This is a genomic window from Nonomuraea sp. MG754425, from assembly GCF_021699195.1.
GTDB lineage: Bacteria > Actinomycetota > Actinomycetes > Streptosporangiales > Streptosporangiaceae > Nonomuraea.
In genome coordinates, this window is sequence record NZ_SSXE01000013.1 from 1 (window position 1) to 83173 (window position 83173).

Consider the following 83173-nt stretch of genomic DNA (forward strand, 5'->3'; position numbering starts at 1 on the left):
TCGCCGTCGTGAGCAACCGGCTCGCCTCGGCCGCCCGTTCGCCCCCGGCCAGCGACAGGGCCCCCGCCAGCCCCTCCAGGGCCAGCGCGACGGCCCGGGGGTCGCCGGTGGACCGCGCCGCCTCGTACCCCTCCCGGTGCCTGGCCAGCGCCGTCTCCGCGGCTCCGCGCTGCTCGGCGGCGAAACCCAGCTCGGCCATGATGAACGCGATCCCGGGCGTCCCCCGCACCTGCCGCAGCCAGCCGAGCGCCGGCCGCAGGTACGCCTCCGCCTCCTCGTACCGGCCGCGCCGCCGGGCGCTCATGGCCAGGCCGAGCAGCGCGTTCTCCTCGGCCGGCAGGTACGACTGCTCGACCGCCAGCGCCCTGGCCCGCTCGTGGTAGTCGTCGGCCCGGTCGTAGTCCCCCGCCAGCAGCGCGATCCGTCCCAGCCCGGCCAGCTTGAACGACACCTCGAACCCCAGCTCCTCCGCCAGCCGCAGCCCCTCCTCCCGCAGCCGGGTGACCTCGGGGTGGTCGCCGCGCATCTCGGCCACCCGGTCCAGCACGTCCATGGCCTCGATCCGGCCCCAGGCGTCGCCCAGTTCCTCGAACAGGGCGAGCGCCCGCTCCCCGTCGCGCCGCATGGCCGCCAGGTCGCCGCGCCCGCCGGCGAGCTTGCCCCGCAGGCACAGGGCCGCCGCGACACCCCAGCGGTCCCCGAGCGCCTCGAACGCCGCCAGCGCCCGGCCGGCCGCCGCCTCGTGCGCCCGCCCGTCGCCGTACGCCCACCGGACGTGGCTCAGCAGCCAGTCGGCCAGCGCCGCGCCCGCCGGGTCGAGCCCGTCCCTGCGCACCGGGGACGCCGGGCGGCCGATCAGCAACTCCACCGCCGCCAGCCACACCGACGCCCTGGCCACCGCCGCATCACCCCCGACATCACCGGTCGGCCCGCCAGACGGCCCGGCAGGCAGAGCGGTAGGCAGAGCGGCAGGCGACGCGGCAGGAAGGGCGGTGGTCAGGGCGTGGTGGGCCTCGCGCAGCCGTCCGCGCAGGATCCAGTACCAGCCCAGCGCGTTGACCAGCCGCACCGGCTCCGGCCCCGCCAGGGCGAGGCGCAGGTTGGCGCTTTCGGCGTCGAGCCGGGCCAGCCAGTCGCGCTGCCCCGGCCCGCGCAGGTCCGCGCGCTCGGCCAGCGCGGTGTAGTGGCGGGCGTGCCGCTCCTTGATCAGCTCCCGCTCCCCCGCCTCCGCCAGCCGTTCCTGGCAGTAGGCGGCGACCGACTCCAGCAGCCGGTACCGCGCCCCCACCTCGGATTCCCGGCCGGACCGCACGCCGGGGCCCGCCGTCCGCACCACGAGCGAGCGGTCCACCAGCCGGGCGAGCAGGTCGAGCACGTCCAGGCCCGGTTCGGCGCAGACCGCCTCGGCGGCCTCCAGCGTGCAGCCGCCGGCGTGCGCGGCCAGCCGGCGCAACACCACCCGCTCGCCGGGCGACAGCAGCTCCCAGCTCCAGTCGATCATCGCCCGCAACGTGCGCTGCCGCGCGGGAGCGTCCCGCATGCCGGTGCTGAGCAGCCGGAACCGGTCGTCCAGCCGGTCCGCCAGCTCGCGCACGCCGAGTGCCCGCGCCCGGACGGCGGCCAGCTCCAGAGCCAGCGGGATGCCGTCGAGCCGGCGGCAGACGGTGGCCACCGTCTCGCTCTCCTCGACGCCCGCCCGGACCGTGAACAGCCGTACGGCCTCGGCCTCGGGCAGCGGCGGCACCACCCGTACCGACTCGCCCGTCACCCCGAGCGGCTCCTGGCTGGTGGCCAGCACGCGCAGCCCCGGGGCGGCCCGCAGCAGCCGCGACACCAGCTCGGCCGCCGCGTCCACCAGGTGCTCGCAGTTGTCGAGGACGAGCAGCACGCGCTGCCCCGCCAGCGCCCCGGCCAGCCGGTCCGGCAGCGCGGCGGTGGCGTCGTCGCGCACCCCGAGCACGTCCGCGAGCGCCCCCGCCGGATCGACCGCGCCGGCCAGCTCGACCAGCCACACACCGTCCACCGGGCTGTGGAGCGGCTCGCGCGCGGCGGCCAGGGCGAGCCGCGTCTTGCCGACGCCGCCCGGCCCCGTGAGCGTCACCAGCCGGGAGCCCTCGAACGACTCCCGGACGGCGGCCAGCTCCTCCTCCCGCCCGATCAGCTCGGTCACCGGCGCGGGCAGGTTCGTCCGGGCCGGGGACGGGGCCAGCGCCGGATCCTGGCGCAGGATCGCCTCGTGCAGCGCCGCCGTCGCCGGCGACGGGTCCACGCCCAGCTCCTCCGCCAGCCGCCCGCGCAACTCCTGGTAGACGGCCAGCGCCTCGCCCTGCCGTCCGCCCCGGTACAGCGCCTTCATGTGCGCGGCCACCAGCCGCTCGCGCAGCGGGTGCCCGGCCACCAGCCCGCCCAGCTCCACCGGCTCGCCGAGGGAGAGCCGCAGCTCGGCCTGCTCCTCCAGCGCCGCCAGCCGCAGTTCCTCCAGGCGGGCGGCGGCGTCCCGCGCGAAGGCGAGGTCGGTGAAGCCGTCGTAGGCGGGTCCGCGCCACAACCCGAGCGCCTCCTCCAGCTCGGCCGCCCGCGCGGCGGCGTCCGGGGAGCGCCGGGTGAGGAGCGCGCGGAAGCGGTCGGCGTCGCTCGCGGGGGCCGCCAGCCGGTAGCCGGCGGGTTCGAGCACGACGGAGCCGGGGTCCCCGAGCGCGCGGCGGAGCTGGGAGACGCGGGCCTGGAGGGTGCCGAGCGGGGTGGGCCGCCCGCCCCACAGGTCGTCGATCAGCCGGTCGGCGGGGACGGGCCCGCCGCCGTACGCGAGCAGGCCGGCCAGGAGCGCGCGCACCTTGGGCTCGCCCACCCGTACCGGTGAGCCGTCGTCCGTCCAGGCTCGCAGCGGCCCCAGCACCCCGAATCGCAGCACATCATCACCAACCCGTAGCGGGCCCGAAGCATTTCCGAAGCGGCCTGCCCGAGGGTGAGGGCATGAGCGAAGTGACGGTTGTGGGGCTCGGCCCCATGGGAGCGAAGATGGCCGCGACGTTCCTGGCCGCGGGCCACGAGGTCAAGGTGTGGAACCGGACGGCGAGCAAGGCGGACCCGCTGGTCGCCCAGGGCGCGGCGCGGGCCGGATCGGCCGCTGACGGTGTCCTGCTGGTGGTCAGCCAGATCGGCTACCAGGCGATGTACGACAGCCTCGGGGACGCCCGTCTCGACGGGAAGGTGGTGGTGAACCTCAGCTCGGGCACCCCGAAGGAGCTGCGCGAGGCGGCGGGCTGGGTGGCGCGGCGCGGCGGCACGCTGATCACGGGCGGCATCATGGTGCCGCCGCCCGGCATCGGCGAGCCGGGGGCGTACACGTTCTACAGCGGCCCGAAGGACGTGCTCGACCGGCACCGGGCCACTCTTGAGGCGCTGGGCGAGATCACCTACGTGGGAACCGACGAGGGCCTGGCGATGATGTACTACCAGTCGCAGTTGCTGATGTTCTGGTCCAGCCTGACCGCCCACATGCACGCGGTGGCCCTGCTGGGCACGGCGGGGGTGTCGCCGCGGGAGTTCCTGCCATTCGCCCAGGAGACGTTCACCTCGCTGGGCGGCGACGGGACCCTGGGGTTCGTCAAGAGCAGCACGGAGGACTACGAGGCCGGGGTCTACCCGGGTGAGCTGAACTCCCTGCACATGCAGGCCGTCGGCCTCGGCCACGTCGTGGAGGCGCTGGAGGACGCGGGGCTCGACAGCACGGTGCCGAAGGCGCTGCTGCGGCTGTTCGAGCGCGCCGACGCCGAGGGCCGCGGCGGCGAGGGCCTCGGCACCGTGATCGAGAGTGTCAGGAAGCCCTAGCGGTTGGCGAGGAAGGTGAGCAGGTCCTGCCGGGTGAGCAGCCCGGAGGGCTTGCCGTCCTCCAGCACGACCGCCGCGTCCGCCTTCTCCAGCGCTTCGACCGCACGCGCCACAGTTTCACCACTACCGATCGTGGGTAGCGGCGCGGACATGTGATCAGCGATCGGATCGTCGGAGGAGAGCCGGCCATGATAGAGGGCTTCGAGGAGATCGCGCTCGACGATGGAGCCGACCACCTCGGCCGCCATGACCGGCGGCTCCTCCTTCATCACCGGGAGCTGCGACACCGAGTACTCGCGCATGATCGCGATGGCGGTGCCGACCGACTCGTGCGGGTGGGCGTGCACGAACTCGGGCAGGCCCGGCCCCTTGCGCGCCAGTACGTCGCCGACCAGCCCCTCCTCGGAGGTGGTGGTCAGGAAGCCGTAGTCGGCCATCCAGTCGTCGTTGAAGATCTTCGACAGGTAGCCGCGTCCGCCGTCGGGCAGCAGCACGACCACCATGTCGTCGGGCGCGGCGGTGGCCGCGACCTGCAGCGCCGCCACGACCGCCATGCCGCACGACCCGCCGACCAGCAGCCCCTCCTCGCGGGCCAGGCGGCGCGTCATGGTGAAGGAGTCCTTGTCGGAGACGGCGATGATCTCGTCGCAGATCCGGGTGTCGTACGTGGCCGGCCAGATGTCCTCGCCCACCCCCTCCACGAGGTACGGACGGCCGGACCCACCGGAGTAGACCGACCCCTCCGGATCAGCCCCGATGATCTTGACTCGCCCGCCGGAGACCTCCTTGAGATAGCGGCCGGTGCCGCTGATCGTGCCGCCGGTGCCGATGCCCGCCACGAAGTGCGTGATCCTGCCGTCGGTCTGCTCCCACAGCTCGGGGCCGGTCGAGTAGTAGTGGGAGTCGGGGTTGTTGACGTTGGAGTACTGGTCGGGCTTCCAGGCGTTGGGCACCTCGCGGGCCAGCCGGTCGGAGACCGAGTAGTAGGAGTCGGGGTGCTCGGGCGAGACGGCCGTCGGGCAGACCACGACCTCGGCCCCGTACGCCCGCAGGACGGCGATCTTGTCCTGGGCCACCTTGTCCGGCACCACGAACAGGCACCGATAGCCCTTCTGCTGGGCCACGATGGCCAGCCCCACTCCCGTGTTGCCGGAGGTCGGCTCGACGATCACGCCGCCGGGGCGCAGTTCGCCGGACTTCTCCGCGGCCTCGATCATGCGGACCGCGATGCGGTCCTTGACCGAGCCGCCCGGGTTGAAGTACTCGACCTTGGCCACGACCTGCGGGGAAAGACCCGCGGTGACCCTGTGCAACCGGACGAGCGGAGTGTTCCCCATGAGATCGACGAGGGAATCGTAAACGCGCACCGAGGTGTTCACCTTCTTCACCGAAACTTGGTCACCTTGACAACGGCCGAGTTCCAGTGGGGGTGGCAGTCTCTCGGTCCAAGCAAACGCTACAGCCGAGTGGGACCGAGGAGGGCACGCACGTGGTCTGGGCAGCGGGTATGGCGCGCGCGGCGCGCAGGATCGCGACGGCGGCGGCGCTCGGCGGCGGCGGCCTGACGGCTCTGGGAGCCACGGCGTACGGCCTGCTGATCGCCGAGGGGCTGCTCGCGCGCAAGGCGATCGGCCAGCCGCACGGGCTGGACGGCCCGCAGGCCGACGGCATGTACGGCGCGTACCCGGGCGTGCCGCTCAGAATGGTCATGCTCGGCGACTCGACCTCGGTCGGCCTGGGCGTGACCGGCCCGGCCAGCACCCCGGGCGTGCTGCTGGCCAACGGCCTGGCCGCCGTCGCGGAACGGCCGGTGCGCCTGCTCGTGGCGGGCAAGTCGGGCACGCCCTCGGCGTTCCTGGACGAGCAGGTGGACGTGGCGCTCGCGATGGCCCCCGACCTGGCGGTGATCTTCGTGGGGGCCAACGACATCATCACGCAGACGCCGCCCGCGGTGGCCGTGCGGCATCTGGCCAAGGCCGTGCGGCGGCTGCGGGAGTCGGGGGCCGAGGTGGTCGTGGGCACGTGTCCCGACCTCGGCACCGTACGGCCCATCGCGCAGCCGCTGCGCTGGGTGACGCGGCGGTGGAGCCGCCAGCTCGCGGCGGCGCAGACGGTGGCGGTGGTGGACGCGGGCGGCCGTACGGTGGCGTTCGCCGACGTCCTGGGCCCGGAGTTCGCTACAAATCCGGCAGAAATGTTCGGACCCGATCGTTTCCATCCATCTGACCGAGGTTACGCGCAGGCCGCTTACGCGGTGCTACCGTCGGTGTGCGCTGCGTTGGGGCTGTGGCCTGAGCCGCGCCCCGCACGCGGCGAAGCGCTGCAACCGATCTACCTCGCGGCGGCTACGGCCGCGGAGGAGCCCGGCACCGAGGTCACCGCGACCCGGGTCGACGGGCGGGCGACGGGCCTGCACGGGAAGTGGGCGTCGTTGTTCCGCCGGCGACTCGGCGAGGCAGTCAACGACACCTGACGCCCGCACGCCTTCTGTCGGCTACTCTCCGCCCCGGAGCCGTCACTCCTCGTCCCCCCTTTTGGAGTGAATTGCCCGTGCTCCGGCCTCTCTGGAAAACGTCCATCGCTCTCGCCGGAACCCTCGCCGTCGCCGCCTGCTCCGGCAGCGACGCGGCCACCTCGAAGTTCCCGACCTGGCACAACACCCAGGTCAACGCCGTCAGCCGGATGGCGGTGGCAAGCGGGGTGGTCGCCGTCACCTCCATGAAGCCCGACGGCGCCCTGGAGACGGTCGCCCTCGGCCTGCGCGACGGCAAGCGGCTCTGGGCCTACCCCGCCACGATGGCCGGCCGCCTGCCCGGCATGGGCGTCTCCGCCCCCGCACTGGTGGAGACGTCCCGGGGGCAGGGCGTGGTCGTGGCGCTGGATCCGGGCAGGAAGGGCCGCTGGAACGCCACGCTCATCGCCCGCGACGCCCACTCGGGGGCGCAGAAGTGGGCCCGGCCGATCCACTCGACGTTCGGGCCGCAGCGCTGCGGGCGCTACATCTGCCTGTCGGAGCACACCGCGCTGGCCAAGGCCCGCATGGTGGTGCTCGACCCGGCGACCGGCAGGCAGGTGTGGAAGCTGCCCGGCATCTCGGAGGTCGAGTGGTCGGACGACAGCCGGGTCCTGCTGCTCAGGATGGCCGCCAACCCGATGGTGGAGTCGTACGAGCTCAAGACCGGCAAGCTGCAGTGGCAGCAGCCGATCGAGCAGGCGCTCGGGCCGGGCATCGACCTGTCGGGCGGCTGGGCCTTCGGCGCGGTGGGGGACGACCTGGTGGGCTACGTCGCCCCGTACACGAACCCGCAGACCAAGCGGGTCTCGACCTTCGGCATATTCTCCGTCGGGATCGCCGACGGGACGATCAACTGGATGCGGCCCTCGGTCGTCCGCGTCTATCCCAGCGGTTCGCCGGGCTTCGCGCCGATCGTCCGTCCGGTGGACCAGCGTGGCTCCTACGGCGGGTTCGCCCGGCTCGACCCGGCCAGCGGGCGGGTGGTCGGGCAGATCAGCTCCGCCGACGTGCCCGGCTCCGGCTGGTGGCTGGCCTTCCCCGACCGCATGGACAAGCTGGACTTCCTCAAACACGGCGCCAAGGGCACGGCCTTCGACGTCGCCTCGGGCGAGCCGGTGCCGGTGGAGGAGGAGCGCGGCTGGTCCTTCTGCGTCACCGACCCCAAGCCGCTGCCGCTGAAGGGCCAGGCCCCGGGCTTCTACCCGACGGCCGCGCTCTGCGAGTTCGACCTCGGCACCGGTAGGCGGGTCTCCTCCCCCATGTCTCCCCCGAGGTGGTTCACCGGCGGCCAGGACGGCTGGCGGCTCTGGCGCGACGAGAAGGGCACCCTGCACGCCGTGAACGACCACACGGCCGCCGCCCCGGGCATGTACGGATGACCGGCACACCTTGAGCCCCCCTCTGAGGACCCCCGCCGGAGCGGCGGGGCAAGGGCGGCGGAGGCGCGCGCGGCGCCTCCGCCGCCCGGCGAGCCTTGCGCGAAGAACTGGAATATAGTTCTACTATTAGCGCCGACAAAGGAGGGGCCATGCCCGAGGCAGTCATCGTCGCAACCGCGCGATCCCCGATCGGACGAGCTTTCAAGGGGTCGCTCAAGGACATCCGGCCCGACGACCTGACCGTGCAGATGATCCAGGCGGCCCTGGCCAAGGTGCCCCAGCTCGACCCGGCCTCGATCGAGGACATCATGCTGGGCTGCGGCCTGCCCGGCGGCGAGCAGGGCTTCAACATGGCCCGCGTCGTGGCGGTCATGCTCGGGCTCGACAACGTGCCCGGCACCACCGTGACCCGTTACTGCTCGTCCTCGCTCCAGACGACCAGGATGGCCTTCCACGCCATCAAGGCCGGCGAGGGCGATGTGTTCGTCTCCGCCGGCGTCGAGACCGTCTCACGCTTCGCCAAGGGCAACTCCGACTCGCTGCCCGACACGCACAACCCGCTCTTCCAGGACGCCCGCACCCGCAGCAAGGCGTACGCCGAGGGCGGCAAGGTCTGGCACGACCCCCGCGCCGACGACCAGGTCCCCGACGTCTACGTCGCCATGGGGCAGACGGCCGAGAACCTGGCCCAGCTCAAGGGCGTCTCCCGCAAGGAGCAGGACGAGTTCGGCGTACGCTCCCAGAACCTGGCCGAGAAGGCGCTGGCCGACGGCTTCTGGCAGAAGGACATCACCCCGGCGACCCTGCCCGACGGCACCGTGGTCGCCAAGGACGACGGCCCGCGCGCCGGCACGACGTACGAGAAGGTCTCCACGCTGGCCCCGGTCTTCCGCCCGGACGGCACGGTCACGGCGGGCAACTGCTGCCCGCTGAACGACGGCGCGGCGGCGGTCGTCGTGATGAGCGACGTCAAGGCCGCCGAACTGGGCATCACGCCGCTGGCCAGGATCGTCTCCACCGGCGTCTCCGGCCTGTCGCCCGAGATCATGGGCCTCGGGCCGGTCGAGGCGTCGAAGCAGGCGCTGGCCAGGGCCGGGATGGCGATCGACGACATCGACCTGGTGGAGATCAACGAGGCGTTCGCGGCCCAGGTGATCCCCTCCTACCAGGAGCTGGGCATCGACCTCGACCGGCTCAACGTCAACGGCGGCGCGATCGCGATCGGGCACCCGTTCGGGATGACCGGGGCCCGGATCACCTCGACGCTGATCAACAGCCTCCAGCACCACGACAGGAGCATCGGCCTCGAGACGATGTGCGTGGGCGGCGGCCAGGGCATGGCGATGGTCGTCGAGCGCCTGAGCTGAGCGTCCGGCGAGCCGCGGCCGGAGTCGTGGCCGCGGCTCGCCCTCCCCCGCTATCCGTGGCGGGTCGGCCCCACCCGCGTGGGGGTGATGAGCATGACGAGGCGGCGCTCACGGGTCATGGCGGCCCGGTAGTCGTCCCAGTCGGGATGCTCACCCGAGATGTCGCGGTAGTACGAGATCAGCGGTTCCATCGCCTCGGGCAGGGAGACCAGCTCCGCCGTGCCGTCGATCTGGATCCACTCCCCGAAGAAGCGGTCGGTGAAGACGCACAGCGACACCTCGGGGTCGCGGCGCGCGTTGAGTGCCTTGACCGCCGTCTCCCTGGTGCTGATGACCACCCGGCCGTCCTGGACTCCCGCCGTGACCGGTGACATCTGCGGGCGCCCGTCGCGATGCCGGGTCAGCAGGACGGCGTGGTGGTTGCCGCGGAGAAAGGCGAGTGCCTTGTCGAGATCCATGACCCCATGATGGCGCGCCCGTGCTTGTGGCACGGGCGCGGGGATGGCTGGGCCTAGATGAAGCCCATACGGTTACGGCGGTGCCGCTCGTGCTCGTGGACGATGGCGGCGGCGTAGCCGTGGGTCAGCCCGTGCTCGTCGGCGAGCCAGTTGGCCCGCTCGTCACACCGTAGGAAAGCCGGGCCGTTGTCGATGGCTTGAAACCACTCGGGGAGTTCGCGTCCCGTGATCGTCGGGACTCTTGCGATGAGCTTCGTCTGCGTCTCCGGTGAGTGGTTCAAGGACATGGGCACCTCCGCGGATTGGGGTCCTTTGCTTGACACTGCAACACTGACGTGCGAATGGCAAGCCCCAAGCCCGGCTTCGTCCCGTGACGGTAGGTAGATTTTCGGTCGCACAACGAGAGGGCCCCGCCCGAACGGCGGAGCCCTCCCGGATGTCGCGGAGCTGAACGGCTAGTCGCTACTGGTGAAATAGCTGACGAACCGCAGCACCTCCAGGTAGATCCACACCAGGCTCAGCGTCAGGCCGAAGGCGCACTGCCAGGCGAACTTCTCCGGGGCGCCCTGCTTGACGCCCTGCTCGATCGAGTCGAAGTCGAGCAGCAGGAAGAAGCAGCCGAGCAGGATCATCGCGACGCTGAAGATCCAGCCGAGCGGGCTGTCGGTACGCAGGCCCAGCCCGCCGTCGTTGAACATCCCGACGATCAGGTTGACCAGCATCAGCCCGACCGCCGCGATGCCGGCGGCGACCACGAACTTCACCAGCTTGGGTGTCACGCGGACGATGCGCAGGGAGTAGACGGTCAGCACCGCGCCGAACGCGAAGGCGGTGCCGAGTACCGCCTGCAGCACGACGCCGCTGACCATGCCCTCGAAAACGGAGCTGATCTTGCCCAGGAACACGCCCTCGGCGACCGCGTACGCCAGGATGAGCGCCGGGTTGGTGCTCATCGTGAACGAGGCGATCAGCCCGAGGATCAGCGCGATGACGGCCGCGCCGATCGCCACCATGGGCGGGACGTTGAAATACCAGGCCGCGGCGGCGGCCACGACGAGCGCCCCGAGGGTCAAGAACCCTCGGACCACGACGTCGTCGAGCGTCATGGTCCGGTACGCCGGTTGGGACGGTGGTGCGTACGACGGCGAGTCGTACATGTGCTGGAGCTGGTCGGGGGACGGGGTGGGACCGGCCCAGCCCGTCGCGGACTGCTGCCGCGACCTGCTGAAAACGGGGTTCTTGCTCTCCATCGCTGCCTCCTGTGTCGCCGAGCCTACGGGGCCTGGCGGCACCTTGGTCAACTGACGCTCAGATCGATGTTCATTCGGGACTTCGGCTGGGATCACAACGAACGTGCACGCGACGGAGTTCCCAGGTCGCCCGGCATCGGGGAAATCTTCCCACGGACGGCCCCGGCGGGCCGACGTCCGGCCCGCACGACCCGGCCGGCCGCTATGCACGTTTCCCCGTCCGCGAAAACCCGGTGGTAAAGCGTAGTCAACCATTCACGGAAAGAAACTCCGGCAAAGCCGGGACAGGGCAGAAAACCGGCAGGTTGTCAATATCCGTACGAGGACGAAAAGTTTTCGAGCCGGCAAACGGAGATGCCGCGCGCACGCCCAGCGATGGTGAGCTTACTCTCCCGGTCCGCACGCCTCCCGACCGGTACGGCGCCGGGCATCCACCACCAGTGATCGCCTGGTGACAGGACAACTCCATAACGACTCGATATCGAAAGACGCGCACCTGAGGGGACCCAGTACCGCAGTCCCGATAAAAGTCCAGGTCAGCGACCTAAAGCGCCAATAAGTTGGCAAGTGCCCCCGGCGGGATTCGAACCCGCACGTCAACCCTTTTAAGGGGTTTGCCTCTGCCATTGGGCTACGGGGGCGCCGTAATCATACGAAACAGACCATGCTTCCGAGGAGCACAACTTCGCATCAGGCGTCACAAGTGTGAAGTCTGCGGTGAAGTGATAGCGCTCCCGGGACTCTGTCCAAGAAGAGTAGACCGTCCAGATGGTCCAGTTGGTGCTGAATGCACCGAGCTTCGATCGCATCCGCTTCGATGGTGACCGCCTCGCCGGTGCCTGGCAAATGCCCATGTACGGTGATACGCGTCGCCCGGCGCACATCAGCCACGAGCCCCGGGACGGACGCGCACCCCTCCCGCCCCTCGTCCCAATGGGACGCCCTGGCGAGCCGTGGATTGGCCACGACGAGCTCTCCGGCCCACGATCGGCTCCGGGGATGACGCCGGGCGTCAAAGGCGATCAGCCGCCAGCTCAGGCCGATCTGGGGAGCGGCCAGCCCGGCTGTGACGGGCACGCGGCGCAGGGTGGCGAGCAGATCGGCCGCGGCGGTCACGACCTCGGGGGCGGCCGGGTCCACCGGGGCGGCCACGGCCGACAGGAGGGGGTGCGGGGCGCGGAGCAGCTCGCGGGCCGTACCCCCCGGCCCCGTCAAAGCAGGTCCGGTTCGACAGGCCGGAAGGTGATGTCGGAGTCGAGCCCGGCGCCGACGGCCGCCAGCCTGCGCATGAGCGCCGCCACGTCCACCTGCTTCGGCAGCTCGACGTCGGCGATCAGCACGTAGAGCCGGCCGGTGAGCCGGGTGCTCATGCCGGTGATGTTGCCGCCGTCCGCGGCGAGCACCGCGCTGACGGCGGAGATGATGCCCGGCCGGTCCGGGCCGTGCACGGTCAGCACGTATCCGAGCCCACCACCCTCCTCGCAGAAATGCCTGCTGGCCTTGATCGCCGAAGCGGTGACCACGAGATCGGGCATCCGGAGCCGTTGCGTCAGCTCGGCGGAGTCCAGCTCGCCGGACACGAGCAGCATCATCGCGATGTGGCCGCCGAGCAACGTCATGGTCGAGTCCTGGATGTTCGCCCCGCAGTCGGCGAGCGAACCGGTGACCGCGGCGATCACGCCGGGCCGGTCGACGCCGAGCACGGTCACCGCTGATAGACCCACCCGTGGTACCCCTTCCGCTTGCGACCAGAGGCGCCGAGAGCGCCCCGGCGAAGGTTCGCCGGGGCGCCGCCGTCCCTGGGCTAGCGGCGAGTCGTCGCCACCGCGGCCCTGAAGCCCTCGCGTGGGTGCTCCATCTCACCCAGCGAGATCGTCTCGCGCTTGAAGAACAGGGCCAGGGTCCAATCGACGACGACACGGACCTTGCGGTTCAGCGTCGGCACCCGCGACAGATGGTAGGTCCGGTGCATGAACCACGCAGGGAATCCGCGAAGCTTGACGCCATAGACATTGGCCACGCCCTGATGCAGGCCCAGTCCGGCCACCGATCCGACATACTTGTGGCGGTATTCGACCAGTTCCTCACCCCGCAGGTAGCGGACGATGTTGTCGGCCAGCACCTTGGCCTGGCGGACGGCGTGCTGGGCGTTGGGGGCGCAGTACTGACCGGGGTTGGTCACGTCCGGCACCCCGGCGGCGTCGCCGGCCGTGAAGGCGCCGGGCGCGCCCGCCACGGTGAGCAGCGCGGTGGCCTTGACCCGGCCGCGCTCGTCGAGCGGCAGGTCGCTGTCGTTCACCACGGGGCTGGGCTTGACGCCGGCGGTCCACACGAGCGTGTCGGCGTCGAACTCGTCGCCGTCCGACAGCACCACGTGGCCGTCCTCGCAGGACTCCAGGCGGGTGTCGAGCTTGACGTCGATGCCGCGCTCGCGGAGCTGCTCCAGCGTCCACTTGCCCATCTCGGGGCCGACCTCGGGCAGCACCCGGTTCGTGGCCTCGACGAGGACCCAGCGGATGTCCGACGGCTGGATGTTGCGGTAGTAGCGCGTGGAGTCCTTGGCCATGTCCTCCAGCTCGGCGAGCGCCTCGACGCCCGCGAAGCCGGCCCCGACCACGACGAACGTCAGCGCCCTGCGCCGCGCTTCGACGTCTTCCGTCGACTCGGCCACGTCGAGCAGGTGCAGCACGCGGTTGCGCAGCGCGATGGCCTCGCCGACGGTCTTGAACCCGATGCCGATGTCGGTCAGCCCGGGAATGGGCAGCGTGCGCGAGATCGAGCCCGCGGCCATGACGATCACGTCGTAGGCCACCTCGCGCGGCTCACCCGCCGCCGGCTGGAAGACGACCCTGCGGCCGGCGTGGTCGACCTTGGTCACCGTGCCGTTGAGTATGCGCACCTTGCGCAGGATCCGCCGCAGCGGGGCCACCATGTGGCGCGGCGAGAGGTTGCCCGCCGCCGCCTCCGGCAGGAACGGCTGGTAGGTCATGTAGGACTGGGGGTCGATGATCGTGATGCTGACCTGCCCGTCGCGCAGCTCGCGGCGGAGCCCGCGCTGCAGCCGCAGCGCCGTGTACAGCCCGACGTACCCACCACCGACGATCACAATGTGCTTGTTCATCTTGCGGCCCCATCCCTTTGGAACGCTTGTGAAACTATTCACAAGACTACGCCAGTGCCTCCCTGCGAATCCAATCCGTGGGTGGTGGGACGCGTCACACAGCCAGTGACCTGGCCCTGGAGAAGATGTCGTCCAGCATTTGGGCGGTGACACGGCCGGTGAAGGTGTTCTGCTGGCTGGGGTGGTAGCAGCCGACGAGCGTGACAGGACGCTCACCGTGTGTCACCTCCGCCTCGGCCCCGTGGCCGAACGGCGGGCGGCTGCGCGGCAGGGTGTAGCCGGCCTCCCTGAGCGCGGGCCACATGGCCTGCCAGGCGTAGCCGCCGAGGGCCACGATCACCCGCGCGTACGGCGCGACCAGTTCCATCTCCCGCGCCATCCAGGGGAAGCAGGCGGCCTTCTCCGACGGCAGCGGCTTGTTCGCGGGCGGCGCGCAGCGCACCGACGCCAGCACGCGCGTGCCAATCAGCCGCTGCCCGTCGCCCGCGTGCGTGCTGGTCTCCTGCGTGGCCAGGCCGCAGCGGTGCAGCGCGGCGAACAGCCAGTCGCCGCTGCGGTCGCCGGTGAAGATGCGCCCGGTCCGGTTGCCGCCGTGGGCGGCCGGGGCCAGCCCGACCAGCAGGATCCGCGGCTGCTCGGCCCCCCAGCCGGGGACCGGACGGCCCCAGTACGTCTCGTCCGCGAACGCGCGCCGCTTCACCCGCGCCACCTCCTCGCGCCACTCCACCAGACGCGGGCACGCGCGGCAGACCGACTGCCGGGCCGTGAGCTCCGCGAGGTCGCCGGAGCCGGCGGCCAGGCGGCGCACGTCGGCCGGGTCCGCGGCGACCGGGGTGCCGGCGTTCGCGGGGTCGTCGGGCCAGCCGGTGCCAGGAGGTACGAAGCTCATGACAACGATGGTGCCCGATCACCACCCGTGCCCGGGCGCGTCCTCCTCAGGACAACGGAAAACCGGGTGGCCCCGAAAGGAGCCACCCGGTTCGACCGGTGAAACGTCGTGCCGCCCAGGTTCCTTACGGAGCCGGGGTGCAGGCGTAGGACACGGTCTCGGTGTCGCTGCCGCCGGGGCCGGAGACCGAGAGGGTCACGTTGCCGCTCTTGGCCTCGCCGTTGATCGGCGTCGAGGAGAAGCCGTTGACGGGCTGGGAGCCGCCGTTGGCGCCGACCTCGACCTCACCGCTGCTCAGCACGGCGCCGTTCAGCGCCCAGCTGTAGCGGATCTTGCCCGCGACGTTCGAGGTGACCGAGCCCGTCGCGGTGACCGTGCAGTCGCTGCTGGTCGTCACCGAGGCGGACGCCGAGATCTTGCCGTCACGCGCGTCGGGGGACTTGTGGTCGCCGCGGTGGTCGCCGCCCCTGTTCTCGTCCTTGCACCAGACCTTGTAGTAGGCGCGGTTGGAGGACGTGGCGTCGGGGCTGAGGACCTGAAGCTGCGCCCAGCCGCGCTGGCTGTGACGCGGGGCGATGCCGAAGCCGACCTTGCGGGCGTCGCGGACCTTGATCTTGCCGTAGTCGACCACTTCGCCGTTGAGGACCCAGCGGTAACGCACCCACGACGGGCGGTTGGTCTTGATCAGGCCGACGAAGTCGATCTTGTCACTACGGGTGTCGCAGCTTCCGGCGTACGAGCTCGGGCTGGCCCAGGCGCTGGCCGAGACCGAGACGTCGAGGTGCGTACGGACGTTGTCCTGCGGCTTCTCACAGGAGACGGAGAAGTAGCCCTTCTTCGAGGTGACCTTCTTGGGACCGAGGACCTGGACGGCCTCCCAGCCCTTGACGTCTTCCTTGAAGGTGATGGACTGCTTGACCGTCACCGTCTTGGTGCCCTTGCCCTTGAGCTTGATCACGCTGACCTTGCTCTTGGACCCGTCACCGTGGAGCCAGCGGTAGGCCAGCTCCGTCTTGCCCTTGACGGGCACCTTGATCTGCGCCGCGAAGTTGACCTTGGACGGGCACGAACCCTGGTAGTCACCCGGCGTGGCCTTCGGCGCGGAGACCGAGACCTTGGGCGCGGCCTTGGCCGAGGTGGCCGCCTGAGCGGGACTGGACATCAGGCCCGCGGACAGAGCGGCCAGCACCGCGGCCGACGCGCCGAACGCGGCGGCTTTACGTGCTAACCCAACAGACATCATGTGAGAGTGCTCCATTCCGTGAGGGAAGAGACGCGCTCGGGAACGGTCGCCACGCCGTCGCCTTCCGCGCACAGCGATATGGCAAAGCCCCCGTAATGCCCCTTTACTCAATCACAGTACTGAATGCACGCTCAACACGCGCCACCAACCTGAAATGTCCTGATTTCTTCAGCTATCCGGCGAGGCTCCAGGCGATTCCATCGAGGATGTCGTGTTCACTCACCACGACCTGCGAAAACGCGAAACGGCGAACGATGCGGTCGAGAATAAGCGCGCCCGCGCCAATGACGTCCACCCGTCCCGGATGCATCACCGCAACCTCGGCCCGCTCACCATGGGTCATCGCCAGCAGCCGCCGCGTCACGTCGTGGACCTGCTCGGCCGAAATCCGCGCGTGATGAATCCGTTCGGGATCGTACTCCGGCAGGTCGAGCGCGATGCCCGCGACCGTCGTCACCGAGCCCGCGAGACCCACGAGCGTGTGCGCCTCGCGTACGGGGACCTCGGCCTCGACCCGGTCGAGCGCGGCCTCGATGTCGGCCACCACGGCCTCCAGGGCCGGCGCGGACGGCGGATCGCCCGCCGCGTCGCGCAGGTGCCGCTCGGTCAGGCGGACACAGCCGATGTCCACCGACAGCGCCGCCCGCGCGTGCTCGACGCCGACCACGAACTCCGTGGAGCCGCCGCCGATGTCCACCACCAGGTACGGGGGCAGCGGGCCCTGCGGCACCCCGGTCTCGGGCGACAGCCGCACCAGCCCCCTGGTCGCGCCCGTGAACGACAGCTCCGCCTCCTCCGAGCCCGACACCACCTCGGGCTCCACCCCGAAGATCTCGCGGACCCCGTCCACGAACTCGTGCCGGTTAACCGCGTCGCGCGTCGCGCTCGTCGCCACCACGCGGGTGGCCTCGGCGCCGTGCCGTCCGATCAGGTCCTGGTAGGAGCGCATCGCCTGGAACGTGCGGGCCAGCGCGTCGGGCGCCAGCCGGCCCGTGCGGTCCACGCCCTGCCCCAGGCGGACGATCTCCATCCGCCGCTCGACCTCCGTCAGCTCGCCGTCGCCGACGTCGGCGACGAGCAGGCGCACGGAGTTGGTGCCGCAGTCGATGGCCGCTACACGCATGGTCCGTCACTCCACCAGTCGGGGAGGGCGTCCAGCGCCTCCCTGCCGAACGGGTTCGTCCCGGGGGCCGCCAGCTCGTGCGCCACGAGCGCGTGCAGGCACTTGACCCGCTCCGGCATGCCGCCCGTGCTCTGCATGTCACGCGGGAGCGGCTCCAGGCCCGCGTCCGCGGCCGCCTCGTCGCGCCTGGCCACGTAGTCGTCGTGGGCGGCCCGGTAGGCCGCCGCCAGCTCGGGCTCGGTGGCCAGCCTGGCCTGCATCTCCCGCATCAGGCCCGAGCCCTCCAGCGTGCCGATCGCCGAGGCCGCCTTGGGGCAGGTCAGGTAGTACAGGGTCGGGAACGGCGAGCCGTCGGGCAGCCTGGGCGCGGTCTCGACCACGTCGGGGTTGCCGCACGGGCAGCGGTGCGCCACCCCGCGCAGCCCTCTGGGCGGCCGGCCGAGCTGCTTCTCGACGACCTCGGCGTCCTTGCTGTCCAACACGTTCCTTCCACATCGGGGGATCCGGGGCCTGTCACGGGCCGGTCACGGCCCGGCGCCCCGTGCCCTTGTCGGCGGCCTCCACCGACTCCCAGAGCGTCTCGTACCACGGCGGCACCGCCGCCTGCTGCTTCACGGCCGACTGCGGCGCGCCCCGGTCGGGCTCCATCACCACGAAGCACTTCTCACCGGGGCCGCAGTAGTGCAGCCGTTCCTTGGCCGTCTTCTTGATCCAGTTGGGGTCGTCGCTCTGCCGGTCGCGCGCCAGCAGCGCCTGCTTCTCCGCCTCGACCCTGGCCTTCTCCGCGCGCAGCTCAGAGATGCTGCGGCGGAGGCTGATGTACTCGCGCACAGGGTAGGCCAGGCTCATCGCGATCGCGCACACCACGATGGCCAGGATGGCGGCCCGCCCGGTGAGCTGCGGCCTTTTCGCCAATTGCTGCACACCCCCTCAAGTACGGCTCGCGACCGGAACAACGGGGTGCCGCGAGCCGTACTCGAAACTAGCGCCGAAAACGCGGGAAAGCCGCGCGACCCGCGTAGCGCGCCGCGTCGTCGAGGAGCTCCTCGATGCGCAGGAGCTGGTTGTACTTGGCCACGCGGTCGGAACGGGCCGGCGCGCCGGTCTTGATCTGACCGCAGTTGACCGCCACCGCCAGGTCGGCGATCGTGGTGTCCTCGGTCTCGCCGGAGCGGTGGCTCATCATGCACCGGTAGCCGCTGCGGTGGGCCAGGTCGACGGCGTCGAGCGTCTCCGACAGCGTGCCGATCTGGTTGACCTTGACCAGCAGGGCGTTGGCCGCGCCCTCGTCGATGCCGCGGCCGAGCCGCTCGGGGTTGGTCACGAACAGGTCGTCGCCGACGAGCTGCACCTTGTCGCCCAGGGCGGCGGTGATGGCCTTCCAGCCCTCCCAGTCCTCCTCGTCGAGCGGGTCCTCGATGGAGACCAGCGGGTAGTTGGCGACCAGGTCCTCGTAGAACGCGATCAGCTCCTGCGCCGGAACGCCCTTCCCGTCGATCGTGTAGACGCCGTCCTTGTGGAACTCGGAGGCCGCCACGTCGAGCGCCAGCGCCACGTCCTCGCCCGGCACGTAGCCGGCCCGCTCGATGGCGACCAGGATCAGGTCGAGCGCGTCGCGGTTGGACGGCAGGTTGGGCGCGAAGCCGCCCTCGTCGCCCAGGCCCGTGGCGTAGCCCTTCTCCTTGAGCACGCCCTTGAGCGCGTGGTAGACCTCGGTGCCCATGCGCACGGCCTCGCGGAACGTCTCCGCCCCGATCGGCGCGATCATGAACTCCTGGATGTCGACGTTGGTGTCGGCGTGGGCGCCGCCGTTGAGGATGTTCATCATCGGCACGGGCAGCAGGTGCGCGTTGGGGCCGCCCAGGTAGCGGAACAGCGGCAGGTCGGCGCTGTCGGCGGCGGCCTTGGCCACGGCGAGCGAGACGCCCAGGATCGCGTTGGCCCCGAGCTTGCCCTTGTTCGGCGTGCGGTCGAGGTCGATCATGATCTGGTCGATGATGCGCTGGTCCTCGGCCTCGACCCCGCTGATCTCCTCGAAGATCTCGTCGGTCACCGCGAGGACGGCCTTCTCCACGCCCTTGCCGCCGTAGCGCTTGCCGCCGTCACGCAGCTCGACCGCCTCGAACTGGCCGGTGGACGCCCCGCTCGGCACGGCCGCCCGGCCGGTGCTGCCGTCGTCGAGGACGACCTCGACCTCCACCGTGGGGTTGCCCCTGGAGTCGAGGATCTCGCGAGCGTAAACGACCTCGATGGTAGCCACGGGATGCGCTCCTAATTCGAATGGCAATATGCCATCAGAGCCTATCGGTACGGCCACGCGCCGAGTCGGCCGCTCCGCCCGCCCGGGGGCGGTTCGAGCGCCCCTAGCCGGCGGACGACTCCCATGTGCGCACGCGCTCCCGGTACGACCGCGCCGCGCCCCTCAGCTCCGCCTCGGCGTCGAGCCCGGCCTCGGCGGCCCGGCGCACCAGGTCGAACAGCTCTCGCGCGACCCCCTGCCCGACCGCGGCCGACAGCGACTCGGGCGCCCCGGCCCGCTCGGCCCGGCGCAGGAGCTGCGCGGCCAGCGACAGCGCGGGCTGCCCCATGGGCACGCCCTCGAGCACCGACTCCCGGCCCTTGGCCGCCCGCTCGGCGGCCTTGATCGCGTCCCAGTTGTCGGCGACCTCGTCGGCGCTCTCGGCCCGTACCGACCCGAACACGTGCGGGTGGCGGCGGACCAGCTTCTCCACGATCCCGGCCGAGACGTCGTCGATGTCGAAGCCCTCGGCCACCCGCGCGTGGAAGACCACCTGCAGCAGCAGGTCGCCCAGCTCCTCCCGGAGCGCCGGGTAGTCGCCCTGCTCGATCGTCTCGAGCACCTCGTAGGTCTCTTCCAGCAAGTACGGCGCCAACGTCTCGTGCGTCTGCCTGCGGTCCCACGGGCACTCGGCGCGCAGCCGGTCCATGACCGCCACCAGGTCGAGCACCCCCGCCCCCGGCAGGTCGTACGAGCCCGGCACGACCTCGATGAGCGGCGGCTCGTCGAGCGCGACGGCGGCGTGCCCGACGGCGCGCATGAAGTCCTCGCCGTCCTGCTCCGACAGCCACACCACGGTCTCGCCCACCGCGCGCACGGCCAGCGCGCGCGGATCGGGCTCGACCACCTCCACCTCGATGCCGGCCTCGGCCAGGTAGGGAAGCAGCGGATGGGCGCCGGAGCCGGTCAGCACCGGCCCCGAGCGCAGGGCCTGCCAGGCGTGGTGGCCGAGCAGGCCCGGCGCCACCCTGGGCGAGGTGGTGACGACGATCAGCGCCACGATCAGCCCTCGGTCGGCTGCGGCGCCTGCTGCTGGGTGAGCTTGCCGAACCTGCCGGTGTCGACGAACAGCGCCGGGTTCTCCTGGGAGCGCTGGGCGTTGAGCGCGCCGAAACGCGGGTTGTAGATCGGCTTGATGGAGCTGAACTCCTCGATCAGCCGCTGCTGACCGGCCTGCCCGCCGAACTGCGTCTGGAGCTTGGTCAGGCCCACCATGGCGTGCGCGTACTCGCGGGCGTCGGCCGGCGCGACGCCGTTGGCCAGCAGGTTGATCTCGGGCGACTCGAACTGGCCCGGGTCCTTGAGCGCGGTGTCGACCTCGGTCTCGCTCACCTGCACCTTGTGACGGGCCAGGAGCTGGTTCGTCACGCTCACGTTGACCAGACGCTGCAGCACGGCCTGGATAGCCGGCACGCCGAGCGCCGACTCGTCCAGCTTGGCCTGCTTCAGCGCGGCCAGGTAACCCTTCGTGTCCGCGTTGAGCTCACTCATGGAGATGCGCTCGTTCCCGACCACGGCCGCGGCGCCGGCCTGCATGGGCGAGGAGCAGGCGGTCAGTGCCACAACCGCCGCAGCGGCGGCCGCAGCCACTCGTATCGACTTCACGTACGTCCCTTTCCGACCAGAAACCGCCGCTAGCTTACCCGTGCCGGCTCGAGGAACATCGCCTCGACCAGGTCACCGCACCATTTGAGCAGGTCGAGATCGCGCAACGGCTGCCCGCCCAGCGGCTTGGTCTTGGGAACCGGCACCAGCAGCGTCTCGGCCGCCTGCTTGTATATCGCCTTCTTGTACAGCCGGTCGAGACGCACCTGCTGCGACTCCCTGAGCCGGGCCGGGCCGAACTTGATGTTCTGGCCCTGCAGCGTGACGTCGGTGAGCCCGGCCGCGCGGGCCCTGATCCGGAACCTGGCGACCGCGAACAGGTTCTCGACCTCCGCCGGAGGCCTGCCGTAACGGTCGGTCAGCTCGTCGCGCACCTCGTCGATGTCGATCTCGGCGGCGATGCCCGCGATCCGCTTGTACGCCTCCAGCCGCAGCCGCTCGGAGGTCACGTAGTCGTGCGGGATGTGGGCGTTGATCGGCAGCTCGACCTTGACGTCCGGCTGCTCCTCCTGCGCCTCCCCGCCCGACAGTTTGGCCTTCTGCTCCTGCACGGCCTCGGCCATGAGCCGGACGTACAGGTCGAAGCCGACGCCCGCGATGAACCCCGACTGCTCGGCGCCCAGCACATTGCCCGCGCCGCGGATCTCCAGGTCCTTCATCGCGACGTACATGCCCGCGCCCATCTCGGTGTGCTGCGAGATCGTCGCGAGCCGCTCGTGCGCGGTCTCGGTCAGCGGCTTCTCCGGCGGATACAGGAAGTACGCGTAACCGCGCTCCCTGCCTCGCCCGACGCGCCCGCGGAGCTGGTGCAACTGCGACAGGCCGTAGTTGTCGGCCCGGTCGACGATCAGCGTGTTGGCGTTGGGCACGTCGAGGCCCGACTCGACGATCGTGGTGGAGACGAGCAGGTCGTACTCCCGCTCCCAGAAGCCCACCATGATCTTCTCGAGCTGGTGCTCGTTCATCTGCCCGTGCGCCACCGCGACGCGGGCCTCGGGCACCAGCTCACGCAGCCGCGCGGCGACCTTGTTGATCGAGGCCACCCGGTTGTGCACGAAGAAGATCTGCCCGTCGCGCATCAGCTCGCGCCGGATCGCCGCCCCGATCTGCTTCTCCTCGTACGGCCCCACGAACGTGAGGATCGGGTGCCGCTCCTCCGGCGGGGTGAGGATCGTGGACATCTCGCGGATGCCGGTCAGCCCCATCTCCAGGGTGCGCGGGATCGGCGTGGCCGACATGGCCAGCACGTCCACCTGCGTGCGCAGGTGCTTCATGGCCTCCTTGTGCTCGACGCCGAAGCGCTGCTCCTCGTCGATGATGATCAGCCCCAGGTCCTTGAACCTGACCTCGGGGCTGAGCAGCCGGTGGGTGCCGATCACGACGTCCACCGCGCCCGAGCGCAGCCCCTCGATCGTGCCCTTGACCTCGCCGTCGGTCTGGAAGCGGGAGATCGGCTTGATCGAGATCGGGAAGCTGGAGAAGCGCTCGGCGAAGGTGGACATGTGCTGCTGCACCAGCAGCGTCGTCGGCACCAGCACCGCGACCTGCTTGCCGTCCTGGACGGCCTTGAACGCCGCCCGCACCGCGATCTCGGTCTTGCCGTAGCCGACGTCGCCGCAGATCAGCCGGTCCATCGGGACGCCGCGCTCCATGTCGCGCTTGACCTCGTCGATGGCCTCGAGCTGGTCGCCGGTCTCGGCGTACGGGAAGGCGTCCTCCATCTCCCGCTGCCACGGCGTGTCGGTCCCGAAGGCGTGCCCCGGCGAGGCCATGCGGGCGGAGTAGAGCCTGATCAGCTCGCCGGCGATCTCCTTGACCGCCTTCTTCGCCCTGGACTTGGCCTTGGCCCAGTCGGCGCCGCCCATGCGGTTGAGGGTGGGCGCCTCGCCGCCGACGTAGCGGGTGACCTCGTCGAGCTGGTCGGTCGGGACGTAGAGGCGGTCGCCCTTGGCGTACTCGATGACCAGGTACTCGCGGGTGGCGCCCTGCACGGTGCGCTGCACCATCTCGACGTAGCGGCCCACGCCGTGCTGCTCGTGCACCACGTGGTCGCCCACCTTGAGCTGGAGCGGGTCCACCATGTTGCGGCGGCGCGAGGGCAGGCGCCGCATGTCCTTGGTGGAGGCTTTCTGGCCGACCAGGTCGAGGTGGGTGAGCACGGCCAGGCCGGGGGTGATGAAGCCGTGCTCGATCAGGCCGGTCGAGACGTGCACGACCTTGGGCTCGGGCGCCTTGTCGAGGTACTGCTGAAGCCGGGCCGGCACGTCGACGCCCTTGAGCAGCTCCACCATGCGCTCGGCCGGGCCGTGGCCCTCGCTGAGCAGCACGACGGCCTTCTCCTCGGCCAGCCAGCCCTTGATGTCGGCCAGCGCCTTGGCGGTGTCGCCGCGGTAGGCCTCGGAGTCTTGAGCGGCCAGTTCCACGCCGCCGCCGAACGGGGCCATCGTCCACCACGGCTGGCCCAGCGCGTCGGCGTGGTCGCGGATCTCCTCCAGCGTGCGGAACGCCGCCGCGCCCAGGTCGATCGGCGCCTCGCCGCCGGCCGCGGCGTTGATCCAGGAGGCTTCGAGGAACTCCTGCGAGGTGCGGACGAGCTCCTCGGCCCGGCCCCTGATCCGCTCGGGGTCGCACACGAACACCCCCGACCTGACCGGCAGGTGGTCGAGCAGCAGGTCCATCTCCCCGGCCAGCACGGGCGCGAACGCCTCCATGCCCTCGACCGGCATGCCCTCGGCGAGCTGGTCGAGCACCTCGGCCAGCGCCGGGTGCTGCTCGGCCAGCTCGCGGGCCCGCTCCCGCACCTCGCCGGTCAGCAGCAGCTCCCGGCACGGCGGCGCGAACAGCCCGTCCTCGGCCGCCTCCAGCGAGCGCTGGTCGGCCACCTTGAACCAGCGGATCTCCTCGACGGTGTCGCCCCAGAACTCCAGCCGCAGCGGGTGCTCCTCGGTCGGCGGGAACACGTCGAGCAGCCCGCCGCGCACGGCCACCTCGCCGCGCTTCTCCACCATGTCGACCCGGTGGTAGCCGTTGGTGACCAGGTTGTCCACGACGGTGTCGAGCTCGGCGTCGTCGCCGGCCCGCAACCGGATGGGCTCCAGGTCGCCCAGGCCCTTCACGATCGGCTGCAACAGGGCCCGCACGGGGGCCACGACCACGCTCAGCGGCCCGGCAGCGGCGTCGCCCTTGACCGGGTGGGCCAGCCTGCGCAGCACCGCCAGCCGCTGGCCCACGGTGTCGCTGCGCGGTGAGAGCCGCTCGTGCGGCAGCGTCTCCCAGGCCGGGAACACCGCCACGGCGCTCGGCTCGATCAGGCTCGTCAGCGCGGCGGCGAGGTCTTCGGCCTCACGGCCGGTGGCGGTGACGGCCAGCACGGTGCGCTGGTCGTGCGTGGCCAGCGCGGCCACGCCGAACGGCCGCAACGCGGACGGCGCGATCAACGAGACGTCGCCGCCCTCTTCGAGAGCGGCGGACAGCTTCGGGTCGGCGCGAACAAGGTCAAGTAGCCCGGAAAGACTCATCAGATACGCCCACAGCCCCACAACGGCAACACGATTACCCCCGGCCGAGTCAGGTCGCGGGGGTCCTCCTCAAGGGTACTCGCCGCCGCGGCTCAGCCAACTCGGTAACCAGGCACGGAAGGCCAGCGCACGGTGAGCACGGTGGAATCGGCCTCCGCCCGCCACGAATGGTCGACGCCCTTGCCCCACACCACGTAGTCGCCCGGCTCGGACAGCAGCACGCTCCGGCCCGGCAGCTCCACCCGGAACCGGCCGCTGATCAGCACCAGCAGCGCCGTGCGCCGCTCGCCCCTGACCCACTTCTCGCGCTCGTCGCCCGCCGGGTGCACGCCCCACTTGATCTCGACGTCGTCGCTGTGCCGCGGATCGCCCGGGGGTTTGAAGTGGCCGAGCAGCCAGCCCTGGTCGCCGGCCCCGTCCGCGCCCGCGTTGCCCACGTAGACCCCGTCGCCCCCATCGCTCACGGGCCGGGACGCTAGCAGGGAAATGCCTTACGCGGAGGGATCGATTGATTACTGTAGGTCACATGTCTGAGGTGCGATCGGTCGCCCAGCGAGGCGACCTCTTCGGTCAGAGGCTCCGCGAGCACTGTGCCGGGCAACCGATGAGGCGGCTGGACGTGCTGGTCGCCGGGTGCGCCGGCGACCAGGCGCCGGTGCTCGAACACGTCGAGACCAGGGCCACCGGAGCCGACGAGGACCATCCCGCGATCAGGCGGGTCCTGGCGGAGCGGGCCGACCTCGTCGCCTGGTCGCTGGGCGACCTGCGCTCGGTGCCGCTGCCGCCCCGGGCGTTCGACGTCATCCAGCTCTCGTTCCTGCTGGAACGGGTGCGGCACGCCGAACTGGTCTTCGACCGGCTGCTGCAGTCGCTGCGGCCCGGGGGGCTGGTGCTGCTGCGCGTGCGCGATCGGCGCTCGGCGTACGGGCTGCTCGACCGGCTCACGCCGGCGCTGCTGCGGCGGGCCGTCTGGCGGGGGCTGGTGCACCCCGGCACGCCGGGGCCGCTGCCGGCCGTGTACGAGCCCCTGGCCTCCAGCGACGGGCTGCACGCGTTCTGCCTGAGCCGGGGGCTGATGATCACCGACGACGAGCGTCACACCAGCGGGCCCGCCCGCGCCCGCCGGGCCGGGGCCGCCGCCGTGACGCTGATGTCCAGGCTGACCAGCGGCCGTTTCCCCGCCTCCCACGACGAGATCACCATGGTGATCCGCAAGCCCCAGCACCACTTCGCACGGCTGCTCTGAGCGTCAGCGCCATCAAGGGGCCGTCGAGGGCCGTCGAGGGAGGGGGCGTGAACACGGGGGTGCCGTGGCCACCGGCAGGGGTCTGGCGACACACTGGTGTCAGCCGGTAGACTCCTTTCCTACCAATTCAATCGGAATAGTTGGGATGCAGACAACGTGGAGTGGACCCCCGACCCGCGCGAGCTGGCCGACCTCGAACTGCTGCTCTCCGGCGCGTTCGAGCCGCTGACGGGGTTCCTCGGCCACGACGACGCGCACACCGTCCACGAGCACGGCACGCTGGCCGACGGCACCCCGTGGCCCGCGCCCGTCACCCTCCACGTCGCCGCCGACCTGAACCTGGGCGACGAGGTCACCCTGCTCGACCCCGAGGGCCTGCCGCTGGCCGTGCTGACCGTGGCCGCGCACGAGCCCGACGGCCTTACCGCGGGCCCGCTCAAGACGCTGAGCGCGCCGGAGCACGGGCCGTTCGCGCGCCTGCGGCGGACGCCCGCCCAGGTGCGGACGGAGCTCGACGGGCGGCCCGCGCTGGCCGTCACCATGCGGGGCCCGCTCGACGACCTCACCGAGATCGTCGCCACCGCCAAGGAGCTCGACGCGGCGATCCTGCTGCTCCCCCTCTCCTACGGCGAGGCGGGCCCGGCCGTGGTCCGCGCCGCGCTGCGCGCCAAGGAGCAGCTCCCCGCGGACACGATCGTCGTCCCGGTGCCGCTGGCCCCCCGCGACGAGCCCGAGATCGACCTTGAGCTGCGCGAGCACGTCGCCGCCGCCTTCGGCGCCACCGAGCACCTGGCGGGCCCCGAGCCGGTGCGCATCCCCGGCCCGCCGCACCGTCGCGGCCTGGTGGTGTTCTTCACCGGGCTGTCGGGCTCGGGCAAGTCCACGATCGCCCGCGGCCTGCGTGACGCGCTGCTGGAGCTGGGCACCCGCACGGTGACCTACCTCGACGGCGATGTGGTGCGCCACCTGCTGTCCAAGGGCCTGACCTTCTCCAAGCAGGACCGCGACCTGAACATCCGCCGGATCGGCTTCGTCGCCGCCGAGACCGCCCGCCACGGCGGACTGGCCGTCTGCGCCCCGATCGCGCCGTACGCGGCCACCCGCGAGGAGGTGCGCGAGATGGTCGAGTCCGTCGGGGCCGACTTCCTGCTCGTGCACGTCGCCACCCCGCTGGAGGAGTGCGAGCGACGCGACCGCAAGGGCCTGTACGCCAAGGCCCGCGCCGGCCTCATCCCCGAGTTCACCGGCATCTCCGACCCCTACGAGGAGCCGGACGACGCCGACCTGGTCATCGACACCACGCACCTGTCGATCGAGGCGGCCGTGTCCCGGGTGCTGGACACGCTGCGGGGCGGAGGCTGGGTCCGTTGATCGACGGGGCGTTGATCGGCGGGTCGTTCCTGGTCGCCGTCGTGGTCGGGCTGACCGGGATGGGCGGCGGGGCGCTCATGACCCCGATGATGATGCTGTTCTTCAACGTCCCGCCGCTGGCGGCGGTCTCCAGCGACCTGGTGGCCTCGGCCGTGATGAAGCCGGTCGGCGGCGTCGTGCACCTGCGGCGGGGCACCGTCAACCTGCGCCTGGTCGGCTGGCTGTGCGTGGGGTCGGTGCCGGCGGCCTTCTGCGGGGTGTTCCTGGCCAGGGCGTTCGCCGTCTCCGACGCCGTCAAGTACGCGCTCGGCGTCGCGCTGCTGCTGGCCGTGGCGGGCATGGCGGTGAAGAGCTGGCTCGGCGGGCGGGGCGGCACGTCGAGCGCGCACGACATCGTCGTGCGCCCAATCCCTACTCTACTGGTCGGTACGGTCGGCGGCCTGGTGGTGGGCGTCTCCTCCGTCGGTTCGGGATCGCTGATCATCGTGGCCCTGCTCGTGCTCTATCCGGCGCTCAAGGCCAACCAGCTCGTCGGCACCGACCTCGTGCAGGCCGTGCCCCTGGTCGCCGCCGCCGCGCTCGGCCACCTGCTGTTCGGCGACTTCCAGCTCGATCTGACGGTGTCGCTGCTCATCGGCTCGATCCCGGGCGTCTACCTCGGCGCGCGGATCTCCTCACGCGCTCCGGGCGGCCTGATCAGGGCCATGCTGGCAATCGTCCTGCTCGCCTCGGCGCTCAAGCTGCTCGACGCGAGCAACGCGCTCACCGTCGGGGCGCTCGTGGCGGCCACCGCGGTCACCGTGATCGGCTGGCGGCTGCGGGTCAGGTCCGCGGCACGGGCGTCGAGCGAAAGTACGGATCTCGAGCCAGCTCGCTGAAGGCCCGGTCGGCCCCGGGGTCGGAGTCGAAGCTCGTGTCACCGCGCGGCGCCTGTGGCGAGTCGAAGTAGATCAGCGCCTTGATCTGCGGATACTGCTTGATCTGACGCCGCACGGACTCGAAGAAGCGGCGCTTGAACGAGCGGTCCCTGGCCCGCTCGAAGACCCCCCACTCGGCCACCATGACCGGCTTGCCGGGGAAGCGCGCCTGCATCCACCGGTAGAAGCCCTGCCAGTCGGGGTACTCCCTGCGCATCTTGTTCACGAGCTCGTCGAAGTCGTGCACCCGGTCGTCGGCGTAGGGGTCCATGGCCACCCAGTCGACCACGTCGTCACCGGGGTAGAGCTCCTCGAACCAGGGCTTGGCCGCCCAGTTGGGCGCCCCCATGTACGTCATCACCACGACCGCGTTCCGCACGCCCTTCTCGCGCAGCCGCAGCACGACGTGCCGGAACATGGCCGCGTAGTCGGCCGCCTCCATGCCGGAGCCCGAGGAGGCGTCGACGTCGTTCTCCGGCTCGTGGTGCAGGGTGAGGAAGAAGCGTTCGGGAAAGGTGCGTCTCAGGTATCCGGCCAGCCGGTCGATCCGGGCGTCGAGGCCGCCACGGGCGATCTCCGCCCACGTGTGGTCGAACGACGGCTTCCAGTTGATCATGAGCACCCGTGGCCTGGACGGGTCGCGGGCCAGCCTGATCTCCGCCTCGGTGGGGAACAACTCGCTGCCCCGGTGATAGACGTGCAGCACGTCGGCCGCCGCGTCCATGCGCTGCTCGGCCCCGTGCAGCGCCTGCTCGATCGAGGCGCCGGTGAAGACCTCGGGGGCCAGGCCCCACCACGCGCCGCACGACGGGATGAGCCTAGTGGTGACCGTGCAGGTGGGCGTGCCCGCCTGGTTGGCCACGGGGGACGGGGGCGGCGCCGGCCGGGCGCCGGGGTTGTCGGCACTGGAGCAGGCGGTGGCCAGTACCGCGGCAATGACCGGAATACACCATTTAACCTGTTTTCTTGGAGAAATTCCCCGTTGTTGCAAAGCCTTCCAACCCCCTCGTCGAACGACCCCCGCGTTTCACACCTGAACCTTGCCATGTCATTCCTGGAACTTCAGCCAGTGTGGAAGTCTCCCCAGTTCATAGCGCTGAGGTGACATCCACGATTTCGTGAAATTTCGCTTTTCGGGAGAGCTTCTTTTTGGCCTTACCGGAGAAAATCTTGGGTATTCAGCCGTGGCGCTCACCGTCACTCTTATAGTGAGCGCACATGAGGCCCGGCACCGACCTGGACGAGCACCTCTCCCTGTTGCGCAGGCGGTGGCTGCTCCTCGTGGGCTGCGTCGTGTTCGGCGGCACCGCGGGGCTGGCGCTGCTGCGCCTCACCCCGCCCGCCTACACCGCGACGACACAGGTGCTGGTCATGCCGGTCGGCCCGCAGGAGCCGGGCAACCAGGTGACCAGCCGCCAGCGCGAGTCGCTCAACCTCGACACCGAGGCCCAGATCGCGCAGTCCGCCGTGGTCGCCGCCCGCGCCGCAAGGGCTCTCGGCCGCGGCGACGTCCACCCCGTCGAGGTCGCCGTGCCGCCCAACTCCGCGGTGCTGATGATCTCGGTGACGGCCCCCGAGCCCGGCACCGCCTCCGCGCAGTCGCGCGCGTACGCCGAGGCATATCTGACCAACCGCCGCGAGAGCGCGATGACCTCCATGGCCGAGCAGCAGGACGCGGTGCTGAGCAAGCTCAAGCAGGTCAACGCCGGCATCGACCACGTGATCAAGCAGCTCGGCAGCCTGCCCAAGGGCGGCCCCGAGCACGCGATCGCCACCCAGCGGCAGGGCGTGCTCAACCGGCAGGCGGCCAGCCTGGCACTGAAGTACGACGCGCTCAGGACGATCGCGGTCACCCCCGGCTCGGTGATCAGCCAGGCCGCGCCGCCCGAGGCGCCCAGCTCTCCCAGGCTGCCCCTCTACCTGGGCACCGGGCTGATGGCGGGGCTGCTGACCGGCTCGGCCGCCGCCTACCTCCGCGACCGCTTCGATCGGCGGCTGCGCACGCCCGCCGACGTCGAGCGGCTCACCGGGCTGTCCGTGCTCGGCGACCTGTCCAGCCCGCGCGAGCACGGCGTGCTGCACGACCTGGCCTGCGCCGTGGTCTCCGCCTGCCCCGGCAAGCGGCTGCTGGTCCGGGCGCTGCCCGCCGACCTGTACGCCTCGTCGCTGGCCGAGCCGCTCGCCGTCAGCGCGCCGCTGATCGTGCTCGACGGCTCCGACGTCCGCGACTTGGCCAGGGCCGACGCGGCCGTGCTGCTGGTGGGCCTGGGCCGGGTCACCTCCGAGGACGTCGTCGCCGCCGCCCGCCAGCTCGCCAGGCACGACGTGCCGGTCATCGGCGTGGTGACGGCCACCGACGCGGTGCCGTCGTTCGTCCCGCTGCTGGAGCCGCGCCCGCACACCCCGCTCGGCAAGCTCGTCGCGACCGGCGAGCTGGAACCGAGCGTGTCGGCCGAGACCACCCCCATGAAGGCGATCCACCACCCGCGGCGGCCGGGCACGCAGACGTGAGCGGGCCGGCGTGGCCCATCGCCGCGCTGCTGGTCGGCTATCCGGTCTGGTGGGCGCTGGGGTTCGGCGGGCTGTCGGTGATCGTGCTGGCCGTGCCCATGGCGGTGCTGCTGTGGCGGCGGCGGCCGGTGAAGGTGCCGCGCGGCTTCGGACTGTGGCTGCTGCTGCTGGCCGGCTACCTGGTCAGCGCGCTGATGCTGGGCGAGACGCCGCCCGGCACGTACGGGGAGCTCGGGCCGGGCCGGGTCCTCGGCTACGTGATGCGGCTGGCGCTGTACTGCTCCGTCCTGGTCATGGTGCTCTACCTGGGCAACCTCACCGAGCGGGAGCTGCCGCAGCTACGCCTGGTGCGCATGCTCGGCGTGCTGTTCGTCACCACGATCGCGGGCGGGCTGCTCGGCGTGTTCCTGCCCGGCTTCGCCTTCACCTCGCCGGTGGAGCTGTTGCTGCCGGACTGGATCAGCGGCAACTCCTTCGTGCAGAACCTCATCCACCCGACGGCCGCCCAGACGCAGAAGGTGCTCGGCTTCGCCTCCCCCAGGCCCGAGGCGCCGTACGAATGGGCCAACGCCTGGGGCAGCAACGCCTCGGTGCTGCTGGTCTGGTTCGTGGTGGGCTGGTGGGTGCACGGACGGGCCCGGCACCGGCTCTTCGTGGCCGTGGTGCTCGCCCTCGCCGTCATCCCCGTCGTGTACTCGCTCAACCGCGGTCTGTGGATCGGCCTCGGCCTGGCCGTGCTCTACGTGATCGTCCGGGTGGGCGGGCGGACCCGGGTCGCGCTCTGCGGCGCGCTCGCGGCGGCGGCGCTGGCGTTCATGCTCAGCCCGCTGGCCACGCTGTTCGCGCAGCGCCTGGACAATCCGCACTCCAACGACATCCGCGCCTTCACCGTCAGCGCCACCCTCACCGCCGCCGGGCACTCGCCGCTGATCGGGTACGGCAACACCCGCAACGCCACGGGCAACCACCGCACGATCACCACGGGCAAGACCGACTGGTGCGACACCTGCGGGCATCCGCCGCTGGGCAGCGACGGCCAGCTCTGGTTGCTGATGATCACGCAGGGGTTCACCGGGGCCGTGCTCTACGTGGCGTTCTTCGTGGGCGCGATCCGCCGCCACTGGCGCGACCGCAGCCCCGTGGGCCTGGCCGGGGTGCTCGTGATGGGGCTCGTGCTGCTCTACATGTTCGTCTACGACGGCCTGGTCACACCGCTCATCCTCTACCTCGTCTCGTTCGCCCTCCTGTGGAGGAACGCATGAACGACGCCGCCGTCCGGCTCGACTACCTGGCGCAGACCGTGCGGCTGCTGTTCCCCGGGCCCGGGGGGCCGCGGGCGTACACGCTGCTGCCGCACGCCGCCGTGCCGCGCAGGCTGGCGCCGCGCCGCTGGTGGCACGTGGGCTCGCGGATGGTGGTGCCGGTCGAGGGGTCCGTCGCGGCCCACCTCGGCGAGGTCTTCCGGCGGCCGGTCGAGACCGTGCTGCATGTGCGTCCGGCGCTGCGGGCCAACCGCAAGCCCGTCCTGGAGGTCCGCTCGGACGGGCGGCTGCTGGCGTTCGTGAAGGTCGGCGACACCGCGCGGGCCCGCGAGCTGGTCGCCGCCGAGGCGGCGGCCCTGCGCCGGCTGGCCGGGCTGTCGCTGCGCACGGTCACCGCGCCCACCGTGCTGCACCACGGCGACTGGCGCGGGCTGTCCGTGCTGGCGCTGTCCCCCCTGCCGGTACGCCGCGCCGGCCAGGTGCCGCGGACGCTGCTGCTGGACGCGGTCGCGGAGATCGCCGCCACCGGCGGGGACCGCCCGGCCTGGCACGGCGACCTCGCGCCCTGGAACATCTGCCGCTCCCCCGACGGGCGGCTGCTGGTGTGGGACTGGGAGCGGTACGAGGTCGGCGTCCCCTACGGCTTCGACGCCGTCCACCACTTCTTCCAGCGGGCCCTGCGCAGGATGGCGCCACCGGCCGCGGCGCGGGCGTGCGTGGCAGGCGCGGCCGGGGTGCTGGCGCCCCTGGGCCTGCCGGCGGCGACGGCCCGGCGGACCGCGGCCCGGTACCTGGTCACGCTGGCCCGGCGGCACGCCGCCGACGGCCACGCCCCGCTCGGCCCGCCTGAGTCCTGGCTCGACCCGGCCGTCGATCACGAGGAGCAACGCAGTTGAGGACGATTCACATGGGGACGGTGAAACAATCCGTGCTGTCGCTGTCACGCGCCACGGGACGGTTCACGTCGGGGGCGCGCGTGCTGCCGTCGTTCCTGATCACGGGTGCGCAGCGGTGCGGCACCACCTCGCTGTACCGCGCGCTGGCCCAGCATCCGCTGCTGCTCAAACCGGTGCTGCACAAGGGTGTGCACTACTTCGACGTCGCCTACTGGCGCGGGATGTCCTGGTACCAGGCGCACTTCCCGCTGCGGATGGGCGCGGCGCTGCTCGCCCATCGGTTCGGCGCGCGCGCCCAGGCGTACGAGTCCTCCCCCTACTACCTGTTCCATCCGCTGGCCGGGGAGCGCATCGCCGCCGACCTGCCGGGGGTCAAGCTGATCGTGCTGGTCCGCGACCCGGTCGAGCGGGCCTGCTCCGCGCACGCCCACGAGCTGGCCAGGGGCTTCGAGACGGAGTCGCACTTCGAGCACGCCCTGGAGCTGGAGGCCCGCCGCCTGGCCGGGGCCGAGGAACTGCTGCGCGAGACGCCGTACGCGCTGCACCACTCGCACCGCCATCACGCGTACCTGGCCAGGGGGCGCTACGCCGACCAGCTCGACCGGGTGGAGCCGCTGATCGGCCGCGAGCGCATCCTCGTGCTGGACAGCCACCGGTTCTTCGCCGAGCCCGAGGTGGCCTACGACCGGGTGCTGGAGTTCCTGGGGGTGCCGCACCTGGGGTATCCCGTGTTCGAGCGGCACAACGGGCGGCCGTTGCCGCGTACGGTGCCGCCGGTGCTGGGGCAGGCGTTGCGTGACCACTTCGAGCCGTACGACGCGCGGCTGTCGCGCTGGCTGGACGGTGAGCCGTCGTGGCGGCGGTGATCGGGCGCAAGGGGCTGGCCGGGCTTAGCGGGGCGGCGCTGGGGGCGCTGGCGCAGTTCGTCCTGGTGGTGGTGGTGACCAGGGCCTATCCGGCGGCCGAGGCGGGCGCGTTCTTCACCGCGACCGCGCTGGCGCTCATGGTGGCGGGCATCGCGAAGCTGGACGCCGGGAACGGGCTGATCTACTTCATCGCCCGTGCCCGGACGGCTGACTACCACGGCATGTCCGGATATATCCGGGCAGCGCTCGTGCCGTGCGTGGCGGTGGCCGGGGGCGCGGCGCTGGTGCTGTACCCCCGGCTCGGCCCGCTCGCCGCATTGCTGCCCGTCATGGTGGTGGCGGACGTGCTGCTGGCCGCCACCCGCGGGTTCGGGGCCATGCGGCCCACGGTGCTGCTCGACGGGATGCTGGTGCCGCTCTGCCAGGTCCTGCTGGTGGGCGGGGCCGCGCTGGCGGGAGCCTCCGGGTGGGAGCTGACGCTGGCGTGGGGGGTTCCGTACCTGCCGGCGGCGGTCCTGGCAGCCGCCGGGCTGCGGAGGCGGTTGCCGCGCACGCCGTCCCTGCCGGGGACGTGGCACGACCTGTGGCGGCACACCGCGCCCCGCTCGGCGGCGGGCGCGATCCAGGCCGTCTTCCAGCGGCTGGACATCGTGATCGTGGCGCTGCTCGGCGGGCCCGCGCAGGCCGCCGTCTACACGGCCGCCACCCGGTTCAAGGTGCTCGGCCAGCTCGCCAACCAGGGGCTGACGCAGGCCGCGCAGGCCCCGCTGGTCCGGGCCATGGCCGAGGGCGAGCGCGAGCGGGCCGGGGAGCTGTACCAGACGACCACCGCCTGGCTGGTGCTGCTGACCTGGCCGGTGTGGCTGCTCTACGCGGCGCTCGCGCCGTGGCTGCTGCGGCTGTTCGGGCCCGCGTACGGGTCGGCCGCACCCGTGGCACTGGTCCTGTCCGGGACGATGATGGTGGCCACCGCCTGCGGCATGGTGGACGTGGTGCTGACCGCCGCCGGGCACACCACGGCCAGCCTGGCCAACCTGCTGGCCGCGATCGGCTGCACCGTACTGCTCGACCTGGCGCTGATCCCCGCCCACGGGGCGCTCGGGGCGGTCGCCGGGTGGTCGGGCGGCGTGCTCGTCAAGAACCTGCTGCCCCTCTGGCAGCTCCACCGCCGCTACGGCCTGCGTCCCTTCGGCCGCCACACCCTCGCGGCCCTGCGCCGGACGGCACTCGCGTGACCCCCGGACCGGCGGACGCGAGCCCGGTGCTGGTGACCGGGCTGCCGCGCAGCGGGACGAGCTGGACCGGCAAGATGCTCGCCGCCGGAGGCGACCTGGTCTACGTCAACGAGCCGCTCAACCCCCAGCATCCGCCCGGCCGCTGCCCCGGGGTGCTCGACGCGCGGGTGACGCACCGGTTCCAGTACATCTGCGACGACAACTCCGCCGACTGGCTGCCCGCCTTCCGCGACACCGTGGGCCTGCGCTACCAGTGGCTGGCCGAGCTGCGCGCGAACCGCTCCCCCTACGACCTGGCCCGCCTGCTGCGCTACGGCGTCGCCTTCACGCACGGCCGCCTGACGGGACGGCGGGCGCTGCTGGACGATCCGTTCGCGGTGCTGAGCGCCGGATGGTTCGCGCGGCGGCTGGGGTGCCGGGTGATCGCGCTGGTGCGGGACCCGGTGTCGTTCGTGGCGAGCTGGGCGCGGCTGGGGTGGACGGTGCACCTCGACGAGCTGCTGGACCAGCCCCTGCTCGTCCGGGACCATCCCGAGGTGCTGGAGCTGCGGGCGCTGGCCGGGTCACGCGACCGGGCGGCCACGGCGGCGGCGTTGTGGCGGGTGACCCGATCCGTGCTGGCGGGCACACCCGGGATCCTGCTCACCTCCTACGAGTCGCTGGCCGCCGACCCGGTGCCCGGTTTCCGGCGGCTGTACGCGTACGCGGGCCTGCGCTGGACGGCCGGGGCCGAGCGGCGGATCGTCCGGGCCTGCCACCGTCCAGGGGGGCGCTCAGGAGCGGGTTTCGCCTGGTCGGGGCTGTCGCGCACGGCGTACCGGCGGATGGACTCGCGCAGCGCGCTGGCGGACCCGGCCCGGGGCCTCACCCCGCAGGACGTCGCCCGCGTGCGCGCCCTGACGTCCGGTCCCTGAGGCGGGTGAGCAGGCAGCCGCCGAGCAGCCGGGCGGCGAACGGCAGATCGTCCACCAGGTACCGGCGGGCCAGCCGGCCCGGCTCGCCAGCCAGCCGGAAGGCCCACTCCAGCCCGGCGCGCCCGGCCCACCGGGGCGCGCGGGCCACCGCCCCGGCGGCGAACGCGATGGCCGCCCCGCACCCGAGGAACCACGCGTCGGGCAGTTCCGCCCGCAGCCGGGCGATCAGGCGGTCCTGCCGGGGGAAGCCGAGCCCGACGAACACCAGCCGGGGCCGCGCGGCGACCACCGCCCGGCAGACGTCGTCCGTGCCCTCCGGGGTGTCGTCGAACCGGTACGGCGGCGCGTGCACGCCGCGGATCTCGAGCGCGGGATGGCGACCGGCCAGCTCCCGCGCCGCCGCGCGCGCCACCTCCGGCGGGCCGCCGCCGAGCAGGTAGACGGGCCACCCGTGGCCGGCGGCCAGGGCGCTGAGCGACCAGATGAGGTCGGCCCCCGTCACCCGTTCGGGCAGCGGGGTGCCGAGCAGCCGCGCCGCCCACACCAGCGGCATGCCGTCGGGGACGACGATGTCGGCCGAGCACACCAGTTCCCTGAGCGCCGGGTCGGCGGCGGCGGCGCGGCAGATGTCCACGTTGGGGGTGACGATCCGGCCGCCGCGCCCGGCCGCCAGCGCCGCGGCCACCCTGCGGACGACCTCGCCCTCGGTCAGCGCGTCCACCCCGACCCCGGCCACCCGTACCCGCCCGCCCGCCGTCCCTTCGGACGCGCGGGCGGGGACGGGCCCCACGGTGCTCGGGTGCGGGGTCAAATGCCGTGCCCGCGGTCGTGCAGCGCCGACATCACGGTGGGCGCGGTGACCAGGCCCGCGGCCACCGCCAGCGCGAGCGGCACGCGCGGTTCGCCGAGCCGGGACCCGAGCGCGCGGACCGCCCACCGGACGGCCGCCCGCCGCTGCCCCAGCGCGGCGTGGCCGAAGGCCAGTTGACCGTAGACCCGCGCCGCGCCGCGCGGATCCACGGCCAGTTCGGGGTGCCGGGCGAGCATCCACTCCAGCCCGGCGATGCGGTCGGCCCACCGGGTCGCGTAGTGGGACCCGGCCCAGCGCACCCGTACGAGCGGCCGGTCGACGTGGACCAGGGGCCGCCGCTTGGCGGCCCGCAGGGCGAGGTCCCAGTCCTCGTTCTGCCCGCCGGGCGCGCTCTCGTCGGGCCGGAGCAGCCCGCGCGGGAACAGGAACGTCGAGGAGTGCACCATCACCATCCGCGAGCGGACCAGGTCGGCCACGCCGACGCAGGAGGCTCCGGCCAGGCGGGGCACCCGCCGTCCTCGGTGCTCCACCTCGATGCCGCAGCTCGCGAACTCGCCGCCCGCCTCGTCGAGCGCGCGGGCCTGGGCGGCGAGCTTGCCGGGCAGCCACACGTCGTCGTCGTCGCAGAAGGCGATCAGGTCGGTGTCGCAGGCCGCGATGCCGGTGTTGCGCGCGCCGGGCAGCCCGGGGCTGAGCACGTTGGGCAGGACACGCACGGAGTCCGGGACCCCGGCCACGTCGCCGGGCCGCAGACCGTCGGCCACCACGACCACGCTCAGCTCGCCCGCGTAGTCCTGCGCCAGCACCGCGTCGACCGCCTCGCGCAGCCACGCGGGCCGGTCACCGCACGTCGGGACGACCACGCCGACCGACCGGGTCACCGCGCCACCCCCCAGTAGCCGTAGCGCGCCCTGAGCGGCCAGGTGAGGGCGTTGACGACCCGGCGGTGCGCGTCGGGCAGGCCGGAGCGCCACGAGTCGTCCCGCCGCAGCTCCACCCGCCCCACGTGGAAGCGCATCGGGTTGCCGGACGCGGTGTGCGAGGGGCCGAGCCAGACCGTACGGCCGTCGAGGAAGGACAGCTCGGGCTCGGGCAGCCCCAGCCGCCGCGCCAGCCCGGTCAGGGTCTCGGCGGGGGCGGCGAGCAGGTCCTCGTAGCGCAGCCTGGTCACCCGGGCCCCGTGCCCCGGGAGCAGTTCGAGTGCGGTGTTCTGGGCCGACCAGTGCAGGGCGGTACGGGCCGGGCCCCACCGGGTCATCGGCTGCCCGCTCTCGGGCCGCCGCACGGTCCTGCCCCAGGAGTGGGCGACCGCGCGCGGGTCGCGGACCACGTGCACGATCCGCACGTCGACGCCGGCGGCCACCAGGCAGCGGGCCAGCGACGCGTGCTTGCTGGAGTCGACGACCACCGGCGCGCCGGCCGCGTCGTAGAGCGACCGGTAGGCCCGCGTGTACTCGGCCAGGTCGGGATGCGCGATGCGCGCGATCCGGCGGGTGCGATCGATGCTGCGGCGCAGCGCCACCATCCGCTCGGCGAGCCGCGGGGTCCAGCCGCCGAACGCACGCTCCCCGACCTGCCGCCAGAACGGACAGACGGGGAACGCGGAACCGCACCCGCAAAGCTCCCCCGCGAGAACCCCCCGGTCCCACAGATGCACCACCTCACCCAGCGGCGTCACGCCGGGAAGCTCGCCCAGGAGCCTCTCCAGCAGAGTGGTGCCGCTACGGCCGAGGCCGCCCAGGTAGATCACCTGGGCGGACGCGCGATCAGTCACGGAGGAGAGCCTTCGCGTTGTCGAACACGGAACGCGACGACTCTACTGCGGAGAGTAAAGCCCGGGTGCTCCCAACCCCAAAAGATCTACCTAGCGGGCGTCGATGATCATGCCGGCGCCGACCGTGCCGTTCGTGGACTCGTCCACCAGGATGAAGCCGCCGGTCATCCGGTTACGCGCGTAGTCGTCCACGAACAGCGGCTGCGTGACGCGCAGCGACACCCGGCCGATCTCGTTGAGGCCGAGCGAGCCGGCCTCCTCGTCGCGGTGCAGGGTGTTGACGTCGAGCCGGTAGTGCAGGTCGCGGACGAGCGCGCGGGCGGTGCGGGTGGTGTGCTTGATCATCAGCTTGGAACGCGGCGTCAGCTTGAGGCCGTCGGCCATCCAGCAGACCATCGCCTCCAGCTCCTGCGCCGCGCTCGGCTGGTTGTTCGGCCGGGCGATCATGTCGCCGCGCGAGATGTCGATGTCGTCCTCGAAGCGCAGCGTCACCGACATGGGCGGGAAGGCCTCCTCGACCGGCCCGTCGAAGGTGTCGATCGAGGCGATGCGGGTGGTCAGGCCCGAGGGCAGGTGCACCACCTCGTCGCCGGGCTTGAGCACGCCGCCCGCCACCTGTCCGGCGTAGCCGCGGTAGTCGTGGAAGGCCGGGTCGGTGGCCCGCTGCGGGCGGATGACGTACTGCACCGGGAAGCGCACGTCGGTCAGGTTGCGGTCGGAGGCGATGTGCACGTTCTCCAGGTGGTGCAGGAGGGACGTGCCGAGGTACCACGGCATGTTCTCCGAGCGGGAGACCACGTTGTCGCCGTTGAGCGCGGAGATCGGGATGAAGGTGAGGTCGCCGACGTTCAGCTTGGACGCGAACGCCGTGAACTCGTCCCTGATCTCCTCGAAGCGCTCCCGGGAGTAGTCGACCAGGTCCATCTTGTTGACGGCCAGTACCAGGTGCGGGACGCGCAGCAGCGAGGTCAGGAACGCGTGCCGCCGCGACTGCTCCAGCACGCCCTTGCGGGCGTCGATGAGGATGATCGCCAGGTCGGCGGTGGAGGCGCCGGTGACCATGTTCCGGGTGTACTGGATGTGCCCCGGGGTGTCGGCGATGATGAACTTGCGGCGCGGCGTGGCGAAGTAGCGGTAGGCCACGTCGATCGTGATGCCCTGCTCCCGCTCCGCGCGCAGGCCGTCGGTCAGCAGCGACAGGTCGGTGTACTCGGTGCCCCGGTCGCGCGAGGTGCGCTCGACGGCCTCGAGTTGGTCCTCGAAGATCGCTTTGGAGTCGAAGAGCAACCGTCCGATGAGGGTGGACTTGCCGTCGTCGACGCTTCCCGCCGTGGCAAAGCGGAGAATGTCCATCTTTAGAAGTAACCCTCTCGCTTACGGTCTTCCATCGCGGCCTCGGACGCGCGGTCGTCGGCCCTGGTGGCCCCACGCTCGGTGATCCGGGTGGCGGCGATCTCCTCGATGATCTCCTCGATCGTGGCCGCCACGGACTGCACGGCGCCGGTGCAGGTCATGTCGCCCACCGTGCGGTAGCGCACCACGGACTCGAACAGCGGCTCGTCGTCGCCGCGCACCACGACGTCGGAGTCGGGCAGCAGCATGCCGTCGCGCTCGAACACCTTGCGGGTGTGGGCGAAGTAGATGGAGGGGATCTCGATGCCCTCGCGCCGGATGTAGTCCCAGATGTCGAGCTCGGTCCAGTTCGACAGCGGGAAGACGCGGATGTGCTCGCCCTTGCGGATGCGCGAGTTGTAGAGGTTCCACAGCTCGGGACGCTGGTTCTTCGGATCCCACTGGCCGAAGTCGTCGCGGAAGGAGAAGACCCGCTCCTTCGCGCGCGCCTTCTCCTCGTCGCGCCTGGCGCCGCCGAACACGGCGTCGAACTCGTGCTCCTCGATCGCGTCGAGCAGCGTGGTGGTCTGCAGGCGGTTGCGCGAGGCGCGCCGTCCGGTCTCCTCGACGACCCGGCCCTGGTCGATGGAGTCCTGGACGCTGGCCACGACCAGCCGCGCGCCCAGTTCGGCCGAACGGCGATCGCGGAACTCGATGACCTCGTCGAAGTTGTGCCCCGTGTCCACGTGCATCAGCGGGAACGGGATCGCGGCGGGCCAGAACGCCTTCTCCGCGATGCGGAGCATGACGATCGAGTCCTTGCCGCCGGAGAACAGCAGACAGGGCCGCTCGAACTCGGCCGCCACTTCACGCATGATGTGGATGGCCTCTGCTTCGAGCACGTCGAGCTGCGACGTCGTGTAGTCGCGCTGCAGCATGGAGCTTCCTCCGGCGGGTTCAGCGGTGCAGGTCCCGGATGCCGGCGAGCAGGGATGCCGCCAGCTCCGGTAGGGAAACCAGAATATCCGGTAGCGAGGGGTCGGCTTGGTTGTAGGTCGCCTCCGAGCCGTCGATGCGGCTCGCGTGGGCCCCCGCGGCCAGCGCCACGGCGACCGGCGCGGCGGAATCCCACTCGTACTGACCCCCGGCGTGTACGTACGCCTCCACCTCGCCGGTGAGCACGGCCGAGATCTTGGCCCCGGCCGAGCCGATCGGCACGAGGTCGGCCCCGACGAGGTAGGCCAGCTTCTGCACGAACTCGGGCGGCCTGGTGCGGCTGACCGCGATGCGGAAGCGGCCCTTCTCGTAGGAGGGCAGTTCGGGCGGCTCGGCGGTGGTCAGCGTACGGCCCTGGGCGGGCAGCGCCACGGCTCCCGCGCTCAGCCGGCCGCGCTCCCACAGCGCCACGTGCACCGCCCAGTCGGAGCGGCCCTCCTCGGAGAACTCCCGGGTGCCGTCGAGGGGATCGACGATCCAGACCCGCTCGGCCGTCAGCCTGCGGGGGTCGAGGCGCTCCTCGCGGGTGGCCTCCTCCGACAGCACGCTGTCGCTGGGCCGCAACCGGCCGAGGGAGTCCATGAGGTAGACGTGGGAGGCGCGATCGCCTTCGGCCCGCAGCGCGGCGGGGTCGCCGAACCCCGTGCGCTCGCGGATCCGCAGCAGCCGCTCCCCCGCCTCGGTCGCCAGGTCGGCGGCGAGGGCGTGGTCGTCGCGAATCGTCATCAATATGCTCCTTGCCCACGGGCGACGGCCGACCAAGTCTTCCACAGGATCTGGAGGTCGAGGGTGAGGGACCAGTTCTCCACGTAACGCAGGTCTAGACGGACGGATTCCTCCCACGATAGGTCAGATCTTCCACTGACCTGCCACAGCCCGGTCAGCCCGGGGCGTACGAGAAGGCGTCGGCGCACGTCGTCACCGTAGCGCGCCACCTCCTCCGGCAGCGGCGGCCGGGGGCCGACCAGCGACATGTGTCCCAGCACGACGTTGATGAGCTGCGGCAACTCGTCCAGCGAGTGCCGGCGCATCAGCGTGCCGAGCGGCGTGACCCGCGGATCGTTGCGGATCTTGAACAGCACCCCTTCGCGGTCGCTCACCAGCGTGATCTTCTGCTCCTCGGAACCGCGCCGCATCGTGCGGAACTTCAGGATCGTGAACAGCCGCCCGTCCCGGCCCACCCTGGTCTGGCGGAAGAGCACGGGCCCGGGGCTGGTCGTCCGTACGGCCACCGCGAGCCCCGCCAGCACCGGCGCCAGCGCCACCAGCAGCGCGGCGGCCACGAGCCGGTCGAAGACGTTCTTGACGAGTTGCCTGGCCCCGCCCAGCTCGGGGTGCTCGACGTGCAGCAGCGGCATGCCGGCCACCGGCCTGATCGTGGTGCGCGGGCCCGCGACGTCCATCAGCGCGGGGGCCACGACCAGTTCGGTGTCGGTGCGCTCCAGCCGCCAGGCCAGCCGGCGCAGCGCCTGGCCGTCCATCTCGGGGCAGGCCAGCACGGCGACCGTGTCGGCCGCGCACTGCTCCACGACGATCGGCACGTCGCTGAGGTCGCCCGCGACCGGCACCTCCTCGACCCGCTGGCCGGGGTGCCCGCCGGGCAGGCAGGCGGCCACGACGTCCATGCCGTGGTGGCGCTCCCTGCGGAACAGCCGCACCAGCTCGGCAATCGAGGCCGCGTGGCCGACGGCGACCACCTTGCGCATGCACGCGCCCGCGGCCCGGCGGCGGTGCAGCGAGCGGCGCAGGGCGTACCTGAACACCAGGCTGCAGAGCGTGACCAGCGGCAGGGCCAGTACGACGTAACCCCGGGCGACGTCGGTCTTGGTGACGTAGGAGCCGATCGCGGTCGCCGCGGTCAGCGCCACCCCGGCCTGCACGACCCGGCGGAACTCCTCGGAGCCGACGCCGAGCATGCGCGGCTCGTAGGCGCGGGCCAGCGCCACCGCGCAACACCACACCACCGGCAGCGCCAGGCTGACCAGCAGGTACGGCAGCACGTAAGGCGTCAGCCCGCCGAACCTGACCGTGAACGCGGCCCCGGCCCCGATCCAGGCCCCGCACAGGTCGCCCAGCACGGCTCTCAGCCGGTAGGAGCCGACCCAGGAGGGCGTGCGCGGCCTGGCCCCCCAGCGGACGCTCTGACCGGCCCAGACCACGGTCAAGAGCCCTTCACCGCGCACGCATTGCCTCCAGGTGTGACCACTCCTGAACGGACAGTCACCAGATCGTAGCCGCGTGACGGCCGCCGAACCGGCGAACGTCCCTATGCGGTGATCAGCGAGGAGGGCCGGAAATGTGCAGATCGGCGCGGTGGAAGTCGTTCTGGGTGACCTCCAGGCCACGGGCCATCAGCGACTCGACCACGTCGGCGGCCCGGTCCACGAGGAAGGGCAGGTCCTTGCGCTCCATGGTGGCGAAGTCGCGCAGCACGAACGAGGCCGCATCCATGCGGCCGGGCGGGCGGCCGATGCCGAAACGCACCCGCAGGTAGTCGCGGGTGCCGAGGACCTTGGTGATCGACTTGAGCCCGTTGTGGCCGTTGTCGCCGCCGCCGAGCTTGGCCCGCAGCGCGCCGTACGGCACGTCGAGCTCGTCGTGGACCACGATCAGCCGCTCGGGGCCGATCTTGTAGAAGTCGGAGAGCGCCTTGACGGGCCCTCCGGAGAGGTTCATGTACGTCAGGGGCTTGGCCAGGACGGCGGCGCTCGTCTCGCACACCTCGGCCCGGCTCTTGTGCGCCTTGAACCGCCCGCTCGCCCTGGCGGCCAGCTCGTCGAGCACCATGAAGCCCGCGTTGTGCCGGTTGCCGGCGTATTCGGCCCCCGGGTTGCCCAGTCCGGCGATCAGCCAGCGATCCATGCGTTCCCCTAACAACCCTGACAGCCCCGGCAGCCTCCCGGCGGCCCGGCCCTTCACAGCGGAACGGGGCGGGCCGATTCCGGCCGCCCCGTTCGCGAGTGGACGTCGCCTACTCGGCGGACGCCTCGGCGCTCTCGGCGGCCTCGGCGACCTCGCCCTCGGCAGCCTCCTCAGCGGGAGCCTCGACGGGCTTGCTGATGACTTGCAGCACCACGGCCTCGGGGTCGGCCACGAGCGTGGCGCCCTTCGGGAGCTGGAGCTGCGCGGCGGTGATCGCGGTGCCGACCTCCAGGCCCTCGACGTCGACCTCGACGCCGGTCGGGATGTGGGTGGCCTCGGCCTCCACGGCGACGGAGACGAGCTGCTGGTCGAGCAGGCCCTCGGAGTTGACATCGCCGACCGTGGTGACCGGGATCTCGACCGTGACCTTCTCACCGCGCTTGACCAGGAGCAGGTCGACGTGCTCGACGAAGCCCTTGATCGGGTCGCGCTGCACGCCCTTGGGCAGGGCGAGCTCGTCGACGTCGGTGCCCTTGAGGTGGATGAGCACGTTGGGGGTGCGCAGCGCGAGCAGCACCTCGTGACCCGGCAGGGTCAGGTGCTTGGGGTCGATGCCGTGCCCGTAGAGGACGGCGGGCACCTTGTCGTCGCGGCGGATCTTGCGAGCGGCGCCCTTGCCGAACGTGGTGCGTGTTTCGGCGGCGATACGTACTTCGGACACGACATCTCCTAGGGATGCGGTAGACGGATCTTCGTGCGCTCTCCCTCATCCGCCCTAGCGGGAGGCGTTACGAGCGCAACCCTGACATCCTAACGGCTCAGGTGTCGCCCTCGAACAGGCTCGTGACCGAGCCGTCCTGGAAGATCTCCGTGATGGCGCGTGCGATGAGCGGCGCGATCGACAGCACGGTGAGCTTGTCGAACCTGGCGCTCTCCGGCAGCGGCAGCGTGTTGGTGACGATGACCTCGGAGATCCTGGAGTTCTTCAGGCGATCGACGGCGGGGTCGGAGAAGACCGCGTGGGTGGCGGCCACGATGACGTTGGTCGCGCCCTGCTCGTAGAGGGCGTCGCTGGCCTTGCAGATCGTGCCCGCGGTGTCGATCATGTCGTCGATCAGCACACAGGTGCGCCCGCGTACCTTGCCGACGACCTCGCTGACCTTCACCGAGTTGGCCACGTCGAGGTCGCGGCGCTTGTGGATGAACGCCAGCGGCGTGCCGAGCGTGTCGGCCCAGCGCTCCGACAGCCGCACGCGCCCGGTGTCGGGCGAGACGACGGTGGTGTGCTCCAGGTCGAGCTTGTTCTTGAGGTAGCTCTCCAGGACCGGCATGGCGAACAGGTGGTCGACCGGGCCGTCGAAGAAGCCCTGGATCTGCGAGGTGTGCAGGTCGATCGACATCAGCCGGTCGGCGCCCGCGGTCTTGAACATGTCGGCGATGAGCCGGGCCGTGATCGGCTCGCGTCCGCGGCCCTTCTTGTCCTGCCTGGCGTAGCCGTAGAACGGCATGACCACGGTGATGCGCTTGGCGGAGGCCCGCTTGAGCGCGTCGACCATGATGAGCTGCTCCATGATCCACTTGTTGATGGGCCCGGTGTGGCTCTGGATGACGAAGGCGTCACAGCCGCGTACGGACTCCAGGTAGCGGGCGTAGATCTCGCCGTTGGCGAAGTCGATGAGTTTGGTGGGGGTAAGGGAGACGCCGACATGCTCGGCGACCTCCTCGGCCAGCTCCGGGTGGGCTCGCCCGGAGAAGAGCATGAGGTTCTTCTCTCCGGGCTGCTTGATGCTGGTCATGACTTTTTCTCCCGCTGTTCTTGCTCGTCGAGCGCCCGCTGCGCGGCCGCGGCCGACTTCGTCCCCGCGCGCCGGCGCACGACCCATTTCTCGATGTTGCGCTGTCGCGCTCGTGCCACGCCGATGGCGCCGGGGGGGACGTCGTCGGTGATGGTCGAGCCCGCGGCCGTGTAGGCGCCGTCGTTGACCGTCAGGGGGGCCACGAGCATGGTGTCGCAGCCGACGAACGCGCCGTCACGCACGGTGGTGTGGTGCTTGTTGACCCCGTCGTAGTTGACGAAGACCGTGGAGGCGCCGATGTTCACGTCCTCGCCGATGGTGGCGTCACCGGCGTAGGTCAGGTGCGGCACCTTGGAGCGCTGGCCGACCTTGGTGTTCTTCATCTCGACGAATGTCCCGGCCTTGGACCTGCGGCCGAGTACGGTGCCGGGCCGCAGGTAGGCGTACGGGCCGACGTTGGCCTCGGGGCCGATCTCGGCGTGGTCGGCGACGGCGTTGCGGACCACGGCGCCCTCGCCGACGAAGGTGTCGGTGAGCGTGGTGGCCGGGCCGACCTCGGCGCCGGACTCGACGACGGTGGCGCCGTGGAGCTGGGTGCCGGGGTGGACGACGGCGTCGGGCCCGATCCGGACGTCGACGTCGATCCAGGTGGTGGCCGGGTCGACGACGGTGACGCCGGCGCGCATGTGCCGCTCCAGCAGGCGCTGGTTGAGCACCTTGCGGGCGGCGGCGAGCTGGACGCGGTCGTTGACGCCCTCGACCTCGACGAAGTCGCCGGCCACGCACGCGCCGACCCGGTGGCCGTCGCGGCGCAGGATGGCCAGGACGTCGGTGAGGTACTCCTCGCCCTGGGCGTTGTCGGTGGACACGCGCTTGACGGCGTCGGCGAGGAGCGCGCCGTCGAAGGCGTAGATGCCGGAGTTCATCTCCTTGATGGCGCGCTGCCCGGGAGTGGCGTCCTTCTCCTCGACGATCTCCAGGACGGCGCCCGCGTCGTCGCGGATGATCCGGCCGTACCCGGTCGGGTCGGGCACCTCGGCGGTGAGCACGGTGACCGCGTTGCCCTCGGTGGCGTGCCGTTCGAGCAGGTCGGTCAGGGTCTGGGTGCGTAGGAGGGGCACGTCGCCGTAGGTGACAAGGACGGTGCCGGAGATGGTGCCGACCTCTTCGAGGACGGTCCGCACGGCGTGACCGGTGCCGCGCTGCTCGTGCTGGACGACGGCGCGCGCGTCGGGGCTGGTGTCGGCCAGGTGGCCGGCGACCCGTTCGAGCGCGTGCCCGACGACGACGATGAGCTGCTCGGGACCGAGGTCGCGGGCGGCGGCGAGCATGTGGTCGACCAGCGCGCGGCCGCACACCTCATGCAGGACTTTCGGAGTCTGGCTCTTCATCCGGGTGCCCTCGCCGGCGGCGAGGACGATCACGGCTGCCGGGCGCGGCACACTCACGGGTTGAGGCTCCCTGTGACTGGACGGATCGGGCTTGGTACGTCTGCTCAGGGCATTCGGTACGTCAACCGCACCGCTACCCTCCCGACACCGTGAGGATACCTGGCTTGCCCCAGAACATTCTCTTGGGGCGTGCCTTCAAGGCTCCCGGAAGAGGACTCGAACCCCTACAAAGTGGACCAAAACCACTTGTCCTGCCGATTAGACGATCCGGGACAGATCGGACGCGTGATGTCCGACACCCCCTACGATACCGACCCCGCACAGGCGCGCGCGCCCGGATTACCGCTCCCGCCACGCCGGAACGCCGCTGGACTTAACAGACCGCCCGAAACGGCGCAAGACACGAAACCCACTCACCTCGCCCCACCTCACGTCACCTTCGGCACATTCCGATCTTAGGTCTTCCTTACTTACGCTGGCGTAGGTTACGGTTGCGTAGCCCGGACATTCAATCTCATACATGCCGTTGGAGGTCGCCGATGACCGTTATCGCCGAGCGCTCGTCACCCACCCCGAAGCCCGAGTTCGAAGCCGAACCGAAGTCAAAGTCCGAAATTGTCATCTTCGGCCTGGTCGTCGGGCTGCCCCTGGTCGCCATCGCGGCGGCCGTGCCGTTGGCGTGGGGCTGGGGGCTCGGCTGGACGGACATCGCCATCGCCTTCGTCTTCTACGTGATCACGGGCCTGGGCGTCACCGTGGGCCTGCACCGCTACTTCACGCACGGCTCGTTCAAGGCCAAGCGCCCGATGAAGATCGCGCTGGGCATCGCGGGCAGCCTGTCCCTGGAGATGTCCGTGCTGGACTGGGTGGCCACCCACCGCAAGCACCACAAGTTCTCCGACAAGGAGGGCGACCCGCACTCGCCGTGGCGCTTCGGCCCCGGCTTCAAGAACATGGCCAAGGGCCTGCTCTACGCCCACATGGGCTGGCTGTTCGAGAGCGAGCGCACCAACAGGGAGAAGTACGCCCCCGACCTGTCCCAGGACCAGGACATCGTCAAGCTGCACAAATGGTTCAGCGCGCTCGCGCTCACCTCGATCCTGCTGCCCGGCGTGCTGGGCCTGCTGCTCACCTGGTCCTGGCAGGGCGGGCTGACCGCACTGTTCTGGGGCTCGCTCGTCCGCATCGGGCTGCTGCACCACGTGACCTGGTCCATCAACTCGATCTGCCACGTCTTCGGCGAGGAGGACTTCCAGGTCCGCGACAAATCGCGCAACGTGTGGTGGCTGGCCATCCCGTCCTTCGGCGAGTCGTGGCACAACCTGCACCACTCCGACCCGACCTGCGCCCGGCACGGCGCGCTCAAGGGCCAGATCGACCTGAGCGCCGGCCTGATCCGGATCTTCGAGAAGCTCGGCTGGGTGTACGACGTCCGCTGGCCGACGCCGGAACGCCTGGCGGCGAAGCGCATTGCCTAGCGGCGATCAGCCGGTGAGCGGTAGCGGGTTAACGACCGTCATTATGGAAACCGTGACCGAACCCCGATCTCGCAGGCGCATGTCCGGTAGCGAGCGAAGAGAGCAGTTGATCCACATCAGCCGCACCCTCTTCGCGGAGAAGGGGTTCGACGGGACCTCTATCGAGGAGATCGCCGCCACCGCGCAGGTGTCGAAACCCGTGGTCTACGAGCATTTCGGCGGCAAGGAGGGCGTCTACGCGGTGGTCGTCGACCGCGAGATGCAGAAGCTGCTCGGCATGATCACCGAAGGGCTGTCCGCCTCCCACTCCCTGGTCAAGCTGGAGCGGGCCGCGCTGGCCCTGCTCCGCTACATCGAGGAGAGCAGCGAGGGCTTCCGCATCCTGGTCCGCGACTCGCACGCCGCCTCGGGCACCGGCAGCTTCGCCAGCCTGATCAGCGAGATCGCCAGCCAGGTCGAGGACGTGCTGGCCGACGAGTTCGCGGGCCGCGGCTACGACCCCAAGCTGGCGCCGATGTACGCCCAGATGCTGGTGGGCATGGTCGCGCTGACCGGCCAGTGGTGGCTCGACGTGCGCAAGCCGGGCCGCGAGGAGGTCGCCGCCCACCTGGTCAACCTGGCCTGGAACGGCCTGACCGGGCTCAACCCCAACCCGGCGATCACCGTCACCAGCCGGGGCCACGCGCCGCCGGTCAAACCGCCGCAGCAGCGTCCGGCCAGCGAGAAGGAGTTGCGCGAGCTGGAGAAGGCCCGCGAGAAGGAGATCAAGGAGGCGGAGAAGGTCCGCCAGCGGGAGCTCAAAGAAGCGGAAAAGGCCCGGGTGCGCGAGCTGAAGGAGCGCGAGCGGCTGCTGAAGGAGGCGGAGAAGGCCCGTGAGCGCGAGGAGAAGATCCGCCAGCGGGAGGTCCGGCTGGCCGAGCGGACCGCGCGTCTCGAACAGGTAGATCATCCGGATTGACTCTTGATCGAGCCTGGGGCGCGGAGTGACGATTGGGTTGAGCTGGGCTGACCTTTTCGGGTAAGCCGTTGCGGCTACGTTAACGTGCTGTTCAACCAAACGGGGCAACATACGCCATATGTCCGCGGAACCGTTCCAGTCTGCCAATGACCTGCCGCTGCCACAGGAGCGGTTTCTCAACCGCGAGGAGAGCTGGCTCCAGTTCAACCTGCGCGTGCTGGAACTGGCCGAGGACGCCTCCCTGCCGCTGCTCGAACGAGTACGGTTCCTCGCCATCTTCGCCAGCAACCTGGATGAGTTCTTCCGGGTCAGGGTCGCCGGGCTGAAGCGGCGCATGGCCACCGGCCTGCTGCTGCGCACCAAGAGCGGGCTCAAGCCGCGCGAGGAGCTGGTCCGCATCGCCGCCATCGCGGACGAACTGGCCAGGCGGCACGCCGCGGCCTTCCACCAGCAGATCAGCCCGCAGCTCGCCGCCGAGGGCATCGAGATCGTCCGGTGGGACGACCTGGGCCGCGAGGAGCGCACCGAGCTGCGCAAACTGTTCAGGGAGCGGATCAGGCCGGTGCTGACGCCGCTGGCCGTGGACCCCGCCCACCCGTTCCCGTACATCTCCGGGCTCAGCCTGAACCTGGCCGTTCTGGTGCGGAATCCGGAGACCGATCACACGGTGTTCGCCCGGGTCAAGGTTCCCTCGCAGTTGCCCAGGTTCGTCCATGCGTCCAAGGACCGGTTCGTGCCGCTCGAAGACGTCATCGCCGCCCATCTGGGGCAGCTCTTCAAGGGCATGGAGATCCTCCAGCACCACGCCTTCCGGGTGACCAGGAACGAGGATCTCGACGTTGACGAGGACGTCACCGAGAACCTCATGCAGGCCCTGGAGAAGGAGCTGCTCAAGCGCCGCTTCGGGCCGCCCGTACGGCTCGAGGTGGAGGACACGATCACACCCGAGGTGCTGGCGCCGCTGGTGGAGGAGCTGGAGCTGGCCCCACACGAGATCTACCGGCTGCAGGGGCCGCTCGACCTCACCGGCCTGCACGCCATCGCCGACCTGGACCGGGGCGAGCTGAGCTACCGGCCGTTCGTGCCGGCCGAGGTGATCAACGCCGAGGACGACATCTTCTCCATCCTGCGCGAGCGCGACGTGCTGCTGCACCACCCGTACGACTCGTTCGCCACGAGCGTGCAGCGCTTCATCGAGGTCGCCGCGAACGACCCCCGCGTGCTGGCGATCAAGCAGACCCTCTACCGCACCAGCGGCGACTCCCCCATCGTGGACGCGCTCATCGACGCCGCCGAGGCGGGCAAGCAGGTCGTGGTGGTCGTGGAGATCAAGGCCCGCTTCGACGAGCACGCCAACATCTCCTGGGCCCGTAAGCTGGAGCGGGCCGGTTGCCACGTCGTCTACGGCGTGGTCGGCCTCAAGACCCACTGCAAACTCGCCCTCGTCGTCCGCCAGGAGTCCTCGGGCGAGCTGCGCCGCTACTGCCACATCGGCACCGGCAACTACAACCCCAAGACCGCCCGCCAGTACGAGGACTTCGGCCTGCTCACCGCCGACCCGCTGGTCGGCGAGGACGTGACCGACCTGTTCATCCACCTGACCGGCTACTCCCACCACTCCGCCTACCGGCGACTGCTGGTCGCGCCGCACTCGATGCGCAGCGGGCTGGTGGCCAGGATCGAGCGGGAGATCGCCCACCAGCAGGCCGGCCGGCCCGCCCGGATCAGGATCAAGACCAACTCCCTGGTGGACGAGCCGATCATCGACGCCCTCTACCGGGCGTCCAGGGCGGGCGTGCAGGTGGACCTGTGGGTGCGCGGCATCTGCATCCTGCGGCCGGGGATCCCCGACCTGTCGGAGAACATCCGCGTGCGCTCGGTGCTGGGCCGCTTCCTCGAACACTCCAGGGTGTACGAGTTCGGCCTGGGCCGGCGGCCCGAGGTGTGGATCGGCAGCGCCGACCTGATGCGCAGGAACCTGGACCGGCGCGTCGAAGCCCTCGTCAAGGTGACCGCGCAGCAGCACAAGGCGTACCTCATCGAGCTGATGGACCAGGTCATGGCCGAGACCACGAACACGTGGTGGCTCAACTCCGACGGCACATGGGTGCGCTTCCAGGGCGAGGACCTGCAGAGCCGGCTCATCGGCACCCGCCGCTGGAGGACCGTTGATGACTGACCTGCTCCGCGCCGCCGGAGCCGTGGTCTGGAGAGGTGACGAGGCCGCCCCCGAGGTGGCCGTCATCCACCGCCCCCTCTACGACGACTGGACCTTCCCCAAGGGCAAGCTGAAGCCCGGGGAGCACGTGATCGCCGGGGGCCTGCGCGAGGTGCGCGAGGAGACCGGCCTGACGGTGCTGTTCGGGCGGGCGCTGCCGCCCGTCCACTACCTCAGCTCCGGCCAGCTCAAGCGGGTCGACTACTGGGTGGCGCGGGCCACCGGCGACGACGGGTTCGAGCCCGGCGAGGAGGTGGACGAGCTGCGCTGGCTGCCGGTGCCGGAGGCCAGGCGACTGCTGACCTACGAGTGGGACGCCGGGCTGCTGCGGGCCCTGCGCGCCGCGCCCCTCGACACGGTGCCCCTCGTCCTGGTGCGGCACGGCTCGGCCGGCTCCAGGAGCGAGTGGCGGGGCGACGACGCGGCCCGCCCGCTCGACGCCGCCGGGCTCGCCCAGGCGGCGGCCCTGGCCACCGCCCTGCCCGCCTACCGGCCCGAGCTGCTGCTGAGCTCGCCCAGCGTCCGGTGCGTGCAGACGCTGGAGCCGTTCGCCGCCGGGGCCGCGATCAGGACCGAGCCGCTGCTCAGCGAGGAGAGCCAGGACCCCGAGAAGACGCCCGAGCTGGTCGGGAAGGTGCGCGTGCCCGCGGCCGTGTGCAGCCACCGCAGGGTGCTGCCGGGCCTGATCGACACCCTGACCGGCAAGGACGTGCACCTGCGCAAGGGCGCGTTCGCGGTGCTGCACCGGGCCGGCGGGCGGGTGGTCGGCGTCGAGCGCTATCCGGCCTGAGCGTTCACCAGGTCACGGGCAGTTCGGCGTAGCCGTCGGCGATGTGCCCCTGCCGGCGTGGCAGCTCCCGCTCCGGCGTGGCCAGCCGCAGCCCGGGCAGGCGCCGGAACAGCCGGCTGAACACCGCCGCCAGCTCGACCCTGGCCAGGCCGGCTCCGATGCAGAAGCGCGGGCCGTAGCCGAAGCTCAGATGCGGGTCGGGCAGCGGGCGGCGCAGGTCGAACACGTCCGGGTCCGGGTAGGTCCGCTCGTCCCGGTTGGCCGCGCCGGGGGTGATCACGACGGCCTCGCCCCTGCGGATGGTGACGCCGCCGATCTCGATGTCCTCGTGCGCGTACCTGGGCAGGCCGTGCAGGCTGGGCGCGGCCAGGCGCAGGATCTCCTCGACCGCGGCCGGGGCCAGGCCGGGATCGGCTCTGAGCAGGTCGAGCTGGCCGGGGTTGGCGAGCAGGAGCAGCACGCCGAAGTCGATGCGGTTGACGGTGGTCTCGTGCCCGGCGAACAGCAGGGTGCCGGCGAGCCGCGCGATCGTCCCGTCGTCGTCGAGTTCGCGCGCCAGGTCCGACAGGACGTCCTCGGCCGGTTCGCGGCGTTTGCGGTCGATCAGGCCTGCCATGTACCCGCCCAGCTCCTCGCGGGCGGCCGCGCCCGCCTCCTCGTCGAGCGTGTTCCCCATGCGGTGCGAGAGGCCGCTGAAGTACTCCCTGTCCTCGTACGGCACGCCCAGCAGCCGGCAGATGACCAGCACGGGCAGCGGGAAGGACAGTTCGGCGTGCAGATCCGCCGGCGGGGTCAGCCCGGCGAGGTGGTCGAGCCGCTCGTCCACGAGCGCGCCGACGTCGCCGTCGAGCCGCTTCATCCGGCGCGCGGAGAAGGCCGGAGCGAACAGCCCGCGCATGCGGTCGTGCTCGGCCCGCTCCGTGGCCACGTCGCCCGCGGGCCCGCCGAGCAGGGCGGATCGGGACAGGCGCGGGGCGTTGTCCGGGTCGGGGTGAGAGCGTCCGAGCCGGCCGTCGTTGAACAGGGCGCGGGCGTCGTCGTACCCGCTGACCAGCCAGACCTCGTCGCCCACCGGGGTGCGTACCTTCGCGATGCCCTGCTCCGCCCGCAGGTCCCGGTACGCCCCGGGCACCTCGAGCAGGCTGCCGCGTTCGAAAGGAAGGGAAGGAAGGCTCATAGAACCTTGGTAACCGCTTTGACGGTCTCCTTCCAGACTCTGGGGAACTCGGCGTGGGCCCGCTCGGCCACATTGCGCTCGATCCCGATGAGCAGCCCGTACGTGAAGGTGTCCTCGCCCGCCTGCCGGGCGCTCTCGGCCTCCTTGGCCAGCCGCTCCTGGGCGACCACGCCGTCCTGGTGCGCGCCCAGGATCTCCTGGACGTTCTCGGCCAGCTTGGCGAGCCGCCCCATGTCGGGGCCCAGGCTCGGCTGGAGGGCCTCGGCGGTGTAACGGGCGCGTTTGGCCGCCTTGCGCACGTCGTGCATGGCGAGTTCGCGGCGCTCCAGGTCGTCGATGGCCTGGGCGGCGTCGTACCGCTTGGTCACCCGGCCCCAGTTGGCCGCGGCGATGCCGCGCAGCTCGTCCTGGGCCTGCCTGGCCGCCGCCTTGCCCAGGACGGGACCGCCGACGAGCCGGTCGAGCGCGTCGAGCAGCAGGTAGTAGCGGTCCCCGCTGAGCGTCTCCTTGATCCGCCCGTACGCCTCCTGCTCGCGTTCGAGCAGGTCGGAGCCGAGGCGGGCCTGGATGGGGCCCGTGACCAGCTCCGGCGCGAGGCCGGCCAGCTCCTTGGCGAACCTGGCCCTGATCACCTCGAGGTCGCGGGCCTCGCCGAGGACGGTGCCGAGCCAGCGCAGCTCCTCCTGCAGCGGCTCGGTCTCGCTCACGATGGTCTTGAACGCCTTGAGCGCGCTGCGCAGCCGTCTGGCGGCCACGCGCATCTGGTGGACGGCGTCCTCTTCGGCCCTGCGGACCTGCGGATCCTGGGACAGCAGCGCCTTGACCTGGCCTTCCAGGTAGCCCATGACGATCTCGCCGGCACTGCCGGACTTCGTGGGGGCGGTGGGGAGCGGGGCGGGCTCCAGGAGCTTGGCGAGCTTGCTGGCGGCGCCGGACGGGGCGGCGCCGGCCTTCCTGAGCCGCTTGCCGACCTTGGCCAGCACGCGGGTGGTGCCGTCCTCGAGGAGTTCGGCCTCGACCTCGCGCCATCGTACGATCTTGGGCTCGTCGCCGAACACGGTGCCCTTGACGCGGTCGTCGGCCACCTCGACCAGCCTGCGCGCGCCGTCGCTCAGGACCGTGACGCTCCTGCGGGTGTCGAGTTCGGCGACCTGCCGCAGCTCCGCGCCGCGGGTGTAGGCGCGGACCAGTTCGGCCAGCTCCTCCGGGACGACCTTGGTGCCGCGCGTGAGCGGGTGGGTGATCTCCTGGCGCACGCCCTTGGCCTTGGGGAGCTTCAGGTGCCAGCCCGCGTCGGAGCCGCCGCGCCTGCGCCGCAGGGTGACGCCCCGGGAGGCCAGCCTCAGGTCGGGCGTGTCGTAGTAGAGAGCCACGAGCCGGTAGCTCTCGGGGCCGGTGACGTCCCCGAGACCGCTGAGGTCGGGGAGCCGGTACTCCGGGGGGACGTCGAACTTGTCCTCGATCTCGATGCCCACTACACCTCACAAGTGTCCGGTTTCGGACCATGATGCCACCGGAAGGTGAACATCACACGGCTTGGAGGAGTTCGATTCTGTTGCCCACCGGGTCGGCGACATAGATTCGTCGATACCCAGGGAACAGGTCATCTGACGTCGCATCGGGCAATTTTCCGCGGTAGACGTCGAGATCGTCCACCAAGAAGGCGGGGTGGGCCTTGCGGGCGGGCCTGAAGTCCTCCTCGATGCCGAGATGCACCTCCACCCCCTCGCCCCTGAACCAGACACCCCCGCGCCCGGCCAGCCCGGGAGGCTTGGGCACCTCGCGCAGGCCCAGCACACCGGCGTAGAACTCCCGCAACCGCGGCTCGCTGCCCGCCGGCGCGGCGAGCTGGACGTGGTGCAGCGCCCTGACCGTCATTTCTGCGCCACCACGAAGATCCGCCGGAACGGGAAGGGCGTGCCGTAACCGCGCGCCGGATACGCCTCGGCGAGCGGCTTGGCCAGGTCCTGCTTGAAGCGCCGCTGCTCGTCGGGGTCGAGGCGGTCGAGGATCGGGCGCAGGGCGGTGCCGGAGACCCAGTCGAGCACCGGGTGGTCACCCTGCAGCACGTGCACGTACGTCGTCTCCCACGCGTCCACCTGCGAGCCGCCGTCGTTGAGCAGATCGACGTACTCCAGCGGCTCGCCGACGGGCATGCCCCTGCTGAACTCGCCCAGCCGGTCGGCCCAGGCCCGGGAGGCGCACAGCTCGCGGATCGCGACGTGGCTGGGGGCGTCGAAGTTGCCCGGCACCTGGAAGGCCAGCCAGCCGCCGGGGGCCAGTTCCTCGACCCAGTGCTCCAGCACGGCGCGGTGCTCGGGCACCCACTGCAGGACGGCGTTGGAGACGAGCACGTCCATGGGCCGGTCGGGACGCCAGGTGGCGACGTCGGCCACCGCGAACCTGACCTGCGTCTCGAGCTTGCGAGCCTTGGTGATCATGGCCGGTGAGGAGTCGAAGCCCTCCACGACCGCGCCGGGCCAGCGGGTGGCCAGCTCCGTGGTGAGTTCGCCGCTGCCGCAGCCCGCGTCCACGACATAATCGGGTGCGACGGCCCCCACCCTGGAGATCAGCTCGACGAAGGGCCGTGACCGCTCGTCGGCGTAGACGGCGTACGTCACGGGGTCCCAGATATCTCTTGACATGAAGATAATTGATATCGAGAGAGATATCTCGATGTCAAGACAGTACACTCTTGTGTCATGACGGAGGATGGTAGAGACGAGGTCGATCGCCTCGTCGCGGCTTGGCGGGCGGAGCGCCCCGACCTCGACGTCGAGCCGCTCCAGGTGCTCTCAAGAGTGTCACGACTCGCCAAACATCTCGACCGTGCCCGCCGTGCGGCCTTCGCCGAGCACGATCTCGAGCCGTGGGAGTTCGACGTGCTCACCGCGCTGCGGCGGGCGGGCGAGCCCTACGAGCTCAGCCCCGGAGCCCTGCTGCGGGCCACCCTGGTGACCTCCGGCACGATGACCAACCGCATCGACCGGCTGGCGCAGGCGGGCCTGGTACGCCGGCGGCCCGATCCCGAGGACCGGCGCGGGGTGCTGGTCTCCCTCACCGACCCGGGCCTGGCCCGGGTGGACGCCGCCTTCGACGACCTGCTGCGCAGGGAGCGGGAGCTGCTGTCGGGGCTGGCGGGCGAGAACCAACGGGTGCTGGCCGCGCTCCTGCGCACGCTCCTCACCCCCTTCGACTCCCCTGGCTGACCCCGGCGGCCCCGGGCGACGGCGAGCGCCGCGCCCGGGCAGGGTCAGTCGCCCAGGCGATCGGCCACGTCGAGCCACTCGGACTCGATCGTGTCCTTCTGGGCCGTGATCTCGCGGAGCCGGGCGTCCAGCGAGCCGAGCTCGGCGTAGTCGCCGGCCGCGTCCGCCATGGCGGCGTGCAGGCGCGACTCCTGGCCGGCCAGCTTGTCGAGCTGGCGCTCCAGGCGGTTGAGCTCCTTGCGCAGCTCGCGCTCCTCCTTGGCCGACAGCCCGGACGCGGTCGCCTCAGCGGGGCCTGGCTCCGTACCCGTCGCCGTGCCGGCGCTCACGCCGGCGACGGAGGTGGTGACCCCGAGGCGGGCGGTCACCGCCGTGCCCGCGGCGCGGCGTTCGAGGTACTCGTCGACCCCGCCGGGCAGCATCGACAGCTTGCCGTCGCCCAGCAGCGCCACGCACCGGTCGGTGACCCGCTCCAGGAAGTAACGGTCGTGGCTGACCAGCACCAGCGTGCCGGGCCAGCCGTCGAGCAGGTCCTCCAGCTCGTTGAGCGTCTCGATGTCGAGGTCGTTGGTGGGCTCGTCGAGCAGCAGGACGTTGGGGTCGTCCATGAGCAGGCGCAGCAGTTGCAGCCGCCGCCGCTCGCCGCCCGACAGGTCGCCGATCATCTTCCACTGCGCCTCGCCCTTGAAGCCGAGGCGTTCGAGGAGCTGGGAGGCGGTCCACTCGCGCTTGCCGACCTGGAGGTACTTGCGCACCTCCTCCACCGACTCCAGCACGCGCCTGGCCGGGTCGAGCTCGGCCAGTTCCTGCGACAGATGCGCCAGGCGGACCGTGCGGCCCCTGACCACCCGGCCGGAGTCGGGCTTGATCGTGTCGGCGAGCAGCCGCAGCACCGACGACTTGCCGGACCCGTTCACGCCGATCAGCCCGATGCGGTCACCCGGGCCGAACTGCCAGGTCAGGTCGTCGAGCACCAGCGGGCCCGTACCGGGGCCGCCCGCGTGCAGGGTGACGCCCTCAAGGTCGTAGACGGTCCTGCCGAGGCGGGCCGCGGCGAAGCGCAGCAGCTCGACGGTCTCGCGCGCCGGCGGCTCGTCGGCGATCAGGGCCTGGGCGGCCTCGATGCGGAACTTCGGCTTGGACGTACGGGCGGGCGGGCCACGCCGCAGCCAGGCGATCTCCTTGCGCATGAGGTTCTGGCGGCGCTCCTCGGCTGCCTGGGCGATGCGCGCGCGCTCGGCCTTGGCCAGCACGTACGCCGCGTAGCCGCCCTCGTAGCGCTCGACCCGGCCGTCGACGACCTCCCAGGTGCGGGTGGAGACGGCGTCGAGGAACCACCGGTCGTGGGTCACCACCACGACCGCGCTCCTGCGGCCCGCCAGGTGCGCGGCCAGCCACGCGATGGCCTCGATGTCGAGGTGGTTGGTGGGCTCGTCGAGCATGATCAGCTCGTGCTCGTCGATGAGCAGCTTGGCCAGCGCCGTACGCCTGCGCTCGCCGCCCGACAGGTCGGCGGCCTTGGACCCGAGGTCGAGGTCGCCGATCAGGTTGCCGAGGATCTCGCGTACACGCTGGTCGCCCGCCCACTCGTGCTCGGCCAGCTCGCCGAGGACGATCTCGCCCACAGTGGCGGCGGGATCGAGGGTGTCCTGCTGCGACAGGAACCCGACGCGCAGGCCCCGGTTGTGGGTGACGCGTCCGCTGTCGGGGCGCACCGTGCCCGCCAGCACGGACAGCAGCGTCGTCTTGCCGCCGCCGTTGCGGCCGACGACGCCGATGCGCTCGCCCGCCTCCACCCCCAGCGAGACGTCGCTGAGCAGTGGCTTGGGGCCGTAGGCGTGGGAAACCGACTCAAGATTGACCAGATTCATGGCCTTCCCAGGGTATCGGCTTCCCGGTGGCCTCCCGGACCGGTGACCTCGGGTCAGATGAGGGTGGCGCCCTGGACGGGGCCGTGGGCGGCCACCGCGGTGTGGGCGGCGCCCGTGGCGGTCAGGCTGTGGGCCAGGTCGCGGGCGTGGGTGGCGTCGATGGCGAGGAAGGCGCAGGTGGGGCCCGAGCCGGAGACGATCGCGCCGAGCGCTCCGTGCTGGCGGCCCGAGTCGAGGGTCGGCGCGAGCTCGGGGCGCAGGTTGAGCGTGGCGCTCTGGAGGTCGTTGCTGAGGTTGGAGCCGAGGGCGTAGGCGTCGCCGGTGCCGAGGGCCTCCATCAGCGAGTCGTTGAGCTGGGGCCAGGGCACCTCGGTGCCGGTGCTCTCCCTGAGACGGTCGCACTCGGCGTACACGCTGGCCGTGGAGAGCCCGCCGTTGGCCAGCGCGAACACCCAGTGGAACGTGCCCCCGGTGGGCAGCTCGCTCAACTGCTCGCCCCGCCCGGTGCCGACGGCCGTGCCGCCGATCAGCGAGAACGGCACGTCGCTGCCCAGGTCGCCGGCGATCTCCATCAGGTCGTCGAGGGGCAGCCCCAGGCCCCAGAGCTCGTTGCAGGCCACCAGCGCGCCGGCCGCGTCGGCGCTGCCGCCCGCCATGCCGCCCGCGACGGGGATGTCCTTCTGGATGATCAGGTCGGCGCCGTAGGTGCGGCCCGCGTGCTTGGCGAGGGCGTGCGCGGCGCGGATCGCCAGGTTGGAGCCGTCGGTCGGCACCTGGTCGGACCACTTACCGTTGACCTGCACCGTGATCGAATCGGACTCCTTCGCCACCACCTCGTCGAAGATCGACACTGCGTGGAAGACGTTGACCAGGTCGTGGAAGCCATCTTCCCTGAGCGGGCCGACAGAAAGCTGCACGTTGACCTTCGCGGGCACACGTACGGTCACCGAACTCATCGATCTTCTGCCACTCTCATCGCTTGCCGGGGTCAAGGACACTCGATGTTATCCAGGCCCGCCGCTCTGACATGCGGTTCTTGAAATATGACCGCGGGTTCCGCGCAGTCATCAACACAGAGAGTCAAGTTGATGGGCATTTGCCGGGCCGCCGGGCGCGGCCTGTTCCCCCTCCGCGCGCAGGCCGTGCAGGAAGAAGGACAGGCACCGGCGCCAGGCCCCGGGTGCCGTCTCCATGGACTCGCGGATGACTTGTGACATTGCCCATACCAGGGTGACCAGGTCTTGCGACCCGAAGTCGGGACGGAGCCGGCCGGCCGCCCTGGCGCGTTCGATGATCCGCTCGGCGTCCGCGAAGCCCCGGCCGCATGCCTGGCCCACGTCGGTGGCCAGCGAGAAGCTCTGGGCCAGGGCGTCGTTCAGGCTGTGGTCCTCGGCCTGGAGGGCGAAGAGCCCTTCGAGGAAGCCGACGAACCCGGCCCAGGGGTCGGGGTCGGCCAGCGCCTTCGAGGTGACCTGTTCGAGAGCCGCCAGCCGCTGGGGAAGGATCGCGTCGAGGAGCGCCTCACGGGTCGGGAAGTGGTTGTAGAGGGTGCCGATGCTGACCCCCGCCCGGCGCGCGATGTGCTCCAGGGGGGCGTCGAGACCGCGCTCGGCGAAGATCTGGGTGGCCGCGCCCAGCAGTTTGTCGCGGTTGCGCGCGGCGTCGGAGCGCAGCGGCTTGGATTCGGCTGCCATCCGCCCATCATACGAAATCGAGGCAACCCTCAAGTTTGTGCTACGGTCGCGACTGAAATTGAGGGAGCCCTCGATTTAGCTCTGGAGGAAGGCATCGCCATGTCCGCAGCAGCACGCAAGACTGCCGTCGTCATCGGAGCGGGGCCGGGTCTCGGCATGTCCGTCGCGCATCGGTTCGGGCGCGAGGGCTACGCCGTGGCGCTGGTCTCACGTACCGGGTCCCGGCACGCCGGATACCTGGCGGCGCTGGCCGAGGCGGGGGTCGAGGCCGCCGCCTTCGTCGCCGACGTACGGGACCGCGACCGGGCCAGGGCCGCCGTGGACGCGATCGGCGCGCGGTTCGGCGCGATCGACGTCCTCTACTACGGCCCCGCGATCACCGATCTGGACGCCCCGCCCGCGCCCATCACCGGCATCACGGTGGCGGACGTCCAGGACGCGATGAACGTCGTCTACCCGGCGGTCGACCTGGTCGGCAGGGTGCTGCCGGGCATGATCGAGAGAGGCGGCGGCGGGCTGCTGTTCGCCGGGGGCCTCAGCGCCGTCATGCCGATGCCCGCGCTCGGCGGCCTGGCGATCTCGGCGGCGGCGCTGCGCAACTACGCGCTGACGCTCAACGCGGCGCTGGCCGGTCAGGGCGTCTACGCGGGCAGCCTGATCATCGGCGGGCTGATCGAACGCGGGGACATCCACCAGGCGGTGACGGCCCAGCCGGAACGGTTCGGCGACGTGGGGAACAGCACCCTCGACCCCGACCTGATCGCCGACGCCGCCTGGGACCTCTACACCGGACGCGACCGGCCCGAGGCCACGTTCAGCGCCTTCGCCTGACGGAACGCCTTCGCGTGCGGGCCGGATGCCTCCACCCGAAGTGCCGGCACCGCCGGGTGCGGGTGCGAGCCTCCGAGCGCCGGTCCGGCTCTCTCTTGCGACCGCCACATGTGCGGGTCGGGTGTCTGTGTGTCGAGGTGGTGCGTGGTCAGGGGCGGAGTTCGGCGATGCGGGCGAAGGCCGTGACGTCGAGTTGCTCGCCGCGCGCGGACGGGTCCACGCCCGCCGCCCGCAGCGTGCGCTCCGCGTCGGCGGCGGTGCCGGCCCAGGAGGCGAGGGCGGCCCGCAGGGTCTTGCGGCGCTGCGCGAAGGCCGCGTCCACCACCCCGAACACCTCCTCCCGCGACGCCGTCGTGGCCGGCGGGTCGCGGCGGGCCAGGGAGACGAGGCCGGAATCGACGTTGGGGACGGGCCAGAACACGCTCCGGCTCACCGGCCCCGCCCGGCGCACGTCCGCGTACCAGGCGGCCTTGACCGACGGCACCCCGTACACCTTCGAGCCCGGACCCGCGGCCAGCCGGTCGGCCACCTCCGACTGCACCATCACCAGGCCCGTGCGCAGCGACGGGAGCACCTCCAGGAGGTGGAGCAGCACCGGGACGGCCACGTTGTACGGCAGGTTCGCGACCAGGGCTGTGGGCACGTGCCCCGCGAGGTCGTCAAGGACGATCTTCATGGCGTCGGCGTTGACGACCGTGAGCCGGTCGGCCGCGTCGCGCTCGGCCACCGTGACGGGGAGCTGACCGGCCAGCACCGGATCGATCTCGACGGCCACCACGTGCGCGGCCGACGTCAGCAACCCCAGCGTGAGCGAGCCGAGACCCGGCCCGACCTCGATGACCACGTCGTCCGGGGCGAGGTCGGCCACACGGACGATGCGGCGGACGGTCCCTGCGTCGATCACGAAGTTCTGGCCCAGTTTTTTTGTCGGACGAATGTCTAGCTTGTTGGCCAAAATACGTATTTCCGCAGGGCCCAGCAGCCTCATCATCCAACCAGTCTCCCGCATCGAAGAACGTGCGATGGCGGACGGGGAGAGCAAAGGGGAGGATGGCGTGGAACAGGAAGGGACTTCCCTCATGGAGCCAACGGGCGCCGCGCCCCTCCGGCCGACCGACCTGCGGGAGATCGGACCGTACCGGCTGCTGGGCCGGCTGGGCGAGGGCGGCATGGGGACGGTGTTCCTCGCGCGGGCGCCGACGGGCCGGTTCGTCGCGCTCAAGGTGGTCAAGGCGGAGTTCGCCAACCAGGAGGGCTTCGCCGCCCGGTTCCACGCCGAGGTCGACAGCGCCCGCCGGGTGGCGTCGTTCTGCACGGCCCAGGTGCTCGACAACGGCGACACCGGCGACGGCCGGCCGTACATGGTGACCGAGTACATCGCGGGCACTCCCCTGTCCGACCAGATCTCCAGGTACGGCGCGCTGGAGCCGGGGCCGCTGCACGGCGTCGCGCTCGGGGTCGCGGCGGCGCTGGCCGCCATCCACGTGGCGGAGCTGGTGCACCGGGACCTGAAGCCGGCCAACGTGATCCTCTCGCTGTCGGGGCCCCGGGTGATCGACTTCGGCATCGCCAGGGCGCTCGACCGCGAGACGGGGTTCACGCTGTCCGGCGAGTTACTCGGGAGCCCGGGATGGTGGGCCCCCGAGCAGGTCCGCGGGGAGGCGGTCAGCCCGGCGGTCGACGTCTTCGCCTGGGGCTGCCTGGTGGCGTACGCCGGGAACGGGCGGCATCCGTTCGGGCGCGGTGACCCCATCACCTTGGCCACCCGGGTGCTGAACACGCCGCCCGAGCTGGGCGCGCTGCCCGCGCCGCTGGACCAGCTCGCGCGGCGGGCCACGTCCATGGACCCCGCGCTGCGGCCCACGGCGCAGGACCTGCTGATCGCGCTGGTGGGCGGCAGCACCCCCGCCCCGGTGGCGGCCGATCCGCCGACGCTGGTGGCGACCGAGCTGCTGAGCGAGTGGCGACCGCCGCGGAACGTGGTGGACGAGCCGGACATCACGGCCACATTCACGACCCCGCCGCCGAGCGACGCCACCACACGGAGACCCCCCGGCCTGAACCCGGCATCGAGACCGGGTGCGGCATCCAGCCCGAACGCGTTCCCTGGGGCGAATCCGGTTCCCGGGGCGAACCCGGCGTCCGGACCGAACGTGGCGTCCGGACCGAACGTGGCCTCCGGGCCGAGTGCGGTCCCTGGGTCCGGTGCGAGCCGTGGCACCGGTGCGAGCGCTGGGGCAAATGGTGCCCTCGGGTCCGATGCGGGCCATGGGTTCGGTGCGGGCCAAGGGGCAGGTGGGGCCCATGCGGGCCATGGGTCTGGTGCGGGCTATGAGTCCGATGCGGGCCGTGGGTCCGGCCCTGGGGCAAGTGGGGCCCTTGGGTCCGGCGCGGGCCGTGCGAGCCATGGGGGTTCTGGGGCCAGTGGGCCCGGTGCGGCCCCTGGGGTGAGGTCGGGGGGCAGGCCGAATGTGGCGCCCGCGTCGTTCGGCGCGGCGGAGGCCGGAGCAGGGCCCGCCGCGCCCGCCGGCCCGGCCGACGTCCCGGGTTCCCCCGGAAGCGGGCCGCAGGGCGGCGAGGCGGCGCCCGTGTCGCTGGAGGAGCGGGTCCGGCGGGAGGAGGAGGCGGCCAAGGAGGAGCTGGCGCGCTGGCGGGTGCCCGACCAGGCGCAGGGGCTGCGACCGGCGCGGAAGTCGTTCGGGCTGTTCCGAACGGGCAAGCCGGCGCGGCGGAGATCCGGACAGCCGCCGGAGGACGCCGACTCCGAACCGCCCACGCGGACCGCAGGCCCCGGAGTCTTCCCGCGCGAGGCCGGTGCGGGGCCGCTCCAGGAAGGCGCGGGATCGGAGCCGATCCGGCGAGCCGCGGGTTTCGGGCCTGCCCCGCAGACGGCCGGTGCGGGACCCGACCCGATAAGGGCCGGTTCGGGGCCGGCCCCGCTCGGTTCCGGGCCCGTCCCGAAGAAGGCCGGTTCAGGGTCGGCCCCGCTCGGTTCGGGGTCTGTCTCGCGGGAGGCCGGTCCGGGGGAGACACAGCCCGGCACCCTGGGAGGCGCGTCCGAGCCGGGCGACGAGCCCGACACCCTCGGCGGCACGCGTACGCCCGGCGTCCGGTGGCTCATCGCCGCCGGAGCGGCCGTGCTGGCCGTCGTCGTCACGGCGGGCGTGCTGATCGTCACCTCCGCGCGCACCACGACCACCGCCACGAGTTCGGGCGCGCCGGCCACGGCCACGGGCGTCCCCAGCCCGAACGACGTGGGCCGCCGGTTCGCGCTCGGCGCGAGCTTCGACGACCCGGTCGCCATCGTGTCGGCCGCCCCGGAGTGCGGGCTGAAGGAGTTCGAGGGCAGAACGTCCGCCGAGGGCCAGCTCTGCGTGGTCCGCTGGACGATGCTCAACCCCGGCGGCGAACGCAGAGTGCTGGTCGAGCCGGTGGTGACCCTGATCGACGACCGGGGCGGGGAGCACGACGCGGCCCCCGTCACGTTGCCGCCGGCCATCCTGCCCGGCGCGCGGGTGGACAGCGCGTTCGTGTTCGACCTGGCCGCGTACCGCAAGCCGGTGCGGATGACGGCGTCCCTGCTGGAGAACGGCAAGCTGATCGAGGTGGCGCTGTGAGGAGCGGAGCGGCCGTCATGGTGCTCGCGGCGCTCGTGGCCGTGGCGGGCGTGAGCGTCGTCGTGCCGCCCGCGGTGGCCGCGGCCTGCGGCGGGGTCGCCGACTTCGACGGCGACGGCCTGGACGACGTGGCGGTCGGCGACCCGTTCGCCGACGACCAGAAGGGCGCGGTGCACGTGCTGTCCGGCGGCAGGGTGGTGCCCGTCAGTGTGCCCGGCCCGGCCGGGGGCGACGGCTTCGGCTGGTCCGTACGCCTGGCGCAGCTCAACGGCGACACCTGCGCCGACCTGGTGATCGGCGCCCCGTACACGGACGTGGACGGGACCGAGGACGCCGGCGCCGTGTACGTCGTCTACGGCGGCGGCGCCGCTCCCCCGCAGCGCCTGACCCCGCCGAAGCCCCAGCGGTTCGCGCACTTCGGCTGGTCCCTGGCCGCGCGCGGCGATCTGGTGGCGATCGGCGCACCGTACGAGGACGAGGGCCAGACGCCCGACGCGGGCGCGCTCTACGTGCGCAAGGGCGCGGGCGAGTTGCGCAGGATCAGCCAGGAGACCGTGGACGTGCGCGGCAACAGCGAGGTGGGCGACCAGTTCGGCTGGTCGATGGCGTTCGGGCCGGGGAACGAGCTGGTCGTCGGCGTCCCGTACGAGAACGACGACGGCGTCGGACGCCAGGTCGAGAGCGGGCGGATCGACTCGGGCTCGGTGGTCTTCATCGACGACGTGCTGGCCGCGAAGCTCACCTCGGCCAAGCTGGACTCGCCGACCGACCGCTCGGGCGACCGGTTCGGGTACGCGGTCGCCTACTCCGAGGGCTCCGGCTACGCGGTCGGCTCGCCCGGCCCCGGTTACGTGCAGCTCCTCGATCCCGCCAGGAAGCCCACGAGGCGGGTGACGCAGCCGGACGGGCAGGCGTTCGGCTTCTCGCTGGCCGTCGCGGCGGACGGACGGCTGGCGATCGGCGCGCCCTTCGGCGGCGAGGTCCGGGTCGTGTCCTGGCGGGATCCCGGGGCGGACCGGCGGCTGACGGCGGGCGACGGGCTGTTCGGCTGGTCGGTGGCCTTCAGCGGCAACAAGCTGTTCGTGGGGCAGCCGGACGCCGCGCCGTACGGGAAGGTCGCGGTGGCCGCGCGCAACGACGACACCCTCCAGCCGCTCCAGCCCCGGTCGGGAGCCGACTTCGGGGTCTCGCTGGCCGGGTAGCACGGGCGCGCGGGCGATCAAAGGGCGTGGGCTCGGGCCGGTCGGCACGGCCCGTCAGCCGGCCGCGGCCGGGGTGGCTGTGGCGGTGACCACGGGGTCGGGGAACAGGCGGTCGCCGCAGCTCGGCCACTGGCCCTGCCACCTGCCGCCCACCTGCTGGTAGAGGAGCTGCGCCCGGTACGTCTGCTCCTCCTCCGGCCAGGCGGTCGGCAGGCCCGTGCCGCCCACGGCCGCCCACATGGGCAGGCTGAACTGGTACATGCCGTAGTAGGGGCCCTCGGCGTTGAACGCCTCCGGGTTGCCCCGGGACTCGCACTCGGCCAGTGCCGCCCAGTCGAGCCGCAGCACCTCGGGCTGGATCGGCACCGTGCGGGGCGGGGTGACCGTGATGACCGTGCCGTCCTTGGGGAAGCTGTTCAGCGGCGGTTTCACCAGGTAGCCGCGGCGCAGGACGACGCGCTTCTGCTTGAGCACCTCGCGTACCGTCCTGGCGGTCGTACGTGAGGTCAGCCGCGCGGCTCCGGAGACCACGTACACCTTGCGCCGCGTGTACACGGTCAGCTCCATGCCCTCCAGCGGCACCATGTCGCCGGGCGGGGCGGACAGCCTGCTCGCGGCGAGGGTGATGTCCAGCTCGGCCAGGGCGTCGCCCACGTTCGTGGCGGTGACCAGGTGCTGGCTGGTCTGACCGTCGAGGGTCAGGGTGAGGGGGCGGGCGCGGCGCACCTCGATCGTGGTGCCGTCGTCCACCTCCTGCCGGGCGGACGGGCGGACGACGTCGCCGTAGCCCACGTCCACCCCGGCGTGGGCGAGCACCTCCTGGACGGTCCCGGCGAACGCCCGGACCGGCCTGCGCTCGCCGTCGACGACCAGGATGACCTCTTTGACCAGCAGGGACACCACCACGAGCGCCCCGGCGGCCAGCACGCCCGCCGCGCACACGATCGGCGTCCACGGGGAGCGCCACGGGATCGGCGGTCGGGGCGCACGCCTCTTTCCTCGCACGAACCACCTCCGGTGTGGGGGCAGGATCGCGAGAACGCTAGCGCTGGTACGGTCCCCGTATCTACTGGTTCACCAAAAGTTGGTCACCACTCGCCGAAAACTGTGACTCCGTTGACGCTGATCGCCTCACAGAGCTGGTCAGGATGGATGTTTTTGACCTCGGCCAGGCAGCGCAGGGTGATGGGGATGAGATACGGGGCGTTGGGCTTGCCCCGGTGCGGGACCGGCGGCAGGTAGGGGGCGTCGGTCTCGACCAGGATGAGCTCGGCGGGCGCGACCTCGGCCGCCTCGCGGAGGTAGGCGGCGTTCTTGTACGTCACAGGCCCGGAGAACGACATGAAATATCCGGCTTCCACGCACTTCTTCGCCATCTCGGCGTCGCCGGAGAAGCTGTGGAAGACCACCCTGTCCGGCGCGCCCTGCTCGGCCAGCACCCTCAGCACGTCGTCGTGCGCCTCGCGGTCGTGGATGACCAGCGCCTTGCCGGTGCGCTTGGCGATCTCGACGTGCGCCCGGAAGCTCGCGTGCTGGTCGTCCTTGCTCGCCCAGTCGCGGTAGTAGTCGAGGCCCGTCTCCCCCACCGCCCGCACCTCGGGCCGCCCGGCCAGCGCCTCGATCTCGGCCAGCACCTCCGGGGTGGCCTCGTGGGCCTCGTTCGGGTGGATGGCCACCCCCGCGTAGACGCCCTCCTGCCCGGCCGCCACGTCGGCGTTCCAGCGCGAGGACGTCAGGTCGTACCCGATCGTGACCAGCCTCGTCACGCCCACGGCCCGCGCGTCGTCGAGGATGCCGCGCACGCTCGCCGAGGCCGCCTGCGCGGCCTGCGCCACCGGGTCGCCCGACGACGCCTGCCGGTTGCCCACCATGATGTCGAGGTGGCAGTGGCTGTCGAACACGGGCGCGGAGAGCGGCTCTGGCGCGGCGGGAAGCTTGGTCACGCCCTCTAAAGTAGCCGCCCCGCACGCCGGGCCCGGCACCCCGCCAGGCCCGGCACGCGGCGGGTCACTCGCCCAGGCGGGCCAGTTCCTCGTCGACGACCTTCGGGTCGAGCTTCTTGAACAGCGGCACGGGCGGCGCCAGCGGGGTGCCCGGCTTGACCGGCCGGTGCTCCCAGCGGGCCGCGCCGTCGTACTCGCCGGTGATCACCGGGTAGGCGGGGCCGCCGTCCTCGTCGACCTCGCGGATCTCCGGCATGCCCGCCCACACACCCTCGCCGCCCAGCATGGCGAAGACCTTGTTGGAGGAGCTGGGCAGGAACGGCGTGAGCATCGTCTTGGCGTCGTCGACCACCTGCAGCGCCACGTGCAGGATGGACTTCTGCCGCTCCGGGTCGTCCTTGAGCTTCCACGGCTCCTGTTCGGCCAGGTACTTGTTGGCCTCGCGGACGACGTCGAACGCCTCGGTGATCGCGTTCTTGAACCTGGACCGGGCCAGCTCCGCGCCCACCGGGGCGAACGCCTGGCGCGAGCGCTCCAGCAGGGCCCGGTCGGCGTCGGTGAGGTCGCCGGGCTCGGGCACGGCCCCGAAGTTCTTGGCCGCCATCGAGATGGACCGGTTGACCAGGTTGCCCCAGGCCGCGACCAGCTCGCCGTTGTTGCGGTTGACGAACTCCTGCCAGGTGAAGTCGGTGTCCTGGTTCTCCGGGCCGGCCACGGAGATGTAGTAGCGCAGCGCGTCGGCGTCGTAGCGGGCCAGGAAGTCGCGCACGTAGATGACGATCTGGCGGGAGGAGGAGAACTTCTTGCCCTCCATCGTCAGGAACTCGCTGGAGACCACCTCGGACGGCACGTCGAGCGCGCCCAGCGCCCCCGGCGAACCGCCGCGCGCGCCGATGCCGCTGTAGCCGAAGAGCATGGCGGGCCAGATCTCGGCGTGGAAGACGATGTTGTCCTTGCCCATGAAGTAGTAGCCACGGGCCTCGGGGTTCTGCCACCACTGCCGCCAGGCGTCGGGGTCGCCCGAGCGCCTGGCCCACTCGATGGAGGCCGACAGGTAGCCGATGACCGCGTCGAACCACACGTACAGGCGCTTGTTGGGCTGGTCGCGCCAGCCGTCGAGCGGGATCGGCACGCCCCAGTCGAGGTCGCGGCTGATCGCCCGGGGCTGGAGGTCGCCGAGCAGGTTGAGCGCGAACTTCAGCACGTTCGGCCGCCACTCGCCCTGCTTGGACTGCAGGTAGGTGCCGAGCACCTCGGCGAAGGCGGGCAGGTCGAGCATGAAGTGCTCGGTCTCGACGAACGTGGGCGTCTCGCCGTTGATCCGGCTGACCGGGTTGATGAGCTCGATCGGGTCGAGCTGGTTGCCGCAGTTGTCGCACTGGTCGCCGCGCGCGCCGTCGTAGCCGCAGATGGGGCAGGTGCCCTCGATGTAGCGGTCGGGCAGGGTACGGCCGGTCGAGGGCGAGATCGCGCCCATCGTGGTCTTGGGGAAGATGTAGCCGTTGTCGTAGAGGCCCTTGAAGATGGCCTGCGTGACGGCGTAGTGGTTCTTCGTGGTCGTCCGGGTGAACAGGTCGTAGGACAGGCCGAGGCCGGTCAGGTCTTCGGCGATGACCCGGTTGTAGCGGTCGGCCAGTTCCCTGGCGCTCACGCCCTCCTTGTCGGCCTGGACCTGGATCGGGGTGCCGTGCTCGTCGGTGCCCGAGACCATCAGCACCTTGTTGCCCGCCATCCGCTGGTAACGGCTGAAGACGTCGGACGGCACGCCGAACCCTGAGACGTGCCCGATGTGACGGGGGCCGTTGGCATACGGCCACGCAACGGCGGTCAAGATGTGCTGGGACATGGTTCCAAGCCTACGGGTTCCCGCAAGGCCATTTGTTACCCGCTGCCGTGCTCACCCACCGGCCGTACCGGCCGTCTCGCGGACGACAGCGGCCGAACCCGTCGGTGGTGACGGGTTCGGCGGCGGTGACAGGCGGGAGTGGCCGCCTAGCGCTTCGTCTCTTCGAGCGAGATGCCCGCGGCGGCCTCCTCGGCGGCGGCGGCCGCGTTGTCGATGGAGGTCTCGCGGGTGCGGCGGATGCCCAGGATGCTGATGAACAGCGCCGCGAAGATCGTCTGGAAGCTCATGATGAGCGCCGTCGCGGACGGCACCACGAGACGCAGCGACTCGCGCGGGTTGAGCTCGCCGAAGCTGCGCACCTGCCAGTGCGCCAGCGACATCACCAGGCCGACGAGACCGGCCAGCGCCAGCAGCCCGCCGACGACCAGGCCCTTCTCCAGGCTGACGATGTCGATCAGCCGCCGGATGCGTGGCGACTCGGGCAGGAAGCCCTCCTCCGCCGCGTACACCTTGGTGAACACGGCGAACAGCGCCGCCTGGAAGCCGATCACCACCAGGGCGGCCGATCCGACCAGGGTGTCGACGTCGAAGGCCAGCTCGCCGATCTGCACCGGGCCGAACACCAGCGCCGTGCCCGCCACGAGCCCGACGACCATCATCAGCACGCCGGGGTAGAAGAACAGCCACTTCGGGCTGTAGAGCAGCAGGAAGCGCAGGTGACGCCAGCCGTCGCGCCAGGAGCGCAGGTGCGGCGGGCGGGAGCGGCCGTCGGGCGAGAGCGTGGTCGGGACCTCGCGCACGTCGAGGCCGGACAGCGTGGCGCGGACCACCATCTCGGAGGCGAACTCCATGCCGCCCGTCTGGAGCTGCAGCCGCAGGATCGAGTCGCGCCTGAAGCCCCGCAGGCCGCAGTGGAAGTCGCCGATCGCCGACGGGAAGAACAACCGCCCGACGAACGACAGCACCGGGTTGCCGAGATAGCGGTGCAGCGGCGGCATGGCGCCGGGGGCGATGCCGCCCTTGAAACGGTTGCCCATCACCAGATCGGCACCGTCGCGAAGCTGCTCGACGAACGGCAGCAGCGCGGTGAAGTCATAGGAGTCGTCGGCATCGCCCATGATGACGTATTTGCCGCGAGCCGCCCGGATGCCGCCAATGAGGGCGTTGCCGTAGCCCTTGTCGTCCACGTGCACCACGCGGGCCCCGGCGTCACGGGCAAGCTGTTGCGAGCCGTCCGTGCTGCCGTTGTCGGCGATCAGCACTTCGCCCTCGATGCCGTGCTCCGCCATGCACGCGAGTGCCTTGCGCACACAGACTTCCACGGTCTCCGCCTCATTGAGGCAGGGCATGACCACCGTCAGTTCCACGTGTCTACCCTTCAGTTAAGGCTCATCCAGTCAACCATCATGCCCTGAACCCGCTCGTGCTCGGGCACAGACCTGGAAACGACTGGCATTCTTTACAGCATGGTGAGCGTCGCGGAGACCACTCCTGTGGACAACTCCGCCCCTGGCAGGACGGCACGTCTGTTGGCCATGGTGGGCAGGCATCGGGTGTTCGCCGTGGCCTTCGGCGTGGGCGCCGTGCTGCGGCTCGTCACCATGCTCGGCTACGGCCCGGCCATGTGGTTCAACGACTCCTACGAGTACGTCTCGGTGGCGTTGCACCCACGGCCGCACCCGATCAGGCCCGACGGCTACAGCTTCTGGCTGATGTTGCTCCAGCCGTTCCACAGCTTCAGCCTGCTGGTCTTCACCCAGCACCTCATGGGGCTGGCCACCGCGTGCCTGATCTACGCGCTGCTGCGGATCAAGTTCCGGCTGCCCAAGTGGGGGGCCACGCTCGCGGCGGCGCCGGTGCTGTTCGACGCCTACCAGATCCAGCTCGAACAGATGGTGATGTCCGACACCCTGTTCATGCTGCTCGTGGTGGGCGTGATCACGATGGTGCTGTGGAAGCGGCGGCTGACCTGGCAGGCGGGCGCGGTCGTGGGCCTGCTGCTGGCGCTGACCTGGCTGACCCGCTCGATCGGGCTGCCGATCCTGGCGCTGGTGGTGCTCTACCTGCTGGTCAAGCGCACCGGCTGGCGGCCGATCGTGGCGGTGCTCACGGCCTGCGCGATCCCGGTGATGGCGTACATGGGGTGGTTCGCCGCGGCGTACGGCAAGTTCGCGATGACCAACAGCGACGGGCTCATCCTCTACATGCGCACGGCCATCTTCGCCGACTGCAACAAGATGGACATCGACAAGTACAAAGAGGTCCAGCTCCTGCTGCTGTGCATCAACGACCCGGTGAGCCAGCGCAAGGACTACGCCCAGTGGTACCTGTGGGGGCAGGGCAACGGCGACGGCACCGGCACCGGCGAGGTGCTGCACCGGTGGGGCATCAACAAGAAGTGGAGCGAGATCACCAACGACGCGGCGAGCAAGTTCGCCACGCGGGCGATCCTGTCGCAGCCCGGTGACTATCTGAAGGTCGTGGCGCGCGATTTCTTCCGCTCCTTTCACTGGTCACGTCCACGCTTCCCCGACGAGTCGACTTACAACATGTACCAGTTCAAGCCTTACGTGGAACTGGACGACACCGGCCAGCCCAAGCGGCTGCCGAAGTGGGCCTCGTACGCGGGCGGGCGCACCGACACCGACGCCTTCAGCTACGAGCAGGGCCCGCCGGAGACCCGGGTCGTGCAGCCGTGGGCGACGATCATGAGCAACTACCAGAAGGTCTTCTACCTGCGCGGCATCGTGGTCGGCGGCATCCTGCTGATCGGCCTGTACGGCGTCGCGGTGCGCTGGCGCAAGTTCGGCGGCCCGGTGGTGCTGCCGTGGCTGGGCGCGGTCGGCCTGCTGCTGGCCCCGGCGGCCACGGCGGAGTTCGACTACCGCTACGTGCTTCCGGCCGTGCCCCTGGCCTGCGTCGCGGCGGCGATCACGCTGCGCAGGGGCGTCACCTGGGGGCGGCGCTCGCCCAGGAGCCCAGCAACATCCGAGTCCACCACTGCGCCTGGGTGATCGTCTCGGCGGTCAGCACGGGGTAGAGCCACCAGAAGTCGACCAGCACCACGAGCGCGAACGCGCCGGCCACCGCGGCCCCGATCGCCCGGCGGGTGGCCGGGGCGTCGCTCCTGCCGATGACGAGCCCCGCCACGAGCACGAGGGCCAGCACCATGAACGGCACCACGGGGATCATGTAGAAGAGGTACATCGTGCGGTTGTCGGCGATGGCGTAGTAGAACCACGGCAGCCAGCCGGCCGCGAAGGCCAGCAGCACCGCCCCGGCCCGCCAGTCGCGGGAGGAGACGTACCAGGCGACGAGCCCGACCAGCGCGAGGACGGCGGCGTACCAGAGGGCGGGGGTGCCGACGCCGAGCACGGCCTGCGCGCACTTGGCGGCCCCGCAGGTCTCCGGCGGCAGGTCGGAGGGGTAGTGGAAGGAGACCGGGCGTAACAGCAGCGGCCACTGCCAGGGCTCCGACATGTACGGGTGGTAGTCGTCCAGGCCGCTGTGGAAGCCCAGCACCTCCATCTGGTACCGCGTCCACGACCGGAGCGAGTCGATCACGAAGAACACCGGCCCGCCGGAGGTGGCGCGGTCCCAGTTGCGGCCCCAGCCGTCGGCGGAGACGAACCAGCCGGTCCAGGAGGCGGTGAAGACCAGCGCGGGCACGAGCGTCATGGCCCCGAGCGCGCCGGGTAAGTCGTACGACAGCGTCTTCCGGGGCAGCCCCAGCGCCCGCCGCGCGCCCGCGTCCCACATGAGTGACAGCACGGCGAAGGCGATGAGGAAGAAGACGCCCGACCACTTGACCGCGCAGGCCGCCCCCAGGCAGGCCCCGGCCGCCGGCCGCCACCATCGGAAGTGCGGCGGGTTCGCACACCGGGCGACCAGCCGCGCGCGGGCCTGGTCGCGGTCGGCCACCAGGCAGGCGAACCCGGCGAGCACCCAGAACATGAGGAAGATGTCCAGCAGCGCCGTCCGCGACAGCACCAGGTGTAAGCCGTCGAGCGCGAGCAGCAGCCCGCCGAGGCAGCCGAGCAGGGTCGAGCGGGTCATCCTGCGCGCCACCCTGGCCATGATCAGGATGGACAGCGTGCCGGCCAGTGCCGCCGCGAAGCGCCAGCCGAACGGGTCCATCCCGAACAGCCACTCCCCCACGCCGATCATCCACTTGCCCAGGGGCGGGTGGGCGACGAAGGAGGCGCAGTCGGACGGCTGCCCGCACTGCCGGAAGATGTCCAGGTTGCCGGCCAGCAGCCGCCGGTCGGCGACGGGGTTCTCGGCGTCGCCGAGCGTGGCCGTCTCGACGCCGAAGGTGATCAGCGAGTAGGCGTCCTTGATGTAGTAGGTCTCGTCGAAGACGACGGCCCTGGGCTCGCCGAGCCGGACGAAACGCAGCAGGCCGCCGAAGACCGCCACCGCGATCGGCCACATCCAGCCCGCGAGGGCGCCGCCCTGCATCGGCGGGACGAGCCGCCGCGCCGACGCCCCCCAGTTCGTCACGATGCGCACCCTATGGCGTGGCGGTCTTCCGGTGCACCAGGTCGTACAGCTCGCGTTTGGGCACGCCCGCTCCCTTGGCCACGTCGGCCACGACGAGGCTGCGTCGCTCCCCCTCGGCCACCCTGCGCTCGACCTCCGCGGCCAGCGCGCCGAGGTCGGGCTCGGCCTCGCCCGGCGCGTGGCCGGCGACGACGACCGTGATCTCGCCCTTGACGCCCGGGGCCGACCATTCGGCCAGCTCGGCGAGCCCGCCCCTGCGCACCTCCTCGTAGGTCTTGGTCAGCTCCCGGCACACCGCGGCCCGCCGGTCCGGCCCGAACGCCTCGGCCATCGCCTTCAGCGACTCGGTCAGCCGGTGCGGCGACTCGAAGAACACCATTGTGCGCTCCTCGGCGGCCAGCGCGCCCAGGCGGCGGGCCCGCTCGCCGGTCTTGCGCGGCGGGAAGCCCTCGAAGCAGAACCGGTCGCTGGCCAGCCCCGACACGGCCAGCGCGGTGGTGACGGCGCTCGGCCCCGGCAGCGCGGTGACGGTGACGCCCGCCTCGATCGCGAGCTGCGTCAGCCGGTAACCGGGGTCCGACACGCCCGGCATGCCCGCGTCGGTGATCACCACGACCGTCTGGCCCTGCTTCAGCGTCTCGACCAGTTCCTGGGCGCGGCCCGCCTCGTTCTGGTCGTAGTAGGAGACCACCCGGCCCCGCAGCTCGACGCCGAGGTCGGCGGCGAGCCTGCGCAGCCGCCTGGTGTCCTCGGCGGCCACCACGTCCGCGTCCGCGAGCAACTCACGCAGCCGCGGCGAGACGTCTCCCGCCTGACCGATGGGGGCTCCTGCCAGCACCAACCTGCCGTTCCCAGTCACCTGACCATTGTGGCAGGGCATCCCAATTAGACCGTGTTTCTTGGGTAAACACCGCTCTGGGGCCCGTACGATGTCCGAATGGCGGTGACCGATTCCCCGTACCAGGCCTACGAGAGCTCGGAGGTCGGCGAGAGCCAACCCAAGGCGCGGTCCGTACGCGATCGGATCGTCCCGCCCCTGCGCGGGAGCGTGTTGTGGGGGTGGCTCGGGCCGCTGATCGTCACCCTGTTCGGCGGGATCCTCCGGTTCATCCAGCTCGGCCATCCCAAGGCCGTGGTGTTCGACGAGACGTACTACATGAAGGACGCCTTCTCGCTCATCACGCACGGGGTCGAGCACGTCACGATCAAGGACGCCGACAAGGCGATCATCGCCGGCAACACCGACATCTGGCAGTCGTGCGCGCAGGAGCTGGACAAGTGCGCCTCCTACGTCGTGCACCCGCCGATGGGCAAGTGGATGATCGGCGTGGGCGAGTGGCTGTTCGGGCTCAACCCGTTCGGCTGGCGCTTCGCCGCCGCCGTGATCGGCACGCTGTCCATCCTCGTCCTGGCCAGGGTGGCGCGCAGGATGACCCGCTCGACGCTGCTCGGCTGCTTCGCGGGCCTGCTGCTGGCGCTCGACGGCCTGCACTTCGTGCTCTCCCGTACGGCGCTGCTGGACATCTTCCTGATGTTCTGGGTGCTGGCCGCGTTCGCCTGCCTGGTGGTCGACCGCGATCAGGCCCGTGAGCGGCTGGTCACCTGGTACGAAGACTCGCCGATCGCCCCGCAGGGCCCGTCGCTGGGCATCAGGTGGTGGCGGATCGGGGCCGGGGTGTGCCTGGCCTTCGCGATGTCGGTCAAGTGGTCGGGCCTGGCGTTCGCGGTCGCGTTCGCGATCATGTCGCTGCTGTGGGACTTCGGCGCCCGCCGCGCCGTGGGGCTGCGCCAGCCGTACGTGGGGGCGTTCAGCAAGGACGTGCCGCAGGGGGCGCTGGCGTTCGGGGTCGTGCCGTTCGCGGCGTACATGGCCACCTGGACGGGCTGGTTCGTCACCGCCGGCGGTTACGGCCGCAACTGGGACCAGGCCACCTCGGCGGGCAACCCGCTCTTCTTCGTCATCGACTCGATGCGCTCCTGGGTGAAGTACCAGTGGCAGGTGTTCACCTTCCACAGCGGCCTGGAGACCTCGCATCCGTACATGTCCGAGCCGTGGTCGTGGCCGCTGCTGCTGCGTCCGGTCGCCTTCTACTACGAGGGCGAGAGCAGGCAGAACGCCTGTGGCGTCAAGGACTGCTCGGAGGCGGTGCTCGGCGTGGGCACGCCGGTGATCTGGTTCGGCGCGCTGGTCGCGCTGGTGACCCTGATCGCGTGGTACGTCTCCTCGCGCGACTGGCGGGCCGGGGCGGTGCTGCTGGCCTACGGCATGGGCTGGCTGCCGTGGTTCTACTTCGCCCTCGCCGACAACCGGACGATGTTCCTGTTCTACGCCATTCCGATGGTGCCGTTCATGGTGCTGGCCATCACGTTGTGCGCGGGGCTGCTGATCGGGCCGAACGCGCCGAAGTTCATCGGCATGGCCACGCGCATGGGCATGGCCCCCGTGCCGGTGCGGCGTACGCTGGGGGCCGCCGTCGTGGGTGCGTTCGCGTTGCTCGCGCTGATCAACTTCTGGTGGTTGCACCCCGTTCTGTCCGGCGAGCTGATCCCCTACGTGGACTGGAAGGCCCGCATGTTGTTCGAGAAGCGATGGATATGATCACGTTACCGTCGGCCCGATAGGGATTTCTTAGGTAGTCGCTGTGCAAGACCCGATACGCACCGGATTCGGTCATCGTCAGGCCCGGGGTCGATACGGCAAACTTCGAGGCATGAGTGCACCGGATGTCACCGCCCTTCTCGCCGAGTTGGAGCGATCTCAGCCGGATCTGGCCGAGGAGGCCAGGACCGCCGTCGAATGGTTGACGGGTGGGGAGCCGCTGGAGACGGTGACCCAGCTCGACGTCTGCGAGTTCCTCTGGTACACGTTGCCGCTCAAGGTCGCGCCCCCTGCCGCCGGGCCGGCCAGATCAAGCGGAGACATGGAGCGCCTGGCGCGTTCGCTGGGACAGTTGCTCCAGCTCGGCGGCATGGACCGATACGCCGCGTTGTGTGAGTCCCCGACCACCGTGAAGATCCTGCGTACCTACGCCCTTGAGGGCGAGGACGCCGGCACGACCACCTACCAGCAGGCGCTGGAGGCCACGGGTGTGCTCCCGCCCGACGTGCCCGAGCTGCAGTGGAGCATGATCATGGGCCCTGAGGAGCTGGGCGCGCACATCGCCTGCTCCGCCGCGCTCGAACTGGCGATCGTGGCCGGCGAGAGCGTCGATCGGACCGCCCTGACCCGGCGCTGGCTCACCGAGCCGCGCGCCGACCTGGGCGGCGACAGTTGGCTCAACCGGGTGCACGGCGAGCGGCTCAACCGCTGGGTGCTGGGGCGTGGCCCGGCCAGGCGGGAGCTGGCGCAGCCGTTCGAGGTGCGCCTGCACGCCCCGGTGTCCGCGCAGCCGCTGCCGGCGCTGCATCGGCTGCTGTCCGTGGCGGCCTCCGGGGAGAGCCTGCCGCTGCGGCTGGCGCCCTCGCCCGAGGCGCTGCGGCTGCGTGACCTGGCCGAGCGGGAGCTGGGCGCGATCCGCCGCGAGGGCGCCAGGCTGTCGATCACCGACTACGGCCGACGGCTGCTGAAGTCGAAGTCGGCCATGTGGTCGGCGGTCACCCGGCTGCTGCTGGCCAAGGGCGAGCACGAGTTCGAGGTGTCGGCCAGGGAGGCGGCGCTGATGCTGCTGGCCGACGGCACGCTGATGTCGCCCGCCAAGCTGCGCGAGCGGGTGGCCGAGGTGGTGGGCGGCGAGGGCTGGCATCCGGCGACGAGCCTGGAGGACGTCTCGGGCCCGGTGACCGACCTGGTTTCCCAGCTCACGGCGCTGGGGCTGGCGTTCAGCGACGAGCTGGCGGTGCGAATGGACCGCTCCGGGCAGCTCGCGGCCCTGGCGGCGCTGCGGGCCCACGCCCTGCGGCCCAGGAAGTACGTCAGCTCAGCCTGACGGCGGTCGCGCGCGGCCCGTTCCCTGCGCGGGTCCGGGCCGTGTGCGACCCCGGGGAACCGCCCGAATACTCCGAGTAGTTACGATTGTCGGGAAATGCGCTACGTCGGAGGGGGCCGTCATGGAGCTGTTCCCGGCCATGCCGCTCGCGGAGTGGACGGAAGCAAAGGAGACCTTTCACAGGTTCGCGCAGATCGTGGGCAAGATCCGGCTGGCATCCAGCAACCGGCGCAACCACTGGTGGCAGGTGCCGTTCCACCCGACCGGCCGGGGGCTCACCACCCGGCCGATGGGCGGGCTGGGCGAACAACCGCTGTTCTGCGTCGACTTCGACCTCGTCCGTCACCGGCTCGTGGTGGACGTGTCCGACGGCCGCAGCGCCGAGTTCAGCCTGATCGGCCGCTCGGTCGCCTCGTTCTACGAACGGCTCTTCGAGACCCTGGAGGGTCTGGGGATCCGGCCGGAGATCTGGGCGGTGCCGTTCGACCTGGGCGACGACACACCGTTCGCCGACGACACGCTGCACGCACGCTACGACCCGGTGCTCATCAACCGGTACTGGCGGATCCTGTCGCAGGTGGTGCAACTCCTGGACCGCTTCGCCGCCGACTTCGCCGGCAAGACGAGCCCCGTGCACCACTTCTGGCACACCTTCGACATCGCGGTCAGCCGGTTCACCGGGCGGGTGGTCAAGGTCTCGCCGGAAACCGATCCGGTCACGCGGGAGGCGTATAGCTGGGAGGTGATCAGCTCGGGGTTCTGGTTCGGCGACAAGGAGCGGCCGTGGCCGGCCTTCTACTCCTACACCGCGCCGGAGCCCGAGGGCCTGGAACGCGAGCCGCTGCGCCCCGGCGCGGCCGAGTGGCTCCCCGCCAGGGGCAGCCATCTGGCCGTGCTGCGCTACGACGACGTCCGAGGCATGGAGGACCCGGTGGGGGGCGTGCTGGAGTTCCTGGACAGCGCCTACCACGCGGGGGCCCGGCTGACCGGGCTCGACGCCGAGACGCTGGCCTCTCCCGGCGGTGTCACGGATCCGTACTGGCGGCCACACACGTGAGCGCCCGCCCTCCGTGGAGAGCGGGCGCCCGACGAGTGCGTACCGGTGTGCGTGTCGCCTCTCGGCGAAAGGCACAACGCGGCTCCAGCCGAACGGTAGTCCGCGAAGGCAATAGGTGAGGCCCGGGGACACTGGGCACACCGGCCACGAGACATGTAACCACACCCCGGCGCGATCCATTCCCGCGCCACGAGGATCGATCACCGGCCGCCGGGCGGGGTCCCGCCCGGCGGCCGGCCCGTCACGCCACCGGGTGGGGCGGATCGGCGTCGTGGGGCGTGCCCGGTCCGGTCAGCCGGGCGGCCCTGGTGCGCAGGTACCGCTGCTGGGGCAGGCTCATGGCCCGCTGCGCCGCCTCCTCGTACGCCGCGCGGGCGCCCGCGTGGTCGCCGGACATCTCCAGCAGGTGCGCGCGGACCGCGATCGGCCGGTGGTCGCCGGCCAGCCGGTCGTCGTGCCGCAGGCGTTCGAGGGCGTCGAGCCCGGCGGCCGGGCCCTCGGACATGGCCACGGCGACGGCGTGGTTGAGCGCCACCATGGGGTTGTCCGAGCCGCGCCGCAGCAGCGCGTACAGGGCCGCGATCTGCGGCCAGTCGGTCTCCTCCGCGGTCGGCGCCTCGTCGTGCAGGGCCGCGATCGCCGCCTGGACCTGGTACGGGCCCGGCCTGCCGCGCGCGAGCGCGTTCGTGACCAGCTCGACGCCCTCGGCGATGAAGCCCGCGTGCCACCGCGAGCGGTCCTGCTCGGCCATCGGGATCAGCGCGCCGTCGGGGCCGGTGCGGGCGGGGCGGCGGGCGTCGGTGAGCAGCATGAGGGCCAGCAGCCCCGCCGCCTCGGCATCGCCGGGCAGCAGCCGGAGCACCATGCGAGCCAGCCTGATCGCCTCCGCCGCCAGCTCGGCGCGGTGCAGGTCGGGGCCCGACGTGCTGGCGTACCCCTCGTTGAAGATCAGGTAGAGCACGTGCAGCACCGCGTCCGTGCGCCGGGCGCGCTCGGCGGGCGAGGGCAGGCGGAACGGCACGCCGCTGTCCTTGACCCGCTGCTTGGCCCGGGTGATGCGGCGGGTCATCGTGGCCTCGGAGACCATGAAGGCGCGGGCGATCTCCGGCGTGCTCAGGCCGCCGACCGCGCGCAGCGTGAGCGCGATCTGCGAGGACGGCGACAGCGACGGATGGCAGCACATGAACAGCAGCACGAGCGTGTCGTCCGGCGCGGCGGCCCGCCGGTCGGCGGGCGGGGCCAGGCGGTCGTCCGGCAGGACGCGGGCGGCGACGGCGTCCTCGCGGCGGCGGCGTGCCTGCTCGGCCCGGAGCAGGTCGGTCAGGCGGCGCGCGGCCACCGTGATGAGCCAGGCGCGCGGGTCGTCCGGGACGCCGTCGCGCGGCCATTGCGTGGCCGCCGCGAGCAGCGCCTCCTGGACGGCGTCCTCGGCCGTGTCGAAATGCCCGAAGCGCCGGACGAGCGCGCCGAGGACCTGCGGCGCCAGCTTGCGCAGCAGGTCCTCGTCCGCCATGGCGGCGATCAGAACCCCAGGTCGTCGGCCGACTCGACGATCGGCCTGATGTCGGCGAAGGCGTTGACGTCGGCGCCGCCGGGTGCCGGGCAGCGGCCCAGGCGGCCCGCGATCTCGACGGCCCGGTCGAAGCTCTCGCACTCCACGATCCAGTAGCCGGCCAGCACCTCCTGGGTCTCGGCGTACGGGCCGTCGGTCACGTAGGCGGCGCCGTCCCGCATGCCGACCCTGCGGGTGTGCACCGGCGCGGCCAGGCCGCGGGTCTCGACCAGTTCGCCGGACTCCTCCAGTTCCCTGTTGACGGTCGTCATGAACGTCGTCATGGCCTCCATGTCCTCCGGCGACCAGGGGCCGCGGCCGGCGTCCTTGCCGGACATCTCGTCGTAGTCCTGCTGGGAGGCGTACGAAAGGATCATGTACTTCATGGGTGCGGTCCTCTCTCGTGGGCTTTCAACAGGGACGTCGGAGCCGGGGCGGCGCACCGGACATGGCACCATCGAAGACGTGTCATTCGCAACCACCCCCGGCGGAGTGAAGCTGTCCTACCAGGTCCGCGGCCATGGGCGAGCGCTCGTGCTGCTGCAGGGGCAGGCCAACGACCACCGCTGGTGGGACTCCGTACGCGCCGACTTCGACGCCTTCCAGACCATCACCCTCGACTACCGCGGCACGGGCGACAGCGACAAGCCCGACGAGCCGTACAGCACGCGCGGGTTCGCGGCCGACGTGGTGGCCGTGCTCGACGCGGCCGGCGTGCGGCAGGCGCACGTGTACGGCACGTCGATGGGCGGCCGGGTGGCCCAGTGGCTGGCGGCCGAGCACGCCTCGCGGGTCGGGGCGCTGGTGCTCGGCTGCAGCTCACCGGGCGGCTCCCACGGGGTGGAGCGGAGCAACGACGTACGCAGGTCGCTGGCCCAGCCCGACCGCGCCGCCGCCGATCGGGCGCTGCTGGAGCTGATGTACACGCCCGGCTGGCTGGCCACGCATCCCGGCCCGTACCGGACGACCGGCGACCCCGGCATGCCCGCCCACGCACGCCGCCGTCATCTGGCCGCCAGCGCGGGCCACGACGCCTGGGACGTGCTGCCCGGCATCACCGCGCCCACGCTGGTCGTGCACGGCACCGACGACGTCTTCAACCCGGCGGCCAACGCCCCGCTGCTGGCCGGCCGGATTCCGGGGGCCGAACTGCGGCTGATCGAGGGGGCCCGGCACGCCTACTTCGAGGAGTTCCGGCAGGTGGCGAGCCCGCTGGTGCTGGAGTTCCTGCGACGGCACGCCTGAGCGGTCACCGCCACCTGGCCGCCAGCGCCCCCAGGTCGGGGGCCGAGACGTGCGGGACGCCCATCACGCCCGGGTACGGCCCGCCGCGCCGGTCCAGGTACGCCCCCGTCAGGCCGGCCCGCTGGGCCCCGTCGACGTCCCACGGGTGCACGGCGACCAGGGCCGCCTGGGCGGGCCGCACGCCGGCCCGGCCCACGGCGTACTCGTAGGCGGCTCCGGCGGGCTTCCACGCGCGCGGGCCGCTCACGTCGAGCGTCGCCTCGACCAGGTCGAGCAGGCCCTCGCGGCGCAGGATGCCCGCGGCCCCACGTCCTCGAACCTGGCCCGCAGCGGCTCCATGTCGGTCAGCGTCTCGTTCACGTCGAAGATCACGACGTGCGGCCTGGTGGTCATGCGGTTTCTCCTCGCTGTGTCAGGGAGTCGAGTGCGGCGCGGACGCCGTCGCGCAGGGCGGCGGCCTCGGCCCCGGCCCGAGAGCGGAGGTTCACCCCGTAGGCGAGCAGGGTGAGCTGCTCGGCGGCGGCGTCCGGGTCGAGGCCGGGGCGCAGCCTGGCCGCGGCCAGCGCGGCGCGCATGGCCGCGCGCAGCCCGTCGTGGTGCCGGTCGAGCACGGCGCGCACCTCCAGGGTCGCCGCCTCGGCGTGGCCGTTGGCGATCATGCAGCCCCAGCGTGCGTGCTCGCCGGCGCAGCGGGTCTCGATCAGCCGGTCGAAGAACGCGGCGATGGCGGGCAGGCCGCGCCCGTCCTCGGCCAGGGCGCGGAAGACCGGCTCCGAGCGCCGTTCGACGTAGCGGCGCAGGGCCTTGAGGTAGAGGTCCTGCTTGCCGCCGTAGGTGGCGTACAGGCTGGAGCGGCTCAGGCCGGTCGCCGCCACGACGTCCGAGATGCCCGTGGTGGCCGCCCCGCGCCGCCAGAACAGGCGCTCCACCTGCTCCAGCACGGCGTCGGGATCGAAATGTTTCACGTCCGGCATCGGCTGCTCCCAACTTGGAACGACCATTCCAGGTTAGCGGATAACCGGTGGACCACTCACGCGCGGGCTTGCTAGGTTGCCTCGTATGTCCAGCCCAGAGGCATCAAGACGCTAGCCACCGGTCGTCCGGTGGCTGTTTCGCGCCGCTGCCCCCGCCCCTCGCGGCGGGTCTTCGCCATGGGCGCTCTCGCCAGCCGGATCACCGGGTCACGGTGGACGACGACGCCGTCGTGGTGACGGCGGTGAAGCTGGCCGACGACGGGAGCGGCGACGTGATCGTGCGCTTCCACGAGTCGCGGGGCGG

Annotated in this window: 75 protein-coding genes and 2 tRNA genes; 26 read left to right on the forward strand and 51 right to left on the reverse strand. The window is 71.5% G+C overall.

Annotated elements, in window-relative coordinates; all coding sequences use genetic code 11:
- On the reverse strand, nt 1-2911 hold a 2911-nt coding region (locus FAF44_RS06625), incomplete at its 3' end, for a BTAD domain-containing putative transcriptional regulator (protein WP_237102138.1).
- A gap of 62 nt (nt 2912-2973) precedes the next feature.
- Between FAF44_RS06625 and FAF44_RS06630 the strand changes: the two genes are divergently transcribed.
- Nucleotides 2974-3831 carry an NAD(P)-dependent oxidoreductase gene (locus FAF44_RS06630; RefSeq protein WP_237102139.1) on the forward strand — a complete coding sequence of 286 codons (858 nt, stop codon included), beginning with the start codon at nt 2974-2976 and terminating at the stop codon, nt 3829-3831.
- Here the strand turns inward: FAF44_RS06630 and FAF44_RS06635 are convergent.
- On the reverse strand, nt 3828-5198 hold the full coding sequence (locus FAF44_RS06635; RefSeq protein WP_237102140.1) for a cystathionine beta-synthase: 1371 nt from the start codon (nt 5196-5198) through the stop codon (nt 3828-3830). The genes FAF44_RS06630 and FAF44_RS06635 overlap by 4 nt on opposite strands.
- A 122-nt stretch (nt 5199-5320) precedes the next feature.
- Here FAF44_RS06635 and FAF44_RS06640 point away from each other — a divergent pair, with 122 nt between their 5' ends.
- The 3 genes from FAF44_RS06640 (at nt 5321) to FAF44_RS06650 (ending at nt 9092) form a co-directional block, all read left to right on the forward strand.
- Nucleotides 5321-6304: an SGNH/GDSL hydrolase family protein gene (locus FAF44_RS06640; protein WP_308193287.1), complete on the forward strand. Its 984-nt coding sequence runs from the start codon at nt 5321-5323 to the stop codon at nt 6302-6304.
- A gap of 77 nt (nt 6305-6381) precedes the next feature.
- The gene (locus FAF44_RS06645; protein WP_237102141.1) at nt 6382-7725 is read left to right on the forward strand and encodes a PQQ-binding-like beta-propeller repeat protein; all 1344 of its coding nucleotides are present in this window, start codon (nt 6382-6384) and stop codon (nt 7723-7725) included.
- Between the two features lie 149 nt (nt 7726-7874).
- Nucleotides 7875-9092 (forward strand): acetyl-CoA C-acetyltransferase, encoded by a 1218-nt coding sequence (locus tag FAF44_RS06650; protein WP_237102142.1) that lies wholly within the window; start codon nt 7875-7877, stop codon nt 9090-9092.
- A 50-nt stretch (nt 9093-9142) separates the two neighbouring features.
- Here FAF44_RS06650 and FAF44_RS06655 read toward each other — a convergent pair whose 3' ends face one another.
- The 17 genes from FAF44_RS06655 to FAF44_RS06730 form a co-directional block, all read right to left on the reverse strand.
- Nucleotides 9143-9550: a PPOX class F420-dependent oxidoreductase gene (locus FAF44_RS06655; RefSeq protein WP_237102143.1), complete on the reverse strand. Its 408-nt coding sequence runs from the start codon at nt 9548-9550 to the stop codon at nt 9143-9145.
- Nucleotides 9551-9603: 53 nt separating this feature from the next.
- Nucleotides 9604-9837, reverse strand: coding sequence for a DUF4287 domain-containing protein (locus tag FAF44_RS06660; protein WP_043628756.1), 234 nt, complete (start codon nt 9835-9837; stop codon nt 9604-9606).
- Between the two features lie 168 nt (nt 9838-10005).
- The gene (locus FAF44_RS06665; RefSeq protein ID WP_237102144.1) at nt 10006-10800 is read right to left on the reverse strand and encodes a Bax inhibitor-1/YccA family protein; all 795 of its coding nucleotides are present in this window, start codon (nt 10798-10800) and stop codon (nt 10006-10008) included.
- Between the two features lie 568 nt (nt 10801-11368).
- Nucleotides 11369-11441, reverse strand: a tRNA-Leu gene (locus tag FAF44_RS06670).
- Nucleotides 11442-11490: 49 nt separating this feature from the next.
- Nucleotides 11491-12015, reverse strand: coding sequence for a peptide deformylase (locus FAF44_RS56335; RefSeq protein WP_368857756.1), 525 nt, complete (start codon nt 12013-12015; stop codon nt 11491-11493).
- Nucleotides 12012-12524 carry a glycine cleavage system protein R gene (locus FAF44_RS55695; protein ID WP_237102145.1) on the reverse strand — a complete coding sequence of 171 codons (513 nt, stop codon included), beginning with the start codon at nt 12522-12524 and terminating at the stop codon, nt 12012-12014. Before FAF44_RS55695 ends, FAF44_RS56335 begins: the two co-directional genes overlap by 4 nt.
- 80 nt (nt 12525-12604) lie before the next feature.
- Nucleotides 12605-13921, reverse strand: coding sequence for an NAD(P)/FAD-dependent oxidoreductase (locus FAF44_RS06680; RefSeq protein WP_237102146.1), 1317 nt, complete (start codon nt 13919-13921; stop codon nt 12605-12607).
- A gap of 94 nt (nt 13922-14015) precedes the next feature.
- Complete coding sequence (locus FAF44_RS06685; RefSeq protein WP_237102147.1) at nt 14016-14810, reverse strand: uracil-DNA glycosylase; 795 nt, start codon at nt 14808-14810, stop codon at nt 14016-14018.
- Nucleotides 14811-14934: 124 nt separating this feature from the next.
- Complete coding sequence (locus FAF44_RS06690) at nt 14935-16053, reverse strand: hypothetical protein (RefSeq protein ID WP_237102148.1); 1119 nt, start codon at nt 16051-16053, stop codon at nt 14935-14937.
- A 172-nt stretch (nt 16054-16225) separates the two neighbouring features.
- Complete coding sequence (locus FAF44_RS06695; protein WP_237102149.1) at nt 16226-17176, reverse strand: Ppx/GppA phosphatase family protein; 951 nt, start codon at nt 17174-17176, stop codon at nt 16226-16228.
- The gene (locus tag FAF44_RS06700; protein WP_237102204.1) at nt 17167-17655 is read right to left on the reverse strand and encodes a DUF501 domain-containing protein; all 489 of its coding nucleotides are present in this window, start codon (nt 17653-17655) and stop codon (nt 17167-17169) included. The genes FAF44_RS06695 and FAF44_RS06700 overlap by 10 nt, the downstream gene beginning before the upstream one ends.
- Before the next feature lie 34 nt (nt 17656-17689).
- Nucleotides 17690-18091, reverse strand: coding sequence for a septum formation initiator family protein (locus FAF44_RS06705; protein WP_237102150.1), 402 nt, complete (start codon nt 18089-18091; stop codon nt 17690-17692).
- A 67-nt stretch (nt 18092-18158) separates the two neighbouring features.
- A complete protein-coding gene (eno, locus tag FAF44_RS06710) occupies nt 18159-19436 on the reverse strand; it encodes a phosphopyruvate hydratase (protein ID WP_237102151.1) in 1278 nt (425 codons plus the stop codon).
- A 103-nt stretch (nt 19437-19539) separates the two neighbouring features.
- A complete protein-coding gene (locus tag FAF44_RS06715; protein ID WP_237102152.1) occupies nt 19540-20475 on the reverse strand; it encodes a MazG family protein in 936 nt (311 codons plus the stop codon).
- Nucleotides 20476-20477: 2 nt separating this feature from the next.
- Nucleotides 20478-21080 (reverse strand): SurA N-terminal domain-containing protein, encoded by a 603-nt coding sequence (locus FAF44_RS06720; RefSeq protein WP_308193288.1) that lies wholly within the window; start codon nt 21078-21080, stop codon nt 20478-20480.
- A gap of 29 nt (nt 21081-21109) precedes the next feature.
- A complete protein-coding gene (mfd, locus tag FAF44_RS06725) occupies nt 21110-24598 on the reverse strand; it encodes a transcription-repair coupling factor (protein WP_237102153.1) in 3489 nt (1162 codons plus the stop codon).
- A gap of 92 nt (nt 24599-24690) precedes the next feature.
- The gene (locus FAF44_RS06730; RefSeq protein WP_237102154.1) at nt 24691-25062 is read right to left on the reverse strand and encodes a signal peptidase I; all 372 of its coding nucleotides are present in this window, start codon (nt 25060-25062) and stop codon (nt 24691-24693) included.
- 62 nt (nt 25063-25124) lie between these two features.
- Here FAF44_RS06730 and FAF44_RS06735 point away from each other — a divergent pair, with 62 nt between their 5' ends.
- The 3 genes from FAF44_RS06735 (at nt 25125) to FAF44_RS06745 (ending at nt 28093) form a co-directional block, all read left to right on the forward strand.
- On the forward strand, nt 25125-25844 hold the full coding sequence (locus tag FAF44_RS06735) for a bifunctional 2-polyprenyl-6-hydroxyphenol methylase/3-demethylubiquinol 3-O-methyltransferase UbiG (RefSeq protein ID WP_237102155.1): 720 nt from the start codon (nt 25125-25127) through the stop codon (nt 25842-25844).
- Nucleotides 25845-26000: 156 nt separating this feature from the next.
- The gene (gene cysC, locus FAF44_RS06740) at nt 26001-27215 is read left to right on the forward strand and encodes an adenylyl-sulfate kinase (protein WP_237102156.1); all 1215 of its coding nucleotides are present in this window, start codon (nt 26001-26003) and stop codon (nt 27213-27215) included.
- The gene (locus FAF44_RS06745) at nt 27212-28093 is read left to right on the forward strand and encodes a sulfite exporter TauE/SafE family protein (RefSeq protein ID WP_237102157.1); all 882 of its coding nucleotides are present in this window, start codon (nt 27212-27214) and stop codon (nt 28091-28093) included. Before cysC ends, FAF44_RS06745 begins: the two co-directional genes overlap by 4 nt.
- On the opposite strand, the gene FAF44_RS06750 is transcribed toward FAF44_RS06745, so the two are convergent.
- On the reverse strand, nt 28038-28994 hold the full coding sequence (locus FAF44_RS06750; RefSeq protein ID WP_237102158.1) for a glycoside hydrolase family 26 protein: 957 nt from the start codon (nt 28992-28994) through the stop codon (nt 28038-28040). The genes FAF44_RS06745 and FAF44_RS06750 overlap by 56 nt on opposite strands.
- Before the next feature lie 356 nt (nt 28995-29350).
- Between FAF44_RS06750 and FAF44_RS06755 the strand changes: the two genes are divergently transcribed.
- The 6 genes from FAF44_RS06755 to FAF44_RS06780 are packed head-to-tail and all read left to right on the forward strand — an operon-like array spanning nt 29351 to nt 35816.
- On the forward strand, nt 29351-30643 hold the full coding sequence (locus FAF44_RS06755; protein ID WP_237102159.1) for a Wzz/FepE/Etk N-terminal domain-containing protein: 1293 nt from the start codon (nt 29351-29353) through the stop codon (nt 30641-30643).
- Entirely contained in the window at nt 30640-31905 is a 1266-nt protein-coding gene (locus FAF44_RS06760) for a hypothetical protein (RefSeq protein WP_237102160.1), read from the forward strand. Before FAF44_RS06755 ends, FAF44_RS06760 begins: the two co-directional genes overlap by 4 nt.
- The gene (locus tag FAF44_RS06765; RefSeq protein WP_237102161.1) at nt 31902-32801 is read left to right on the forward strand and encodes a hypothetical protein; all 900 of its coding nucleotides are present in this window, start codon (nt 31902-31904) and stop codon (nt 32799-32801) included. Before FAF44_RS06760 ends, FAF44_RS06765 begins: the two co-directional genes overlap by 4 nt.
- An 11-nt stretch (nt 32802-32812) precedes the next feature.
- Nucleotides 32813-33667 (forward strand): sulfotransferase, encoded by an 855-nt coding sequence (locus tag FAF44_RS06770; protein WP_237102206.1) that lies wholly within the window; start codon nt 32813-32815, stop codon nt 33665-33667.
- Nucleotides 33655-34902 (forward strand): lipopolysaccharide biosynthesis protein, encoded by a 1248-nt coding sequence (locus FAF44_RS06775; protein ID WP_237102162.1) that lies wholly within the window; start codon nt 33655-33657, stop codon nt 34900-34902. The genes FAF44_RS06770 and FAF44_RS06775 overlap by 13 nt, the downstream gene beginning before the upstream one ends.
- Entirely contained in the window at nt 34899-35816 is a 918-nt protein-coding gene (locus FAF44_RS06780; RefSeq protein ID WP_237102163.1) for a sulfotransferase, read from the forward strand. The genes FAF44_RS06775 and FAF44_RS06780 overlap by 4 nt, the downstream gene beginning before the upstream one ends.
- On the opposite strand, the gene FAF44_RS54475 is transcribed toward FAF44_RS06780, so the two are convergent.
- The 12 genes from FAF44_RS54475 to FAF44_RS06845 all read right to left on the reverse strand — a co-directional run bounded on the left by FAF44_RS54475 (nt 35767) and on the right by FAF44_RS06845 (nt 47051).
- On the reverse strand, nt 35767-36606 hold the full coding sequence (locus FAF44_RS54475) for a WecB/TagA/CpsF family glycosyltransferase (protein ID WP_308193289.1): 840 nt from the start codon (nt 36604-36606) through the stop codon (nt 35767-35769). The two genes, FAF44_RS06780 and FAF44_RS54475, sit on opposite strands and share 50 nt — an antisense overlap.
- 17 nt (nt 36607-36623) lie before the next feature.
- Nucleotides 36624-37508: a glycosyltransferase gene (locus FAF44_RS06795; RefSeq protein WP_237102164.1), complete on the reverse strand. Its 885-nt coding sequence runs from the start codon at nt 37506-37508 to the stop codon at nt 36624-36626.
- Entirely contained in the window at nt 37505-38401 is an 897-nt protein-coding gene (locus tag FAF44_RS06800) for a sulfotransferase (protein WP_237102165.1), read from the reverse strand. The genes FAF44_RS06795 and FAF44_RS06800 overlap by 4 nt, the downstream gene beginning before the upstream one ends.
- Before the next feature lie 90 nt (nt 38402-38491).
- Nucleotides 38492-39754, reverse strand: coding sequence for a sulfate adenylyltransferase subunit CysN (cysN, locus tag FAF44_RS06805; protein ID WP_237102166.1), 1263 nt, complete (start codon nt 39752-39754; stop codon nt 38492-38494).
- 2 nt (nt 39755-39756) lie between these two features.
- Nucleotides 39757-40671 carry a sulfate adenylyltransferase subunit CysD gene (cysD, locus tag FAF44_RS06810; protein ID WP_237102167.1) on the reverse strand — a complete coding sequence of 305 codons (915 nt, stop codon included), beginning with the start codon at nt 40669-40671 and terminating at the stop codon, nt 39757-39759.
- Between the two features lie 19 nt (nt 40672-40690).
- Nucleotides 40691-41455 carry a 3'(2'),5'-bisphosphate nucleotidase CysQ gene (locus FAF44_RS06815; RefSeq protein WP_237102168.1) on the reverse strand — a complete coding sequence of 255 codons (765 nt, stop codon included), beginning with the start codon at nt 41453-41455 and terminating at the stop codon, nt 40691-40693.
- A complete protein-coding gene (locus FAF44_RS06820; protein WP_237102207.1) occupies nt 41455-42888 on the reverse strand; it encodes a sugar transferase in 1434 nt (477 codons plus the stop codon). The genes FAF44_RS06815 and FAF44_RS06820 overlap by 1 nt, the downstream gene beginning before the upstream one ends.
- A 118-nt stretch (nt 42889-43006) precedes the next feature.
- Complete coding sequence (pth, locus tag FAF44_RS06825; RefSeq protein WP_237102169.1) at nt 43007-43591, reverse strand: aminoacyl-tRNA hydrolase; 585 nt, start codon at nt 43589-43591, stop codon at nt 43007-43009.
- A gap of 109 nt (nt 43592-43700) precedes the next feature.
- Nucleotides 43701-44312: a 50S ribosomal protein L25/general stress protein Ctc gene (locus FAF44_RS06830; RefSeq protein ID WP_237102170.1), complete on the reverse strand. Its 612-nt coding sequence runs from the start codon at nt 44310-44312 to the stop codon at nt 43701-43703.
- 97 nt (nt 44313-44409) lie between these two features.
- Nucleotides 44410-45387, reverse strand: a complete 978-nt coding sequence (locus FAF44_RS06835) for a ribose-phosphate diphosphokinase (protein WP_237102171.1) — start codon at nt 45385-45387, stop codon at nt 44410-44412.
- A complete protein-coding gene (gene glmU, locus FAF44_RS06840; protein WP_237102172.1) occupies nt 45384-46835 on the reverse strand; it encodes a bifunctional UDP-N-acetylglucosamine diphosphorylase/glucosamine-1-phosphate N-acetyltransferase GlmU in 1452 nt (483 codons plus the stop codon). Before glmU ends, FAF44_RS06835 begins: the two co-directional genes overlap by 4 nt.
- Before the next feature lie 144 nt (nt 46836-46979).
- Nucleotides 46980-47051: transfer RNA gene (locus FAF44_RS06845), tRNA-Gln, on the reverse strand.
- Nucleotides 47052-47317: 266 nt separating this feature from the next.
- Between FAF44_RS06845 and FAF44_RS06850 the strand changes: the two genes are divergently transcribed.
- The 4 genes from FAF44_RS06850 (at nt 47318) to FAF44_RS06865 (ending at nt 52222) form a co-directional block, all read left to right on the forward strand.
- Nucleotides 47318-48256: an acyl-CoA desaturase gene (locus FAF44_RS06850; protein ID WP_237102173.1), complete on the forward strand. Its 939-nt coding sequence runs from the start codon at nt 47318-47320 to the stop codon at nt 48254-48256.
- Nucleotides 48257-48335: 79 nt separating this feature from the next.
- Complete coding sequence (locus FAF44_RS06855) at nt 48336-49214, forward strand: TetR/AcrR family transcriptional regulator (protein WP_237102208.1); 879 nt, start codon at nt 48336-48338, stop codon at nt 49212-49214.
- 118 nt (nt 49215-49332) lie between these two features.
- A complete protein-coding gene (locus FAF44_RS06860) occupies nt 49333-51393 on the forward strand; it encodes an RNA degradosome polyphosphate kinase (RefSeq protein ID WP_237102174.1) in 2061 nt (686 codons plus the stop codon).
- Nucleotides 51386-52222: an NUDIX hydrolase gene (locus tag FAF44_RS06865; RefSeq protein WP_237102175.1), complete on the forward strand. Its 837-nt coding sequence runs from the start codon at nt 51386-51388 to the stop codon at nt 52220-52222. Before FAF44_RS06860 ends, FAF44_RS06865 begins: the two co-directional genes overlap by 8 nt.
- A gap of 4 nt (nt 52223-52226) precedes the next feature.
- Here FAF44_RS06865 and FAF44_RS06870 read toward each other — a convergent pair whose 3' ends face one another.
- From FAF44_RS06870 to FAF44_RS06885, 4 genes are read right to left on the reverse strand one after another with little or no spacing between them, the layout of a single operon-like run.
- Nucleotides 52227-53399, reverse strand: coding sequence for a cytochrome P450 (locus FAF44_RS06870; protein WP_237102176.1), 1173 nt, complete (start codon nt 53397-53399; stop codon nt 52227-52229).
- On the reverse strand, nt 53396-54874 hold the full coding sequence (locus FAF44_RS55700; protein WP_237102177.1) for a CYTH and CHAD domain-containing protein: 1479 nt from the start codon (nt 54872-54874) through the stop codon (nt 53396-53398). The genes FAF44_RS06870 and FAF44_RS55700 overlap by 4 nt, the downstream gene beginning before the upstream one ends.
- A gap of 52 nt (nt 54875-54926) precedes the next feature.
- The gene (locus tag FAF44_RS06880) at nt 54927-55277 is read right to left on the reverse strand and encodes a glyoxalase (protein WP_237102178.1); all 351 of its coding nucleotides are present in this window, start codon (nt 55275-55277) and stop codon (nt 54927-54929) included.
- Nucleotides 55274-56044 (reverse strand): trans-aconitate 2-methyltransferase, encoded by a 771-nt coding sequence (locus FAF44_RS06885; protein WP_237102179.1) that lies wholly within the window; start codon nt 56042-56044, stop codon nt 55274-55276. Before FAF44_RS06885 ends, FAF44_RS06880 begins: the two co-directional genes overlap by 4 nt.
- A 57-nt stretch (nt 56045-56101) precedes the next feature.
- On the opposite strand from FAF44_RS06885, the gene FAF44_RS06890 reads away from it, so the two are divergent.
- A complete protein-coding gene (locus tag FAF44_RS06890) occupies nt 56102-56608 on the forward strand; it encodes a MarR family winged helix-turn-helix transcriptional regulator (protein WP_237102180.1) in 507 nt (168 codons plus the stop codon).
- A 44-nt stretch (nt 56609-56652) separates the two neighbouring features.
- Here the strand turns inward: FAF44_RS06890 and FAF44_RS06895 are convergent, their stop codons facing one another.
- The 3 genes from FAF44_RS06895 to FAF44_RS06905 form a co-directional block, all read right to left on the reverse strand.
- Nucleotides 56653-58479, reverse strand: a complete 1827-nt coding sequence (locus tag FAF44_RS06895) for an ABC-F family ATP-binding cassette domain-containing protein (protein ID WP_237102181.1) — start codon at nt 58477-58479, stop codon at nt 56653-56655.
- Nucleotides 58480-58532: 53 nt separating this feature from the next.
- Nucleotides 58533-59435, reverse strand: coding sequence for a 4-(cytidine 5'-diphospho)-2-C-methyl-D-erythritol kinase (locus FAF44_RS06900; protein WP_237102182.1), 903 nt, complete (start codon nt 59433-59435; stop codon nt 58533-58535).
- A gap of 111 nt (nt 59436-59546) precedes the next feature.
- Nucleotides 59547-60173: a TetR/AcrR family transcriptional regulator gene (locus FAF44_RS06905; protein WP_237102183.1), complete on the reverse strand. Its 627-nt coding sequence runs from the start codon at nt 60171-60173 to the stop codon at nt 59547-59549.
- A gap of 99 nt (nt 60174-60272) precedes the next feature.
- Between FAF44_RS06905 and FAF44_RS06910 the strand changes: the two genes are divergently transcribed.
- Nucleotides 60273-61004, forward strand: a complete 732-nt coding sequence (locus tag FAF44_RS06910) for an SDR family oxidoreductase (protein WP_237102184.1) — start codon at nt 60273-60275, stop codon at nt 61002-61004.
- 148 nt (nt 61005-61152) lie between these two features.
- Here FAF44_RS06910 and rsmA read toward each other — a convergent pair whose 3' ends face one another.
- Complete coding sequence (gene rsmA, locus FAF44_RS06915; protein WP_237102185.1) at nt 61153-62013, reverse strand: 16S rRNA (adenine(1518)-N(6)/adenine(1519)-N(6))-dimethyltransferase RsmA; 861 nt, start codon at nt 62011-62013, stop codon at nt 61153-61155.
- Nucleotides 62014-62083: 70 nt separating this feature from the next.
- Here rsmA and FAF44_RS55705 point away from each other — a divergent pair, with 70 nt between their 5' ends.
- Nucleotides 62084-64621 (forward strand): protein kinase, encoded by a 2538-nt coding sequence (locus FAF44_RS55705; protein ID WP_308193290.1) that lies wholly within the window; start codon nt 62084-62086, stop codon nt 64619-64621.
- Nucleotides 64618-65823, forward strand: coding sequence for an FG-GAP-like repeat-containing protein (locus FAF44_RS06925; RefSeq protein ID WP_237102186.1), 1206 nt, complete (start codon nt 64618-64620; stop codon nt 65821-65823). The genes FAF44_RS55705 and FAF44_RS06925 overlap by 4 nt, the downstream gene beginning before the upstream one ends.
- A 54-nt stretch (nt 65824-65877) precedes the next feature.
- Here the strand turns inward: FAF44_RS06925 and FAF44_RS06930 are convergent, their stop codons facing one another.
- From FAF44_RS06930 to FAF44_RS06945, 4 genes are all read right to left on the reverse strand, one after another.
- Complete coding sequence (locus FAF44_RS06930) at nt 65878-66828, reverse strand: resuscitation-promoting factor (RefSeq protein ID WP_237102187.1); 951 nt, start codon at nt 66826-66828, stop codon at nt 65878-65880.
- 83 nt (nt 66829-66911) lie between these two features.
- Complete coding sequence (locus FAF44_RS06935) at nt 66912-67766, reverse strand: TatD family hydrolase (protein ID WP_237102188.1); 855 nt, start codon at nt 67764-67766, stop codon at nt 66912-66914.
- 64 nt (nt 67767-67830) lie between these two features.
- Nucleotides 67831-69612, reverse strand: coding sequence for a methionine--tRNA ligase (gene metG, locus FAF44_RS06940; protein WP_237102189.1), 1782 nt, complete (start codon nt 69610-69612; stop codon nt 67831-67833).
- 146 nt (nt 69613-69758) lie between these two features.
- Nucleotides 69759-70979, reverse strand: coding sequence for a glycosyltransferase family 2 protein (locus tag FAF44_RS06945; protein ID WP_237102190.1), 1221 nt, complete (start codon nt 70977-70979; stop codon nt 69759-69761).
- Nucleotides 70980-71078: 99 nt separating this feature from the next.
- Between FAF44_RS06945 and FAF44_RS06950 the strand changes: the two genes are divergently transcribed.
- A complete protein-coding gene (locus FAF44_RS06950) occupies nt 71079-72626 on the forward strand; it encodes a hypothetical protein (protein ID WP_237102191.1) in 1548 nt (515 codons plus the stop codon).
- On the opposite strand, the gene FAF44_RS06955 is transcribed toward FAF44_RS06950, so the two are convergent.
- Together FAF44_RS06955 and rsmI are read right to left on the reverse strand one after the other, a co-directional pair.
- Nucleotides 72562-74115 (reverse strand): dolichyl-phosphate-mannose--protein mannosyltransferase, encoded by a 1554-nt coding sequence (locus tag FAF44_RS06955; RefSeq protein WP_237102192.1) that lies wholly within the window; start codon nt 74113-74115, stop codon nt 72562-72564. The genes FAF44_RS06950 and FAF44_RS06955 overlap by 65 nt on opposite strands.
- A gap of 10 nt (nt 74116-74125) precedes the next feature.
- A complete protein-coding gene (gene rsmI / locus FAF44_RS06960; RefSeq protein ID WP_237102193.1) occupies nt 74126-74974 on the reverse strand; it encodes a 16S rRNA (cytidine(1402)-2'-O)-methyltransferase in 849 nt (282 codons plus the stop codon).
- Between the two features lie 78 nt (nt 74975-75052).
- On the opposite strand from rsmI, the gene FAF44_RS06965 reads away from it, so the two are divergent.
- The 3 genes from FAF44_RS06965 to FAF44_RS06975 all read left to right on the forward strand — a co-directional run bounded on the left by FAF44_RS06965 (nt 75053) and on the right by FAF44_RS06975 (nt 79098).
- Nucleotides 75053-76714: a dolichyl-phosphate-mannose--protein mannosyltransferase gene (locus FAF44_RS06965; RefSeq protein ID WP_237102194.1), complete on the forward strand. Its 1662-nt coding sequence runs from the start codon at nt 75053-75055 to the stop codon at nt 76712-76714.
- 112 nt (nt 76715-76826) lie between these two features.
- Nucleotides 76827-78041 carry a hypothetical protein gene (locus tag FAF44_RS06970; protein ID WP_237102195.1) on the forward strand — a complete coding sequence of 405 codons (1215 nt, stop codon included), beginning with the start codon at nt 76827-76829 and terminating at the stop codon, nt 78039-78041.
- Between the two features lie 121 nt (nt 78042-78162).
- Entirely contained in the window at nt 78163-79098 is a 936-nt protein-coding gene (locus FAF44_RS06975; protein WP_237102196.1) for a DUF5996 family protein, read from the forward strand.
- A 241-nt stretch (nt 79099-79339) separates the two neighbouring features.
- Here FAF44_RS06975 and FAF44_RS06980 read toward each other — a convergent pair whose 3' ends face one another.
- Both FAF44_RS06980 and FAF44_RS06985 read right to left on the reverse strand, forming a co-directional pair.
- Nucleotides 79340-80611 (reverse strand): RNA polymerase sigma factor, encoded by a 1272-nt coding sequence (locus tag FAF44_RS06980; RefSeq protein ID WP_237102197.1) that lies wholly within the window; start codon nt 80609-80611, stop codon nt 79340-79342.
- 8 nt (nt 80612-80619) lie between these two features.
- A complete protein-coding gene (locus FAF44_RS06985; RefSeq protein ID WP_237102198.1) occupies nt 80620-81036 on the reverse strand; it encodes a YciI family protein in 417 nt (138 codons plus the stop codon).
- Between the two features lie 79 nt (nt 81037-81115).
- On the opposite strand from FAF44_RS06985, the gene FAF44_RS06990 reads away from it, so the two are divergent.
- Nucleotides 81116-81895 (forward strand): alpha/beta fold hydrolase, encoded by a 780-nt coding sequence (locus tag FAF44_RS06990; protein WP_237102199.1) that lies wholly within the window; start codon nt 81116-81118, stop codon nt 81893-81895.
- A gap of 4 nt (nt 81896-81899) precedes the next feature.
- Here the strand turns inward: FAF44_RS06990 and FAF44_RS06995 are convergent, their stop codons facing one another.
- Genes FAF44_RS06995 through FAF44_RS07005 form a run of 3 tightly spaced genes read right to left on the reverse strand, consistent with a single transcriptional unit; the run spans nt 81900 to nt 82869 of the window.
- Entirely contained in the window at nt 81900-82142 is a 243-nt protein-coding gene (locus FAF44_RS06995) for a hypothetical protein (protein WP_237102200.1), read from the reverse strand.
- Nucleotides 82139-82288, reverse strand: a complete 150-nt coding sequence (locus FAF44_RS07000; protein ID WP_237102201.1) for a hypothetical protein — start codon at nt 82286-82288, stop codon at nt 82139-82141. Before FAF44_RS07000 ends, FAF44_RS06995 begins: the two co-directional genes overlap by 4 nt.
- Nucleotides 82285-82869: a TetR/AcrR family transcriptional regulator gene (locus tag FAF44_RS07005; protein ID WP_237102202.1), complete on the reverse strand. Its 585-nt coding sequence runs from the start codon at nt 82867-82869 to the stop codon at nt 82285-82287. Before FAF44_RS07005 ends, FAF44_RS07000 begins: the two co-directional genes overlap by 4 nt.
- Nucleotides 82870-83173 lie beyond the last annotated feature (304 nt).

Coding starts and splice junctions, on each gene's coding strand:
- FAF44_RS06630 (WP_237102139.1), top strand. CDS start 2,974: ATGAGCGAAGTGACGGTTGTGGGGCTCGGCCCCATGGGAGCGAAGATG.
- FAF44_RS06650 (WP_237102142.1), top strand. CDS start 7,875: ATGCCCGAGGCAGTCATCGTCGCAACCGCGCGATCCCCGATCGGACGA.
- FAF44_RS06655 (WP_237102143.1), bottom strand. CDS start 9,550: ATGGATCTCGACAAGGCACTCGCCTTTCTCCGCGGCAACCACCACGCC.
- FAF44_RS06660 (WP_043628756.1), bottom strand. CDS start 9,837: ATGTCCTTGAACCACTCACCGGAGACGCAGACGAAGCTCATCGCAAGA.
- FAF44_RS06665 (WP_237102144.1), bottom strand. CDS start 10,800: ATGGAGAGCAAGAACCCCGTTTTCAGCAGGTCGCGGCAGCAGTCCGCG.
- FAF44_RS06680 (WP_237102146.1), bottom strand. CDS start 13,921: ATGAACAAGCACATTGTGATCGTCGGTGGTGGGTACGTCGGGCTGTAC.
- FAF44_RS06685 (WP_237102147.1), bottom strand. CDS start 14,810: ATGAGCTTCGTACCTCCTGGCACCGGCTGGCCCGACGACCCCGCGAAC.
- FAF44_RS06690 (WP_237102148.1), bottom strand. CDS start 16,053: ATGATGTCTGTTGGGTTAGCACGTAAAGCCGCCGCGTTCGGCGCGTCG.
- FAF44_RS06695 (WP_237102149.1), bottom strand. CDS start 17,176: ATGCGTGTAGCGGCCATCGACTGCGGCACCAACTCCGTGCGCCTGCTC.
- mfd (WP_237102153.1), bottom strand. CDS start 24,598: ATGAGTCTTTCCGGGCTACTTGACCTTGTTCGCGCCGACCCGAAGCTG.
- FAF44_RS06735 (WP_237102155.1), top strand. CDS start 25,125: ATGTCTGAGGTGCGATCGGTCGCCCAGCGAGGCGACCTCTTCGGTCAG.
- FAF44_RS06755 (WP_237102159.1), top strand. CDS start 29,351: ATGAGGCCCGGCACCGACCTGGACGAGCACCTCTCCCTGTTGCGCAGG.
- FAF44_RS06765 (WP_237102161.1), top strand. CDS start 31,902: ATGAACGACGCCGCCGTCCGGCTCGACTACCTGGCGCAGACCGTGCGG.
- FAF44_RS06770 (WP_237102206.1), top strand. CDS start 32,813: ATGGGGACGGTGAAACAATCCGTGCTGTCGCTGTCACGCGCCACGGGA.
- cysN (WP_237102166.1), bottom strand. CDS start 39,754: ATGGACATTCTCCGCTTTGCCACGGCGGGAAGCGTCGACGACGGCAAG.
- cysD (WP_237102167.1), bottom strand. CDS start 40,671: ATGCTGCAGCGCGACTACACGACGTCGCAGCTCGACGTGCTCGAAGCA.
- FAF44_RS06815 (WP_237102168.1), bottom strand. CDS start 41,455: ATGACGATTCGCGACGACCACGCCCTCGCCGCCGACCTGGCGACCGAG.
- pth (WP_237102169.1), bottom strand. CDS start 43,591: ATGGATCGCTGGCTGATCGCCGGACTGGGCAACCCGGGGGCCGAATAC.
- FAF44_RS06835 (WP_237102171.1), bottom strand. CDS start 45,387: ATGACCAGCATCAAGCAGCCCGGAGAGAAGAACCTCATGCTCTTCTCC.
- FAF44_RS06850 (WP_237102173.1), top strand. CDS start 47,318: ATGACCGTTATCGCCGAGCGCTCGTCACCCACCCCGAAGCCCGAGTTC.
- FAF44_RS06855 (WP_237102208.1), top strand. CDS start 48,336: ATGTCCGGTAGCGAGCGAAGAGAGCAGTTGATCCACATCAGCCGCACC.
- FAF44_RS06860 (WP_237102174.1), top strand. CDS start 49,333: ATGTCCGCGGAACCGTTCCAGTCTGCCAATGACCTGCCGCTGCCACAG.
- FAF44_RS06865 (WP_237102175.1), top strand. CDS start 51,386: ATGACTGACCTGCTCCGCGCCGCCGGAGCCGTGGTCTGGAGAGGTGAC.
- FAF44_RS06870 (WP_237102176.1), bottom strand. CDS start 53,399: ATGAGCCTTCCTTCCCTTCCTTTCGAACGCGGCAGCCTGCTCGAGGTG.
- FAF44_RS06880 (WP_237102178.1), bottom strand. CDS start 55,277: ATGACGGTCAGGGCGCTGCACCACGTCCAGCTCGCCGCGCCGGCGGGC.
- FAF44_RS06885 (WP_237102179.1), bottom strand. CDS start 56,044: ATGTCAAGAGATATCTGGGACCCCGTGACGTACGCCGTCTACGCCGAC.
- FAF44_RS06890 (WP_237102180.1), top strand. CDS start 56,102: ATGACGGAGGATGGTAGAGACGAGGTCGATCGCCTCGTCGCGGCTTGG.
- FAF44_RS06895 (WP_237102181.1), bottom strand. CDS start 58,479: ATGAATCTGGTCAATCTTGAGTCGGTTTCCCACGCCTACGGCCCCAAG.
- FAF44_RS06900 (WP_237102182.1), bottom strand. CDS start 59,435: ATGAGTTCGGTGACCGTACGTGTGCCCGCGAAGGTCAACGTGCAGCTT.
- FAF44_RS06905 (WP_237102183.1), bottom strand. CDS start 60,173: ATGGCAGCCGAATCCAAGCCGCTGCGCTCCGACGCCGCGCGCAACCGC.
- FAF44_RS06910 (WP_237102184.1), top strand. CDS start 60,273: ATGTCCGCAGCAGCACGCAAGACTGCCGTCGTCATCGGAGCGGGGCCG.
- rsmA (WP_237102185.1), bottom strand. CDS start 62,013: ATGCGGGAGACTGGTTGGATGATGAGGCTGCTGGGCCCTGCGGAAATA.
- FAF44_RS55705 (WP_308193290.1), top strand. CDS start 62,084: ATGGAGCCAACGGGCGCCGCGCCCCTCCGGCCGACCGACCTGCGGGAG.
- metG (WP_237102189.1), bottom strand. CDS start 69,612: ATGTCCCAGCACATCTTGACCGCCGTTGCGTGGCCGTATGCCAACGGC.
- FAF44_RS06950 (WP_237102191.1), top strand. CDS start 71,079: ATGGTGAGCGTCGCGGAGACCACTCCTGTGGACAACTCCGCCCCTGGC.
- FAF44_RS06965 (WP_237102194.1), top strand. CDS start 75,053: ATGGCGGTGACCGATTCCCCGTACCAGGCCTACGAGAGCTCGGAGGTC.
- FAF44_RS06970 (WP_237102195.1), top strand. CDS start 76,827: ATGAGTGCACCGGATGTCACCGCCCTTCTCGCCGAGTTGGAGCGATCT.
- FAF44_RS06975 (WP_237102196.1), top strand. CDS start 78,163: ATGGAGCTGTTCCCGGCCATGCCGCTCGCGGAGTGGACGGAAGCAAAG.
- FAF44_RS06980 (WP_237102197.1), bottom strand. CDS start 80,611: ATGGCGGACGAGGACCTGCTGCGCAAGCTGGCGCCGCAGGTCCTCGGC.
- FAF44_RS06985 (WP_237102198.1), bottom strand. CDS start 81,036: ATGAAGTACATGATCCTTTCGTACGCCTCCCAGCAGGACTACGACGAG.
- FAF44_RS07000 (WP_237102201.1), bottom strand. CDS start 82,288: ATGACCACCAGGCCGCACGTCGTGATCTTCGACGTGAACGAGACGCTG.
- FAF44_RS07005 (WP_237102202.1), bottom strand. CDS start 82,869: ATGCCGGACGTGAAACATTTCGATCCCGACGCCGTGCTGGAGCAGGTG.